Here is a 115343-nt window from a genome sequence, read left to right as displayed (position 1 = left end):
ATTTCACAGATGCTTATATGGGGCAGGTCTACTTGAAGGCTGGTCATAATACAATTGAGATCAGAAAACATTGGGGATGGATTGATGTGGATTTCTTTGAACTGTCCAATTAAATCAACCAGACATTTTACTAAACTATATTTCTTAATATATTAAAAAGAACAGACAAAGAAAATAACCCTTTCACCTCAATTGATAGGGTTATTTTTTGTTCGTTAAATTATTAAGCTTCAAGACTACTTCGTTATCATTAGGATTATAACGTAACCGTTTATTACCATTTCGTTTTATTCTGCAACCCATTTCAAATCTATTAATAGAACAGGCTTATAGATCTATATATTGACTTGAAATGGGTCTTATTATTTCCACCTGCGGAGCTTTCATTGTACATAACCCTATGAATTCTTCTAAAGCTTTCAATGGTTCAGGATTCCATTCAAAGTGCATAGGCATTACCTTTTTAGGATTCATCAGCCGAACCGCCTCAGCGGCTTGTAGAGCGTCCATGGTACCCCCACCACCTATTGGAAGAAGAACTATATCTAATGGATACAAGTGTGCATAGATAGCCATTTCAGCAGTCAAACTGGTATCACCCGTATGATAGAGCGTTGTCCCATCAGCAGCTATTACAATATGACCAATGGCACAAGAAGTATTAGAGGTATGATGAGCAGGCGTTGCCACAACTTTTACCCAATCCATTTCAATACCACCACCTACTAAATACCCTGAACCACTATTCGACACCAATTCTTTTGGTAACCCTTCATCCATTAATCGCCACATGGTCTCCGTTGGTCCACCTAAAATTGCCCCAGTGTTTTTACACAAATCAGAAGCCGAACCAATATGATCTTCGTGATCATGGCTAACGAGAACCAAATCTGCAGATTTTATATCGTCAATTTCCAACAAACAGGATGGATTACCTTTGCTTTTTACCCAGGGATCAAAATAAATCACTTTACCATCAGCTGTTGTAAATTCAACAAATGATAACCCTAGCCAACGTAATTTGCCATTCATTATATTGCTTCCTCCATTCTCGCATAACTTTCTTAACTTGTATTTAGTGGTTTTCTTACATCATGTCGTTTACATCCTATTGTATACTGTTTTTATTCTTGCAACAACTTTTATTATTAATATGCAATATTTTTTAAACATAAGCTCTCTATTTGCACACACTACTTAGATTTCTTTCTTAAAGTATATGAATTCGCCATCCTTCTTAGCTTTTGATAAGATTCCTTAATCAAACGCATTAACGTCTAATATTCTTACCATAGCTGAATCGATGTTGTTAAAATAATCATCTGCGTTAGGTTCCACAAGAATATCTGGCATAATGGAATCTGTGTCTTCCCTTGAAGGTGTAAAATATTTTGTTGAGTAAGGAAGTTTAGTATTGGTGTTACTTAACTCCATGATTTGAACTTGTCCATAGTGATTCGGTTTACCCCCTGTTGGTTCTCCAATAAAGGTGGCATTTGTCTCATTCTTAAAAGTTACAGCATTTAATATGGCAGAGGAATAGGTATCTCTTCCAATGATTACAAATAATTGATTAGATTGGTCTAAACTTTTTCTTTTTTTAAGTTCAGCAAAGAATGGGTCCAATATATAGGATGACCCTCCAACATTATGTCTTAAATCAACCACTAATTTATGAATAGAATGGCTATCAATAAAGTTAAAAAGTTCCTCATTAAAGACTGAAAATGATATTTCCTCCATGTTTTCACATCGATTGTATTGAAAGTATACTAGTTTCTCTTCTTCTAAAAATTCATACCAATAATTTTCATTCGTATTTTTTAGATATAACATTTTTTCAGATTTATCCGCTGTTCTATGCTGTATCTTCGATCGAGTGGGTTTAACTTCAACATTTTTTTCATGACCATTTTTATACATAAATATAAAATTCGCACTTTGGGACTGGGTGATATTTAATCCATTTAGAACTTCTGTAAGAACGATATAATTTGCAAATTTCATTTTAAACCAAGATTCATTTTCATGAGAAATGACCGGTCGAAATAACTTTATTAAATCTGCAACGCTTTTCTCATTAATCCCCTTTAGTTTTAGACCAATATATGCTTGATATTCAGGCGAGGAGTTTACTAAATAAACACCATCGCTAAAATAATAAAATCTAAAAGGATATAAGCCTTCACTATTAAACACAAATGATGTATGTGAATCACCTATGGCAGCTATCCATCGACTGATTTCAACGATTAATTCATGATCTGTTCGTGAAGATATATTGTCTTTAATTCGATTCCCATGAGCTAAAAACTTTTCTTCTGCTTGTTTAAAGAATAAATTTTTATGATATTGAGGCAGCTTTTCCAATACAAATTCAATATCAGCCAACCACTGGGCATCTCTATTACCATTCACTTTTGGACTACGGTTTAATGCGTCCACAGTGGCAAAGTCATTAAATGTAAAGGTGTTTTTTATGTGGTCCATCAAGGATTTATAATCATCATCGTCATCGACAAGATATTCAAATTTAATTTCAAAATACATATCTTTTTCCTGTACATAATAAAACGTATAGGAAACATTATCATCCTCTTCCCCTTCAAATTTATAGCCCTTATTTCCACCAACAATACATGCTTCAGCTTTCATATTTTCTTTAATTGTATCAATACTCTCTTGAAAATAACTGCCATGAGAACGAGCTGCCCTCACGGTCATGGTGAATGGGTTATCAGCTTTTGAAAAGACTACCGTATCGTCTACTTCAGATGTTAGCCAATAGGATGGGTATTGAATGGTGTAATAAGCATTAGCGTAAGTTTCATACGTCATGCTTTCTTCATTGTTATGATCACAGCATACACATAAAAAGCTTATGATAACGATTATTGACAGTACACTTATCTTTTTTATGCTAGTCATTTTATATTCCCCTTATTGTTTCCATGTATAATTTGCATCTTAACAGTTGATATTGCCATACTGAATAACTTTGTTCACAATGGATTTATTTTGAGTTTATTATAATGAGTATGCATTAAATCCATCATGCAACTTTTTGAGCAAGAATAGCATACCAGTTTATTTGCCAAAAATCTTTTTCGAAATCTTTTGGTACGCTATTGTTTTGTTTTTTGGCACTCATCCATAAATAATCAACGTCAAAGCAAGCTTTTATTTCAAAATGATGATCGTTTAAAATCTTTTTATAATCCTTATATCTTAAAGGATAGTAAGGTGGCGCTTGAGTAAAGGATATACTCTCATGTTGACCATTTTTATCTGTTGATGTGGCAAAAATAAAATCGACGGATTGATCGTCATGCCAATTCCATATCTGATAGAGACTTGTATGCTGCTTTTCAGACATAACCAATGGGTCTCGTGCATTAAAAATGGGTCTTTCTTTTAAAAGTTTATCCCAATTTCTAAGATCAATAAAAAATAGTCCATTTTTATTGATCTTACAGGATATACTTTTTACAAAATTTCTAATATCGTCATTGTTAATATGAGGCAGGGAATTACCTGTTGACATGATGCAATCATAGGTGAATGGTAACACCCTATGTAACGTTCTAAAATCAGAAACATAAAGTTCAATATCATAGCCAGCTGCTTTGAAATTTTCTTTTGCCTTATTCAATAAGGATTCACTTAAATCAGAACCCGATAGGTTATAACCAAGCTTAGCCAAAGGTAACGTCGTTCCTCCTGCTCCAATGGAACAATCATGAATGGTCTTTATCGGATAATCCTTAAATACCTGTTTATAAAAATTCATCAACTTGTGTTGCTGTTGTTGTGACATGTTTTGATTAAATAGAGCTGATGTTTCATATAAATCCATACCCTCATCCTCCTGCTCAATTTTAGTTATATTATTTAATCCTTATTGTATTGATCCTCTGTAAATCTCATGATCCATACAGATATGATCTAATCTTGATTCTACACTCATTTTTAGTATTCATTTCTAATCTTTTTTCTCTGTAGTCTTTTTGCCACCATCCCCAATAGTCAATTTCTTAGTAAAATATACTTTTCTAATGTCTGCTGCTTGTTCCTTCCATGCTTCAAGACCTATTCTCTTTATTAAACATAAGTTATATAGTTTTATGTTGTGAGGAAATTTATCTGCTCTATCCGCAAGGGGCATTAGATAATCGCATGGGAAAATATCACATTCATAGCAATAATCCACCCCTTTTTCATTGGCACAAGCAAGTGTTTTACAGGTCTTTCCTTCTAAGTGCAAGAATAAGCATTGATTTCCATCTACACATCCTTTACAGACAATTTTTTCTGCCGGTATATTTGTCAAGGCAGATATCCTTTTTTGAAATGTCTTTGTTACATTGTCCTCGTACATTTCACAGTTAAAACAATCAATACCACATGGTCCAACTATTTTTTCTTTCATTTTAAGTGTCCTCCTTAAGATTATTAATTGGTTTCACACTCTTTTAGACACCCAATTGCATGAAAGGGTTACAAAATCTTTGCAACTTTTTTTAGATGTTCCATGAAAGTATCTTTATTTATTTTAGCCTCAACTGTGTATAGATAATCTATTTTTTTTAGTAGAGATAAATTTCTAAAATGCTCTTTTTTAAGGGCGTCTGCTTTAGGTTGTTCATAACCTTTTGGTAGTTGAAGCTGATGATCCCTCATAAATTTTATCCATAAATGACATTTGCAAGGCTTTTGAGGATCAATTAAGTTACATCGCATTTCAAATAACTCTTGCAGCTTTTTCCTTCCTCTATGCAGCGTTATCTTAACATTTCCCTCGGATATACCTAGTACTTCACCAATGTCATTATTCGTTAGTTGTAAACATGATTTCAGTAAAAAGCAAGCTCTTTGTTTTTGTGGCATGCATTTCAAAAAAGCCTGCAAACACTTTTCTCTCATCTCATCAATAATTAAGTTTTCAGTATACTTTTCGGAGTAATCGATACGACCAAAAAATTAACGACAGGTAATTTATCAATATACTCAAAATACCGATAGCCCTCATTTAAAACAATACGATAAACCCATGTATAGAGTTTAGACTTCCCTCTAAATTGATGTATATTTTTATACGCTTTTAAAAAAGCATTTTGCAGTACTTCCTCTGCATCTTCGTGGTTTCCAACCATTCTAAAGGCACAAGCATAGAGTTTCTTGTAATCTTCATTGAATAACCGTATTAATTCATCAATATTGTTATTGTTGACTTCTTCAACATTATTAGTAGTGTTTATCATAAGAATCACCTCACTAATCCAAGGATCATTACTATTTATTTATAGATATTTCATAATATATGATGGTGGAGGGGTATTAGAAAGTTTATTTTTGGGTTTTTGCCCCATGTATAAGACTACATTTTATGAAATAACAACTACCTACTAAATTTTCTTAACCATGGTGTAATCATCATAACCCTTTGGACAATTACTAACAATCATCTTCACTTTATAGCCTCTCTTTTCGTAAAAACCTTTCGCTTGAAATGTACATGTGCCTAAATAGGCATGTTTATAGCCTTTTTCTTTTGCTTCATCTTCAATGAGATTCATAAGTTTTGTGGCAATATCATTCCCCCTATAAGCTTCATCTACCCATAGTCTAGATACATACAAATAATCCTGAATCAGATAACCATATACACCACCAACAACTATTTCTTGGTCACATGCCACGAACTCCATTTCTATTTTTGCATCATCTATCTTATGTTTTTTATTGTATGCCTTCACTTGTTCTTCTATTATTTTTGTGTAAACTTCATGTTTTTCATTTGCTATTTCAAGCTTGTAATGATGATTGATTGGTACATCCGTCATCTTTTTATTGATGAGTGTATGCGACTCATATCCAATGGGCTTGTCTTCAAGGATACCAAGCACTTCAAAGCCTGCCACCTTAAAATCTTTAATACGCTCGTTCATATAAAATTCAACTATAATGCCTTCTGATTTTTCTCTAAAAATTCTATACAGTTCATTCATCATGGTTATCAAGATTTCTTGATTTGCATAGCATAGTTCTTCTATATACACCCAATTCCATCCAAGTTCTGTATGGCAACCTCCTACCAATCTATCACTATCAAACACATAAATGTTAATAGTCTCAGATAGTTCATCACTTACAAAAGTTTCATTGTAAGCAACCAACCCTTTACGTATATTTTGTTTATATTCTAATTGATTATCCCTTTTATAGTTAATGTGCATGATACTTTCTCCCCTTACCTTGGTGAATTTTATGAATAGTATTTACTTTTGTATTTCTTAAACTTAAATATTCTAACATTATAGCACATATTGTCCTACATTTAAGTAGATTTTACTATATAATGTTGTTAAAGAGGTGAATTAATAATGAAAAAAATGTACGTACAAAGCATTATTGATTTTATTGAAGTAAATATTGAATGTCCAATTAGTGTGGATTCTATAGCTAAGCATATAGGATATTCAAAGTATTACTTACATAAACTCTTTTACATCTATACTGGCATGTATATTATGGACTACGCTAGAAAGAGAAAGCTTGAGTATTCATTACAAGATCTTAAGACTAAATTACCCATAATTAATATTGCTCTAAAGTATGGTTTTCATTCCAGCCGCACCTATTCTCGAGCATTCCGTAATACTTATGGGACTTCACCTGGAAAGTTCAGAAATAATACCTGTACCTTAACTAAAAAATTAGAATTAAATAAGTTAGGAGGAATTAAAATGTTGCCTTATTTATCAGAAACAAAAATAGTGTCAATAAATAAATTATATGCATTAACCCATTCTATCATTAGCTCTGAGCCTGAACATAATGTTATTGATTTTATGACAGAATATAAACTAGCTAATCAAATACATGTCTTAACTGAAGTTGGGTTTGATATACCCGTTTCAGAAGAAGAGAGTCAGCAAGGCTTAAGAGGTTATGAGTATTGGTTAATTGTATCCGAAGAAGAATTTAACAAACATACGGAAAGTACTATAAAAAAACGTACTATCCCTCAATCAAAATACGCCATGTTAAGCATTGATAATCCTTTTGTTGACCCATTCGAAAGAATCCCAAATGGATGGAAAAAATTATCCTCGGTTATAGAAAAGAATTATGAGTTTAACAACGCACTTGATATATATGGATTTGAAGAAAAGATTGTTACGCTTCACAATACTACAATGAATATTTATGTTCCTATCAAGTAAATACCAAAACAACTCTACAACCAAAATCTTAGGTTCATCATATAGCCAATAATATGCACGCCCAAATGCTGATAAAATCACTGTCATGCTTGCATTATTGCTTTCCATAAAAAAGCATCATATCCTTATTTTATTGATTTACCATTTTAAAAATCAAAAAAATATAATATGATGCTTTCATATGTTATAATATTTATTATGTTTAATGTCACTATTATGTATTATTAATTTCCTCTATTGGCTGTTATCATTTATGGTACGGTTGCCCGTACATAACACTAGCCCGTTCTATTCCATTATACGAACATATTCTATTTCAAAGGAAGTCGTACCCCAAATGTTGTTCCAATACCGAGTTCACTTTCAACATCAATCTCACCATTATGACTTTCTACAATGACTTTCGCAATGGATAAACCAAGTCCATATCCCTCGATTTTTTTATTTCTAGAAGTATCTTGTCGATGAAATCGTTCAAATACTTTACTTATATCGTCTTCATCTATGCCAATACCAGTATCTTTAACTGTCACTTCAACATAATGCTTTCTTCTCACCATTATCTCATTTACAGTGACATAGACTTTACCATCTGGTTTATTATATTTTATAGCATTATCACAAAGTGTTGATATAACAGAATCAATGAGTTTCTCATCGCCAATAATGCTTCTATGACTGCTGTAATCTTCTTCAAAAGTAATGCCCTTTTCCTGACCAATTAATCGGTATTTCTTCACATTCTTTTGAACTAACTTATTCATATAGATGTGGTCCTTTCTGAACACAACAGAACCTGAATCATTTCTAGCCAAGAACAGTAATTTACCTACCAACTTTTTCATATTCCTGGCTTCATCAATCACATCATCAATAATCTCATTGGCACCTTCATCACTGGGTGCAAAGTAGTTTTTTATGGCTTCCATTGACAACATTATGACACTAATAGGTGTTCTAAGTTCATGAGACGCATCACCCACAAAGCGCTGTTTTGTTTTGTATGCTTGCTTGATAGGTCGCATTGACAAACCAGCTAGTCCATAACCGATTCCAAGAGAAATAACACTGCCAATTATGATAACAGCATACATAATTGCTCTAAGGTTATCCAGTGTATCAAATGCAATGGACACATTCTCAATTACTGTATAGGTTCCTACAACCTGGCCGTTAATGATAATTGGGTATTTAGCTGCTATATAGTGATAAGCATTCTGCTTTGTCATATCAATAGCTATTGGCTCGTCGCCAACTTTGATATCCTCACTGATTTCATTCATTGAATCCAGCAGCAAATCATTGGAGCTCTTATAGCGCACCAATACATCATCTTCATCATAGATAAAATAGTAACTAAAGCTGTTGAGGATTTCAGGTATGAACAGCTCCAAATCATCATCCAGTCTAATCTCATAGGCTTCTGTCAGATCATCAACATTAAGATTGCCTGAACGTTCATCTTCCTCCTCATCTTCATCTTCCTCATTGTGATACTCTTTTGATTCTTCAGTTTCCAGAACCCATTCAGAGGATTGAATCTTTGAAGTTATTCGCTCAACATCCTTTGCCATCTCACTGCTGTTATAATTAACCAATACAAGATAAAGCATGACATTAGATATAATTAAAATTCCAATCAGTACCAGTGTATAGACAATCGTTAATTGCCACTGAGCTTTTTTAAACATTTTCTACCTCCAACTTGTAACCAACACCTCTAACATTCTTTATGAGCTTCTCATCTGAAGTCTCAATTTTCTTACGCAGTCTTCTGACAAGTGTTTCTAGATTATTATCCGTGACTTCACCATCCATGCCCCAGATTCTGTCCAAGAGTACTTTCTTTGGCAGGGTTTGATTTTTATTATCAACGAGAATTGCAAATAACTGATACTCCCTTTTTGTTAACCTTATTATTTCACCATTTCTTCTTAATGTTTTGGAATTGCGTTCTATCACCAGCTGACCTAGGTTTATGCTATCCTTTTTCAGTGTTCTCGCCTTGCGCCTTGCCAATGCATTAAGTCTAGCCAATAGTTCACGATACTCAAAAGGTTTAACCACATAGTCATCGGCACCTGTTTCAAGACCAGTAACCTTGTCATCTAAATCATCTTTTGCAGTCAGCATTAGAATCGGAGTTGCAATCCCATCAAGTCGCAATTTCTCACAGGTTTTAATACCATCAAGAATGGGCATCATCCAGTCTAACACAATCACATCATAGTCATTTTGCTCACAATACAAAAGTACTTCTTCACCATTAACAGCATGGTCCACTTCATACCCATCTTTTTTAAGTAATCCTGTTAGCAATTTACCAATCTTTGGATCATCTTCAGCAAGTAAAATCAACATACATTATTACTCCTATCCATTAGTTTAATCATCATTGTGTTCATAGTTGTCGTCATTGTGGCCTTCATCAAAGCTTACACTAACCATTATACTTGAAGCCTGATTATTTACAACAATAGATGTATCAATATTTCACTCTTCACACCTACCACAGCTAGACCGTTCAACATGGAAACACCATGAGCACTCTTAAATACATCTGTCACTTCTTGTCCTGCACTATATCCTTTGTGTGTTCCCATCACTCCAAGTACTTAGGCCTGTCACATAATAGATTATACCATCAACTGCAATGTAAGCCGGCTGACCATTTTAATATTTGTTCCTGTGCCCAATGTCCTTCTGTATCGCTGTAAGCTAGTTCTTTTGCCATTGCTGGCACTAAACTTGATAATAGCAACACTAGGACAAGTGTTAAACTGACCAGCCTTCTTTTTCTCATTTTCCTTATTCCTTCCTTGTTATATTTATTTTCATAAATCATTTAAAGTTATTATACAAAACTAAACTGACAATATACTGACAAAAATGCACCTCCAAAAGTCAGTTTCAACTTTTGGGGTGCACTATACACGGCGGATTTGTAAAACCAAAGAATTATGGTCTTGTGCTAAGCTTCGGAACGCAATTCACTATTTTACTGTTACTTATGGTACGGTTCACCGTACATATTACAACGGCATTTTTTTGTCTGTGTTTTTATAAATGATTACAATACCATCTCCTTTAAAAAAATGTATGTGTTTTCATCTGATAGACGATCTACAAAAGCATAATTTAGTCTCCTAAAGCTTTTGATATCCTCTACATCCGCAATCTGCTTTTCAGCCATAAATCTTACCATTTCACCTCTTGCCATCTTTGCTAGTGTTCCTTTTTCAACTACCTTATTTCCAATCATTTCACCGAAAACACAAGTAATAAATCTCACTTTCTTGTTCAAATACTTTGAAATACATTTACTGTACTCTTTAGATGCTAAATTTATAATGCAGTTACTTTCTGAAAAAAGTTGGTCTGCTAGTCTTCTGTTCCAAAATTCATAAAGTGAGTTTAAATCGTTATCTCCTAATTTCGCCTGCATTTCTAGCCTATAAGGAACTACACCATCAAAAGGGCGTAGCATACCATAAAACCCAGATAAAATACGTAGATGTGTCTCAATATATTCAAATGCTTTGGCTTCAAACACGCCTGGACCCATGTACTGATACTGAATCCCTTCAAATGAAAGGATGGCCGGGGTCAAATTACTGTACAAGTCCATATTATGAATTCGCTCATAATTTAGAGAAGCTATTTTATCGCTACAATTCCATATTGATTTTAGCTTTTCATAACTTAATTCCTTTAAATATGACTTTAGAACTTCTGTATCCTTTATAAATTGAGGGAGATGATCATAAGCTAAGGAATCGTTATCTATTCTCATCTTCTTTGCGGGTGAAATAATGATTCTCATAATTACCTCCTTACTACATATCCTCTCTATATATTCTTACCCCACACTTCACATGGGTTGAATATGGAAACAAATTTAAAAAAACGCACTTATTTATGGTACGGTTCACCGTACCATACTAAACTGCGGTTATTTCCTGATTGAAAGCTAAACTTCAACCAAGCATTCTTGACTAAATATCACTTCACCAGCTCTTAATGCTGTTTTAGTGGATGTAACATTGTCACTGTCAATATTACATGTTAGGTACTTTGCATCAATCAAGCTTACAAAACTTCCTAGTAACTTTGATCCATATCCTTTGCCTCTAAAAGCTGATGAGGTGAGGATTTCATCAATATACACTGTTGATTCTCCTAAAAACGTCTCCTTTTCACCAGCAATCAGTCCAGCTATTTCTCCATCTACCTCCAACTGATATAACAAACCTTGTTTAAGACATTCATCCATCATTTCCTTCGGATTAACAGTTACCCTATCAACAAAATCAGGTCTTAAATCATGAAAAACTTTATATTGATTATAATACCAGTCATAATAATCAGTTGGAATCTTCAAAGGCAAATCATATTTGACCATATCATCAATCTTCGCAATAAAACGTTGCTGAATAATTGTAGCATCATAATCATTACAATCAGGACGAACCCAGAAACGATATGATTTAGGACTAAAGATTTCAAAGTATGACCTAAGTTGATCTATAATCTTATACACATTTTGTATTTTAAATCCTGCCCACATATAGACAAACGGTTCTTCCGGGTTTCCCCCCATATGTCTAATACCAGCAAGCACTGTGCCTTCGCTTGTCTCTATGAATCGGTTTAAATAATCCTCTTTCTTGCCAACCCCAATATATTTAAATCGTTTTTCGAGTACCCCATTATCATTAAACGAAAGAATATCCTGCAATTCTTCTTTAATTTGTTCGATAACAGCTTTCTCTGAAAAATCATCTAGTTGATAAATATAGTTTTTGGCTGCTTTGATCAATGTTTGACGCATCATCATTATTCTCCTTAATTTTATTCCATTCTATATCACACATAATATCGTAATATCTGTAAACCGCCATCACTTATGATACGGTTCACCGTAACTATGCTATCGGCGATTTTATAAATAGAAGAAATATAATATTCTTTTATTCATGCACTGAGAGTCCAGTTTACTTACTTTTTATAGTAGGTAAACTGATCAATTAAACCATAATAAATTATTTTTTCTTTATTTACTTTGTCTTCATCTATTCCATAATGTTTTAAAAAAAGGTTAGAATAGGCCTTTCCAAAATTCCTATTAATGCTTTTTACCATAGGAGAGATATCTCTGTAAATATCACCAGTACCAGCCTGAGACCAGTCAACAAAACCATAATTAGACTCATTGTCTATTAATATATTTGGAAGACAATAGTCACCATGTGTAAATACATCCGATTTGAATAAACCTTTTTTCTCTAAAAGATACTCCAACACCGTCTGCGGTGTTTTATCGTGGTTTGCTTCTTTAAAAGCTTCAATATCTATCATATCGTTTTCCACATTTTTCATAATGCTTTCCAATTCCTTTGCTAAACAGTTAGTATATTCTGGTGGAATAGACTGAGCATCAATCTTATGTACTTTTTGTAGAGCCTTAGCACTTATTTCTACTATTTTTTCTTTACTAAACTTTTTTGTTATTTCATGAGAACTTACACCAGAAACGTTTGAAAGCAACATATATGATTTATTTGTATTCTTTTGAAAGAATAATACTTTTGGTATATTTAATCTACTAAAAGACAACCAGTTTAGTATCCTACATTCATTCTCCATTTCATCCTGTGTCATTTCTGTATTACTTATTTTTAAGTATAACTTTTTATTTCTATCTGATAATTTAATTATTTTATCTCCAATTCTTCCTTTGATAACTTCAACAATCTCCAATGAATTAATTATTTTTTGTAATTCCAGAGGAAAACTTTGAAATACATTCACCTTTAACACCTCTCTCATGTATCTAGAGTTTAATACAAAATTTATTAATACTATCTTGCATTATATATCAGTGTTATGTTTCAGAAAATAATGAAAATCGCGATCACTTATGGTACGGTTCACCCATATTAATCCTAAAACTCCTATATACCTGTTCCAGTAGAATAACCCGCATTAACTGATGGGGAAAAGTCATTTTAGAAAAACTTACGTTATAATTGGAACGAGCCATCACCTCATCTGATAAACCAATTGAGCCGCCTATGATAAATACAATGTTGCTATTTCGTTCAACTCCTAAATGATTAAGATGTTGCGCTAGCTGCTCTGAAGATAGCATATTACCTTTAATGGCTAAGGTGATGACATAAGCATTATCTTTTATATGTTTCAGTATACGCTCCCCTTCTTTGTTTTTAACTATCATTTCCTGGGAAATCGACATCTGTTCTGGTGTTTTTTCATCCATGACTTCAATGATGGTTAATTTACAGTAGCGACTTAGGCGTTTGCTGTATTCATCAATGGCCATCTTAAGGTATTTTTCTTTGAGCTTACCTACTGTAATGACAGTTATTTTCATTGACTTCTTCCTCTCTTATTATCTATGTATGTCAATACTATTCTAATACTCATGCCAACAGGGTATTTATTTGTCATACCTGTATAAACGAAATGCATCATTTTTATTCCCTTATATAAGCTTACAACATCTAATTAGCTTATATAAGTAGAATATAAATGATGCAATTTAAATCCATTAAACATGGGTTACATGTAATCCATGGCACTTACGTATTTAACACCTTAACTTATAGGTGCTTTAAACACATATTAAACATGAAAAATATGTTTAAATAGCTATTCCTAGACTACTTTAAACATGGATTTATCCGATTTATCTTTGACACGGAAAATATCGGCTCCAAGCCTCTTTAACTTATCTTCTATATGCTCGTAACCGCGGTCCACGTACTCAACACCTGATACAGCTGTTTCACCTTTAGCAGCAAGGGCAGCTATAATGATACCAGCTCCTGCTCTAAGATCTGGCGCAGTTACTTCAGCTCCCGTTAACTCCTCAACACCTTTAACGATGGCTGTATTACTTTCTACTTTTATATTGGCACCCATACGATTCAATTCATCCGTATAAGAAAAACGGCTCTCAAATATACTCTCAGTCATAATACTTGTGCCACCTGTTACGGATAACAAAGCGGTCATCTGAGGTTGCATATCGGTAGGAAATCCTGGATATGGTGATGTTTTTACTTGGATATTCTTTAAGGGACCGTTAGCAATAACACGTATGGCTTCATCATATTCTTCAATGGTGACACCCATCTCCGCTAATTTTGCTGAAACAGCCTCCATGTGCTTAGGAATAATATTATTGACTGTCACATCGCCGCCTGTAATAGCACCAGCAATCATGTATGTGCCTGCTTCAATCTGATCAGGAATGATCATGTATTCTGTGCCATGAAGTTCTTTTACACCATTAATTTTAATGACATCTGTTCCAGCACCTTTTACATCAGCACCCATACTGCTTAGGAAGTTAGCCACTTCTACAACATGAGGCTCTTTTGCAGCATTCTCAATAACGGTTGTTCCTTTCGCTTTTACTGCAGCAAGCATGATATTAATGGTTGCTCCTACACTTGCCATATCTAAGAAAATATTAGCTCCTGTTAAATCATCAGCTGTTGCGACAATCATCCCATGTTTGACTTCAACATGAGCACCTAAAGCTTCAAAGCCTTTGATATGCTGGTCAATAGGACGGCTTCCAATATTGCAACCGCCAGGTAATGCTACTTCAGCTTTTTTATATTTCCCTAGCAATGCTCCTAACAAGTAGTAAGAAGCTCTTATCTTTTTGATATAATCATAATCAATCCTACGGTTATGAATATGTCGTGAATCCATTTTGATTTTATTTTGATCCAAATAGTCCACATTAACGCCTAATTGCTCCATTGATTGCAACAATACCTTGATGTCATTGACACATGGTAGATTCTCAATAACACAAACATCATCAGCTAGGATAGCTGCAGCTAAAACGGCCAAGGCTGCGTTCTTAGCACCACTAATTGTAACTTCGCCTTGTAATCTCACATTACCCTTTATCACTAGTTGTTCCACTTTTACACCTCTCTTAAGTATACTTCATAAAGTTGAACTTCATCTTCTATATCCGTATATCATCTTAAGTAAATTTCTTAGTCATCATAAGTTCATTATAATAAATCTCGTTCTTATAAGCAATAGCTCTATCTACATATCTTAAACGTTACTATTGCTTAGAAAAATCTAATATTCCATATACTATTTTTTTTATTATTTTTTATGGTCATCTTTTTATTTACTTGGTTTACACTATTTTTTATTATAGCACATGTTCCAGCTTTTGTAAAAGATGTTTACTTTTTCGGAATAATTTTTATATACCTAGTCGTATTCGGTATAAAAAATTTCGATATTCGTATAAGCATTAATATAGTGTACTTCACCATTACCTAAGCTAATACGGTAACAAGGTTCCGCTTCTATTATGCTTGTAGCAGAATTTTTCTCATTCTCTTTATCCACATCATCTACATAATAACCAATGTCTATGCCCATTATTTTTATAAACTCATTATTCGCTTTTCCTTGAATATTATACATAAATTCATACAAAACTTCATCCACTGGAAAAATTTTTTTACTACTGCCACTAAACCTTAATGGTTTATAACGTCTGCTTTTAGCTGATATATCACCATTTTTATAGATTGCAAGCTCCACATAACTACTAAATAGAATGTCATTATGCTTCGCTTTGTCGTTATACACAAGAACATATTTTGTCAGATCATCATCCGGTTCACTGCTGAGCATGACCATCTTATTTTTATGTAGTGTTAGGCGATCAACTAATTCTCTACCTATCTTTTCTACTGTACCTTTATCAAAATTCTCAATAGGTGTATTGGCTTTTTTTTCATATTCAATGGTGACTTCCTTGGCTTTTGAGTGAATAAATAAATCTTCATTTCCTTTTGAATAACGGTTCTCAAAAGGTTTTAGTGTATAGCCTCCATCAAAGAATTGTTCTGGATATGTGGTGGTATTGATATTAATTCGTTCAACTTCCAATTTTCTTCTAGGGTAAAACTTGGGTAAAAGGGTGTAAATGGAAATATTATTTTCTGTCAAAATTTCTATAAGCTGTCTCTCTCTTTCTGCAGACAGACTATAGTCCGTTTTCTTTTTATATTCATAGAGGCCGAAAAGAACTATATTGGCAATAATAAATAATATAATAAAGATATTTAGTATACGACCGAAATTCATATGAGCACCTCTTTTGACTAATTAATGGTTTGTGTATATTTTATATTGTCCGTTGTTACGACCCAGCTTAATTGCAGTGTTTGAGCCTCACTATCCAACAGATATTTAACCGATACATCTTCTATGTTTCTGCCTTTTTCATCAGGATAGTCTTCTATCATATGGTCTATAACATCACTATAAGATAGCGTATATTCTTCTTTTTGTACATTGCTTTCGTTACGTTCTTCATTTAATAGGAACCTTTTATAATGTGTTATGTGTCCATCTTCAATTATTATTTCAATGGGGTATTTTATGTTTATATCCACAGCTTGAAGTTTCTCTTCAGCAATATCCACATCTATACCGTTGAATTTATACTTATAGTAAAATGTTACCTTATCCTCTTCAATGACATAATGAGCTAACGTATACTCCACGTCTTTAATGAGCGTATCTCTATTTTTAATAAAATCTTCTGCTTTGTAATAGGCATCTACAGGTGATACGTTCTTTTTATTGCTATTCTTATCACTTCTATAAGCCACATACCCATTGAGATAATAGTCCAACTGCACACCATCATCCACATCAATATAAGTGAGCTTATCATCATCTTCATCATTGATGCTTAACTTGAACTTATTATACTTAGAGAAGCCATTAACGTATGTTTTTAATGCCGCTTCATCCAATGTATCGTCCTTATAAAATGGTTTGGATAAATCAATGGTATTGAACTCCACTGATTTTATATCGGGTATGAGTACATTCCTCGTGAAGGATGATAGGTTTAATTCTTTAGATGATTGATAGTAAGGAAAATCTTTTCCTTGTAAATCATCCATTCCTTGTTTAAGAATACCGATACTTTCATCCCCTGACACCGTGTAAGCGATTATATTGTTATAATCTGTATCATTCATAAAATAGACTTTTGCACTTGTATGAGATAGAAGCATAATCATGATCTCATTAAAAGGTTGAACATTCTCATTGAAAGACAAGTTCTTAACATTAAGGTCACGCAATAGGAGACTTGGCTCTATCTCATAATCATACTTAAACAATACATTTTGCTTTTGCCATAACTCTTCTACGGATGCGGGTTCTATTTTACCTTTTGCTAATACAGCTTTTATTAGATTCGCTGACTTGAAAAATGTATCATCAAATTCCTTCTTGTTTTGCTTAATCCATGAATAGCCTTTACCTACTTCATTGAGATTATATACCGCCAACGTATCGGGTTTTATAAAATACTTATCCTTGGCTATGGCTTTTGAATCCTGAGCATTATAAAAAAGGTTAAAGTTTGATAAGTCATCAAACCATAACCTTGTTAGCTGATACAAACTAAGACCTATTAAAAACACAAGTACAACTGTTCTTATTGCATTCTTCATCGTTATTCACACTACTTTTGGTATTCTCACATCTTATTCTGCTTGGTTATCATCTGTATATTCTTTGAAGAAAGAATCAAATGTATTGTCCTGTTCGTTGTCATCCTCAACATCAAATCCAACGTCAATGTTCTCTAAGAGTTCTTTGGTGTCTGCTTTTTTTCGATTAATGTAATACACCTTGTGTTCACATTTTTCACCTTTTTTAACAGCAAGAATAATCATATTGCCACCAATGCTTTTCAGTTCAATGGACTCATTGTATAGCTTAGATGGTCCAATTTTTTGACGTTCTGTAAAGAAAGTAGGTTTTAATGTATTGTCTTCATCAATCTTACAGACCATGATACCAACGACTGTATTTTCTTCACCTTCACCTGATATATCCTTGGTATCAGAAAATGTAGGTGCTACTTGAAAATACCCTGCATGAGCACTTTCATTGTCGTTCGTCTTTTCTATTTTACGAAATCCTTTATTTAAATTAAGATAAGTAAACGTGTTAATATCATCTTCTTGTAATGCATCTGCTATCTTGTCATCCACTTGTTTTCCACCGTCTAATATATCAAGTATATCATCATGGATATCAAAATACGCAAGAAAACTCTCTTCTTTCTCTTCCATATCACCATTTGCAGGCTCTGGGGCTGCACATGCGATGATGGGCACACAAAAAGCTATAAACATACTTATTATGAATAGTCGTATATATTTCTTACACATATGCTACCTCTTCCAAATCATAATTTTTATTAATCTCATTATACTAGAAAAGTATTACAATTTCATTACAATGTGTTAACTTTTAAATAACATCTTATTGTGCTTCCCTTTTTTCATAAGGAAAATACAAATGAAAACATGTACCGACACCAATTTCGCTGTTTACTTTAATATGTCCACCATGGCATTCCATGATTTCTTTTGCAATGGCCAGACCTAGGCCTGTTCCTCCCATGGCTCTTGACCTTGCTTTGTCTACACGATAAAAACGATCGAAGATTCTTGATAAGTCTTCTTCTGGTATACCCATACCTGTATCTTGTATGGTGACAACAATAAATCGACCTCTTTCCATAACTTCTATTTGAATGGTTGCTTCTTCATAACTGTATTTTACTGCATTGGATATAATATTCTTAATGACTTGCTCTATACGGCCAGCATCACCCGTAATTTTATAGTCATCTGATGTCCTTTCATAGACCATGATTTGATTTTTCTTTTTGGCATGAATCTGATATTTATCCACACTGCCTTCTACAATGTGTGATAAACTGATATCCTGCATCTTGAATTTGGTCTGCTTATTATCTAACCGTGACAATTCGAGTAAATCCTGTACAAGAGCCGTCATACGGTCTGCTTCATGATTGATAACGTTAAGGAAATTAAGTGCTAATTCTCTCTCATCCACTGCCCCATCCAGCAATGTTTCTGCATAGCTTTTTATGGTGGTGAGGGGCGTTCGTAACTCATGGGATACATTCGCCACAAACTCTTTCTGCATTTCCTCTAATTTCTTATGCTCTGTGATGTCTTGTATAACCGATATGGTACCAAGAATGTTTTCATGTCGGTCCAGATATGGTGCAAAACATAAATTAACATACTTGTCCCCTAAGCGAATAATGTGTTGTCTTGTTCCTGTTATGACATACTCGATGAGTTCATCGTAAGTCATATCTAAATAGAGAGCAAATATTTCTCCATATTGTTCTTTCTCTTCTAAGTCTAGTAGATTCCTTGATGCAGGATTACTATGTATAAGCATGCCATTACTGTCAAACACCAGAATACCATCTGTCATATGGGCAAATACTGTCTCTAACTTATTTTTTTCACTGGATATCTGGGTCAAATTATGATTCAGCTCTTTTGCCATGATATTAAAATTCTGAGTCAGTTCACCTATTTCATCCTCCGATAAGACTTCAATGGTATTTACCAAGTCCCCTTCTGACATTGCTCTTGCTTTATTGGATAAAGCAATAATCGGTTTGGTCAAAAAGCTGGAGAACATAAACCCAAAAAATATGGATAAGACAATGGCAACAATGATGGCAAATATAATGATTTTAATGGTACTTGCTAAATTCTCTTTTACCTGTCCTGACGGAGCCAATATGTAAACCACATATGCCACTTTACCATTGACCTTAAGGGGTCTAGCATAGCCACGGTATTCTTTACGATAAGGGCCTTCCCCATCAATGAACGTGTCATATTCTTTTCTTTCTTTATCATGAGCTGCTGCAATAATCATGGAATTATTGAAGCGGTCCCTGATAATATTTTCTCTTGGGTATTCAACTGTCCCGTCTGTGTTTAACAAATAGAACAGCCTTTCACTATCTTTGTATCCGTCGATAATATCAATCCAATTGTTGCGAACTTCCTCTTTCGTATTTCCTGTCTCAATACTTTCCATGGACTTGGTGATGGTTTCTTTTAAGTTATCTTCTATCCCTTTATAAGCACTACGGCTTATGGATGTTACAATCATGGTGCCGCATGCAATCATAACAATGAGAACCAGTAAGACATAGATGGTAACCATTCTCCATTTTAAACTACGGGTTATCACGTTAATACACCTACCTTACTCGTGCAACTACCCCTTGAAATAATAGCCGATTCCTCTTTTTGTTAAAATAAACTTAGGTTTTCCTGGTACATCTTCAATTTTCTCGCGTAATCGACGTATGGTTACATCAACGGTTCTTACATCCCCATAGTATTCGTAACCCCAAACTTTTTCTAGCAATTGCTCTCTTGTAAATATCTGCTCTTTTCGCGTTGCTAAGAATTTTAGAAGTTCATATTCCCTCACCGTAAGGGCTATGGGTACATCATCGATGGTCACTTCATAGCGATTGGTATTAATGCTCATGTTATCAAAAGTCATCACCTGAACTTCTTCCGTATTTTTATTTTCTAATACATTCCGTCGAAGATTGGCTTTTATTCGAGCCATTAATTCTCGAACACTGAAGGGTTTAGTGACGTAATCATCAGCCCCCAGTTCAAGACCAAGAACCTTATCCACTTCTTCTGCTTTGGCTGTTAACATGATGATGGGTGTGTCATATTTATTTCGAATGGTTTTACAGACCTGTAGTCCATCCATTTTAGGCATCATAATATCCAATAACATAAGGTCTGGATTCTCCCGTTCAAATACCTGTAATCCTTCTTCTCCGTTATAAGCTGTTACAACAACATAGCCTTCCCTTTGTAAATTAAATTTTAGAATATCTACAATGGCCTTCTCATCATCAACAACAAGTATTTTTGACATTTTATTGCTCCTCTCTTATATAACTCCCTTTTTTATATGTATAAACAACACATGTGGATGCGTTGTCTTATAATAGCCTATTATCCTATTAGTCTATTCTATCAAATTACAAGGTTAATGTAAATAAAAAGCCCACCAAAATTGGTGAGCTTACATTGTTTTGATTTAATTAATATATTTCATGGGATTAGCTGCTACACCGTTGAAACGAATTTCAAAGTGGACATGTGGTCCTGTACTTTTACCTGTGCTGCCAACCTTAGCAATTGTTTGATATTGAGAAACAGATTGTCCTGATTTAACAAGAATTCTGCTACAGTGAGCATAACGTGTTAAAACACCATTGCCGTGGTCAATATCCACCGCATAACCATAAGTAGAGTTCTTCCAGCCTGCAAAGATAACTCGTCCTCCATCAGATGCACGAATAGGTGTACCTGTGCTAATGGCTAAATCAATACCATGATGGAAACCACCACGTCTATAGCCAAATGGTGATGAAAATGTTCCGCCCACAACTGGATAAACAAAATTACCTGTTGCTCCTTTTGATGGGAATGGTTTAATACCTACTTCCAACACTTTATCTTTTGGTTCTGTTACAACTTTTTCATCAACGACTTCTCTTGACTCCTCATAACCATTCACTTTGGTTACAATAGCTGTTACTAACATCTCACCATCGGCCCCATTATCCAATATGGTATTGGTGCCTTTGTATTTGTCTTTATTTTCAACCTTCGTCACAGAACGTGGTATCGGTTTTGTATAAGCAATTTTTTCTTTTGTAGCTACGGATAATTCAGGTTCTGGTACGGTTACAATTATTTGCTGCCCAATATTAATGTACTTTTGAGATTCTACACCAGGGTTCATTTTTAGTAGATCTTGAAGCTTCATATCGTTTTTGCTGGCAATACCTGATAATGTATCCCCTTGTTCAACAGCATATGTTTTTTCTTTTTCATTTTCTTTTGTAATCATTTCTGTAGCCACAGCAATGCTTTTTATATCATCTTGCTGTACATATTGTTTGACCACTTGTATTTTTTGAGCAAAAGAAACACCAACTGTTTCAACAGGTATTTCACCATTATCAGCTTCTTCATCCGCAACAGCCTCAGATGCAGCATTCACAGCTTTTGTAGCTGTATTTGTTGAAGTCTGAAACGTTCTTTCCGGTGTACTTATGCTGCCAACAGCTGTATCGTCTTTAACAATGACAGGCATACTAACAGCTGACGTATAAGGTACCCTTACTAAATCAACCCGATAGCCTTCTTCTGCATTGACATAGAGCTGCTGTGCTCTTTTTAAAACTTCTTTTACAGCTTCTTGATCTTCTAGTACAACCTTGAACTCATCACCAATTTCAAGTACATAGCCTGAAACTAAGAAAGATGCTTTATCTGCATTCAATGCATCCTGCATATTCATAACGAGTATATCGTTCTCTGTTATTTCAGATGGATCGGCATATTCCAGATAAAATTTAAGGTCTGTTGTCACCTTAAGCCGATTACCGTCAGCATCGACTACTTTAGCCTTAGCAAGTTGAAAAGCTCTATTAGCCGTAGACTGATTATCTACAATACCTAAACTCTTGCCATTGTACACGACATTATAGGCGTTAGGTATGTTGTTGGCTTTGGTTTGAATATTTTCTGTTGGAACAAACACATTGCCTATTGTAAAGAATATAAATAACGAACATAATATTAATATAATTTCTTTTCTATATTTAACCGGTAGTATCTCTCGATATTTTGGCGCTCCATTCATTTCTTTTAATCCTCCAAGTAATACTTTTTCAATCCTCATGTAATATTTTTGTAATAAATTAACTTAATTTTACCAAATTGCTCAGTAATTGTAAAGGCTTTTATTTAAAAACACAGGATAAATACGCATCTTTGGTTTGTCACAATATTGTAAAAAGTTACATTTATATTTCAAACATCTCTTGATTTCTCCAATAAAGCTATCACCTTCTTCGTTCATTTCAACACTCATAGTTTATATTTTCCCCATTTTAAACGGTTTTTAATCCATTTCAACTTCTTACCAATTTTAAACAGGTGTCTTTTATTTAAAATCCTCTCTTTTTTTGGAAGATTTTATGCGTTGATATTTTATTTTCTCTTCGCTACAATATTACTGTAATGGTTGACATAATTAGTCTACATAATAACCAGTTATTGATTGCTTTAATCAAGCAGTCAGCACATATAAGTTGTACATATGAGATGACAAGGTGAAGTCATTTATTTGAGAAAAATTTCATAACATTATATTCCCTTCTATAGGCGCACCACGTTTTTTTACATGGATAAAAAGAACGAGCTTTCTTATTGTGTCAATAATTGACGGAATGTCCAAATGAAATCCTCAACCTTATGCAAAGCAACTTATATGAAAAAACTTGAACCCTCTTCTGGTTTGGAGAGTTACGTTCAATGAGCAGGAAAAATTATAATTCAATAAGGAGGATTTTAAGCAATGAAAAAAGCAATGAGAAAAATTGTAGCGTTTGCACTTGCTGCATGCGTATTATTCTCTACTGTACCGAGTTTTGCTAGTGCAGTAAACGATCAAGCTAAACTTGACAAACTCGTACAGCTTGGCGTCTTAAAAGGCGAAGGCCACGGCGTTGACGGAACAAAAGAAATGACGAGATATCGTTCTATCGTCATGTTACTTAGACTTCAGGGTCTAGAGGACGACATGTTGGCATTTGATTTCGAAGGTAAAGATACTTTCGCAGATGCTGAAGGACAAAACGATTACCAAAAACGATTAATGGCATACTTAAAAGCTAATCCAGAGATAGGGGTAGCTGGTTACCCAGATGGTACGTTCAGACCTTATCAAAAGATTAACTCTCAAGAATATGCTAAAGTATTACTTGAGTCTCTTAACTACGAAGACCCAGCTGACTACACTTGGGGAACTGTTCCTGCAAAAGCTGCTGAAATCGGTTTAGTTGGAGATGCAAGCGACGTGAACATGGCTACAATCATTAAAGAGTTACACTTTGCTGTATTCACTTATGATGCTTTAACACTTTTTGCAAAAGGTTCTGATGTAACATTGGGTGAAGAGCTTGGAACGCCTATTGTTATTACGAAACTTGATGTAAAATCTGTTGTATCAGTTAACTCATCTATTCAAGATGTAAAGTTAAATAAAACAACTGTTGTTGCACCATCAACAAGTGTATTTAAACTTGTAGATAGTGATAACAAAGAAGCTGCTATTGAAAGTGCTCATATTAGAGATAACGGTACAACCATAAGACTTAAGACAGATGCTTTAAAAGCTAATGCATTGTATACATTAACTTATGATGGTACAGCTTACAAATTTGTAGCAAAAGCTGCTGATACAGATAAACCTGAGTTAACTTCTGCTGTAGCTACTGCTAATAAAACTGTACAATTAAACTTCAGTGAAGAAGTTGATGCTAACGCTCTTATAGCTTCTAACTACACAATTGATGGTCTTACTGTATCAAGTGCTGCTTATGAAGTAGATGCTGATGATAATCCAATCAAAACAACTATTATTTTAACGACTTCTTCTCAAGAGCAAGGTACTATATACAAAGTAGTTGTTAAAAACGTTACTGACTTATCAGAGAATGTCATTAGTACTGATCATGATGAGTATCAATTTGGTGGACTTCCAAAAGACGAAGATAAGCCTGAGCTTCAATCAACCGTTTCATTAACGAATACTTCTGTTGAATTAATCTTCTCAGAAGCATTGGATGAAGCAAAAGCTGAAAACGTAGCTAACTATAGTATTGAAGGTCTTGATGTTCTTAAAGCTGAAAGACAAACAGATAAATCACGTGTTATTTTAACAACCAGTGCTCAACAAACAACAACAATCTACAAAGTTGTGGTTACAGGTGTAACTGACCTTGAAGGCAATATGATTGACTCTGATCATGATGAATCATTATTTGCTGGTATCGCTCCAGATTCTACTAAACCTCGTTTAGTTGCTGCAACTCCATTAACAAATACAACTGTTAAAGTTATCTTTGATGAAAAAGTGGACGAAGTAACAGCAGAAAACGCAGCAAACTATACAATTGATGGCTTAACAATTACAAGTGCTGAGCGTCAAGATAATGAAGCGGAAGTGGTATTAACAACTAGTGCTCAATCTTCTCCTCACGTTTACACTGTAAAAGTAGAAAACGTAACAGACTTAGTTGGTAATGTAATTGATAGTGACCATGATGATAAAGCATTTGCTGGTAAAGCTGTTGATACTCAAAAACCAGAAGTCAAAGATGCTCAATCTCTTGGTAACATGTCCGTAAAGGTAACCTTTAATGAGCCTATGGACAAAGAGTTTGCTGAGTTACCATATAACTATTACTTAGGTGCAGAACTTGGGTACCCAACAAAAGTTGTGAAAGATACAACCGTAACAGATGGTACTGTATGGATTTTAACAACTGCTAAGCAAGCTTCTAAAGTTTATACTGTTGATGTTACAGGTGTTACCGATCTAAGTGGTAACGTATTAAATGAAGATAAAGACACAGCTGAATTTGCAGGTATAGGTACTGATGACACATCAGCTCCAGCTGTTAATTCTGCAGTAGCTCTTAACAACAATACAGTTGTTGTAACATTCAGCGAAGAATTGGATCCTGCTACCGTTGTAGAAGGAAACTTCACATTTGCTTATTCATCAGGTAATGAGCATGCTTCACATAAACTTCCTGAAAATGCTACTAAAGTAATATTAAGTGATGATAAGCGTACAGCTACCTTATTATTTAGTGGTGTAACCATGAAGAGTGGTGTCATCTACAAAGTTACTGTTGCAAATGTTACAGATGCAGCTGGTAATGCTGTTAGCGCCACTACAAACAACAGTGCATTATTTGCTTCAACTTCCGTATCAAATCCTGCTCCAAAAGTTACTTCAGCTATGCTGCTTAACAACCAAACATTAAAAATAATGTTCAGTGAGCCAATCATGATTGACGGTTCTATTGATACTGATGATGTTACAATCACCCATGATAAAACTGGTGTAGATGAATTCACAGGTACAATCCAAAACACTGTACTTGCAAGTGACAAAATGTCCTTAACCATTTACTACACAGGTGATACATTTGAATCTGCTGTTTTATACACTGCAGAAGTTGAATCAGCTAAAGTAAAAGATGTTTTTGGCTTAGTAATGCTTGATACAGAGAATGATAATAATAAAGTATTATTCGGTGGTATTAACACAGAAGTAAAAGGTGCTAAAATTTCTAACATCGTATCCATTGATAACAATACATTTGATATCATCTTCGATCAAATCGTTGATGTAGCTTCCTTAGTTAACACAGATGTAAAAGTTAAAAAAGATAGCACAGAAATTACACCTGTACTTGTTCGTGCAGAAGGTAGCGATGGTAACAAAGTACGTGTATTCTTCTCCGGTACACCATTTGATAGCTCAATTGTATATGATGTTGAGTTAAATAAAGATCATGTTATTAATAAAAATGGTCTTGTAATGGACGATAATACTTCTAAATTTGTATCTGTAACAACTGAAAATGCAGCGCCAAGATTGTTAACAGCTGTAGCTACTTCTTCAGATACAGTAAAAGTGACTTTCAGTGAGTTTGTTCAAGGCGTTGATAGTTCTGACTTCTCAATTGATGGTTATACCGTTGATAGTGTAGCAAAAGTAGATGATAAAACATATACACTTACACTAGATACAGATACAACAACTGGTGAGTTACTTGTAGTATCTATCCAATCAAGCTCCGATATCAAAGATGAAGCTAATGTGGGTAGTGTAGATACAGATAAAACTGCTAAATTTGTTGCTAAGTAATTTGTTTGAAACATTAAAATAGCAGGGATCAAATATCTAAAAAAAGGAGCAGGATTCTTTTATGAATTTTGCTCCTTTTCTGTATAAATCTGTTAAGGTATATGCCTATAAAAAAATTTAACCAACCACAAAGTGAAAGAATAACAATGTAATACAACACAAAACAGAAGTTAACCCACAAAAAGTAAAAGTATTGATATTTGTGCTTTTTTTAAACTATTTCATTTATTTTTCATTATATAATTATTAAATTAAGATTAGATACATTATATAATTATTAATTTTTAATTTTTCATCATATTTTGACATAATATTTTTAATTTTATTGATATAATAGATATAGTAATGGGTATTCTGTGCACAGTATTCACCTTACAATAAAATTGATGGGAGATTTACATATGATAAAAAAATTAATAACTGGAATAATATGTATAGCTTTAATTTTTTCTAATACTACTTTTATAATGGCTTCTGGGGATACATACGAACCAAATAATTCAATTGCAACGGCAGCATCTGTACCACTACAGTTTATGCCTATTAAATCAGCTATTTACCAACAATATGACCAAGATTGGTTTAAAACACAATACTATTCAAATGGATATGCTTCATTTGCACTAGATTCACCAGCAGGACAAGACTATTGCTTAATTATTCATTACAAAGACCCACAAGGTGATCTAGAGAGAGTTGCAGTAGTTAACAATGCTGGTGTAGGTGGTACTGACACTATAAAAATTCCAGTAACTAAAAATTATGAATACTATTTTTTTGTTTACTCACCAAGCTATGGTTTCTCAACAGAGCAATATGAACTAAAGCAAACTAATTTTAGTAACTCATTAGATGCTGCATATGAGAATAATAATGAGAATCATCTTGCATTTGATGTAGATATTTATTCAAACGTTAATGCTAGCATATCATCACCTAATGATATGGATTGGTATAAATTTACCGCTAATAACAGTGGACCTATGAAGTTACAGCTTATTAGCCCAAGTAATAAAAATTATGATATGCATGTTCTAGATCGTGCAACTGGAACAACGCTTGGCTCCAGTTTCCTTGGAGCTGGAAAAACAGACTATGTTAATTTTAATGCTGTAGCTGGACATGAATACACCGTTCTTATCTATGGTGCTAATTATGATTATATGTCTAACGTTCCGTATACATTGTTCGTAGGTAATTGAGTATAGGTATATTAATAAAGAGGCAATCTTTAGATTGCCTCTTTATCATATAATATGTTTAATTTCTGCCTGTAAATATTTTTTGGTCTTTAATGACATTACCATTCATATCATATACATTGCTAACACTTACTTGATAAAGCATAGGAACTTTTTGGTTAGCGGTAGTTAATAATACTTTTGTCTTAGACTCATCTAACTGAGCATCCACAACAATTAAGTCCAATGGACCATATAACTCATTGATAATATAGTTATCTTCATTTTCAGCACTTTCCTGTGTTACTTCTTCGCTAAAAACAATCTCTATAGATGTGTTAGATGGTGCCCATACCATTAAAACATGAGGCATGTCTTGATTATTATTAGCAAAAATACTTATTGAATTAATTATCATGACTACCATTACTAGCGTACTTAAAGCTATAATTTTTTTCATATTTTTTTCTCCTTCTCAAAATAAGTATCTCTACTAAATTATACCATTATAGACAATCTAATACAATAAAATCATATATTTTCATAGAAAAACTGTAGATTTTATAACAATTATTAATTACCAATAGTTACTACCATTTTGTTCTTTTTATTGGTATTTATCGTTTCGTTATTACCAAAATCAACAAGCTTACCATATGTTATAGTATACTGTCGTTCTATATCCAATGCATCAAATTTTAGTATGATTGTAGTAGGATTTATATAACTTGTACTAATTGGTATTTTATTATACTCTAAACCATTATCAATATATGTTAAAGTATAATTTGAATTATTTACGTTAATGAAATTTTTGGCGATTTCTTTACTAAAACTTAATTTAATCGTATTTTCTCCAACAACTTTTGCTTCAGATATTTTAGTATCCATAGAGATAGATGTATTTTGTACAAATTTATAGTTCTTAAGTGTTGACTGATAATTTCCCATAGAGTCTTTTAATGAGGTTAATATTCTAAAATTATATGTATAAGATGCTTTTAACTTCTTGTCAGCTGGTAGATATATCTTGATTTTATTAGGATCTTCCAATTTGTTATAATATACACCAGATGGAATAGCCACGTATGATGTATTTGTAACTCCATGTATCTGATAATTAGCAATACTTTGAGCAGATTCTTGTTCTACAGGTTCATCAATGTATACTATCAATGTACTCTCATCTAGTGGTATGACAGCATCAATAACAATATCTTTTGCACTATAATAGAAACTCGTGAAATTATATTCTTTAAAATTAATGGTAAATTGCCTTGAAATATCCTGCATATTATTAATCATGACATTATACTGCTTATTCACTTTTAAATTTTCCTCTAGTTCTAAACGAACAATTTTACCCGCCCCTTGACCTTCATTCACAACTATTGCATTATTAACTCTTATGGCATAGCCTGTATCATCCGTTATGTAATAACTAAAAACTTGCTTGGCTATAATAGGATTGACTTGTTTATTAAATCTTATTTCAACTGTCTTATTATTTAATTGTATGCAATTATCAACTTCAAATGGTGTATTTGCCACAGTTACCGACTTAAATTTAACCTTATCACCTTTTCCATCGTTTAATTTTACTGCATAACTACTATTTATGTTACCATCAATGGCAATCGCAAAATACTCTTCATCTGTAAATATATAGTTACTAAAATAAATTGCTACTGCATTATCGCTTGTAGATAATTTATTTACTTCTATATTAGAATTATTACCTTTTACAACATCTATATCATCTTTTAATAACGTGTAATAGGACGTTTGTAATGCATTATCGTTTATTGGTTGAGTAAAATACACATAAATAATATTATTGCTTACAGGTACAACTTTACTTATTTTAAAAAAATCAGATTGAACTTCTTCTGCTCTAAACCCAAGAAATTTTTTACTAAATGATGTTGAAGAATTTCCTTTAAAGTCAACTACTCGGTCAATCAGTAATGTGTATTCTTCATCAACTTCTTGATTTTTACTTATTTCTATAATATAAGTATTTTGATCCTCTTTTTTATTAATACTAGTTACTGGTAGCGTATGACCATCTTTCGTTTTATATATCAATAGATTATCTGTTGTAAAATCATGAATAGATTCATTAAATGAAACTTCAATTCTATTTTCACTAACTGCTTTAATACTTGTAATACTTGTTTCTAGTACATCATCTACTAATTTATATTCTGTTGCTTTATCTTTTGTTATGATATATTTGCCAATAAATCTTTCGATCATCCTCATATTTGTTTCTGCATGTTTCATGCTTAATGCAGTAAAAATCAACTCACAAACATTTCCTCTATTAAATTTAGGGTTCCCTTTATATCCGTTTGAATAACTCACATCCTTTACTAATCCTTTTCCATAAGAGAATGCAAAAACATCAGACCAAGTAAAATCATCATTATATACATAACCTAATGCTACTAATACTAATTTTAAAAACGCTTGTTCTCCAACTGTATCATCTGGTCCAAATGAACTATTTGAGTACCCGTTAATAATACCCTTCTCAGCGCAATAACCAATATAGGGCGCATACCACTTCTCTTTAGAGACGTCTGAAAATTTAGTCGTCATATATTTCAACTTATTATCTTGAACTTCTTCTTCTTCACCTAATAATCTAACGATAAAAGCAGCAGCTTGAGCTCTTGATAACTGACTATCAAGATCATAGCTAACACCATTACCCTTGACTATATTTAACTCATTAAGTATATCTACTTTACTATTTAAATCAAGTTTATTTTCAGCTGCAAAACTACATAAACTATTATTAAGCAATACAAATACCAACAAAACTACCACAAGCAGCCTTTTATTTAACTTCATCTTATCATCTCCTAATTTTTAGTATTTTAATAGTTATCAACAAAGTGGAACAGCATAGTTCACTCTATACTTTATACACTATTTAATATCAGCAATCCCAGCAAATACTACAACTGTATTATTCTTAATTAGATTACCAAATTTGTCAACAAGATTATTTATTCTAACTTTGTAAATATCCGATTGTTGCTTTGGAATTGTTAAGACTACTTCTTTACCATCAATACTAAGGCAAGCCTGTGCAGGATAACCTAACCCTTCAATATAATAATTTCTAATATTGGTTGCTAGCGTTTCATCAAGGACTTCATTAAATGTCAACTTGACAGTAAATGTATCCAATGTTAATGCTGTGATATTATCATCAAATATTGTATCAAGTGGTAAACCAGCAAACGTTAATTTAGTCTTTTCTCTTAAAGGTTGACCTAATTGATCTTGAGCAGTCTCACTTATTGACAATTGATACAGTTTTGACTGCATGGGAGTAGTGGTCAAAATTACTTTTGAATACTCTACATTATTATTAGCTGTGTTAACTTTATATTCAGCATCAACTACTAACACTCCATTGTCTATCATATAATTAGCTATATCTAATACTGTCTCATTACCGTCATAAGCATACGTAATCTCTATCGTAGTGGAATCAATAACTTTCACATCATTTACTGATTGGTAATCTGATTTAATTTGACCGGCAAATACCATTGATTTTGATTGATTCATTACGTTCATACCATCAGATATGTTTTTCACTTCAATTGTATATACAGTATTTTGCTGATTCGAAGTTGTTAATCTAATAATATTATCATCATTTAATGTATTTCTTTCAATTATTATATCTAGTATTTCTAGATGTGGAACGATTTTATAATTATCTTTGTTTAATGCTGTAGCTTCATCTAATAGATTGTTTTCATCAAAGACCAAGTCTACTTTATTCCCAAATACAGATGATACAGACTTTAGCTCTGGCGATTTGTTATCCATTTGAATTGCACCAAAGATGCATTTTGATTCTCCGATTGCAGCTATTTCATTATTATAACTTTCAACTTGCTGAGATGAAACTGTATACACTTTACCAGAATCCAAACCCTCAATTCGAAGTAAAACAACTGTTTTATTACGATTATTATCTTTTTTCATCTCATCATCATCAAGTTGAACATCAGTTACCATTGCATCCTTATCTAATGTACTATCTATTGTAAAATAATCAACACCCAATGTATTCTTTCTGATATTCCTTGTATTAAATATAACACGTACAAGATCACCTTCTAGTGAAACAGCGGATTCAATCTTTGGAGCAACTGTATCTTTTTCAACAATTGGAACAATATCAATATTGTTATCTTTATACGTCAATGTATATAACATACCCTTTTCCAATTGCTCTGAGATTAGTAATGCTCCTCTTTCATTTGGCAATTTTTCAATATATTTAAGGTTATATTTTTTACCTTCAATATCCTTCAGATTGAAATCTTCAATATCTAATGAAACTTCTTGATTAAATAAAGCTAATATCGCAGTAGTATCAATACACCTTGCACTAATCATATTACCTTTAACTATCGTATTCTCTAATCCAATATTAGTGCTATTTTCACTAATTATACCATCTGCATCTAACGAATCAATTAATTTTACTCCATCAGTAGTTAAGGCTTGTAAACCTTCAACTAAAGCTATAGCTAGATGCCTATTAGTCATTTCCTTTATATCTGCTACTTTACTAAGCCCTTTATTCTTAGCAAATGTAATAACTTCTGACCATTTATAATCTTTATCTAAACGATACCCTAATGCCTCTAACATAATCTTATAGAACGCTTGTGCATCAATTACATCATTTGGCCTAAACATATTTTTATGTCCTGACCAACCTAAGTTAGGATTATCCTTCAGATAGGATAATATATTACGACCACCAATCCAAGCTACTTCTTTATAGTCAACAAAACTATTAGTTCCTTTATAATATTTTGCTTCATCCTCTAACCCTTTTAGCCTTAAAAAGATGATAGCAACTTGTAATCTTGTAGCATGTTCAGATAAGTACTCATCTGTTAATTCACCTGTATATCCCTTCATCAAACCAAGTCTCTTCACTGTTTCAATCTCATCCTTTGATTCTTGAGCTGATATTGGTTCGGTCAATAATACTAAGGATGTCATTATTAATAAACCCATTATAATTTTCATTTGTGTCCTCATCTTTACTACTCCTATTCTTTATAATTAATTACTTGTGTTCTCTCACCTACAACAGAATAACCGACATTGCTAAAATCTTGAATAGTATTAGCCTCTATTGTGTATGTGATAGAATCACTTAAATCATTAAACTGCATAACTACATATTTGTTATCAATGATAGTTATTGATGATGGGCTTTCAGTTCTTTCAGTACTACCATCTGAGTAACTAAGGGTATAATTACCTGCCGATGATGTTGGTGCCATATTTGCTATCTCTGTATTATACTCAACAATAATAGTATCATCTGTTACCATTCTGGCTTGAGTTATTATAGGTTTAGACCCATCAAACCCAAGTCCCTTAAACTCTATATCTTTGCTAGTGGTATTTGATAAGAATAATGCATTTCTTATATTCTGATTTAGTGTTACCCTATATGTAAATCCATCTTTATACTTTACACCTACAGGTAACATAATCTTAACCATACTATTATTCTCTTTTTCATTAAAATAAATTGCAACAGGATTTATTGTATTAAACGAATGGTCATTTACCCCTGAAATTAAATAGTTAGCCTGTAAAGTAGCTGTTGATTCATCAATTGGTTGGTTAAAGTATATGGCTATTTCTCTGTCATTAATTGGATACACGAGATCTGCATTAAGTTCTGCATGATCTACATCCATTACATAAACATAAGAATCTGTTTCATATATAGAATGTTGTCTTAAACTATCATTTATATTCTTTACTGTTATCGGATAGTTTACATTACCTGACATTGGTAATGGAACCCCTAGCTGAACAATGTTTCCACCATATTCTCCTAACAACTTAGCTTTTATTATAGGTACAATTTGACCTTCAGGACTTTTAATAATATAATTAGATATTTCTTCTGCACTCTGTTTATCTAGAGGCATATTAAATTGAACCTCTATAGTCTGCTTATCAACTGCAGTTGCAGAAACATATTCTAGTTTCTTATTCTCCAAATAAATTGGTTCAAAAGCCATCGTTTCATTCTGTCTGTTATTAATAGGAGCACCTTTTTTATCAACAAGCAAGGATCTAGCTACTAATTCATAATCCATAGACAGATCAAACTCATGATTTATTAAACGCATTGTAATACTCTTATTGTCTGTAGGATTTAATGCTATTTCCATATTAGAAGGATTACCATTAATAATTGGTTTTCCATCTTGTTTAATAATATAATAATTTTCAATAGTTGCTACAGCATTTATTGGTTGTGTAAAATATATTTGAATCTGATTTTTACTTATCGGTATTATCTTACTTAAGTGAAAATATTCAGACTCAACAGCAATAATGCTATATCCTACAAATTTAACGTCATCAATTGTTTTAGTAAAACCATCTTCATCTACTATATCAATAAGTTGTATGGTATATGTCACCTTACTTTCTTGATTACTGGTATCTAAGATAAGTTTATTTTTTTCTATCTTATTAATGCTTACATCAAGCTTTTGATCATTATTGTTACTTATAATACTTATATTTTTTTCTTTTATTTCTTCAATATTTTCATTAAACTCAATCTCAATACGTGTTTTAGATTGTACGTTTAGTTGTTTTATTTTTGTTGGGTTTTTATCTATAATGTAGCCATATTTCTCTGCAATACTGGGGTTAATAACTTTATTATCAATTAAACGTTCTATGGCTGTTCTTCCATCATCCTTAATTTCTTTATTTAAAATATTATATAAAACATTAATAACATCTTTCCTTTTATAATTTAAGTTATCATTGTTTTTACTTAAATACGAACCATCGATTACAATTCCTTTTTTGTATGCAAATACAAATAAATTACTCCAAGAAAAATCAATATCCTTCTTATAGCCTAATGCTTCAGCTGTTAACTTAATAAAAGCTCTTTCACTTATTGGTTCTTTAGGTTTATAATTACCGTCACTAAATCCATCAATAATCCCTTGGCTTACACAATACCCTATATAAGGGGCATACCATTGTTTCATTTCAACATCTAAGAATCCAGTGTTTCTATAATTGATTGCATCCTTTTTAACTAGAGCTTCTTGACCTAATAGTCTAACAATAAAAGTTGCTGCTTCGGCTCTTGTTAGTGTTCCCTCTAGATTAAAGTCTCTTCCATTTCCCATGATAATATTAAAATCATGAAGAGTATTAGCTTTGTCATCTATCGTCATAGATGCGTGACTTAAAGTAACAGAATTCATACATAGCACCAATATAAACATAGTAATAATAAATTTTTTCAAATTTCATTCCCCCTTAATTATACTTAACTACTAATCATTATATCATATTTATCTTGGTATAATATTACAATTAAAATAAATTTAGCAAGTATCATTAAAATTAATTGTTGATTAATCGTTCTCCTAAATATATCTTCTTTTCCGATTAGATTGTGCCCATGCTGGGCACACACAAAAAAATAAGAAGTGGGAAATCCCACTTCTTATCCAAAACGCACAAGTTAACTTGCTCGTTTATTAGTTAATTGTTATTGCACTAGAACTATAAGTATTACCCTTTAGATCTCTAACCGTTAATGTCGCAAGAATATCATTTGTAACGATTGAAGCATCTAAAGTAACAGTTAATACTGTACCAGCAGTATTCCAAGAAACTGCTGTATTTCCAGCTGATTTTGCAACAGCGGAACTATCTGTGAATGTTATTCCTAATTCAGAAATAGTATCTAAAGATTTATCCATTTGTTCTGCAAAGGTTAAAGTAACTGTACCAGGTGCTGCTGCTACTGCATCTACACCACCTGTAAGAGGGGCTGAAGATGATGCTGTTAATGTAGCATTACCGTTACCTAAAACATTAATATCAACAAGCGTTAATCCTGCTGCTGCTGCTGCTGTTACTATAGCATTACCTACATTATCTATAGCTTCATCTGATAAGGTAATTGTAAGTGTATTTGCTGTTTCATTGAATCCTACTGCTGTTGTTGATGAACCTGGTGCTGCTAAAACTTCTACATTAGTACTATTTCCAGCTACACCCTCATTCTTAGCAACAACTGTAACTGTATCTGCAAGCAAGTCTAATGAAGCTTTTACTCCTGTCACTGCTGTAACAGCACTAGTCTTAACTACAGTTGGTGCAGCTACAGTTGAATCAACATTCGGAACAGATACTTGCATGTAATCTGAATCGCTAACATCTGTATCAACTTTACTTGTTGTACCAGTCTTGTCAACTAATAAATTGTTTTTACTTCTAACTTTAAATATTGAAGCTGCTTTAAGTTTTTTACTTAACTTAAACTTAATCGTTTTTGAATCAACAAATTCATCATCATTAGCAGCGGCAGGTAATTCCATAATATAAGTACCATTAACTGCTGTACCATCTTCAAATATACCAGTTATATCAAATAATGCTGATAATTGAACTGCTGTTAAATCATTGCCAGGAGCCACTCCACTAGCTGTAGCTACTGCATGATTTAATGTAACAGTAACAATTTCTCTTTCATTATCAATACTTGCTGTAGCTACTGCTGGTTTAGCATGGGTAACACTACTTCCTGCTAATGTAGCAGTAATATTAGCATCTTGAGTTCCTGCAGCGTTTGCTACATTCGTTCCATTAGGTATAGTCAAAGTATAAACTGTACCTGGAGTAGTTGGATTAATTAAGTAAACTGTAAACTCACTACCATCTGAAGCTGAATTTTCTTCAATTAAGTGAACTGCAGTACTTGAGTAATAGGTATCTGAGCTAATTGTAGTTTGAAGATTAGCAGCAGTAAAACTAGTTACTGGTGTTTTAAATTTAACTGTAAATGATTTATTATCAATTGGTAAAATATAATCAATAGCTGGTTTTCCTTGAGCTACTGAGCTACCTGCAAATTGCGTTTTAACAGGATTGCTTGAACTATCAAGAGCCATAGAAACATTACCAGCATTTATTGGTTGCGCTCCAACAAACCATAAGTAATATACTCTACCTGGTACTAATGTATCACTTGAGCTTAATGTTAATCTTAAAACAGATTTGTTAGTAGGTAATACTTTTAGTGTTGCACCTGAACTTACTGCATCACCATTTGAATTACTAAACGATTCACCAGTGTTTCCACCTGAAATACGTACAGCTCCTACAGCTGGTTGTACTGAAGGTGTTTCATCTTTCAATGCACCATTGAAATAGATATCAATTGTTTTATTATCAACTGGCATAATATATTCTACTTTAAACGCATAAGAAGTTGTTGTACCTGCAAATTGTGTTTTTGCTTTTGCAGAATCTGTTTGAGCAGTACCTCTTTCGTTTATAAACTGGTCTCCAGCTGTAGTAATCTCAACATCATATAGAATACCACTTGCTAAGTCGCTAGCTAGGTAAAGCGTTACTTTCTTTTCTTTCTTATCTTGAATTACCGCATTAACTGTAATTCTTTGAGTTGAATCAGTATTTTTAGAAACAGTAAAATCACTAGGTTCAATTGCTGAATCAGCAACTGTTGTATTTAAGTATACATCTACCGTTCTTATATTAAGTGCATAAGCTGATCCTACCTCTGGTCTTACATCAGCACCAACGCCTGCAAATGAAGCAGTATTATCAGAACTAATAACTACATTGTCCGCAGATTTAACACCTGTTACAGTTACTTTGTACATTGTGTTGAATCCTTGAGCATTGGTTAGAACCTTAACGATACTTCCATCAGTCTGAACCTCAGCATCCAATCCATAACCAAGACCATTATCAAATTTGTAATTAGCAAATACAGTAGCTGTATCTGTGTCAAGGTTCTTATCGAAATCAACGTAAACATAAGTTTCGCCATTTTCGATTTGAGCATATGCATTTACAACTTTTGGTGCAGTTGTATCAAGAGGAATACCGCCAAAGTTTGCTTCATCATCACTTGAGTTGATTACATTACCAGAAATATCTTTAACATTTACAATTGTAATTTTATATAACTCAGAAGCTTCTTGAGCAGCTGTTGTTAATTTAACTACCTTATTTCCAGTTAATAATTCAGCATTTAATACCGCTAACTCTTTTCCATCTCTATCTTTGATAGTGTAGTTAGCAACATCATTAACAGTTTCTGAATCCATTTCTTCATCAAATGTAGCTTCTACAATTGAATTTGATTTTGCAACTGCAGTTTTCATTACCTTTGGAGCTGTTGTATCTTTAGCAATACCACCAAACTTAGCTTCATCATTAGAAGAATCAACCACAACACCATCAATATTTTGAACATTTACGACAGTTATTGTATAAAGTTCTCCTGTTTTTTGCTCAGCAGTTGTTAAATATACAGATTTGTTATAATTAGCAGGATCTTGATCTTTTGTAACTACTTTAGCTTCTAATACGATAAATGCATTACCACTTCTATCTTTAATTGTATAGTTAGAAGCATCTTCTGCTGTCGTTGTATCCAGTTCTTGATCAAACATAATTTGGACTTTTGTATTAGATTTAGCAATACCTGTTTGAGACACTTTTGGAGCAGGTAATTTTGCAACCCCACCAAACTTAGCAGTGTTATCGCTAGTTCCAACAACTAAGCCTTCTAAGTTATAAACTCCAGCTACAGTAATCGTATACAACTCTCCAGGTTTTTGCTCTGCGGTTGTAAGTCTTACAGTTTTATCTGCTGTTAATTCAGCAGCAGTAACTAATAATGCATTGTTATTTCTATCTTTGATAGTATAGTTAGTTGCAATCTCTGCTGATGCTTTTTCCATTACATCATCAAAAGAAATTTCAACCGTTTTATATCCTTTAGCAATAGCTGTGAGTGTTACTTTTGGAGCTGTTGTATCAGCAGCTAAGCCAACATAATCAAAGTCTTTTTCTTGATAAGTTATTGTGTGCTTTAAGTTCTTAGTATGAGCAGCTGTCTTAAGCCTTACATCTTTAGAACCATATAATAACACTTCTTTAACTTCTACTACTTTGTCATTCTCATCAACAATTGCAAATGCATCAGCACTTGGAACTACATCCGTTTCATCATTTAAAGTTAATTTAACATAAGATGCATTCATAGCTCTAACTGACTTAATATTTAAGTTAGCAACCACTGGAGGTTCCACTAAGTCAAGGTCTACAGCTACATCTTGGTCAATCGCTCCAGCTTCAACTAACGCATCAACTAGAACAATGCCATCACTGTTTTCAGCTTTTAATACTTCAACAGTTACTGCAGCAACGTCAGCCATTGTAAGTTCTTCAGCGTTAGCAGCTGCTACCAAACCTTTTTCAGCAGCGAAGTCCATAACCTCAGCCCACTCAAAATCAGTTCCTTGAGCATAACCTAATGCTTCAAGCATAACTTTGTAATACTGTTGAACAGTCATCATGCCATTAGGATCAACTTTATTATCGTATCCAATCCATCCTAACTCTGGATTAGCTTTTAAGTAAGCAAGAATTGATCTTCCAGCTACCCAAGTCAATTCTTCAGCATCTTCAAAAGTTTCAGTACCTTCAAAAGCTAAAGCCTCATCCTCTAACCCTCTTAATCTTAATGTCATAATAGCAATCTTCCATCTTGGACTCTCAGATGCAAGATATTCATCAGTTACACCATCGCCATCGCCTTTGATTAAATCTAAGGCTTCGCAAATTTCTGCATCAGTCTTTTGTTCAGCAGCAAATGAAACTGTAAAAGTAGATATAATCATTGCTAATGAAAGAACTAATGCTAAAACTTTCTTAAAGTTTTTCATTAATATTTCTCCTCCTTTTATATTGCTTCTTAAATTAATTGGAAAGGTTTGGATACCTTTCTAGCACATGGTAAATTATAGCACTACATTATTTTCCAGTCAATATGAATCAATTAGATGTAACAAATCTGTAATAGAGTTATTACTGGAAAAGGCAATTATGCTGGATAATAATTGTATTGCTAATATATTATATACATTTTTATCCATGAATACAAGCTTTTTCCTTGAATGTAATAATAACGTAATAAAATGTTATTATTTTCCATAGACAATTAAGAACCCCTTTCTCAAGGGGTTCAGCTAACGTACTTATCTATTCTTTTACGGACTCTTCTCTTACCTTAATTGTCTTAAGCAACTCTTCATTCATAACCACTGAATATTCTTGGCGCAAAACTTCAATCTGTTGCTTGAACCCTTCCTCTTTAAGTTGATTCTTAACATCTTCTATAATCATCTTCTCACGATTCTTAACAGCTTCTATATCTTTATCAAGTGGTGGTAGCAATTCTTCTAACTTAATAATATGATACCCATAGGCTGTTTCAACCAAGTCACTAATTTCACCTGGCTTTAGAGCAAATGCAGCCTCTTCAAAAGGTTTCACCATCTGACCTCTTGAGAAGGTATATTCACCCCCAGCACCCATAGAGCCTGGGTCTTCAGAATATTCTTTTACAAGGGCTTGGAAGTCTTCCCCAGATTTTGCTTTTGCTAGTACTTCTTCTGCTAAAGCCTTTACTTCTGCTTTTTTCTCGTCAGATAGTGGCTCTCCTGTTTCATCTGCTGTAGAAAATAATATGTGTCTTGCTCTTACCTGCTCTGCATAATATGTATATCCATTTTGCTGTATATCGGTATACTGTGTGTTTTGTTCTAATTTTGCTTGCAATGTTGTTTCATCTATAGCAATTGCTTCTATCATCTTATGATAAGCTATTTGACTGGTCATCTCTTTTATCACTTGTGCTTTCATGAACGCCTGTGTTACACCGTCTTTATCTGCGTTAGGATAACCATCAATAGCCTGTATGACTTTATCATCAATGCCTTCAAGCTGCTCTTCTGCCAAACTAGTGCCATCTTTTAGCGCTATTTGATAAAGTATGTTGACAATTTCCATGGTGTTGACAGCACTTTCTTTTGCATAATCTTCAACGGTTTTTCCTTCTTCCAATTCTTGCTCCCATACCGATGGCCCGTACATGTATTCATATTGGTTAACAATCTGATTAAGGTAAATCTTTAACTCTCTGACAAGAATCTTTTCATGACCAATCGTTGCTATGACTTGGTCAGCCACGTCTGCATAACCTGGGTCACTTAACTTAATGGTTTTTGTTACACCATCCCACACGACATCTTTTCCTAATATCTCAGATACTTTTCTAATAGGTACATATGTCGTTTCTTCATATACAAGGCTATTGGGAACTTCTTTTCCATTGGTTAAGGTATAACTCTCACCTGCCTTAGCTACTTGTTCTCCATTTAATTCAATATTGATCGTATTAATAAGTACTTGAATATGCTTAACGATGTCTTCGGCTTTAACCCATGTCCCTGATAGTAACAAACAAGCTACTAAAAATCCTGCTACAAATCCTTTGAATTTATTCATCTGTTCTTCTCCTCCATTTTTTATCTATGGCTTACTCCTATTTTAGATGTAATTCTAGTAATTGTCAATATTCTTTGACAATAATGACAATATGCAAACACCCGTATCACTATGCTTAAGGGTTCTTTGTTTCATTGCTACTGTTCATAACCTGTTATTCCATTATCATCCATCCATATTTTCTTAGCTCTCATTAAATAATCCAAATCCTCATCTCCCTCTCCATTAATTCGTGTTAACAGCTCTTGAGACTTAAACAAATCATTATACGTTAGATATGGATAATCAACAAATCCCATGGTACCATCTGGTAAATAAGCATATTCTAGATTATGATCCTCCATAATCCAACAATCCAGTGTGTTTTTTATACCCTTTAGCATGTATTCTGCAATTACTAGATATTCTTGGTTCTCTTCTTCTTCATATAATAATAAGAACATATTGATTGCTTGAAGTTGATGGTTAAGCGATGTATGGGTTGGATTCAGATTATCTATTTCATGGTAATAATCCTCCACTAACCATCCTTCACCATTTTTTTCAGAGTCAAATGTAAAATGATTATTTTTTGCATGTTCAACATAATAATGAGCAGCTTCTAAATACACCTGACGAAAAATATCATGTCCAAACTTTTGATAAGCGATTAAGTATGTTTCAATAATGTCAGCATTAAAACGTGTATCAAAAAAGTGAGCACCTATCCCATAATCATTTTTAAGCCAATCGCTTTGTGGCAATGTAGGAAAATAACCATGGTCATTCAAATTATCTGCTGCAATGATTAACCAACTCTGGGCTAATAAATCCGATGCCAATGAACCGCCTTTTTCAGTAAAGGAACTGACAATGTACATGGCAGGATTTTTCCAGAAAGCATGGTTACTTGTTGGTTTATAACTATTAGGACTTTTATAATAATAACCATCTTCTCCAAACCTAGCTTTTTTATCCACATCATAGTAGGACCATAATTGAACATTTTCTGGATTCGTTAAATCAATTAATTGATTAGGAGATTGAAGTCCCCACATGATACCGTGCCAATTCTTCTCTAGCTTAAAGGTATAGGTAACCAACCATGTATCTTCATGTTGGCTTAAATGTACGGGTACTACATGCTCTTCTATACTCTCTTTTGTACCATTCCCAAGATCTCGATATGTATAATTCTGTCCTGATAAATAGTGATCTCCGTCAGTTTCTATGTAGAACATGGTGTTCATTGGTAATGGGCCTTCTTTTAGTTTCTCCGCGATTAACTCTTTGTTTTCATTAAAATAGTATAACATCCCTTTGTTTCCTAAAATAGTCATTTTAGCTGTATAATGACCTTCCAATGTATCATAGTCAATTCTTCTATTAAAAAAAAGGCCTTGTTTGTTAAAGGTAATATTCTGTTGTTTGTATGTAAAGTTATCTTGTTTAACCGTAATGGTATCTTTTTTATAGCCTTCATTTATTTCCTTACGATTAGTAAAGTACAACACGACGCCTATTAGTATTATTACGACGAGTATGATTAATAGTCTTTTTTGCATATCATCCCTCTTTCATATGGCAAATATATATTGTTATAGGTCATTCTGATTGTATAAGTTAGTGGTAGTAATTTAAACCTCATTGTTTCTTATCAATAATAGCATTATATCACTTCATATTTTCACATACAATACACAGAAAAAATACTATAACATAGAAAAAAAGCATTTTACCACATAACCTCGTAGTAAAATGCCTTTAGTATATATAATGCATTATGCTCTAATAAATCTCTCAAACCCTGCAATCCCCGCTTCATCCATTTTATAAACCCCTGCACATCTAAGCACTTCTGCAAATATATGCCCAACTTCTGCTTTAACAACAGCCTCTGCTTCTTCCTGCGTCATGGCTGTACCATATTGCTCCACCAATCCTTTAATCCATGGTTGGTGTTTCACAAGCTTCTCTTCATGGCTATATTCTGTCAGCTTACCTATTAAAACATCTTCTACTAATGATAACTCTTCCTTAAGTCTAGCAGGCAGTACAGCAAGACCCATCACTTCGATTAAGCCTATGTTTTCCTTTTTAATATGATGTAAATGAGCATGTGGGTGATAAATACCATCTGGATGGGCATCGCTACGTCTATTATTACGAAGGACTAAATCCAGTTCAAAATCGCCATCTTGGTTCATACGGGCTATTGGTGTAATGGTATTATGAGGCACTTGCTTACCATCAACCTCTGAATAAGCCCTGATTCCAAGACTCTCATCAGAATAATTACGCCACTTCGCTAATATCTCTCCAGCTAATTCAATCATTTGAACTTTGTCTTTGGACGCTAAACGCACGACGGATAGAGGCCACTTAACCAAACCAATTGTCACCTCTGGATAAGCTTCACGCTTATACGTTTTTATAACAGGTGCAGTCTCCATCGGAAAAGTATGATGCCCTCCTTGGAAATGATCATGGCTTAATATAGAGCCACCAACAATGGGCAGGTCTGCATTAGAGCCTACAAAATAATGAGGGAACTGCTCCACAAAATCCAATAACCGAATAAATGTATCCTTGGATATCTTCATGGGTACATGCTGATGATTAAAAATAATGGAATGCTCATTATAATACACATAAGGCGAATACTGTAGATACCAATCTTCATGATTTAACCTTAGGGGAATAACACGATGGTTATTTCTAGCTGGATGATTTAACCGCCCAGGATAGCCTACATTGTCGATGCATAAAAAACACTTAGGATAATTGGCACTTGGCATACTTCGGGCTTTCTCAATCTCCTTAGGATCTTTCTCAGGCTTGGATAAGTTAATGGTAATCTCCAACTCTCCCACATCTGTCTTGGCTAACCAATAAGCATTCTTGGCTATTCGGTCCATTCTTATATAATTGGAATCCTTAGATAACTGATAATAGTAATTCGTAGCGGCTTCTATGCCCGAATCATCTACTATATCATAAAACTTATGAACAAGCTCAGATGGTCTGGGCATTATTGTTGCCATGAGCCTAGCATCTAACATATCTCGGTACGTTACCGTATCTTCAATAAGCCCTTTTTCAACTGCATAATCCAGCAACTCATTTAAAATAAATACAGGTGTCTCATCTAATGCACCTTCATAAATAACCTCAGCAGGTTCGTCTATACCTAAAATATCCATTAATTGATTCCTAACAAGAGGCACATCCCATGCCTCAATCATACCTTTATATAAACCAAACTGAATTAACTTCTCTATTGCCATCTTAACATTTTCCATCTCTCTGCCTCCAATTGGTCATTATTTTGCATAGCCATTAGGATGACTCTCATGCCATTTCCAAGCACTGGCGATAATCTGCTCCAAACCATTATAAGCGGGCTTCCAGTTTAACTCTTTCATGGCCTTATCTGACGAAGCAATAAGGGTAGCAGGGTCACCAGCACGTCTTGGCGCTTCTTCCACAGGAATCGGATGCCCCGTCACTGTTCGAGTCACTTCAATAACCTCTTTCACAGAAAATCCTGTACCATTACCCAGATTAAACACAGCACTGTCACCACCCTTTTGCAACCGTTCTAGAGCTAAAATATGTGCATCCGCTAAATCCGTCACATGAATATAATCCCTTACACACGTACCATCCTTCGTTGGATAATCACTTCCAAATATAGAAATCTTCTCACGCTGCCCTAATGCTACCTGTAGAATTATCGGTATCAAATGAGACTCTGGCGCATGATCTTCACCAATATGACCATCCGCGTGAGCACCCGCCGCATTAAAATACCGAAGCGCCGTATACTTCATACCATAAGCCTGATCGCTCCACTTCAACATCTTCTCCACCGATAACTTGGTCTCACCATAAGGATTCGTTGGCATGGTCCTATCTGTCTCCACAATGGGGATACGCTCTGGCTCACCATATGTAGCTGCCGTAGAAGAAAACACAATAAACTTCACATCATACGCTTTCATCTTCTCCAATAAACACATGGTACCATACACATTATTATGATAATACTTAAGGGGCTCTCCCACACTCTCTCCTACAAGAGAATCTGCCGCAAAATCAATAATCGCCTCAATATCATTCTCCCCAAAAACCTTATCTAAAGCCTCAGGATCTCTAAGATCCCCCACATACAAAGCCACACCCTCAGGAACAGCCTCCTTATGTCCTTTCTGCAAATTATCAAAAACAATAACATCCTTACCCTTTTCTATCAACCGAGCTACCGTATGAGAACCAATATACCCAGCTCCACCACAAACCAAAATTGCCATAACACATATCTCCCTTCTAACAGTAATTTTTAACTAAAATTTTATTTCATAGCCACACATGATGACTCTAAATCCACCAAACCTCATCCAATTTATCCGCTCCGCTGGATAAATATCCACACATCTCCAACTCTAAATCTCTTATTCCTTTGGCGTTATTTTCCTAACACTTATCCATTCTAACACTCTTCCATTTCAACTCTCTAGCCAAGTAGGGGTATAGGTCTAGGCATATGGTGACCTTTAAATCCTTGGCCAGAAGCACTTAGCGAACGAAGCAGCATATGGCGTTAAGAACTTTAGGTGTCTGACCAACGGGAGTTCCTAAAGTTTAGCCATATGCTGCGCAGAGAGCTTAGTACTTCCCCAACGATTTAACAGACACCATATGCCTAGATCTATACCCCTACACCGTCTTGCACACCCCAAATACCAACCTACCCTATAACACCAGCTCCATCCCCCACACTAGCAACATAAAACTCACCCTTCAACCCTATCCTTTCCTCATACCTCTTCCCAACTTCTTCAATAAAACTCTCCACACAATCTTCCCTCACAATACTCACAATACAACCACCAAATCCAGCCCCCGTCATACGAGCACCAACGGTCCCATCAATCTTCCAAGCTTCCTCAACCATGGTATCAAGCTCCACCCCAGTCACCTCATACAAATCTCTAAGGGACACATGAGACGCATCCATCAACTTACCAAATGTCGCAATGTCTCCAGTATTAAGCGCTTCAACCGCCTTCTTCACACGCTCATTCTCCGCCACAGCATGCTCCGCACGATTTCTAGGAATCTCCCTATCGATTAGATGCTTGTTTGCTTCAAAACCAGCCATATCTAACTCACATAAATGCTGAATATCCAACTCTTTCTGCAAACATCCAAGTGCATACTCACACTCCGAACGCCGCTCATTATACTTAGAATCTGCAAGCCCCCTTCGCTTCTTCGTATTCCCAATAACAATCTTATACCCATCAAGCACAAGGGGCGCATAATCATATGCCAACGTATCACAATCTAATAAAATCGCATGATCTTTCTTACCCATCCCTACAGCAAACTGATCCATAATCCCACAATTAACCCCATTAAAGGTATTCTCTGCTTTTTGGCTCATCTTCACCATCTCAATCATGTCTTCCTTACAGTCAAATAAATCATTCACAATAACCGCTGTTAATACTTCCAGAGACGCTGAAGAAGATAACCCTGAACCATTGGGGATATTACCATAATATAGAACATCAAATCCACCTAACACATGACCTTTATCCTTAAACATCTTCATAACACCCTTAGGGTAGTTGGTCCAATCATGAGCTTCCTCATATTCAATCACATCCACGTTAATCTCTACTCTAAGATCAAAATTAAGGGTAGCAAAGCGTACCACCTTGTCCTCACGCTTTCTAGCCACTGCATATGTACCAAAATCAAGTGCACATGGGAAGACATACCCGCCATTATAATCAATATGCTCACCAATAAGATTCACCCTACCAGGCGCAAAATACTTCTTCAAACCTTCTTCACTACCACCGTATATTTTTAAAAACTTCTCAACCATCTGTCCTTGCATCTTAACCTTCCTCTCTTATTATAAAATATGTGCTTTACTTTATGTTTTATATACATGTCAACTATTCAAAACAGCCTTTATTATTGTTATGGCTCCTACCGTTATTAATAACATTAGTACAATTTTCCTAAAATACTTCTCTTCCATCTTTCTCGCTACGTTAATCCCTACAACAGCGCCTGCTAACAAGGCTACTATATTAGAACCCATCATACTTACCATATCCACCGTTAAAAAACCGTGCCATATAAACATGACAATCGTAATGCTATTAGTAATAGTGGCATATGCCGTTAGATTAGCTCTAAAGGCATGCTTATCATATCCTTCATTACTAAGGAATAACACAATAGGTGGACCGCTCATGGATAAACCTCCATTTAAAACACCACTGATAAAACCTGTTACACCATAAGCCATCTTCATACGCTTGAACTTCACCCGATACCCCTTAGCCATGGATATGGCTGTGATACAAATAAGTAAACCAAGCATCACTTTCAATCCCTCTGGACTCAAATGTTTCAACCCTAATATACCCATTGGAATACCTGCAATACCACAAAAAATCATGATCCATATCTGTGATAACCGTATATGTCGCCTAGCTGTTATCATTACCATTATATTGGTAATCAAACTATAAACAACCACCATAGGTACAATGACCTTCATAGGTAAAATGAAAGTAAGCAAAGGTACCGCAATAAGTGCAAAACCAAATCCTACACTCCCTTGAACAATACTTGCTAAAAAAATAATACTTGATGATTGTAAAACACTAACAAATTCACCCATAGATGTCATCACCTACCTTGAATATATAATGCATTACCTTTAACGCAACACCTTTTTAATGAAAGCTACTCTTTGCAAACTTAACTTAGCGATTTACCTGCCCAACACTCTCTCGTTTTAAAAGCTTCGTCTCAATTACAATTTTCTTATTCTCACTACTCTTGCCTTCTATCAGCTCACATATGCGTTTCCCCGATATCTGACCTAACCTGCTCATGCTCTGGTCAACGGTTGTCAAACGAGGTTCCGTAATCTGACTAATAATCGTATTATCAAACCCAATAATTGAAAAATCATCCGGAACCGTTATGCCTAGTGACTTAGCGGCATTCAATGCACCAACTGCCATCCAATCATTACAAGCAAATAAACTTGTCAATCCACTTTGCTTCCTTAGTATCTGCTCTACCAAAGCCTTAGACTGCTCTACCGTTTCCAAACCATTACCATCTTCAACAACCAAAATGTTCTCATGACGATAGGTAAGATGATAATCTTTACAAAACTGCTTATACATGTCTTCCTTCACATCATAGGAATAACTCACCTGACCTCTAAGAAAAGCAATCTCACGATGGCCACATTCATACAAATATCTGAAAGCTTCTAATGCACCAACCTCACCATCATTCAACACATAATTACAATGAATACCCCGATTATACCCATTAATAATGATCAAAGGTATCTGTTTACTAAGGGCTTCATAATACCCTGACTTAATATTATTGGTACGAGGATTAATGGCAATAATACCATCCACACTTCGATTCTTCATATTATCAATCATCAACTTCTCTTGATCCGAATCCCCCTCCGTATTACCAAGGAATGCCGTGTACCCATTAGCCTTAATAGCACTATCAATACCCTTTACCACTTCAGAAAAGAAAAGGTTTTCTATACTAGGCGTAAGAATGCCAATGGTCTGCGTTCTATTATGTATTAAGCCCCTAGCCAATAGATTAGGCTTAAAGTCCAATATCTCAATAGCCTCTTCCACTTTCTGCCGTGTCGCTTCCTTCACAGGATAATTCTTATTCAAAACACGGGAAACAGTCGTTATAGAAACACCAGCCCTCTTGGCCACATCCCCAATAGTTGCCCTCTTTTGCTCCACTCTCCCACCTCCAATAGAAAAGGTTTTCTATACCCTCATTATATGACATCTCCCCAACGAATGCAACCCCCTGTATATAAAATTTTTTATTTTTTTATTCTATACACCATTCCACAAACCCTGCCTAACAAAAATTTTTGGTCCAATTTTACAAAATCCATACCACTCCATACCACAACCCAAAAACCCCCTCCACCGAAAGGTCCTGTAAGCCTGCGTACAACGTCAACATCCCAGGAGGATATCATGGGTTAAGCGACAAGCAAACCACGGACGGTGAGCGCGGTCACCCTAAACAAGGACGTTTAGCGTGACCGAAAAGCTTAACCCATGATATCCTCCCACCCCCACTAGCCCCATCCGTATGCAGCCAAACAGCACCTTGACCCACAGGACAATCTTATCAACCACAATCTTTTCATATTGACAACCCCCACCATTAACGAGATAATAATACTAACATACACTATAGTAGAACCAACCATATACCCTATATTTTTTTGTCCAACATTCATAATGCACATAAATTATGTCAATCCTATACGTAAACCGACTTAAGCAAGAGAGAAATGAAGACAACTGGAGGTTAAAAAAGTGAAACGAATTGTGTTAACAGGTGGAGGTACGGCAGGGCATGTAACACCAAATTTAGCATTAGTCCCCCACTTACAAAAATTAGGTTACGATATTGCTTATATAGGCTCCTACAACGGCATAGAAAAAACACTGGTAGAGAAAGAAGGCATTCCCTACTACGGCATATCCTCTGGCAAACTTCGTCGCTATATCGACCTAAAAAATATCAGCGATCCATTCCGAGTTGTCAAAGGTGTCGGCCAAGCCACAAAACTTATACGAAAATTAAAGCCGGACCTTGTTTTTTCCAAAGGCGGCTTTGTTACGGTGCCTGTCATCATCGGTGCAAAATTAAACCGTGTACCATCCATTATTCATGAATCCGATATGACACCAGGTTTAGCCAATAAAATAAGTATTAATTTTGCAACAAAAATATGTACCACCTTTGCAGAAACATTGCAACACCTACCAAAAAACAAAGCCGTGTTAACAGGAACGCCTATTCGTGAGGAAATCCTTCAAGGTGAACGTCATAGAGGTTTGTCACTTTGTGGGTTTGATAGCTCAAAACCCGTACTACTCATGACAGGAGGCAGCCTAGGAGCCGTACGAATTAACCAAGTACTACACCATTCCCTTAAGCACATCCTCAAAAAATATCAACTGGCCCATTTATGCGGTAAAGGAAACATTAACAAAGACCTCCTTCATATAAACGGTTATAAGCAATTTGAATATGTTCATGAAGAAATGGCTGACCTGTTAGCCATGAGTGATGTGGTCATATCCCGAGCTGGTGCTAATACCATATCGGAATTACTCGCTCTTAGAAAACCCAACGTACTTATTCCACTACCTGCCAATGCCAGCCGTGGTGATCAGATTCTTAATGCCACATCTTTTAAAAATCATGGTTACAGCCATGTGCTCCAAGAGGAAGATATGACAGCAGCTAACCTTATGGATGCCATTGATTCAACTTATAACAAAAAGCGTGACTATATCTCCCATATGGCCCATAGTAAGTCAGGTAATGGTATAAGCAACATTATACATGTTATACAAACGCTAATGACTCAAGATTAAAAAGTGTTAATGATCACTTAAAGGTTAAAAGAATATAATAAGTTATTTTCCTATATAGCATAAAAAGCACTATAGATTATTTCAATCTAAAGTGCTTTACTTATATATGCAATATTCATTCACTGATAGGACATGGTAGTCCATTTTATAAGTTGATGGAAATCTGACTAGCCATTTCATCCAATTCTGTTTTATCCATTTTTAGTGTATCCCATTTAATGGTCACATGATCGTCCTTATATCTTGGCACAAGGTGTAAATGAAAATGAAATACCGTCTGACCAGCAGCTTCACCATTATTCTGTATGATATTAAGTCCATCACATTGATAGATGTTCTTAAGTACCTTAGCAATATGAGTCGCTAGTGCAAATAAACGTGATGCAGATTCTGTATCCAACTCATAGATATTCTCTATGTGCTCTTTTGGAATAATCAATGTATGCCCTTTTGATGCTGGAAATGGATCGAGAACAACACGGAACTCACTGTTTTCGAATATGGTAGATGACGCCATATTTCCATTGGCAACATTGCAGAATAAACAATTTTGTTTAATCATAATTTCTCCTTCCCAAAGCTTATTGTCTTATAGGGAGTCCTATATATCCTTGGGACAATATACTTTGACAAAAACCTAGTTTGGGTTGATTAATGACTAAGCTTGCTTAGTTTATACTAACCTATATCTGAATATTTTTCAAGGATAATTTTGCACAGTTTTTTCCAATATTTTACTTCATTATTGACTTGTTGTTATTCATTTAGGTCTAAGTGCGTATATTTACTTCCCCCATAGTCCTATCATGCTACAAAATGATAGGCTTTTTGGACCATCGAACCTTTTTGTCAATTTTTGAATTATTATTCATCTATTATTGCTATATTTCCCAAAATTAATATACTTTTGTGTATGGCAATATTTTTGCCATTTTTTGATGTATTTTTTGGAATATTGATTGTATTATTTGTCTTTCTTTGATACAATAATACCGACGGGAGGTGAAACCATGAACCATCTAGAGAAAAACATGCTTGAGAGTTTTTCTGTATTACTTGATAATTGGATTAACTTATACCAAGAGGCTAAAACACCAGAAATAATTGCAAAAATAGTCCATGAAATTAAAAATCCCCTTTCTCTTATTCGCAGCACACTTCAACTGATTGAAGTACAAACGCCTGAGGTTAAGGATAATCGACATTGGCATTCATTATTCGATGAATTGGACTATATATGTCTTTTATTAAATGATTTCAAAACATTAAACTGCACGTATGATATTCAGAAAAACTGCGTCAACATGGGTACCCTTCTGGATTCCGTAGCCACTTATTTTTATTCATCAGCTTATAACAAGAACATTGATTTTTACTTAACCAAACCCCAAGACTTGCCAAATATTCTGGGCGATAAAATAAGGCTGAAAGAAGCCATTATGAATCTAATAAAAAATGCCATTGAAGCAACAGATAAAAACGGCACTGTATCTATTGATGCTAAATATTTAGATACGCTTATTTTGGTTACCATTCATGATACAGGCTCTGGTATTAGCGACGAGCAGTTGGAACATATCTTTAAGCCATTTGTCACCTACAAGGAAAATGGTACAGGACTTGGTTTGCCTATCGTGAAGGCTATCATTGAACAACACGGTGGACAAATCGATGTTACAAGTAAAGTAGGCGAAGGTACATCATTTATTATCAGCCTTCCAGTTGATACCAACCAGCCTTTGCAAGTACAATAATTGGAATAGCAATAAGTTTTCGCTATTAATGAGCTGCATAATTTGAAACTGTTTTTCACTGACCATTGTATTGGCATATAAATGATTCAAACTCTCTGCATATTTACTTTCTAATGCGAACATCTCAGTTAACCAATATTCCCCTCTTATATTGATTTTCTTACTCATATATTTCTCAGAACTTAATTCATGATACATACGCATCACGGCTTTACATTGGGTTAATTTCAGAAGCATTAAATCTTGTGCAATACTCTTGGTTATATGAGTACCAAGATGACAATGGATGACTTTGTAGCCTCTATAGAGATCACATCCATCATCAATTAGCTGCTCGTATAATAATGCGTGTTGTTCTTTTTTTATAGCTTTATCGGATTGATTCCAAGGCTTTTCCATGTCCCCACCTCTTTACCTTTGCTTAGTTCTCTCTTATAATATATACTCGTCATCATAGCAAAATATTATCCTTCATTTTTTTCTAACTCAACATGTTTGTTATGGAAAGTTACTAGATATTACCACTGCTGAAATTGCATAGACTTTTCTTATAACTTCCATAATAATATTGGAAGGAAGTGACAGGATGGGAAGAAGGAGAAAGAATATAAAAGCCTTACTATTAGCTTTTATCATGATAATTTCACTTACTTTTTCAATACGTTCATCTGCTGCACCGTCCTATGTATTCAAATGGACGAATGTGAAACAGGTAGAAATAACCGCTCATAAACTCAATGTACGCCTAGGTCCCAGTACAGCCTATCAGAAAATCGGCTCTGTATCAAAAGGACATGTTCTTCATGTGCTTGGCACCTTAGAAGGCTGGTATGTGGTTCATATGCAAGACGGTTCTGTGGGTCTTATATCCAGCACGTATACACGTGTATATGCTTATTATAACCCTATAGAAACACCATCTAAGCCTGACCCTTATGCTGGTCCTCTTACAGCAGAAGAAGCCCTTATGGTGAATCTTATCAATACAGAGCGTAAAAAAGCAGGATTACCAGCTTATGAAGTAAATATGGAGTTAATGCGTGTGGCCAGAATCAAAGCGGAAGAATTATCGGCGAAACAATACTTCAGTCATGAATCCCCTGTATACGGCTCTCCTTTCAAGATGCTCCAGGATTTCTCCATTCATTACACAGCAGCCAGCGAAAATATAGCAGGTAATCAGACCATTGAGGCTGCTCATAACGCCTTAATGAATAGTCCATCTCATAAAACGAATATAATAAGCACAGACTATAATTATGTGGGTATCGGTATCATGGATGATCCTCGGTATGGAAAAGTATTTGTTCAAATGTATATACAGAATAATAAAAACTAAGGTAGGAGCCTTAGTTTTAATTGTTTTATAACCATATATGCTTTAAAATCTACTTTTGCAGCTTAAATAAATGATCAAATTCGTAGAGTAATGTAAAGTTGCCTTTTGCCTTTAGCTGTCCAGTCAGGAACCCTCGTTGAGCAGTAAGCTTACCTGTTACAATACGTTCCAATGTAATGCTATCCATTTCCATTACAACTTGGGCCATTTGCTCTTTACCCATGTATGTCATGAGCTTACCATTTTGTACTTTTAGGACCATATCACTGTTTGGCTTATCGGTAAGACAGATATGATAGGTACAATGTAGATCTTGGTCTTGTCCTACATAAGCTTGTTCCAATTTATTTAGATAATGATTACTGGCGTTCCCTGTTACAACACTTTCTGTCTGTAACTTGGTATTAAACAAATCTGAAAGTTCTTCTATGTCTTTTCTTTGCTTCATTTTTATTGGGTCTTGCTCAAGGGCTTGTTGCAATGGGGTATCATCACTAACCACTTGATTGAAAAGGTTATGCTTTTCTGCTGTAGCAGCTGCATGGGAAGCATCTAAAGATTGAGGTATGCTGTTCATGCTGTTAGGAAGACATTGACGCTTTTGATTAATGATGCGATAGAAATCCTCTGTCTTTTTATCAATAATGCACCTTATGTTCTGGTCTGTTTCGATATCAACAAATTTTTCTACTCGCCCATATAAACTTATCCCTTCTCGTCCGCCAAGGATATCCCATGCTTTTTGTAGATAGACGTTTGCATCACATTCTCCACTTACTTGTGTTAATGCAACAGACATTAAGTATTTACCTGCAAATACACTTTTTTGTCCTGCATGGTAGCAACGATCTAAAAAAGTCTGTAGCCGTCCTCCGATACCCATCCACTCAACGGTTGTGGCCATGACCACCCCTTGACTATCCTTGATTTCCTTTAGAATCTCTTCGGTTTTATCGTCAAAGCTTAGATGATGTTCTTTTACATTAACTTCTAATTCCTTTAATACCGTATGTATACGTTTAGTGGCTGCCAGTGATAAATCATCTGCTAATCCGTTACCACCATAAATAATAATGATATCCATATGTCCTCCCTCTACTCCTGTCATCGTTTTATTTTCTAAAAGCAGTCATCATAAACTTCCATTTAAAATGACTGCTCCATAATTCTGATAATTATATTCATTATATCATAAGCAATTGAACATATCTATCCCTACTTAATGACTAGAAACAAGTTTTAATATGATCATAAGCCTTATAGGAATAGTAATCCTTAAGATGGATAATATCCCATGTACTATAAAAAAATCTTTTTTTGATACGCATGTTCAACACATCTTTTCCACGCATATGGGTTGCAAGTGAATTTTCCACTTTGATTTTAATATAGCTGCTCCCAGACGGTGATTTTAAATGACGCAGGATGACAACACCGCCAATCTTATCGATAATCTCGAATAACCCTTGCTCAAATACCTCACGCTTTGATATCTGATTGTGGCTTTTCTTCTGCTTATAGCACTTCATATCAATAATCATAGGATTAAGGCATAGGACTGGGGATTCTGTATGTTTCTGGATATTCCTTGTAATATAAAAAATTCTTAGGGCTTCATCAAGATTACTTGTCATACTTTTCCTATATTGATGGTATAAGTCCATACCATGATAGGTGTTAATAAATTCCAGGAATCTACCCATCTCCTTAATTAAGACACGCATTTCTTTTTCTGTCAACGTCAAGCTATATCGAGGCATGAACGTGAGTATAAAATGATCATAAAAATTTTGCTCAAGGCTTGATATCAGATGATTTTTATACTGTTTGTGACAATACCTCAAAATTATATGGAATGCTTTGTCTCGTTCTTGATCTTCTGAAGCTTCCTGCTTAATGATGTTCTTGTAATAGTCCTGTAGTACTTCAATAATTTCTTTATCGTCGTATAATATGCTAGAATCTTGTTGCAAAATTTCCTTACTAAAAAACATGCTTTCACCACCGCAAAAAGATATTGTATCCTTATTTTTCTCTTTGAGGGTGACTTTTATTCACTGGACGCTTGCTAATATTTTATTTTATAAAAGTTGAATGAAAGATGGTTGATAAATGTTTTTGTGGTTATGCAACTTTTAGCCGTGTGAGTACATAGGTAATCAGGGCTCCACCAATAAAACCACCTAAGTGAGCCAGGTTCCCTACGCCTGGTGTCACCGCCCCCATGGCAATACCGATCACTAACATGAGAAGAATTGTATAGGTGCTTAAACCATCAAATTGTCGTCGATAGACCCATGAGTAGACCAATAACGCACCCATGATACCGTATATGGCACCAGATGCACCAGCAGCTACCACCAATTGATCGGACATATGATGAATCCCTACACTGAGTAAACCACCCAAAATACCTGCACCTAAATACGTGGTGAGAAATTGCCAAGGCTTCATATACAATTCCAGTCGTGAACCAAATATAAAAAGCCCAAAGGTGTTATAGAGTAAATGAGCGCCACCAATATGCAAGAACATGGATGTAATAAGTTTATAGTACTCGTTACCACGAAAGAAGGTAATGGAATTAATGGCACCAAAGCGTATGAGCGTATTAAGGTTTGTACTGCCTCCTGACAGTTCAAGGACAAGGAAGAAAACCATATTGGTGAGTATTAAAGCATAGGTTAAGTAAGGTACTTGATGATCCTTTTTAATCTTCGTATTTTTATGTGTTATATCTTCTTGATTGTTAAAGAGCTTTGGTATTGTTTTTTCTAGTCCTAAAGCATGTTTCACTTGTTCGTTAGGAATAATGAGTTGTCGTTTATCTTCATGAATAAGCCATTGAATATCAATCAGTTCGTCATCAAAATTAGGCATATAATTCACATCTTCATAGATGGCCATTGGGTTGTTTGTAATCAGGAGATTAAGTAAGATAATTTTACTGGCATCCACATGTCCAAATTGCTTCTTGGTAATCTCTTTATAATGCATAAATCGTTCTTTATGATAAGCATAATCATCATCTAACTGGATCACATTAATGAGGTATAAGCACCCACCGTGAAATGTTCCATACATCTTTACTTTTTCGCTATCTGTTGGTAGTTGTTGATAGTTATAGTGCTCGAATAGTTGATACAATTGATTACTAATTATTGTTTTCATAGACCCACCCTGTTTGTTATAGATTTTCCCAACGTTAATATTATTGTATCCTTTACACAGATTAAGTCAACCATTATTTGCTAAAAGAACCATCGTTAGAAATGAAATATAATTTTTTATGTACATAACCGATGGATGTTTGGTATATAAAAAACACCCAATAGCCATAAGGTCATTGGATGTTTTTACAATATATCTTAAGCTTCTTCACCACAAAGCTTTAATAATCTTTCCCAACGTGCGTCGATCTCTGCTTGAATTTCAGCTACGACTTCAGGATTCTTAGCAACATGCTTGAATCTTCCTTGGGCTTCTAACCAATCACTGATTGGACGCTTGTTTTTTGGCTTGTAAGATAATGTGTATTCACCATTAACCACTTCAAACATTGGCCAGAAACAAGTATCAACAGCAATCTCACATAACTCCATTAAACGATCTGTCTCGTAACGCCATCCACGTGGACATGGCGCTAATACATTAAGAAACGCTGGACCTGGTGTATAGATTGCTTTTTCAGCTTTCTCATATAAGTCCTTGAAGTTTTTCATTGGAGCAGTTTGAGCAACGTATGGAATACCGTGTGCAACCATAACCGTTGTTAAGTCTTTTCTAAATTGTTGCTTACCAGGTACCACTGAACCTGCTGGTGAAGTTGTTGTATCAGCATACTTAGGTGTTGCTGATGATCTTTGAATACCCGTATTCATGTAAGCGCCGTTATCATAACATACATAAACCATGTCATGACCTCTCTCCATTGCTCCTGAAAGGGATTGAAGTCCGATGTCATAAGTACCACCGTCTCCACCGAAAGCGATGAACTTATACGTATCATCAATCTTACCTGTTCTTTTCATTGCTGTGTAAGCAGCCTCTGCACCAGAAACTGTTGCACCAGCATTTTCAAAAGCTGAATGAATGAAAGAATCTTTCCATGCTGTATAAGGATATAAGAATGTTGAAACCTCTAAACATCCTGTTGCAGCACCAATGACTGCGTGATCTTCTTCTTTTAGTGCTCTAAGGATTGTACGTACGACTACAGGCGCACCACAACCAGCACACATTCTATGTCCACCAGTTAATCTCTCTGGTTTTGTTGTTGATTCTTTTAAATTATATGCCATCTTCTATTTCACCTCCAATTATTCTAAGCTTCAACTACGCCTAAGTAACGGTAAGGTCCGTCTACTTTACCAGCTGCTACGATTTCCGCTAAGTCCGCGTATACTTGTTCAATATTGTCTGTTCTTACGTCACGTCCGCCTAAACCATACACATAGTTAACTGTTAAAGGTTTTGCATCCGCTAAATATAATGCACTAAGTGTCTCAGTGAATAATGGAGCACCTTTTGCGTTAAATCCATCACACTTATCAAGAACTGCAACAGCTTTTACATTTGCAAGAGCTTCTGCTAATTCTTCTGCTGGGAATGGACGGAATACTCTAAGTTTAATTAAACCTACTTTTTCACCTTTTGCTCTAAGAGCATCTACAACGAATTTGGATGTACCAGCAGTTGAACCAATGACAATAATTGCTCGCTCTGCATCTTCCATTTTATAAGATTCAAAAAGACCATATGAACGACCTGTCATGGCTTCAAATTCTTTTGCTACATCTAAGATAACAGCCTTAGCATTTCTCATACTCTCTGCTTGCTGACGCTTGTGCTCGAAGTAGTGTGTTGTAATAGCAAGTGGTCCAACAGCGATTTGCTCATCACTATTTAATAAGAAGTTATTCGCTTGGTAAGTACCAACAAAAGCTTTTACTTTATCATCTTCAATAAGTTCAATGTTCTCAACAGCGTGAGATGTAATAAAGCCATCATAACAGTTCATAACAGGTAATTGAACATCTGCATGTTCACCAATCTTAACGGCCATGATACAGTTATCATAAGCTTCTTGGTTATTTTCGCCATATAATTGAATCCAACCTGAATCTCTGGCACCCATAGAGTCAGAGTGATCATTGTGGATGTTAATTGGTCCTGATAATGCACGGTTGACAACGGATAATACCATTGGCATTTTACAAGATGCAGCTATGTATAGCATCTCCCACATTAATGCTAAACCATTAGCGGATGTTGCTGTCATTGTTCTAGCTCCAGCTGTTCCAGCACCAATACATGCTGACATGGCTGAATGCTCAGATTCAACAGGTACGAACTCTGTATCAACTTGACCGTTTGCAACAAACGCTGAGAAGTACTGAGGCACTTCTGTTGATGGCGTAATTGGGAATGCAGCTACTACATCAGGATTTATTTGTCTCATAGCAACGGCTACAGCCTCGTTACCTGATAATTTTTCACGAATTGCCATTCTTCATTTCCCTCCTATCGATTATTCGCCTTCTGGTACAAAATCAAATGCACCGAAAGGACACGCTTTTACACAAACGCCACAACCTTTACAGTGATCGTAATCTATTCCAGTCATTTTTTTATTTTCTACTATAATGGAACTATCTGGACATACTGGGAAACATAATAAACATTGCTTACATTGATCCGTTTTCCATACAGGCTTCATCGCTCTCCAGTCACCAGTTTTAAAATAATGTGCGTTACCAGACTCTGTTACAACACCACCTGGAGTTGTTTCTTGCCAAGGCGTATAAGCTGGTATTATATCATGATCGAATTTTTTACTCATGCACCTTTCACCTCCGTAAGTGATTTCTTTAATGCTTCCATATTAGGAGCAATAACATGTGGTTTGTTAGCAAATTTATGATGGAATGATTTCTCCATTGATGTAATTAATGTCTCTTCATCCATAATATTAGCTACTTTAACAACTGCTGCAAGCATAGGTGTATTTGGGAAATATCTTCCAAGTGTTGCCATAGAAATTTCTCTTGCGTCTATTGTATACACGCCACCTTTGTAACCTTTTAATTTGTGCATTACTTCTTCTGGTGCCTTAGATGTATTAATAATAATACCACCAGTTTCTTTTAATCCTGCTGTTACATCAACAACGTCGATTAAAGTCTCATCAACTACAACTACAAAATCAGGCTCATAGATGTTTGAATGAATTGGACATCTTTCATCACTAATACGGTTGTATGCAGTGATAGGGGCTCCCATACGCTCTGGACCGTACTCTGGGAAACCTTGGATGAATTTTCCTGTGTCGAACGCAGCCTCAGCTAACAATAATGATGCAGTCTTAGCACCTTGTCCGCCGCGACCATGCCAACGAATTTCTAACATGTTACCCATTGACAAGTTCCCTCCTTCATGTATATTTAAATTTTTTTTTAACAAATTTCAACATTGTTAGTGTAACATTAATGCATACAGTATGTCAATAGAAAGTACATTGTATGCACAGTTATTTTTTTAACAATAATTAACTGTATTTTAACTTGTCATCTACTAGCTAAATTTACAAAAGCATGACACCATCTGCTTATCGCAGTCGTTACATGCTTATTTGTATAGGCTTATACTTTGTATATATTTTATCAAAGTTTAATGGAATTTTCTACTATTGTCTAATTTTATGCAATATGCATAATACAACTATAAGAATATTGTATTATTTTTATACACCACTTGGTAACCCATTTAATAGCTATGCCAATATTCATAGGCTGATGTTCGTATGGCATGCTTTGGCTTCAGAAATGTTAAGCGGTAGGGCGGCTTACCTGCATCAATAATAACGATGATGGTTGGCTCTGCTACGGTCTTGGTAAATCTACCATTTGGATCGATATAGTTATAGGGAAAGGACGTGTTACTGTGATCCAGATAAGTAACACGATAGGTGACTTTATCCGTCCAGTAACTGTCCGAAATGGGGACAAAATTATTATCCAAACGAAGATTAGCCTTGATGATATAGTCAATGACTTTTTCACATTCTATCTGATTATAAATGGTTTTCCCTTCTGAAAAAAGTGCTTCATCGTAATACATCCCTGCTGACGATGAACATTCATCTGCTACTTGTTTCAATTGTTCTAGCTGCCTTACATATAGATTATGATCACTCTGATAGGTTAAGAAAACCACATAAAGCAGTAACATACCTAACGTAAATAGAAAGGGTTTCATGGTAAGGGAATCGCCTCACTTGTTGCATGGCCTTCAATAATATAGGTTGCTTTATTATCCGCATCTTTTATACCCCATATAGCTGGAGCAGCTATAATACCTTTGATAGGCACTTCAATGCGATAGTATATAAGCTCTGCTTCATTGAACTGGTTGGTTCTGTATTTTCTTGTGTTATCTGTTGTAATGAGGATTTCACTTTCATTAATATGAAAATTAGCAATAATCTTATCCACTAATTCCTTTTTAATAGCGGTAGTAAAATAACCTTCCTGCCTAGCTTTTTCTTTTGCAGAATAGACATAGGATTGGATTTCTGCTTTTTGGTGATGGTTGTATTGTTCTAATGCGTATTGTAGGGGAAAGGGTAATAACAAAATAAGCACTGCCATTAGCACAATAAAGTCCTTCATGAACACCATATCCTTTTAATTCTTTTCTCAAAGAACACATATAAGTAATAAAGACTTGTATGTCTAATGTCATTATACGTTTAGTTCACTTTATTACTATTTGGTTCAATGGTATATTTAATAATTCTTTTGATACTCTAAGCTTTGTTGCATAATATTCTTTGTCTTGGAGTATAAAGTATCATTCGTAGTACCAAGAATGAGCATGCTTACAATAAAAAGGCCCAGTGCTATTTTAGCACATAATATTAAAAAATCTTTCATTGTATCATCACACTTTCTAAATTAATACTAAGGACTAGTTGTCGTCGTTAAGTTTGTTGATTCAAAATTGATAGTATCCAATGCATTTGTCATACCAGTACCGTAGTTGTCAGCCTTTCCTCTTAAAGAGCTAGCACCTCCAAAAATAATTGAAAACCCAATTAACAGTCCTAGTGCTATTTTAGCTACTAAAATCAAAAAATCTTTCATGATTACAACTCCTTTTAAATAGTTTTTAATTTGTATATTTGTTAAAATATTTGATTAATACTCTCAATCTGTGGTATCCAAACACAAATCATAATGAAGTTTAAAAACAGAATGAAAACTGGTGCAATTATTGGCAAATAAATTAAATCTGATATTTGATTTTGCTTCTTATGTTTTTGTGTAATATGATTCTCGCGGATACGTTCTTTTACCATGTTAATCTGCTCAACCATTTCCATGGGTTGAAGCTTATCCAACTTTAATAGAATAGCAGCTACTTCACTTCCCATTTTAGTAGGAATATGCCTTAAAAATCCTTCATAAGCCTCTTCTTCTCTTCCTGTATTATAGTACATTAAAAATTGTATGAATCCATTTTTTGTGGTATCAGCAAATTTAATGAGCTGGTTAATGACATAGTCTGCACTATAGGGTTTTTCTTGCTGGGTTACAGCAATGTTTTTCAGTTGTATCAGTATCCGATAGATTTCCACATCTTTTTTCTTGTTGTAGATCTTTTGCAAAAACTTTAAAAACATGACAAGGGGACTATCCTTGTTACCCCACTTCAATACAGGCATTGATATCCAATAAATAGATAGCAATAAGGCAACCATAACCCGCAACCTGGAACTTTCATAAAAGGTATAACCTATGATGAGTGTTAATGCTGCAAAGAGGATATAACGTATTCGGTTGTATTGTTGCATATTAATCTGCCAACCGGCGTCAAAAAAATACTTATGCATGATTTCATAATGAGAAGTATCTTTTTTTCGCTTCATAGTCGTGTAACGAAACGCATATTGCTTATGACGCCCTCTGCCAATACTGCTGAATAATTGATAAGCGCTTGTAAGTAAAATCATAATCAGTAGATAAAACAAGATGATTAGATTGGTTTTCATGAATATACACCTGGCTTTTCTTTTTAAATATCGAATTTTTGCTTCTTAAGATATACGAGAATACTGTGATTAAATATCGTTAATAACACAATGACCATAAAGTAGTCAAATCCTGTAGGCGTGTTTAATTGATAATGCATAAATTCTTTAAATGAAATATTAAAAACTTTCTTAGCTAATATAATGGAAAGGATATAGAGCCCTGGTGTCAAATATTTTACAATGGTAATGCTCTCTAAGTTAATCCTTTTTTCTCTCTCTTTATCCGCTATGGCTTGTTTTATCTCAGCTTGTATATCCTCAAGTCCTGATGTAATGTCCACGTGGTCTTCAATACTGATTAGCATATTGTTGGCTAATAGCACAATCCATTCCGTGTCTATGGCATAGATAAAATCATCTATTATGTCTTCTAACTCTTCTGTTTTACGGTATTCTTTTAGTTTTAGTGACAAGAGAAAAAGCTGACGCTTCATCATGGGTGCTTCTTTTATCTTATGAATGGTTGCATCAATGGTATCATAGACATTATGGTTATTGAGCTTGTATTGATTGAGGAATTCATTAATCAATATGTCGGCTTCGTAGCTACCGTCGACACGGATTTGCTTAAGCTGCATTCTTAGATAAAAGTAAGGCAGAAAACCAAATATGGATGCAAAACCTAAACTTCGGGTTACCGTCGTTCTCTGATATACAACTAAGAAAGTAATCATAAATAACAAGATACTTAGAACAAAGAAAGTGGATACTTTTTTGTCATCGATGTCACCATAGACAACTTGTAGTAATCTTTTTATATGTTTATATACACTTGAGGATGTTCTTTTCTTTTTTCTAAAAGTCTTACGAGGTCGCATGACTTTCAACATGTATAAGATATCCCGTGAAAAAATTAGCCATATACCATATACTGCTAAGCAATAAAGTAAGATTGTTATAAGCGTGGTTACTGTTTCAATCATGGCTTCACCTTTTTAACCCGTCATATTTTGGCTTATAAACTTGATAGTCATCATAGGGAAATTTTTTCTCCAATGTTTTTAAACCTCTTTCAAAGTTTTCAAATGCAGTTCGGTCTTCTTCAAAACCAACCTCCATTTTATCCTCACCTATATCATACTTAAACTGCCAAGTATCCTCATGATAGAGATACTTACATATAGGGTGCATACTAATACAATGTTCGTGACGTTTAAAACGTATTTCATAAATACCTTTTAAACGCTTTTTGCTCTTATCCGCAAGCTGGACGAAATGAAAGACATAGTGAAATGATTTTGCTACTTTATAGATGGTATTGTATAAATCTCCCCCATAGAATTTCACAATCTCATCTGCAATGTCATAGCAGATATCCATAGGTTCTGTAGTATGATAGGTTGTTTTACAACGTCTTGTACCTTTATTGGCTGCTCGCATGGATACATTCAATGCCCGTCCATCTCTTGCTTCGGCAGATATGATATAATCTGCATCGGAACGCATGAGCGGTTTAATGATACTCCCTAATTGTTCATCATCAGCTATCAACTGCATAATTGGTGCATGAGGTTGCAGCTTATGTGCAGGTATTTCTGCCCCTGTTTCAATCATAACCCCTTCCAGTGACGTATCTTCATACATTTGCCATGTTTCAAGAAATGTTGTTTTACCTGTTCTAACGGCACCTGTAAATAACATATTGTAACCCACTTTGACCATATCCTTTAAGACCGGTATCAGTTCTTCTGGTATGGTATGACGCTTTGCCTGTTCTTCAAATGAAAGTTTGGGTATGATATATTTTCTAAAAATAATCACTTCTAGATTTTCTTTTACAAGTTTTTCACCATAAATCGTAATTCGAGTACCATCATGCATGGCTACTTCAGCATGTTTTCCGTCATAATGTATATGCTTTTCATTTAACAAGAGGGCTTTGATGAGTTGTTTTCGTCTGGCATCACTTATGCGTTGGGGCTTTAAAGTCATTTTACCGTCTTCCATAAAATAGATACGTTCACCAATTATTTTGGCAGATTGAGAATATGTATATGCCTCATCATGTTTCCATTGGGATATACCGCCAAGCCCCCAGCATTCTTGGTAGATGGCGTCAACAATATCCTTATACCATGTGGGATACCATTCTGATAATTTATTGTTTCTTTTTAAGTAATCTTCGATATTATCTTTAAAGTAGTTAACCTCCAAGGTTTTTCCTAGTATGGCATTTTTTTGTCTTAGTAAGGTACTTGTTTCTAAACCTTCTTTATCCCATTGGCTATGAAAGTATTTAAAAATCGTATCACATAGAGCATAAAATCTTGTTAACTCATCCCGGGTTATATGAACCACCTGTTTTGTGTTTTCACCTGTTTGGGCATAAATATATTGACTAAGGTCAAATTCGGGCAAAGGATAGTTTTTATAAAAAGCTTCTTTATTAGCATTTGATAAGCCGCTATCTATCACTTATCCCACCCCCTGTAAACCAAACCACTTTCTTTTTTTGGATGTATTGTTTCCTTTAATATTTAGTTGACCCATGATCGTATCAACAATGGTATCCATATCTTTATTAAAGATTCTATCCTTATAATGAATAAGTGCTTTTTTATCATTTTCTGCCTGTAATGCATATTTGGAAAATTCTATTTTACCTAATAGCGGATGACCATAGGTCTTTGCAATATCATAGGTCGTCATCAAGGACCCATCTGCAATATGCTTATTGACAATCACTTGGAAATCGTCTAAGGATAACCGTTCGAGAATGGGCTTCTTAGATAAATACCTTCTAAGACTGACGGCTTGTTGTGTCGTTACAAGATAGCGATGATGGGTAGCCGTTAATGCGGCAATAGGCATGGCCCTATCCATATAACTCCCTGCATCTACAATAACTAAATCACAGGCAACGGATAAGACGCTTAATAGGTGCATAATATGTTCAGGCTGATATTCTTTTCGGTATAGAATGGATGTACTACCTTCTATTACATATAAATTATCTTTAATTTTTTCGGATACATCAAAGATTTCTTCAACTGTTGCAAGCCCAGATACAAGCTTTATTTTGATGGTATCAATATTATGTCGGCAATTCACTTGTATATAATCTGTACCCGCTTCTCCGTCTAAATATAATAAACATACTTTTGCATGGGACTTACTTACAATCTTCTCTGCTACAGATTGAGCTATCTGAGTTGTTCCTACTTTTGTGTCACTTCCAAAGAAGGTCATTATGTTTTTACTCACAGTATATTTGTAACGTTCTATGACCTCAGAACATATATATTCCACAACATTTTCATCGGTCATGTAAGGCTGCAACATGTGGATATCATTGGTATCTAGAACACTTTTTGTGGAAAACTTAAAATTCTTTTTTTGAACACGGTAAAAAATGTATGACGACTCTATCGTTTCTCTGATCTTAAGTAAATCATTAATGGAACATATCTGATCATCTATGATGGTAATGTCCGCTTGTACCTGTTGAAACTGTCTATCCATCATAACCTTATCAAAATATACCACACCTTGTAATTGTCTTTTCAAGTTTTCATTTTCCGAAATAAGATATACTTGATATGTTGTCTCCATGATTGTTCACCACCTAGCCGCTTACTTAATGATGTGTACGTATACCTATCTTTATTGATACAGAAGGATAAAAACTTTCCCTTCTTCAACACTTTTTCTTAATGTATTAACGGTTTCAACGTCTACAATGACTTCAATTTCATTTATTTTACTGGAACCATTAAATCGTTCTTCTTCACTTAATGTAATAACCTCTCGGTTGGCGCTATCTTTCGTGTAAGCAACTGTTACACTTGCTATTGCCTCATCCTTAATCAGAGGTCTATATTGTTCCACATGATCTATCCCATCCCCAGACACTGGAGTCATTATATCCTTACTAATTTCATGAAAATAAATGGTATCGCCTCGTCTAAGGGAATTAGGATATGCTCTTAACCATTCATTAGGTAATCGGAATATATACTGACCTTCTTTTAATACCAATGCGGTATCTTCAAAATACTCTTGAACCAATTGTGCGCCTTCTGGGATATAACAATTAGCAGCTTTGCCTATAATATCGCTTAAATTCACAATTGCTCCATCAATAATCGTATGACCTTCTCTTTTATCATAAGCCACCATATCTTCTGTAATGACATCACTTTTTTTTACATCCTGTGTCAAGACTAACACATCATCGTATAGGATACTTTCACGCCCATATATTTCCCAATAGAAGATAAGTCCTACAGATATAGCAATTAGCAATAATCCCACGATGCCTTTTACGATGTTCTTCATATGAGCTCGCTCCTTGACCTGTTAATTTAGAATAATTTTCGTTTTCTCTTCTTCTTTTTCCATAATTCTTTCGGCATAATTTCTTTGTAAATTGGATCAAATAATGTATCAAATGTCCCTCTATACTTGGATAATTGATAAGGCACTTTCTTCTTATAGGCTGAACCGTATATCCATTCTTCTGGTAATCTTGGTATGGATAAATCCGGTTTTATCCCCAGATACTGATGCAGTTCTTTCTTGTGTATACCTTCATTGTCGTTATTGAGAATAAAACGAACGTTATTCCGCTTACGACCATAGGCCATTATTTTTTCAAATAGCCTGTAATTAGCCATAATTTCAGGAGGCATAGCATGATACATCACAAATATTAAGTCAAATTCATGTAAGATTGGTTCTATAAGGCTATAATGATAACCAATGTCCACAATGGAAATAAGAGAATCTTTTGCTGCATACAATAATTTGGTGGATTTATCATCGTCCCAATGATCAATAGGTTCTCTTGTTGGATCATGAATCAAATACATAATATCGTCTATTACAGTTATTTCATCTCGATAGATCATGTTATTGTTATTGATCTCTTGTAAAACAGGATAATAAGAAATCGTAGTATAATTGGATACTCCTATAAGATCATATATATACGGTTCATTATACGGAAATTCAATTAGAGAAACTAAGATGTTTCTATGGGCTAAAGCACTAGCCAGATTAACGGACAGAAAAGTAGAACCTGCTCTTGGTGTCAACGATATAACCCCTATTGTTTGAGGTTTGATACCCTGATAAAGCGTTTGTTTCTTATCTTCTTTAGGTTGAGCTAATGCGTCTAAATCTTGTTCTAATTCTTCAATGGATTGATAGCGGTCATCTGGATTAAAATTGGTACACTTACTGATAACTCTCTCTAAACCTTGTGAGTACAGACCAAATTCTCTAAGTGGTAATATCTTATAGGGCGGCTTGGATAGATTTCTATTTGTCGCCATGTAATAAAGTGTAACCCCTAGACTATAGATATCTGTTCTAGCGTCACTTTGCCAAGCAGAATTATATTGCTCTGGAGCTGCGTACCCATGAGTCCCTATAAGAACAGTATCCGTATCACCATGATTCTTATATTCTCTAGCTATACCAAAATCCACTAGCTTAATACTCTGGTTTTCTGTAATCATAATATTACCTGGTTTCATATCACGATAAATAATGGGGTATGGCTTTCGACTATGTAAATAGTCTAAGACTTGACACAATAATTTTCCAAAATGAATAATGGTTGGCTCATCAATTGTCGAATGCTGTTGTCGATATTCTTTTAATGTTACACCTTCCACATACTCCTCAATAATATATAGGTAGTCCTCATCTTCTTCAATATCTACAATACGTGGAATTAATGCATGATTCAGATCTTTCAACATACTGGGTTCAGCTAGTAAATTAATGACACTATCCTTCTTCTCTATACGTTTTATTGCCCACTTATTGCCAAGCTTTACATTTTCAGCTAAAAATACCCTACTCATGCCGCCTCTTCCGATTTCTTCTAATACCCGATATTTACCAAAGTGTGTACTTCCTACCATAAAACGTGTCTCTCCTTATGATGAGTAAGTATATAGATAATATCTTCTATATGACTGTTTATTGGTTGATAATACTATAATCCATCCTTATCTAACATAAACATATACTTATTTATTTATTTTATTTGATTTCTTTGTATTTTTCTGACACATAATCGTATTATATATGATATTATGGCGTTTGGCAATACGTTTTTGATGATTTTTAAACTTTACTGTCAATTATTAATGTTACCTTCGTATGTTTTTAATTAAATTTAATGCTAAAATTAAGAATATTTGATTGAAAAAATACTATGATTATAATAAAATAACATTAATACGTGTCTAATATTGATGAAATATCGCATATATTGGTAATTATTTTATTTACACCTTCTTTATAGAATTTTATTATTCAATCATGGTCACCTATATACAATGGAAATTGTACCACAATGACATACCTTGATAGCGCAATATATTATTAAATGATTTTGTCACAACTCAGACAAAGCACAAAAAAACACAAAAGAAACGAGAAAGGACGTATTCATCATGAAAAAGAAAGTAATAGCAATCCTACTATTAGCAGCACTAACCTTGAATGCAACATACACCTATGCAACTGAGGGTAAGAAAAAGTTATTCACAGATATTCCTGAAGAACATTGGGCTATCCCCAACATTCAAGAACTTGTGGACATGGGCGTTATCAATGGATTTCCTGATGGGTCCTTTAAACCTAATTTTAGCGTGAATGTGGACGCATTTATTAAGATGACCATCGTTGCTCTTGGGTATAAGTCTATTGAAAATGGATCACCTTATTGGGCGCAGCCGTTTATTGATAAGGCTATGGAACTTGGTATTATTGAAGAAAACCAATTTGCTTCTTATACCGAACCCATCACAAGAGAAGAAATGTCCAGTATCATAGCCAAAGCGATTAAGGATGAAGCCAAAGCAGATACCAGGAATCTAGTAGAAAACTGTGTCAATGATTTTTCATCTATTTCCTATACGTATGTAGAGGATGTAAAGGATGCATATGCCTTTGGAATTATTACAGGTATGCCAGACAATACGTTTAGACCACAAGATGAATCTACTAGAGCTCAGGCAAGTACCATTATTCATCGGATGATAGATCAGAAGGAAAGGAAGCCATTTGAGCCTACAGAACCATCTACAGATGATAATGGTCAAGATGGTAGTGGGTCAGGGGATGGCAGTAATAATAATGGTGGTTCAGGAGAAGAACCTACCCCTATAGAGTATATTCATAAGATTGAGAACGGGAAGGTTGTTTATAGTACGGAGAAGATTATGGAGATATTGAAGGGGTATCCTATTATAGAAAATATGGATTCTAATGATTTTGAAGAAAATAACAGGATGTATACAGACCAAGAATCTGAAAGACAGAAGTACGGTATATTGGCGCAAGATACAAAAGAATTTATTGAAAGTTTTTATGGTAAAAATTACATAAATCTTGATAAAGAAAAGGAAATCACTAAACTACTTTGGTGGTTTTATGATTGGGTAGGGTATCGTGGTGAAACGTATGCACCAAAAGATTTTATTACTCAATGGGTTAATGATATTGAACAATGGAAAATTGAACAAGAAATGATTTTCGTTACGGATAGTTATCGCATGGTTTACGGTACGAATAGAGGAAAAACCATTAGAGGACGTATGTATTTTAAATTCAATAGTCATGACAACCCAGATAATATTGTTGAAGAGATGAATTTTGAAATACCTAACCTGCAATTTAGTAAATGGTACTATATAGATGTAGATGTAACAATGTATCGTCCACTGTCAAATGCTCCACGTGATTGGAAATATTATGGCTATACCTTATATTCATATACTTATCTAAGTGAGTTAAAAGTAGTAGAAGGACAATGAGGTGTGAATCATGTTAAAAGCTAGTAGTAATAGAATTTTATGTTTATTTATCATATTATGTTTAACAATGAACTCATTTACTAATGTATTTGCTGTTGATACAGGAGGAAGTAACGCAGATATAGTAGATAATAAAAATGGAATACCCGTATTTCGTTTTTATGTCTCAGCCACCGCAAGTAATGCAAAATATAAATACAAAACCATTGGGTGGAAATTGAAGTTTACTCCTGAAGGGAAAAGCGAACCCGCCGTTGGTACAATGCCTTATACTTTTGAAAGTGTCAGTCAAAATAGGGTTGACATCAAACTGGAAGATATCTTCGATAGGACAAATTTACCTGACGAAGATAAAATGAGGGGCGGTAAAATTGAAATTGATGCCATACAGATCATTACCATCTATGGCGTCCCTATGGCATACGACAAAAAAACCGTCGATACCAATGCCATTATGGGTTGGGAGAATGATACACAAATCCTTATGGATAGTCATGACAACACCTCTTTAGGAAATCGACGTGTACAGCTCTTTACAAATGATGCGTCGGGTATTATCAACGGGTTACCCCATGGTATTTCGTGGGGCGATACGACAAAGAATAAAGATTTACCTAATTACTATAATAAGACATATGATTATCCACCTTTAATTGATAAAGCTTCATTCAATATTGACCTTGACCTTGAAGTAATGTCATCCATTGATGACCATACCATTGATATGTCAAAAGGTGAAGGTTCAGCACAAGTCCGTATTCATGCAAAAGCTGATATTAAAAATATTACAAGCATTTATACGGAATACTTAAATAACCCAAGTAACATTAGATTTATGAACATAACAATAGAGGAACAAACAAGTAAAAAGAAGCTAACCAAAACAATCACAAACCTCACATCTTTGAGCGGAACAGCAGATTTTACTTTTGATTATGTACCAAATGATATTGAAGATGGGGATAGTGACCTTGATGACAGTGTTACAAAAGATTATACATGTGAGGTTGAAGTAAGGTATCTCTATCATTATCGTGGGTATGGTTCTGGTTCGACCAGTGCCGAGCTGATTAAAAAAGCCCCTATCCCAGATGGTGACCCTTTAGCCATCCTATCCGTACCCGATCAAGTACTTGTAGACGAAGAAATCCTTGCCGATGGTTCGGGATCGATCGCACCAAAGGGTGCAACCCTAGTTAATTATTCTTGGGAAGTTGAGAGCGAACCCTTACCCAAGGAAGAAGGGAATAAAAGCATTACATTAACCTATGATGAACCTAAGACCGTTACGGTAGCCTTAACCGTTGAAGATAGTAACGGTAAGACGGATACTACCATGAAGGACGTTAAAGTGATTAAGAAAGCCAGTCCACCCCACAACTGGTCACCAGATGTTACCCTATCTGCACCAAGTATCGTTATGCAGGGTGACAGCTTTACCCTTCGTGTGGATGCAACGGATAAAGAAGATGGACCATTAACACCAACCCTTAGTAAACCATCATCCTTGGTGTTAAGTAGTGCCGTACATAATGGCGATAATACCTCTAAATTTATGCAAAGCGGTATCTTTACCGTTACCGCCAAAGCAACGGATAGTGGAGGTAAAAGCGATAGTGCCAGTACGCAAATAGAAGTGTGTCCACCAAAGCCCCTAGCCATTATTTCAGAAGACGGGGATTACAAAGTAGGACAAACCGTTGTCTTAGATAGTTCCAACTCCAAGGCTGTAAGTAAAACTTATCCCATTGATTGGACACTTACCAACTGGACTATCACACCCCTTGACAGCCTTACAAGTGATGATATTTATACCAAAAAACTTAACAGCAAAGAGATTGCTTTTACGTCTAAAAAGTCTGGTAAGGTAGAAATAGCCCTTACTGTAACCAATACACTTGGTTATTCCAACACAAGAACCATTGAGCGGACAATTCTAGCCGATACACCGCCTATAGCAGATTTTACACTGATAAAAAAAGTCTATCGGGACAAGGACAACGATAAAAAAGCCACTGTAAAAGCCTTTGATGCATCAACAAGTCCTGATGGTGACAGCATTACTAAAAGGGCTTGGTTCTACGCATTTGACAGCGATAACGACGGTATTTTTTCAGATGATACTTGGTATTATCACAACGGAACAAGTTGGGTAGATTCTGGTACAGCTTACTCTAATTTATTTACCTTCGCTGATACCGTAGACACAGGCAATCTCACCGATGTAACCGTAGAAAGTACTCATGTAGGTCGATACAAGTTTGAACTAAAGGTCTACGAAGAACACGATAACAGGCTTTTAGAATTTGTGGATACCTCTTACATCTTAACAGATGATACCGCAGACAAGCCAGGTGAGGAATGCATTGCCGAAATAGACAATATAGCCCCTGTTACAGCTGTAAAAGTGGATGTATCCAAAGATGAAGTCTATGATATAGTGGTCGTTACGGACTATAAAGATATGGATTTAATCACCCTTCAAACAGAACTTAATTTACTGAAAGCCGAAGCATTCGCTAACAATAAAGACTTCAATATTTATATGGTGACCGATACCAAGAAAACAGGTCAACAACACAAAGTTAGGAATTATTATACTTATGCAAGAAACATTTACTTGTCGTACTATTTAGAGAGTGGTTCATATCAACAGTCCATATCAAATGGAGGGGACTTCACGGATTATTATAACAATGATTATCGTTCATCAACCATTCAATATGAAACCACCCAAGGGTACACAACACCAACGATACCATTTCAAAAAGGAAATACCGTGTCATGGGAAAGAGGGAGTTTTTATCGGTCAGATTCAAACATGTATGGAGGATATGAACAATCAGGGGTAGAATTTCGGTTTTTTAACCCTGACAATAAAATCGCCACATTATCAACCAGACAGATTACAACAAATGGTTGGTATCAAGGGATTGGATTTTGTCAGATATGGGGAAATATAAGAATCGGTGGGGAAAGCGTGAACGTTACGAACCACTGGACACGCACATCCTCTTTTTCACCTCATGATTTCTATTATGATATACAGGGCATGGATTTCTCTAAAGTCGAAGACGTTCCTTATACCAAGGATAGCAAAAAAGTATTTTTATACTTTACTAAAGGTATAGGGTTAAATTATGAAAATGAGGCATATAACTATTCAGCATCAAGTATTGATAAAGACCTGATGGACTATCTCATTTACAACGATTTTGAAACCTATGTAATAGCACCGGATGAAACCACACTGGATAAAAAATTTGATAGCAACAATCATAGTTCAGACATTAGCAGCCAATACGCTACCTTACGAGAACTCGCTCATTGTTCAACAACACGTGGTAAATACATTATAGGGGATGTAAGTAGTGATTTATGGAAGGATCAGCTCATGCTCACGGTGAGGAAACATGTGGTCATGCCGAATAATGTCAGCATCGACAACAACGTCATGCGCTTAACCTTTGATGACGATTTTACAGAAGGGCAAGAGTTGGATTTGACATTATTACAACAGGAGTTTAAAATATCTGACCTTGTGGGGAACACGTTAGAATTACCTAAAATGGAATATGACATTAAGGTAGAGGATAAAGGCATTAAACCCTTATCCAGTTTGTATTTTTCTAACCCACTCCCACAACATTTATTAAAAGATGATATACAAATAATTAAAAGAACCAAAGAATTAATCATTTACAAAAAAGATGGCCAACTAAACGTTAGCATTACAGACGAAAGTTTGGCGACCACTAAGTTTACAGCAGATGGTGTAAGAGCCATTAAGGATATGGACTATACAAATGTAAAGGATATACATACTATATCAAATTTACTCGTCATGCTTTACAACGACGGAACTATAAAAGCATATGGTGATGTATATATCACTAGTTATATAAGCTATAAAATTGATACCACCAAATGGCGTAATATTAAACAATTAATATCCCTTAATAACTTGTTGATTGGTATTAAACATGATGGGAATTATATCATGATAGGGACTTATCGACAGTATTCAAGTACTTATCATCGCAATAATTATGAAGAAATTACTAGCGATACCTATTATGAGGGGCATGTAGTGGCACAATCAATAATGCTATTGTATCGGTCTGGTCATAATGGAAAGACTTATCATAGATTATTTGGAAATCATATTACTTTTTACCCTTATCGCATTGAAGAACTATACCATACAACAAACTATGAGGTTATATGTAATACACTTGACTACACGATTTATGTCCAACTCAATGGGAAATATTATCGTGTTGTAAGCAATTACGACAATCATTTAGAGTCACTAGATGAACTAAATGGTATGTCCATCAAAAGATTAATCCCTGTTGGTTACAGGGGATTCGTTGCGGTTAAATCAGATGATACCTTGTATTTTTCGAAAGCAGTCAAGGATACGTATGCAACAGCGGGTGGTTATTACTATGAAGTATGGACAAAAATGAACAGTTTAGGGAAACTGAAGAATGTTGTCCAAATAGAAAATGGCTTATGGCTTCAAGGTACAAATGGCGAGTTCTTTTTTGGGGATCGAGTTGCAGATGACACCTACACCGCTCGTTACCTAAAAATAGATGACATTAGCCATATTATCACTAATAATCTTGGTATGATTGTCATCATGAAAGATGGAAAACGATACGACATGAATCAATATGTCAATGCCTATAAAGTCCCTAACAATGCCATATATTACTTTGAGGACAGCAGGGGCGTTGCCTATATGACTTCCAACGGTTATTTTAATTCATCCCTTGTACCAAGTTATAATAGTCATTCTTGGTATAATTGGCGAAAAATCAGCTCGTATTTCGATAAAGTTATTAATCTAGGATTTCGTGTCATGATAGGCATTAAAAACGGTAGAGCATCCGTTTATAAAGAGGATAATTCCGACTATAACTATTTAAATAATGCTACTTATTATTCTGGCATTAAGGATATCCTTATAAGTAATGGCATCCCTTTACTTATTCGGGAGAATAATTACATAAACCCCATTTATAAAAACAGTCTTTCACAGAATTTAAACGGCTACTCGGAATTTAGAAATAACAACATATCGAAATTTGCTGCATGCTCAAAGTATCTTTATGGCATAGATACAAATGGGGATCTTTGGCGAACAGACCCAAGTGGGCTAATACTATTAGCAACAGATGTAGAAGATATGTTTCCATTGGATACCACTCTTGTTTACTTAAAGAAAGATGGTACATTATCTAATTACGGTGATGGCAAGCAATATGAAACATATGAAGGCATGCTCATAGCACCTGATTTTATCACCCTACAATTAAAAGGTACGACTCAAAAAGCCTGTATCACAACGTCAGGTGTACAATTAGATTATATCGGTGGTTTTAGTGATATGGTAGAAACCATACAGCCTTTACAATCTACACAGTTTCATATTGGTAACCACTTAGATGATGGGGTTGCGTACAAGTATAAGGTATTTTCTGATGATAAAACATCCGTGGAGGAAATTCTGGTCAATCAGCTCATGGACGACACGTGGACAGATGTACAGGACTTAGACATTGTACCCGTACAAGACGGTTACTATATTGGGGTGGTAGAAGTTAATGCGGAGAACAGAGCAATACGTTACAGCTACATGAAAGCCAAAGCCGAAAACTTATAGAAAGAAGGTGAACAGATATGAAGCATAAACTTCTTATTGGTATGTTATTTATCATCTTTATAACAATCAATATACCTTCGTATGCCAGTAGTACTATTACTTGGACAGGTCGAGAACCCCTACAGACCCAGTATACCTATAACATACCTGCCATGAAGAAAACTGCTGTAAAAGGCAGTCGCACAATATTTGCGGAGTGTACAGGTATCACCTTAGAGATATTGGACATAAGAACCTATGATGGTGATGATACATATTGGGAAATAAAATTCAAAGCAAAAGGAGAGCTACGAGCCTACAGCTATGATGATTATAGTTGTAGTGATGACACCTACTTTAGAATTAATGGGACGAATATCAGTTATGACAGATTTTCTGGAACATCACGTGGTGATGGACACACCAAGTACTATGATGGCGTAGAAAAAACCACCATCGTACGAAAACACGATTACACTAGCCAAAATAATCCCATGAAATTAAATGTGTATGTGAAGTGTTATGTCTATACCAGAGGGTATTATTCTCATGGTGATCCTAAGTCAGCACACGTAGAACATAGCAACTATATCTATCTCAACAATTCACCTAACCTAACAGCGGAACTTGACAGAAATTACATCAATGGAAACGACAGCCATTCCATAACCGTTAAAGGCAAAGTGTGGGATATTGAGCAAGATGATATCACTATAGAAGCCGAATTATTGAACAGCAGTTATCAAAGTATTGCTAAAAAATCGAAGTTCATTGCTATACCAAACGCTACAAGTGGACAGAGTGATGACTATACCCTTACATTTAATGCAAATGAGTTACCAACCGATACGAGTGGTTATATGTATGTGAGAATTTTCGACCACTATAAAGGTGGAACTTATAAAAGATTTCCGATATATATTGACCGAGTTAAACCTACTATATCAACAGAAGATACCTTTGTTCTGAAGGGGGGGAACAATTTAGCGGTTACCACCAATGAACAAAGTGAAGTATATTTATTGAAAAATATTATGACGTACAATGTTTATAATGATGTTTTAGACGCTGTATCTAATGATAAAGGTGTAAAAATTGGTGATGGTATCAACAAATCAACGTTTACTGTACCGGATGTGAATGGCTCCTATCGGTTGTTTGCAGTAGATAACGGTAAAAATGTGTCAAAACCATCATCAAGTATCGTCCAGATAGATAGTTCTAAACCTGAAATCATTGACATTGTCGTGGAAGGTAACCAACTGATATTTATTTATGATGATGCCATCCATAGTAAAGCACCTACAAGTACGGACTATTTACTACCGCTAGAAAATGTTGTTGCATCCTCTGTCTGCATCCTAGCAGATGAAGACAATGTGGATTATGAATTTATCTTTGATGACTACGAAGGTGATGAAAAATACACGGACAGGTTCGTATTCAGTGCCTTTGATAACAGCATGTTTACCAACCCTAACGGTATCCCCGATATTATCGGTCAAACAGCAAGCACAAAGAATGGCTTCCATGAAGTTGGTCAGTACACCTTGGAATACCAAGCACAGGACACCCCTGTTGCTGCAAGTGAAACTAGATTTGATAACTATCGAAAATGGGGCAATAAGAACCTTATACAGCTTCTTGTACACCGTACACCAATCGCCAACTTAACCATTAATGCCAGTCTTAGCAACAATCAATGGGTTATTAACGGTGTAAATGGTACAGGTTACGACCTAGATCATATGGACATGGCAAACAAAGGTATCCAAGATGATATGTATGAGTGGAAAAGAATCACAGATAGCCAATACACACCTGGTATGATACCAAGTACCCTTGCAGCAGTAGAAGGCGGAAAAGACGTGGAATACATTGTTAAGTACAAAGTACAGGACATTGAAGGGGCATGGAGTGAACCTGTAACCTTTATCATATCAGCAGACCCACCTATAGAGCTTGACGCTTCTCTAAAGACCGAAGATAGCACGTTTTCAATTTCTAGCATTCCTGCATCAGAGAATTTATTAGCATATGATGTTAAAACCATATTCAATAAGCTTCATTACGTGGATATGGCACTGTATAATAGTTCAAATAGCCTAGTCACCAGTTTAATACGTACACACTCCAATAACACAAGCTATGTATCGCAGAACGGCAATAAGTTTTACTGGGTAAATAAGGCAATTAACATCCCTGAAACGTTGGCAGATGGGACGTATAAGGTCATTGTAAAAGCTACAGATGCTAGTAACGCTCTTAAAACAGATCAGGAAGCCTTTACAGTTGTTGTCAGTACCCCTATTAATTTACTAGGGTCAATAGATAGTAAAGTCACTTATGACCGTACAACGACACTGACAGCCACGACAAGTATTTATGTAAATGATGTGAAGGTAACCTTATATAAAGGTACGTCATATGAGCGAACAAGTAATTTAGTCTACTCAAAAACAGTGGGTAATACTAAATATTGGACACTGGATTACAAAGAAGATCGAAGTTATATTAGTGAAGGTAACTATGTGGCAGAATTTAGAGCTACCACACCTAACGGTAATTGGGAAGTAGATGCACATAACTTTTACTTTACCCGTAATACACCTCCAACAGTTAACATCTTAGGCACAGACCCATCCTTTATCTATGAGGGGGACAAGGTATATGCTAATATTCAAGTAAACGATGTGGATTTGGATACATTAAGCGTAACCGTAAACCTGTCCAAAGACGGTCAACCCTTAACAGGAGAGGGTTATCCTAAGACCTATACCCAATCACCCAATATAACCAATAACTATGAACTTCTTGAAGTACTTCTTATGGATCATATGACACCAGGTAATTATGACCTTCATGTGTTAGTGGACGACAAGAATGGCGGCACAGCTACAGATACAGCCATCATTGCACCTTCACCACTATCCATAACTGGTCAAGTTGACCATCATCCTCAGTGGAATGATAATCGTATAAAATACAATCTTGCTATGACAGGTAAAGATGATGACCCTAGAACCTATGACACATACTGGGCAGGGGAACGCTTTATGTTAAGTGCTCAAACAACGGCTATCCATGCAGACAGCCGTTTAACGGTTTCCAAAGTAAGTGTTCATATCATTGAACCTGCCAGAATATCACCTCAACCCTATCAAATGAATCTATCACCACTAAGTAGCTCCACCAATAGATGGTCAGGTGAACTATGGAATAATACGATGATTTACCGTTGGGGAAGGCCAAGTCCTGAAGACCTTACTTTCCAATTTACAGTCTACTACAGTAATGGAACGGTCAAACAGCATAATGTTACCATTACCATTGATGACCGTGATGCTTATTATAAGTATCATCGTAAGTGGTAAAAGCCACCCAAATAGTAAAAGGGATTTTCCATAAAAAATACTTACACCGTGCATTAGAATAGCTTTCATGTTTATACAAATAAATTCCTATAATAGAAGAAAAGGGTATCTAAATAAGTTCCAACTTATTTAGATACCCTTTTATCACACATCATCTTACTATAAGGGCAGAATAACCCTTTTATTTTTTATAGCATATAAAACTTCCAGTCATGCTTAATTTTAGCATAATACCTTATAATCCTAGGTAACGCTCAACAACCACTATGTGCACTACTCCTATCAAGCATTCACATAAATATTCTGATCCCTGTTAGGACCTACACCTACCATGGTCACTTTAGCTCCACATAATTCTTCAACACGCTTAACATATGCTTTTGCTGTCTCTGGCAATGCATCATAAGTACGAATATGATCGATTTCGCCCCATCCGTCCATTTCTTCATAGACTGGCTCACATTTAGCCAAATCTTCTAAGCTTGCTGGGAAATCTTTGACCATCTCCCCATCTTTTTTATAAGCCACACATATTTTAATTTTATCAATGTTAGCCAATACATCAATTTTATTCAATGCTATGCTTGTAAGACCACTTGTTCTTACAGCAAACTTACCAATAACAGCATCGAACCATCCACAACGTCTAGGACGACCTGTGGTTGTACCGAACTCATGGCCAACATTTCGAATCATGTCACCTGTCTCATCAAATAACTCTGTTGGGAATGGACCTTTACCTACTCGGGTTACATAACCTTTCATAACACCAATACACTCACCAATCATGGTAGGTCCAATACCTGCACCTACGCACACGCCACCTGTTATGGGGTGAGAAGATGTTACATAAGGGTATGTACCAAGATCGATATCAAGTAATGTACCCTGAGCCCCTTCAAATAATACTTTCTTACCAGATGTAATCGCCTCGTAAGCCAGAACCGTTGTATCTGCAAAGTATGGCTTCAATCTTGCCATATAACCTTTGTATTCTTCAATCACTGCCTCTGCATCAAATTGCACATCTTGATGATAAACGTGTTTGATCATAGCATTTTTAATGGCTACGTTTTCTTTAATTTTACTGGCAAACAGCTCTCCATTAAGGTAATCACATACGCGTATCCCAGAACGTTCAGCTTTATCCATGTAACATGGTCCAATACCTTTTTTTGTGGTTCCAATATCACCATCACCACGGTAATCTTCTTTTATACCATCAAGGGTCTTGTGATAAGGCATAACCAAATGTGCTCTTAAACTAATCTTAAGCTGATCTGTGCTGATGCCTTTTTCATGTAAATGATCAATTTCTTCTAAGATGCCTTTTGGATCAATAACAACTCCATTACCTACAATACACTCTGTCCCAGGGTATAGAACACCCGATGGTACCAAGTGAAATTTATATACTTCGTCATTAACTGCAACGGTATGTCCTGCATTATTGCCACCTTGTGAACGGATGACTACATCTGCTTCCTCTGATAAAATATCGATGATTTTTGCTTTTCCTTCGTCGCCCCATTGTGCGCCGATAATAACTTTTGCTGACATATTATTACCCCCTTCGGTCTATAATTTCTCTTGCAGCGATGACACCTGACGCAGAAGCCTGAGCAAGCCCTCTTGTTACACCTGCACCATCACCTGCCGCAAACAGATTCTCTATTTCCGTTTCAAGTTGTTCCGTAAGTTCTATTCTTGAGGAATAAAACTTCACTTCCACACCATACAGTAACGTATGCTTGGAATAAACACCAGGTGCCACCTTGTCCATAGCCTGTAACATTTCTTTAATAGCAGTTAAGAAACGATAAGGAAGTACAAGACTAAGATCACCTGGAACAGCATCCTTGAGCGTTGGTCTTACCAGACCTCTCTTAAGGCGTTCTGCTGTGGTCCTTCGCCCATCTAACAAATCACCGAGGCGCTGTACAATAACGCCACCAGATATCATATTGGATAAAGTAGCGATATACTTACCATACTCAATGGGTGCATTAAATGGCTCCGTAAAGTTTTTACTGACTAATAGTGCAAAATTGGTATTGTCAGAGCGTTTGTCTGCATAACTGTGGCCATTAACTGTTTTTAACCCATCGTTATTTTCTACAACGACTTTCCCAAAGGGATTCATACAAAATGTCCGCACCCGGTCATCAAAAGAATTAGTATAATAAATCATCTTGGATTCGTACAGATCATCCGTTATATCCTTCATGACAACAGCTGGTAATTCAACACGAACACCAATGTCCACTGCATTATTTTTTGATTTAAGCCCTAATCGTTTAGATTCTTGGTAGAACCAATCGGATCCTTCTCGACCAGGAACTACAATTACATGGTTTGCTTCATATATATGGTCATCATCAAGCTTAATGCCTGTCACTTTTTTATTCTCTACGAGAATTTCATGGACTTTTTTCCCGAAAACAATGTCGATTTTATCGGTTAAAAATTCTTCCATTTTCCTTAATATGTCAAAGCACTTATCTGTGCCAAGGTGTTTTACACTAGCTGGAATAAGCGTAATATCTGCTGCTGCACATGCTTTTGCAATGGGGTATATTTTGTCCTCATCATTCCCGTGTACTTCTTGTGTGCCACCGAATTTCACGTAAATATCATCGACATAATGAATCAATTCCATTAACGCTTCCTTAGACATATATTCATCCAAAACACCGCCAAAAGCCGTTGTTAAGGTTAATTTGCCATCTGAAAATGCACCAGCACCACCCCATCCTGTCACAATGGAACACGGATTACAACGAACACATTTTGTACCTTTTTCTGCACTAGGGCAATGGCGTTTTACAATGCTTCTACCCTTTTCAACCAATAAAACTTTTAGATGGTCATCTTGATTAATTAGCTCCATCGCAGCGAAAATACCTGCTGGACCGCCGCCGACGATTATAACATCGTACTTATTATTACCCATCATATCACCTTCTATCAATTATGGTTGGATTAACATCCTTATAGGCATAATCCTTTAAAATTTTAACAGATTCAAAACATAAAATCAATAGAAAATCGAACATTTTTTATTTTTTTTCAAAAAATATTCGACTGCAAAATGACAGCAATATCCTCTTTACATTTTACCCACTTTTCTATTATACTATACATAAGAGATCATTTATATGTTGTAACCCACCTAAGCACTCTAGCACCTAAGCATTTTCCATTATGATTATGTCCTCTATTCTTTTGTACATTCCCATGTATTCCAAATATATATAGCCCGTCAAAAAGAATAAGGTTGATGCAACGATAATCGCTTAGGCATAACAATTTATAAAAGAATAATCTCATTGCAACTTTCTTTTTAGTAAGCACCTAGACATCCATATGTCAAATAGAAGGAAGTGATACTATGAAAATTGAAAAAATCAGTAATGCGCAAATACGGTGTACTTTAAATAAAACAGATTTGTCAACAAGACAGATTAAAATTAGTGAGCTAGCATATGGTACAGAAAAAGCTCAAGAACTATTCAAGGATATGATGGCTAAAGCTTCAGATGAATTTGGTTTTGAAGCTGAGAATGTACCTTTAATGATTGAGGCCATACCCCTATCAGGTGACAGTATTATGTTGGTCATTACCAAAGTGGATAACCCCGATGAACTGGATGACAAATTTGCATCCATACCCAAACAAAATGTTCGTAAGTTCAAAAAGAAAGAATCAGACCAAGAAGAGGTTGTTGATACTGGTAAGTCGACAGATATAAAACAATTGATTTATATGTTTAAAACCCTTAATGAAGTAACAAAAATTGCTAAGATTATATTACCAATATATGATGGTGTCAATTCATTGTATAAAAATGAACAGTCTAATGAGTATTATTTAGTATTGCGTAAATCAGAGGATACCCAAGATGCCTTTGTAGGTCTTCACGGCTTACTCTCTGAATATGGAAAAAAAATAACCGTTTCCCACGTTATGGAAGCTTTTTTACAAGAACACTACGATGTCATCATCAAAGAAAAAGCTATTCAAGTGTTATCCAAGCTATAAAGCTTACGATGAAGAAAGTTAAAAGATTATACACGAAATGAAGGGGCAGCCTTACGATCATAAGACTACCCCTTTATTTATGCTGTAAAATTATACAGTTTTCTAATGTGATTATTTGCCTTCTAAATGTGCATTGATTTTTCCCATTAAATCGTCTATATCCATGCCATGCACAAAAGCAGCCTCTTCAAGTGTCTCACCTTGAGCAGAAGGGCATCCAACACAATGCATCCCAGCTTCTAATAGAATCGGTATGATACCTTGATCTACCGCTATAATATCAGCAATAATCATATCTTTTGTTACTTTTGCCATATCTTTGACCTCCTTATAATCTAGGGTATACCCATTATAATATATATTTAATTAATTGACAAACATAATTTTATCTTACTTATACCCTCCGATAAATGTCCACATGATATTTATAGAGATCAGGGCGATAATAAGATTCTTCAAAGAAGAGTTTTTCATTACCTTCTATATAGGTGATGCCTGTAACTTTTAACAGAGCACCTTTTTTCTGCATATGAAAAGTATTCATCATAAATGTGTTGGCTATACATGCATCCATATCACAGGAAATATTTTCCACCTTATAATGATACTGTTTTTCTAATACTTCATAGAGTGATTCCTTAACATCATACTGGTCCAAATCGGGGCATTTTTCTTTTTCTATGTAAACGGTTTCAAGAGCCATGGGCAAATCATTACCTAATCGCAAACGTTTCAATTTATAGAACTTGGTCTCATAAGGCACATCCATCAGTTTACTAATCTCTTTTAGATTAAAAACAGTAGAAAATTCTAAAATCTGCGTACAAGGTGTAAATCCCCTTTCTCGCAGAGTATCTGTAAAACTTTTAACATTCCTCTGTAAAAAATGAGGTGACGATACAAATGTACCTCTTCCTTTTTCACGATATAATTTCCCTTCTTTAACCAATTCATTAATGGCTTGACGGACGGTCATACGGCTCATATTAAATTGTGTACATAGGGTTCTCTCTGAAGGAATGCGTTGCCCAGAGCGGTATTCTCCATTGCTAATGCGCCCCTCAATATCCTCTTTAACCAGCATATATTTAATTGGCATCTTTCCCATACGCTTACCCCCTCATACTATTCTAACATGGTATGTCCGTGTATTCAACCTATTCTATGGGTATGTACTATTAACTAATAATTATTATTTAATAAAATTCTCTTGACGTGTATACAGTATCCAGTATATAATGTCCATATAATTAATAATCCTATTTTTGAATTTTAACTTCTATATATAGGATACGATATTTTTACTGGTTTATATATGATGTATTCGTACTAAAACTCTTTTAGAGTTTATCAAATAAAAGAAACCTAAATTGAAGATAATAACCAAGTATACAAGGAGGTCATTCATATGCATGAAAGTTGGAAAAATTTTAATGCTGGAAACTGGGAAAAACAGATTGACGTCAGAGACTTTATCCAAGCCAATTACACACCTTATACAGGTGATGATTCTTTCTTGGCAGGACCTACAGACGCTACAACCAAGCTGTGGGAAAAAGTAACGGAACTTACAAATGAAGAAAATCGTAAAGGTATTTTAGATGTAGAAACAAAAATACCCTCATCTCTTACATCTCATGGACCAGGTTATGTGGACCAATCATTAGAAAAAATTGTTGGATTTCAAACGGATAAACCTTTAAAACGTGGTATAATGCCTTATGGTGGTATTCGTGTGGTACGTAATGCGCTAGAAGCTTATGGTTATAAGCTTAATGAGCAAACCAATGACATATTTACCCATTATCGTAAAACCCATAACGATGGTGTATTTGATGCCTATACCGATAACATGCGCCAAGCAAGACGTTCAGGCGTTATAACAGGTCTTCCAGATGCCTATGGTCGTGGCCGTATTATTGGTGACTATCGCCGTGTAGCCCTCTATGGAACGGACCAATTGATTGCACATAAGAAAAAAGAGAAAAAGCAGTTGGAAATGGATTACATGGAACCCAATGTCATTGTACTTCGAGAAGAAATCTCAGAACAAATGGAAGCCATCAAACAATTACAAGCCATGGCTGATGCTTATGGATTTGATATCAGTAAACCAGCTGCTAATGCGAAGGAAGCCATTCAATGGACTTACTTTGCCTACCTTGGTGCCATCAAAGAACAAGATGGTGCTGCCATGTCCTTAGGCCGTGTATCCACTTTCTTAGATATTTATATTGAAAGAGACCTGCACATGGGAACCCTAACAGAAAAAGAAGCCCAAGAACTGATGGACCAATTTGTTATGAAGCTACGTATGGTAAGATTCCTAAGAACACCTTCTTATAACGAATTGTTCTCTGGTGACCCTACTTGGGTAACAGAAGTCATCGGCGGTATGGGTATTGATGGTCGTACCCTTGTCACTAAAAACAGTTATCGTGTGCTCCATACACTCTATAACTTAGGTCCTGCACCTGAACCAAACTTAACTGTTTTATGGTCGGAGCAGCTGCCATCAAACTTTAAAAAGTACTGTGCGAAAGCATCCATTGATACCAGTTCCATTCAATACGAGAATGACGATTTAATGCGCATCTGGTATGGTGATGATTATGGTATTGCATGTTGTGTATCCGCTATGAAGATTGGTAAACAAATGCAGTTCTTTGGCGCTCGTGCCAATCTTGCGAAAGCATTACTCTATGCAATAAACGGTGGTAAAGATGAAAAATCCGGTGAGCAGATCGGACCAGAATTGGCACCCATTACCAGTGAATACCTTGATTATGAAGAAATCAAACGTAAATTCGATGGTGTACTGGATTGGTTAGCTCAATTATACATTAATACATTAAACATTATTCATTACATGCACGATAAGTATTGCTATGAGCGTTTACAAATGGCTCTACATGACAAAGATGTCTTAAGAACCTCCGCTTGTGGTATTGCCGGTCTATCTGTTGTAGCCGATTCCTTATCCGCTATTAAATATTCAAAAGTAAAGATTATCCGTAATGATGCTGGTTTAGCCGTTGACTATGAAGTAGAACCAGGAAGTTACCCTGCTTTTGGTAATAACGATGACCGTGTAGACCTTGAAGCTAGCGAAATCGTTGAAAACTTTATGAATAAACTAAGAAAACATAAAACATACCGTGACTCTATTCCAACCATGTCCATTCTTACCATTACATCTAACGTTGTCTATGGTAAGAAAACAGGCAGCACACCTGATGGTCGTAAAGCTGGGGAACCTTTTGCACCAGGCGCTAACCCCATGCACGGTCGCGATAAAAATGGTGCCATTGCATCCATGGCATCTGTTGCAAAATTACCTTACGAGCATGCAGAAGATGGTATTTCCTACACCTTCTCCATTGTACCAAAAGCTCTTGGTAAAGATAACACATCAAGAATTGATAATCTGGTTGGTATGCTTGACGGATATTTCCATGATAAAGGGCACCATATTAACGTTAACGTATTCGATAAAGAAACCTTATTAGATGCCATGGAACATCCAGAACAGTACCCACAGTTAACCATTCGTGTATCCGGATACGCTGTTAACTTTATCAAGCTGACACGTGAACAACAGTTGGATGTTATTAATCGAACATTCCATGAAAGAGCTTAGGTCAAACACACCTAAGAAATTCACTTCGTTTTTCTATAGCATAAAAAAGGAGGTTATGTCATGGATACAAAAGGTAAAATTCACTCCATTGAAACATGTGGTACGGTAGATGGCCCAGGCATTCGGTTTGTTATCTTTATGCAAGGTTGTCCATTACGTTGTAAATATTGTCATAATCCCGATACTTGGAAATTAAGCGATGGCGAAGAAACATCTGTAGAAGCAGTGATGACGCAGATTAAAAAATATACATCTTATATGAAATTTTCTGGAGGTGGTGTTACCGTGACTGGCGGTGAACCCCTCCTGCAACCTCATTTTGTAAAAGAATTATTGAAACGCTGTAAAGAAGAACAGATCCATACAGCTCTGGATACATCTGGCTATGTGTTTAATGACCACGTAAAAGAGGTACTGGATTATACAGACCTTGTTCTGTTAGATATTAAGTGTTATAACAAAGAACAGTATCAATATATCACCAGTGTATCCTTAGACCCTACCCTTAACTTTATGCAATATCTCAGTGACACGAAGAAATCAGTATGGATTCGTTATGTCTTAGTTCCTGGGCTAAGTGATAAAGAGGCATATATAGACGGTCTTGGCAAGTATCTTAGTCAATTTGACAACATTGATCGTGTAGAATTATTACCTTTTCATAAAATGGGTGAATACAAATGGGAAGAATTAGGCTTAACTTATGAATTGAAAGATACCCAAGAGCCCACAGATGCATCCATGAAACAAGCTATGGGTATATTAAAAAAGTATGGCCTCAATGTGATGGCTTAAAGATTCTATAACATGTCAATATACCCATTCTACACGGGTTAGACATCTATATAAATTTACAATTTTTTTATAATTAATGCTTGTATTATAGCTACTAATGGTTTACAATGTAGCTGTAAGTTTTATACAATGATAAACATGAGCGACTATAATTTCTTGTTATATTCGCTCCAATAAGAAAATTCAGGAGGTGCTCGAGAATGGCATTTATTATTAATGACGAATGTATTTCATGTGGAGCTTGTGAACCAGAATGTCCAGTAGACGCGATTACAGAAGGCGATGCTATATATGTAATTAACGCTGATACTTGTATCGACTGTGGCGCATGCGCAGGCGTATGTCCAGTAGACGCTCCACAACCAGAATAATAGCAGATAAGCTGACGATAAGATATAAAAAGGAGCATCAGCTCCTTTTTTAATATCTCGATATATCGATTCACGTTCTTTTTTAACCCAATCCCATTTTTTTATTTTTATCTCTCTTTTTATATTTTTATCTTTAAAACTCCAACCGATCCCTTGAAACTCTATCCCATTTTATTTTTTCTAAATTTAAATAATTTTCGACTTGATGAAGATGCTATCTCTTGTCTCATTTTTTGCATCTCTCTTATGGTTTCATCAAGTTTTTTGTAGCGTCTTTCTTCTAAAGCTTCTCGTTCTTTGAATAAACACCTCATTTCCCCTGCCACTTCTTTTGTTAATGTTTCCTTTAACTCTTCATTGTTCTCCTTAAGAGCATCTTCAAGCACATCCTTCAAAAAAATCTGAAATTGCTGAAGCTTGCTGCCTGTAGGTTTTGCCACCTCCATTTTCTCTTCTTGCTTAAAAACTGTTGTTACTTGGTTTCCATGTGTCAGTTCATGGCTAGTCCTATCTTGGTCACTTTCATGTTTCGGAAGCTTGTCCTCCTCTAAGATACCTGGTAATAACATCTTAATGGCTTTTAATTGAAGACCTTGATCCTTAAGCTTTTTTATATTCTTCAGTGTATTCAGATCTTCAGCCCGAAAATACCGATGTCCAAGTTCATTTCTAGGAATCTCTAATTCCAGTTCTTCTTCCCAGTAACGTAACACATGGGGTTCTACGTCTAACTGCTTGGATGCATCTGAAATAATGTAACGAATTTCTGCCATGATCCCCCTCCTAATTGTAAATCATTTCCAATTAAATACTATTATACCATATTTTTACAATTGTTCAAGCCTTTTAAGAAAATAATATAAGGTATTCATATAAATTTCTAAGAAAAAGTATAAATTGACATAAAAAAATACCCTTTCCATAAGAAAAGGCATCTTTTTCTCTTTTATGCTTTAAACCCTCTATCTTTTATACTGTTAACAACGGTTTCATTAAGTGTCCCTTTACCATAGGTTAAACCTGCATAGACCTTTTGAGCATTCTGGACAAGGGATTCACTACTTTCCTCTGTTGCAGCCTTACGAAAACCTTCTAAGAGTACCTCCGCTAGAACCTTAACTTCTGTTAATGGTTCTTTCTCAAGCTTTATAGACGATTCTATCAGCTTTTTATTCATGTAGATATACAATGACATAAGCTGTCGTGAAATAGGGTAAGACATGTCTAGATTATCTGTTAATTCACGATGAAGTTTATGAACCTTAACCATGGTTCGATTAAAATCTTCTGCTTTATCCTCATGAAGCGCTTGAAGGGCTTTCATTATTTCTTCTATAAAAAGCTCATAGGTAATGACCAATAACTGTTCTTTACTAGCTTGTATGATGCGATTCTGATAGGACTTCACTGTACTCTCTGTCATGATGATACATTTCCTTTCCATAGGTGAAATATGTCCGTTACTCATAATCAGGTCCTATACACTGTCTCTAGTTCTGGAGTAACTGTAATATGGATTGTGGCCTTTGATTGGCTTGAGCTAACATGGACGTACCCGCTTGGGCTATCACATTACGCTGGGTATATTGAGCCATCTCATAAGCCATATCTGCGTCTTGAATACGAGACATCGCTTCTGTCATACTCTCTGAGGATACACTTAAGTTATTCACTGTATGTTCTAATCGGTTTTGGTAAGCGCCTAGTTTTGAACGTATATTAGAGACTCTGTTAACCGCTGCACTAATCTTCCCTAGTGCTAGTTGAGCCCCACTGACTGTAGCCATATTAAGGGTGTCAATACCTAATGCTTTCGGTGATAGATTCGGTATTCTAACCTCCATGCCTTGTCCTTCATTTGCACCAATTTGAAGGGTTAGTGCACCAGCATCTAACACTGAAATAATGGAACTTACTGCGCCTGAACTTGCTGCTCCTGGTTGAGCTTCTATCTGCATTTCAAAACCATCCACATCTTTTACTGTTACTCTGTTTCCATCGCCAGATATACTGGCTGTAACTGCAAAATCACTAGTAGTAATAATATTAGCTTGAACATCCACTCCTAGTGTAGGGGTTAAGCTATCTAATTGTAATTCCGCTAATAAAGCACCACTGTCTGATGAAAGAGTAAGAGGATAATCATCACCAAATTGTTTAGATTCAAACTTTAAATGCACATCTGCACCAGTTATGTATGCTTCAGCAGTTGTCGTTATAATACCACCTGCATCAACTCCATACGCAGTGAGATCAGCACCCACCTTTTCAGCTAGGTCTCTAAGTTTATCAAAAACATCATTAGGTGTATCTCCCACATTAATTGTAACCTCTTCACCATTAAGAATAATTTTACCTCCTTGCGTCATAGCAGCAGGTACTGAAGTAATTCTTTTACCTAAAATATTTGATTTTGTTGCATCACCGGTAATTTCTATTTCATAAGTCCCAGGTTCAACTGTATCGGATGTAGATATTATTTTTGCTACAGTATCATCATCCACATAAGCTTTCTGGTCAATATCCCCATTCAGCAATTTCTTCTCATTAAACTCTATTTGATCGGATATTCTTTGTATTTCATCCTTTAATTGATCAACTTCCTTTTGAAGGGCTTTTCTATCCTCGCTGTCATAAGTCCCATTAGACGCCTGTACAGCTAATTCACGCATTCTCTGTAACATGGCATGCACTTCATTCATGGCACCTTCTGCTGTCTGGATAAGGGATATACCATCCATGCTATTACGTTTGGCTTGTTCTAATCCTCTAATTTGTGTGTTCATCTTCTGAGTAATAGCAAGTCCTGCTGCATCATCGGATGCGTGATTAATACGTAATCCTGATGATAGTCTTTCTAAACTCTTATCTAATTTGGAGTTGTTCATGGTTAATTGATGAAGCGCTTTCAGCGCAGGTATATTACGGTTTATTCGCATATTTGCCATCCCTTCTCAATTTCAGTTTTCTAACTTTTATGAATTCCTTTACTTTAACCCTAAAGCTCTAAGTCGCTGTTGTCACATACATATATCCGTTAATCTATTTGGAATTACATTTACTATAATATGTATCGACCATTTTCTAAAAATAATTATGCATACATCCTTAGGACTTATTCATTATTTTCTGGTGTCGCTTCTCATCGATATCGCCTATGTATTCAGCTAATTTTTTAGCTAATGCAAGCACTTTTTGTTGTTCCTCTTGTTTTTGTTTTCTTGTTATGTCCTTCATATGCTCGCCTCTTTCCTATGATAAGACCTTTGACTATATACGTTGTTCAAAATGTCCCATTGCCAAATGCTGTCTGGCTGTATTTGGCATATTATCTTCACGCACATCAATAGGTGCTTTCACCTTATTTTCTCCATAGGTCATGGTCACATGGGAGAAGCCCATGCCTTCTAGAACATTTCTAAGGTCTTTATCAAACCCTTCTAGATAGTTTGTTTCTTCTTCTATGGATGATGACATCTGTACATGAAGGTGATCATCTTGCATCTCCACATAGGCATGAACAGTACCTAGATGCTTTGTATCTAGGGATACCAATACTTTTAAGGGCTCATCATCTGCTTTTTGCTCATTGATATAATACATGTTTAACTGGCTAATCTCACCATTTAAGATAATAGGCACCTGTAAAAAATTCTCTTGATCACCTAATATCTGATTCATATCTAACATACGCTTAATATCCGTACATATGTATTCCACTGATTGCTGCCCATCCATTTTGAATCGATTATCTTCTTCTATGTCGTCAATCTTCTTTTGAAGCTCTGCATAGGCCGTGTCCATATCCTGACCCTGCCCTAATTGCTCAATAACATCCCCAATAACTGCCTTCATATCTTCTGTTAAAACATGCTGATGATCTGTAGTGTCTAAAACTTTTTTTAATTGTTTACTGAGCACATGATTATCTTGCATCAATTGTCCCATGGTATGCAAATTTTTAAGATTGATGGGTAATTGCAGCTTCTCTAAGAATGCTATGGCTTTTGACGAGGCTTCTTTTGCCACCATAAGCTGTTCTCGAATACGCTGGGTGTCCACTATTTGCTCATCTTGACTATTTTCAAGAAATTCTAGCACTTCTTCTATAGGCTTATCCATGATATTTTCTTGTTCCAGAATCTTTTTTAGACCACTGGGCGTTGCCTTTAATATGAATTCTTTAAGGGTATTTTCTAACTCCTTCATATGAATAAGGCCATCTGCTGTAATGTCTAAATCTAATTCCATCATTTGTTCAATGAATTGTCGATTACCCTTGGTGGTGGTCATGCTTGTCTTTTCAAAAGCTTCTTGAATTTGCTGGGTAATAGGCTTACCATGATAGCGTAATTCTTCTAAACCTCCAAAATTATCATCAATGGTAATGTTCATATCTGTCCGTTTTCCACCTGTTCTTCTGATATACTTAGCCGCTTCCATCAGGTTATTAAGGGTCAATTTCATATCGTGTTTGGCAAGAAAACCAACAGCTCGTCCCTCGGATTTTGCAATGGTATGCAGCATACGATAGATACCAATCATGCTCTCCCGTTCTTCCTTAGACAAGTCACCTGCTTGATCCATGCTGTGAATATACTTTGCAATTTTCTCTGTTAAATCTTCACCATTATCGTCTTGAAAGTCATTCATGTATTGCAGCACTTCGTCTATGGTTTGACCCAGTGGTGATATGTTGTCCTTCAACATGCTTGCTACAACCGTTGGATGAAGCTTTGTCAGGACTTCCGTTACTTTTTGATCAAGGAATTTTATATGGTTGATGTTTTGGTCATTGATTTCTATTTCGTTATGGGCTAGTATTTTGGATGCCCTTACGTGTTCTGGTGTTGGTTGAATACCAAGGTCTTTCAGAATACCTTCTAATTGTCCAAAAGCCTTTCCTATATAATCCCCAAGGTCACCTCTTGGCTTTGTACCAAGCTTTTCATACATCTCCATAGGCTGTTGTTGATAAAGACCATTCTGCGACGTATCTTGACTTAGAGCCTTTAGGGTAAATTCAATTTCTTTCTGATAGACTTTTCCAAGGACATGGGCACTGGATTGCTTTAAACCACTCAGGGTATCCATGACTTCCCGCATCTGACTAATGCGTTCTGTACTGGGTTTTACACCCACTGCTGTTAACGCTTGACGATAGCTTAATGCCTCTAGCTGTCTTAAATCCTCCACGACTTTTTCCAAAGGCGCTGTATCGATTTGAATCTGATGTTTGATGAAACGATTGGCTGATTCTAGGGTCATTTTCAATCGTATTTCTTCAAGTTGCCGTTTAGCCGTTATCATATGCTGCTGCTCATTTTCTGAAAGTATCGCTTCTGGTTCATGAGAGGGGCTCGTTAATAACGGGTCTTTATGAACTAACTTTTGCAAATTATAAAGACTAATATCCATACCTCTTTTTATTAATCTTTCAATATGTTTATCCCTAATCTTAGGTATATCTTCTATCAAACGCTCTGCATCTATTCCTTTGAAATCTGCTGCTTCCTGGTCCATGATTGAAATGTCACTAATATGTTTATCATCAATGATGTTCTGTACACTTTCTTGAATGATTTGTTCCTTATCCATATCCTCAGCAATATGTTTAAGGCTCATGTATTTTGTCATGTTTTCCTTGGTTATTTCCATGCCATGCCGAATAAACGTTTTTGCTGCTTCTATGTTTTCATCTTTTAATGGTATCTGATTATCTTCTAGAATTTTCTTAATCTGAGGTTCTAATGCCTGAAGGGTTTCTTCAGAGACATGTGGTTGACCTGTCGTTGGATGCTGTCCATATGTATTTTCTTTTTCAGCAACTTGTCCACTGCTATACTTGGCTTCATAAATCTTTTCCACCGTTAAAGCAATGTTATTCTTTAATACATTAAGAATCGCTTCATCTTTCAGTTCTTTAATGGCATCAAATTTATTAAGCGCTCCCCTTATTTTGAATATGTTTGCTTCCGTAACGGGAAGATTCTTTTCTTTTAACTTTTTAACGATAGACCGCATTTCCTCTTTACTGCCAAATATTTTAGCTAATCGATTTAACTCTTTTTCAACGATATCTTTGACTTCTTTTTTTTCTATTTGACCTTCTGATTTTTCTTTGGTTATAGCATGTTCAAAGAGTTTAATGGTCATCTTTTCTGGACTCATGTTCTTACTCAACAGCTTCAATATATCTTCGTCCACTGCTTTATCCAAGATTTTATCCAATTGTTCTTTCGTTTCTTTAATAAGTTTTTGATAGGATGTCTGTTCGTCTTGACCCATAGCTTGTAATGCATTTAATGTTTCATAGCTAAAATCAGGCATGTTTTGTCTTTTTAGCCATGCTTTCATATAGCTTTGACCTTTAGGTGGTACAGATTGATTTGGTGCATGTGTCTCATATTTTAATCGTATACCATCTTCCCCATGCTTCTCTACCTTAAATGTACATGCTTCACCTTTTTCTTCAAGGATATCGATACTTGGTGGGACTAAGATTTCTTTTCCCATGACGTCTACCAATGTACCTTTATCATTTTTTTCCATAACAATACCTGTTATTATATCATCACTAAAGCCCATATTTTTTTTCACAGGTTCATCTATGGTAATCCTAGAAGAGTATATCGACGTTACACTATTCATGCACTAATCATCTCCACTTATTTATACTATGTTTTCTATAATATTTGTCGGCATTTTACTTCATAATGTTTAGGCTTAATATCATATTATGTCGTATGTTAGGTTATATCCAAGTTCCTATTAACGGTTTGATTCTATGACATAATGACATGTTAAACCATCTATAAGCTTAGTCAAAGTCAGTGTTTTAGCTCATAACAGAATGGACACTGTGAGATATTTTTTATCATTTTCACTAATTATAAATTATTATTCGATATGTATAATTAATAGAATATTTTATCTGATAGTTGTTTATGCATGATGAGCACTAACTTGAAACAGCATAAAAGCAGCTTCACATATGCTTTATGCCATAGCTGCTTGTCTTGATACTTTTTTCTCTTACTGTTAGAATAATTGTTCACGATAATCTTGTAAAGCTTCCCAATGATCGTTTCGCTTATCTTTTGCCATATCAATCTTTACATGACTTTCGATATAAACAGGCCGTCCTTTTAACTGATAAATCTCATCAGCCAATAACAGTGCTTCATCCACATCATGCGTCACAAACAATACCGTTCTTCTATCCCTTTGCCATAACCTCATAAAAGCTGTCATAAGTTCGTTCTTCAGTTCAGGATTAAGACCTTTGAATGGTTCATCCATTAACAATACATTGGATGGGTATGCAAATGCCCTAGCAATGGTTACCCGTTGTTTCATACCTCCGCTGAGTTCCTTTGGATAGTAGTTTCTATAGTCAGTCAGTTTCACTAAATTAAGGTATTTGTCCACAACTTCCTGTTGATTGATGTGACTTAGACTCTTAAGAACAAAGCGGATATTTTCTTCCACTGTTGCCCAAGGTAATAGTCTTGTATCTTGGAAGATATACGACTGATTCCCCTCAATACCATCTATACTGCCTTGGTCATAAGGCATAATACCTGCAATCATATTCAAAAGCGTACTTTTCCCACAACCAGAAGCCCCAAGAAAACAACTTATTTTTTTATCTGGGATGGTCATGTTAAAATTTTCAAAAACCTTTAATTGATTAAATGTTTTGGTTATGTCATGTAGTTGTATCATCTCATTCACCTACTTTTGTATACGTACAGGGAGTATTTTACGGAGAATCTTCTTGAAAATGCCCTCAAGGAACAGACTTAATATAATCACTACAATGGTCCAAGCAAATAGACTGGCTGATTCTACATAGACCTTTGCTTCACTGAGCTTTGTACCAATGGAGAACTTGGGGTTACTAAGGACTTCAGCTGCCACCGTTACCTTCCATCCAAGTCCAAGGGCTGTAATCATAGCCGCTCGAATATACGGCGTTATGGATGGAAAATATATATGTGAAATACGATATTTCTTATCCACCTTGTAGACCGACGCCATCTGTATCAGCCGATTATCCACATTATGAATACCTTCAACGGCTGATGTCCATATAATGGGTAGACCCATCAGAAAACAGATAAATACGGGCACATCATTAGACTGAAACCAGATAATAGCAATTAAGATAAACGACATGACAGGGGTGGATTTGATGGCACTGATAACAGGATGCCATAAGGTATAGGAGAAATCATGCATGCCACATAAAACACCTAAGCCAACACCAATAATACAGGCAAAGAAAAAGCCTATAGCCACCCTTGATATCGTGGCCATAATGGTCTTCCAAAAAAACGCCTGTCCCATATTATCTATAAGTACTTGTAAGGTCCTCATGGGGGTGGGTACATAGATTTCTTGATTGACCAAGCGTGCAAGCACCCACCAAACCATGATCCAAAATAGAAACGCTATGATTTTATGTTGAAGCTGTTTCTTCTTAGTAATAGAAGTCTTCACCAGGTAGTTTTCCTCCTATGGATATGGGATTAAAATCAAATAGAATCTGGAATAAATCATTGAGCATAGGCTCTGCATCTTTTCCACTGATATAAGTAATATGTGAATCAGGAATGGCTAGCTCTGCCACTTTAGCTTGCGGTAATATACCTTGCTTTTCAATGACCACACCTGCGTCTACTGGATTTTCATTAACCCAATCAATGGATTTTTTATAAGCATCTAAAAAAGCAGCTACAAGTTCTGTATTTTTTTCTGCAAAAGCTTTATTGACAACAATACACCCCATAGCTAATGGACTATCTTCCCCTTGTACCTTCTGCCACTCTTCTGTCAAATCTAATGCAATTCTAGCATCTTCTTTTTTCATCTTTGTGGTGGTCACAAAAGGTTGAGGTAATAACGCAATGGTTGTATCTCCTGATATCATGGTAGCTGATACCTCTGCATGCTGCATACCAAAAGCTATTTCTACGTCTTTACCAGGCTCTATATTATTCTTGGTCAGTAAATATGATAATACATATTCAGGAATAGAACCTTGACCACTTGCTTGAATCTTCTTTCCTTTAAGATCTGCCATGGATTGAATGGTTTCGCCGTTTTCCATGATATACAGTACACCTAAAGTATTGACACCTGCCAAACTGATTTTGCCACCGGTTTTATTGTATAATACAGCTGCTAAGTTGGTTGGTATACAAGCAAAATTTACTTCTCCGCTTACAATCTTTCCTGTCAACTCATCTGGTGTACCTGTTATGGTAAAATCTGCTTTTAACTCAGATTCACCGTTTTGTATATCCTCCATTAATTTTGCCATACCCATACCCGTCGGTCCTTTTAGTGCTGCCACCTTAATGACCACGTCACTGGCTACCTCTTGGTCATCTGATGTCTGATCTGAATCCTCATTTCCTTCATCTTTATGATCATCAGCCTGTTGATTTGCTGCTTCATTACTTTCATCTTGTTGATAGATATCATCTGCTACGTTATTATCTTTTTTACCGCATGCTGCAAATACTGTTGTTATTAATGCCATTAATATGATTAATGCAATGATTTTACTTACTTTTTTCATGGTATAATCCCTTTCTTTCTTGATATTCATTCTCATTAACACTATATTAAACGACTTGCGTTTTGTCAATGGTTATATATCTATTTTATTAATGAATTATTGTTCCACGTGACATTATACCATGAATCTTGCTAATTATCTAATACAAAGCATTGATTCTCCATGCATCATCTGACCAATAGCCATAGTAATTGAAGTTTTGCTCCTTGAGCCTATTGCATTGTTTCCCTAACTTTTTGTGCCTTGGTATAAGGGAAACCAACATGCCCTCAGCTCTTAATCTATCCGCTTCTTCAAAAATCTCTATCCTATTTTCCTCTCCATAAAGAAGTGCAACTTTCTTTTGCTGGTCAGGTATCTGGTACCCTTTATCTTTTAGAATCTCAAATATCCTTTCAAACCCAATGGAAAAACCAACTGCAGGTACATTCTCTTTCATAAAACGACCGATCATGTTATTGTATCTCCCCCCTCCAGCTATAGAACATCCTAACTCATCACACGCAATTTCATAAATCATACCTGTATAATAACCCATGCCTCGCACCAGTGATGGATCAAACTTGATGGCGTATTGTCCCTTGCTCTGCTCTTTTATAATCCATAGAACATCCTGTAACGAAGATAGAACCTTCTCATCAACGCCCATACTACCAAAATCGCTGAGGGCCATCTTATCCATTTTAGTTACGATTGTCACAAATCGATTAACGACATCTACATCATAGCCTTTATTCTTTAATTCCTCACTGACACCCTTTATTCCGATTTTATCAAGTTTATCAAAAATAACACATACATTACCTATTACTTGGTCATCAAATCCCGCATAACCTATAACTTTCTTCAATAGTCTTCGATCATTAATACGAATCGTAAAATTGCGAAAGGTTAGAGCCATTAAGGCTTTTGCCGTGGCTGCAATTAATTCTATTTCGGCCATGTTATCCTTATCACCAATGATATCTATGTCACATTGTACAAGTGAACGGTATCGCCCTTTTTGAGGTCTTTCTGCTCGGTATACATCACCTATTTGCATACTTTTAAAAGGTTTTGGCAATTGACTGGCATAATGCGCGTAGAACCGACTAAGAGGTAATGTTAAATCATATCGCAGACTTAAATCAACTAAATCTCCTTCTCCCAGATTTTCTATATCAAGTTTAAGTTTTCGACCTCGCTTTAATATCTTATAAATCAGTTTTAGATTTTCTCCCCCTTCACTGCTCAATAATAAATCAATATTTTCTATAGCAGGCGTTTGAATCTCGTTAAACCCATGTTGCTGATATACCTCTACAATGGTTTTTTTCATATATGCTCTAAGTGCCATTTCTTCGGGTAAAAAATCACGGGTTCCTCGTACTGGATTTGTATTATACATGTTGTTACCTCCTTATATTATTTAACATGATTTTGATTTCATTACATAAGATTCAGATGAAAATAAAACATCCAACTGTAGAACTTCTTCGTACTAGATACATACATCTATCTATCAAAGTATTTGAAAGTAATAACCCTGAACCATGCACTAGCACTTCTGGATATAAAAAAGAAGCCATATCCATTATTTCTATCGATAGGGCTTCCTCATATATCATCGCCCATAGGTACATGCACAAGTAGCGCTTGCACCTATGTCTTATATTTATAGGTTCAAACGCTTATTTATGGTGATGATGCAAATGTTTACATTTAATATTGATGTTTAAGTTATACATAGAATCACTTCCAAATCTTTTGTGTATTATAGCATTGTCTTTCATAAAAATCAATTCAATTTCAGTTATTTACGCAAGAAACCTAACAATACTTTAACCACTTTTTATATAGTGTGAGTAAGTCATATTCATTCTGAGATTTATCAAATAAGTTGGCAGCTTGAACACCCACCATATGAATCGGCTCAAATACCGACTCAAATGGTGGGTCAAAGGAAGTATCCTTAAAACCTAAGAGCACAGGCTTGTTAACAAACATATCGCTCTTTGGCTTGGAATAATAGCCCCAATTAATATGATGGTAATGTGTATTGAATACCTCACCCATATACATGCCGATGTCCCTTAATATATATTCTGTTCCTATGGTTAATGCTTCTGAACAGTCCTTAATAACATATTGGCGAAATGATTTAGGAAAGGTGCTTAACGCATGCTTTAGTCTTTTCAATTCGCGTTTAGGTGTTTTCCCAACTTGCGCTACTTCTAAAAACCATCTCCATACAAGTATCAATGACTCTGGTGATAGATTTAACTTATCTTGGGGTATAGATAAGTATTCTGCACATTTGAATGATAAGTATTTGATACGTGATGGAATCTGTTGAAGAAACCAATTGAAGTATTCTTTTGTTTGTTCTGGAGTCATTTTATCAAAATCAAGTTCAAAATTAAATTGTGGTATAAGTATATCGTATTTGTAATTTTTTTTGAACATATATCTAACCCATCTTTCTTGTAATATATTTCTAACTAAGGTATTTGATCTAATATATTCAAAATTGAAGATCTAACAGCATTTGTTTCTTCTATTAATAAAGCTTCTCGTAAATGCAACATAATTTTTTCAGCATTCTGGTTATCTGCAAGTTCCAGAAGACTATTGGCTGCAGCGCATCTAATTCTATATGAGTTGTTTTTTAACATATTTAGAATAGAATCCAAATACTTTTTCTGCTGTAGCCAGTATAACCCTATATAGAAACCCATTATCGCTGTGTCCTTTTTTTCCATATGTAAACCTTTCTCTAATACTGGAATTAGCCCTTCATCTCCTAATTTACCAAGTATTTCTGCACCAATACCGCGAACCAGTTCACTACGGTCGATTATGGTTTCTTTTAAATAATCTATAGCTTCTAATGCTTGAATATCTCCTAGCGTTTGAATGGCTACTATTCTAACTAATTCATCTGAATCTCTTAATCTTTTAATAATAATTTGCTCAATATCATGCCCACCAAAATGACCTAAAGCTTCTATCGCATAATAACGAATTTCACTATCTGCATTTTTTGTCAAGTTCAACAAGATATTTCTAGCTTCTACAAAAGCATCATAAGAGGCTAGAGCCTCTACTGCAGATAGTTTCACCTCTAGGCTTTCATCGTTTAGAAAATCCATTATCTCTTTTAGGGACTTATGACTTAACTTTATTTTTAACTCTTCAATTCGGTTCATTTTTTCTTCTTGTGTCATAACCTCGCTCCCCGTTATCATAATTTTTAATTGATTCTATCTTTATTGTCACTATTAATGTTTATTCAATAAATGTTAGATTATAGGTCCTATACAAGTTATTAATTGTTTTTCATTATCTTTATACTTATAGAATATCCCTTAGAGCCATCATTATCAACCATTACCATATACTTCCTATAGTTAAATTATCATTTAACATGCCCTCAAAATCTTTAAGTCAAACCATGTAATCTTAGAATATATTATTTTTTCTCTTATTTTTTATCCCAAGATATTTCCTAAGTTTTTTCTGACTTTTTCTTGAGGTTGGTGATGAATAATCAAAGGGGTTATCAGAAGTATAGACGATAATATCCCCATTACCTAACTCTTCAATTTTAGATGCAGGTGATGATAACAGTTTATCTTTTCCAATCTTTTCAATATAATATTTACCAAAGTAATTATACCAATAAACACCCGGCAAACACTCATGGACTCTATATGTATTATCACATAGAAGCTCATTACTATCTTCTAAATCATGTATTTCACCATACATTGGTCTTATAATATTACAAATATTCTCTGCAATACTTAAGAATTTTAATAGTTTTTCATGGCTACTAAAATAGCTATGTGTGACTTGAAAAGAGACCACTGTGGAAAATCTTGCAAAATCTATTGTAAATCCAAAAATAACATCTTTTTCTTCCTTGTCATTGTTAGTTAATGTAATTCTTAAAACACTTTCTTCTTTGAAGCACTTCTTAAATAAACTAACCTTGCTACTGTCAAACTTTGTATTTCTGCTATGAGTTAGTTTACCTCCATATAAAATTGTAGGCTTAAATTCATCTTCTCGTATAGCAAACAGTTGTGCTAATTTTTCTATTATCTCCTCTGTTCTTAGATCTTTTTTTGTCCAAAAAACTTGGTCCATTAATTTCAATTGTTTCATTAAATAGATTACCTCCAACACCTTATTTTACCCTCTTAACTATTATCCCTAGAGATTTAATACCCTCTTGGGGAGGTTTGCTGCTAAAATAATATACTACTTGTTTCATTCATTTTTCCACCAACTTTTTCACCAATAATTATTGATATTTGAGTCTTGTTCAGTAAATCGTGAAATTTCATTGTTAAGATACTTATATTTATCCCAAATATAATTTTTTAATTCAATAATTTCTACCTATAGAAACAGTTTCTAACCTTCCTGTCCAAGTATTTATTTATGTTTTATTATATTATAATAGTTATATAACCATAGTTATCTTATCCCATTATTGTACCTTATTACTAACTTGAGCATCTCTTTCAATACACATATTTTCAAAATCACATTCTATAGTTACCCATGCTGGATGCGAAAAAAAGACCGTTTAAATCCCAAATCAGATTTAACGGCCTTATATACCTTAATTGCTTTCTAATTATTCTTGTCCTACAGTCTCATTGTCACTCTCATACTTCCAAGCATTGAACCCTTCTAGAACAGCTTCTTTTGTCTTCTGGCATATTTCTGGAAGTGCTCCGCCCCATGCTTTTTCTGCTTCTTCAAATCCACGTAAGAAAGATGCTTTTAGCATATCTGCTTTTTCTGGATCTCCACCGGAAATAGCTTTGGCAAATTGTAGAATACGGTCTGCTGTATTTTTAGGACTCCAATAGCCCCCTTCTGCAATATCTATTTTTGCTTGTTCAATCATTTCAGGTTTAATAGCGTCTTGTTTCTCTGTTAAAATTGTTTCTATGGCTAGTGAATACGTTGTGTTTTGTTTACCAACCATGTCCTTAACCATTTGATAGAAGCTATCTCTTAGTCGTTCATCTAAAGCATTCTTCATGGCCTCTATCTCTTTTTTATCAACGGTATACTTCTTAGGTTTTAACTCTGAATAGTTACTGACACTGGTTTGATTTTTTTTACCCTTCTCATAGATAACCGCTTCTTTTTCCTTGGTTTGGTCTGTTTTTCCTTTTGACTTGGTTTTTGTAGAATAGGCTTGATTCGATGTCTGATAACCTGCAACCCCATTGACTGAATTCATATTCCGCCTCCTATATTGTATTATTTGAACCTCTATCTTGTATATCGGAAGCTTTTCAACAATCATTAATTATGCTAAAAATGCTTACATAAAAATAGACAGCCTCCTTGGAGACTGCCTGCTGTCTATAAGATTAATCCCAATCCTCTTCTTCAGAAATCATGAGTGGTCCATTAATAGGGTTTTGTATTAACATATTTGCTTTGAAATCATGAGTGTGTCTAAAACTAACTGTGGTTGTTCCTTCAATCCCATGTGTATGGCCAATAACTTCTCCATCTTTGTCTGTCACTGGAATAGGCGGTCCAGTTATTGTTTCTATACGGTGGAAATGATTAAAAAAGAAATCTGTATTTGTACATACAACGTGTACGTGGGTACGCACGGGTCCCCTAGCTGGTCCTGTAATACCTGCAAAACGATGATTGTGTAACAAGGCTACTTGATTTTCAGGCGCTGCAATCATGGTACTGCCAGCAAATTCATGATTATGTCGTTGCGTTTCTGGGCATTGATCTGGACAGTTCTTGATGCATTTATATTTTTTACGTTCTTTCATTCTTTACCTCCTTTCACAATGTATTAAGGTTGTCCTATTGGTTAACCTACAATATTATATGTGTACAAGCTATATTTGGTGAAATCCTATTCCCAATAAGTATTTCTTTTGTTTTTTAATATATGCTATAATATTTGGTATCTATTATGTATGTATATAACAGGGGGAGATTATATGTTAAATGATTATCAACAAACTACTAAACGTAAGAGGAATTGGGGATTCTGTTATGCTATTGCTATACCAGCTATTCTTTTACTTGTTTTTATCAAGGTTGTTCCATTTCTAAAATATTCTTTACTACCATTTAAAGAATTTAACTTTATGACACCCATAAGTGATAGTCCATGGGTAGGACTGACTTATTTTAAAGAACTTTTTACTTCTGAACATTTTAGCCGCATGATGCGAAATACCCTTGGGATTAAACTGGGCTACATTCTTCTATGCGCCCTTATATCCTTTATTCTTGTTTTATCAATTCAGCATATACGAAGCAAAAAAGTGCAAGATGCTTTGGCTGGTTTATTTTTAATCCCTTACTTTATACCCACCATCGTTTTGTCTTATATTATGATTCAATTTTTTACAAGTTCATTATTTGACTTATCGCCACTTGTACAAACTCAACACTATAAACCTATTGTTATCATGGCGTTAGTGTTGAAAAATTGTGGTATTCCTGTCATCATCACATTAGGTGCTATACGGGCTGTTACCCATCCAGAACATTCAATAGATAGAAATACGACGATAATAACAGCTATGAAATGCATCGGGGCCTTTTCCCTAATCCAAGTTTCAGCTTTATTGATGACAGACTTTGAGTTATCTTTTGCTTTGCTTAATCCTGCCACCTACATTAGCGGTGATACCTTAAACTTCTTTTCATTTAGAAAAAGCTTAATGGAATTAAATATCAGCCTTGGTACGGCAATCTTACATATTCAATACATTGTACAGCTTGTACTATCCCTACTCATGTATGTGCTCATTAAAAACTTTTTCAAAGATGTCTTATTTCCAAATCCTCAATCTACACAAGAAGTGGAGCCATCCCAAGACAGTTCTAAGGGTTCCTTTGGAAGCATTGTAGCTCTATTATATGTAGCTTTCTTATTGGTGATGATACTCTATCCCCTTGTGATACGACCTTTTATGGATTCTACCTCAATGGATACAAACGATGTATTATCCCAGTGGATGCCTAATTATACTATATATCTGGCTATCACATTGGTGAGTGTCTTATTGAATGCTGTTCTAACCACCATGTTAGCCTACCCTTTAACCGTCAATTATTTACCAGGTCGTGGCCTATATAAAATATTCTTATTGTTGATCCTTAATATTAACCCTATTTCCATGGGTCAATATCTGTACTTCAAAGACCTGGATATGGTAAACACCTATCTGCCTTATATCTTCACTGGATTATTCAGCATCATGCATATATTTGTTTTAAAGAGTATTTTCAATGCTAAATGCCAACATCTTAGGGAAGAGGCTTTATCCAAAGGTCGTTCTGAATCCTACATTTTTGGAAAGATTTATTTACCGCATATCATCAAACCACTTATTGGCTTATCCGTTCTACAATTTGCCATGATGTGGAACAGCTATACCACTTCTATGATTTACATAAATGACCCGATGAAGCATTCTCCTGCTATGTTATTTAAAGCTTTTCTTAATGCTGGACCTAACTTCAATGATCCACTTATTATGCGATTAGGTCTTATCCTAAGCTTACCGCCAATTTTGTTATTTATTATTTTTAGGCGCTTTATGACATCTGACGTGTTTGTCAGTCAGACTAGACATTAAAACGCCAATAGATATTTCACATTGTAATATTTTAATAATTAATTAGAATATTATTAAATTATTAAAAAATAGTATACATTCTTCTTGTTTTATAGTATTATTATATTTGGTTTTTTACCAAATAAAGATAAAGTAAGGGAGATTGTATGATTAAAAGATTAATTATTCCATTAGTTGTTATTCTATTAGTTACCAATATGAATAGCACTAGCATCAACGCACAAGAAAACGCAAATTGTAAGTGTTATCAACACAAAAGATGCCACGTTTACACAGATCACCATATGCACATGATGAGCCAAGAGTTCTCAGAAGTATTCAAGACCTTGTTAGGAACGGATACATACATTGATATGCCTATTGAAGAAGTGTCTGGTGAGAAAATAGTTTCATTACTTGATGAAGCAAATATTGATAAAGCATTTGTCCTGTCTGACAGTTATATTCTCGGTATGGATGAACTTCAAAGCCCTACTGAATATGAGGATGTTAAAAAAGAAAATGACTATGTGGCAAATGAAGTTTCAAAATACCCTGACCGATTGATTGGGCTTTTTAGTGTTAATCCTTTAAGAGATTATGCAATACAGGAAGTAGATAGATGTTATCATATGGAAGGTTTATCTGGCTTAAAATTGCATTTTACAAACTCACGAGTTGATTTAACCATTCCGGAGCATTTGGAGAAAATTAAAGCGTTATTTCTACACGTTTCAGAAAAGAATATCCCCATTTTAATGCATTTCAGAAGTCGTAGCCCAGAATTCGGAAAAAAAGATGCTGAAATACTCATTGATGAAGTTATTTCTGAAATTCCTAATCTTAAATTACAAATTGCTCATTTAGGAGGATGGGGAGGATTTGATCAATCAACCAAAGAAGTCTTCTCTACCTTTATTGAGAAATACAATGCAAATCCTGACTTAAAAAAAGAGAATGTCTATTTTGATTTCTCAGGAATCATTGTAACGGATAGAGAAAGTGTATTAGGACTAGAAAAAACAACAGAAGAAGACCATAAAGAAATGGCTCATATGATGAGACAGTGGGGACTAGACTATATTGTATTTGGGTCAGATTATCAATACCATTCTCCACAAGGTTATGTAAACTACATTAAGAAATACTTACCATTAACAAGGAGAGAAATCAGTAACTTTTTAAACAATGATTTATCGACGATATTTTATAATGAATAAAACAAAATCCATTAAAAAAGTCTCTTAAGAGACTTTTTTATATTATGGCTGCGTAAACTCTACACAAAAACTACTTCCCTTCCCATATTCACTTTCAATGCTAATATGGCTATCGTGTAGTTTTAGTATTTTCTTAACAATGGATAGGCCAAGGCCTGTTCCTTCTTTTGACCTTGATTTATCGCCCTTGAAAAATCGTTCAAATATCTGTTCCTTGTCAGCATCTTTTATGCCAATCCCTGAATCGGTAATGATCACTTTGATGTTATCCTCATGCTTCAACGAAATCTCAATGGTTCCCCCATTTTTAGTAAACTTGATTGCATTGGATATAATGTTTACCCAAACTTGATAAAGCAGATCCTCATCACCAACCATCGTTACTTGATCTAAATCGATGTGTAACTGAATATTTTTTCTTTCCCATTTTTCTTGGAATAGAAGTATAACCCGCCTTAATTGTTCATCAAGAGAAAATGCCGTTTTGTTAATAATGGCACGACTATCTAATTCAGATAGCTTTAGTAAATTGGCAGATAGGTTGGAGAGCCTTTCACTTTCTGAAATAATGATGTCAATATAATCCTTTTTTTCTTCCTGGGAAAGAGAAGGATTATTTAACATCTTTGCAAAACCTTTGATGGATGTAATAGGTGTTTTAAACTCATGTGAGATACTGCTGACAAAATCTTTACGGAGATATTCATTTCCATTAAGCTCGTCTACCATTTTATTAAAATTATCCGTTAACTGAGCTATCTCATCATGGCCACGCTTTTTTAGCTTCACATTAAAATTGCCATTGGCAACATCCTTAATACCATGAGCAATTTTTTTGAGGGGTCTTACAATCATGGCAATGCCAATTATGATAAATAAAGAACCTATAAACATAATATTACCAAAAAATATACTCAAAAAGGACCGAAATTGATTCATTACGGCGTTGGCATCCGTGGGAGAAATCTTTAAATACGCATCATTAATCTTGACGATATAATAAGGTCGAATCATTTTGCCTTCTGTGAAGAAAACCCCCTCTTGTCTTAACTGTTCGGACTTCATTTCCATATCAGATAAGGGTTCAATACGAACCCCCTTTATATATTTTTTACTTTCTGTCAGAGACATATTTTTTTCTTCCATAAGAAAATGAAGTTGATCCACCTTATTGGCTAATTCTTGCTGAATAAGATTCCTTATATCGTCTACACTGGTATAATAAACCGTTATTACCGAAGCAATATTAGCTAGAAACAGTGCACTTATAAATATGACTAAAAATCGTGTATAGATGGAATTAATCAGTCTTTTTATCATTCGTTTTCACCGCTTTATAGCCAAGTCCTTTCACTGTTACAATTTCAAAATCATCCACATGGGCTAATTTCTCTCGTAATCTTTTGATGTGCACATCCACTGTTCGCTCATCACTTTCACTGCTGTACCCCCATATTTCATCCATAATCTGAGCTCTTGTGAATATTTTATTCGGAGAAGATAACAGCTTGAATAACAGTAGAAACTCTTTTTTGGGTAAATCCATTACTGTGTTGTGGTGGTTGATTGTCAAACTATCATAGTCCAATGCCGTACTGCCAATTTGAAGCTTTTTATCACTTGCTATCTTTGCTCTGCGAAGTAATGCTTTCACCCGTAACAGAATCTCATCGGTATCCACAGGTTTAACCATATAGTCGTCAACACCAAGTGAGAAACCTATTTTTTTATCTTCCATTGTTACCTTAGCCGTAATCATGATGATGGGTAATTCATAACCGGCATCTCTTAGTACTTTTACTAACTCAAACCCATCCATGCGGGGCATCATCACATCTGTAATAAGCATATCTATATGTGTCTCCTCTAAGATGTCAAGTAACACTTCTCCATCACTGGCTTCATACACGTTATACCCATCGCCTCGTAACACATCAGCAAATAATCGCCTAATATGATTATCATCTTCACAAACAGCAATACTGAACATCCTATCACCTCTCTATGCATACGTTGTTTCTTACTATTATATACGATACCTTCACGTATTACCATTAAACACTTCTTAAAGCATCAATTGGATTTAATCGTGACGCCTTTCTAGCAGGTGTTATACCAAATAAAACGCCTACACCACCAGAAAAACCAATGGCTATGAGTACTGTCGAATAGGATAAAGCAAAGGGGTTTCCTAATATAATGGTCACCAAGTATGCAAGTGCTGTTCCCAATACAAGTCCAATGATACCGCCGATTAATGACAACACCATGGATTCAATTAAAAATTGCTCTTGAATCCTTCTTGGTTCTGCACCAAGGGCTTTTCTTAAACCAATCTCTGTTGTACGCTCTGTAACAGATACCAGCATCATGTTCATAATACCAATGCCACCTACCAGAAGTGATATGGCTGCGATGCCCACAAGAAGCATACTCATCATGCTTGTCATACTCTCTATACTATCAATCATATTCTGCATATTGGTCACGGTAAAAGCATTGTCCTGATGATTAAACGAAGCTTTCATCTGTGCTTCTATATGGGTGGTTGTTGCATCAGATAGTTCCCCGTCTTCCATGTATATATCTACACTGTTGATATAACGTGTACCAAAATAGGTCATGGCTGTAGTATAGGGAATGATCACCGCCTCATTGTTACTACCCATTGAAAAACCTTGTGATTCTTGTAAAGTGCCAATCACTGTATAGGTGACACCCCCAACCTTAATTGTTTTACCTACAGGATTAATACCATAAAAAAGCTCTTGTTCAATGTCTTTACCGATTAAGCAAACCTTATTGGATGCATCAATATCCAGTATGTTAATACCTCTCCCTGACTTTATTAAATCCTCTGTCTCTGTAAAATAAACATGACTTTTCCCTTGAACCATAACATTTTCATAGACCCCATTATCAAAGACAATACTGGATTTCTTATTCAATGTTGGTGCGACTCCTGCTACATTATCAATGTCCTCCAAACCTTTTATATCGCCTTCTAGTAATCCTGGTTTAAGTCCGGTTCCCTTAACCTGTACCGTTATTTTATTAGCCCCAAAGGAGGATATTTCATCTGTAATACTATTGGTTGCACCCTGTACAATGGTGATTAATGCGATAATTGATGCAACACCGATAACAATACCTAACATGGTTAGGAATGATCGCATTTTGTTGTTAACAATATTTTCCCAAGCCATCTTCAGATTATCTTTAAACATAGTCTTCCCCCTCACCTAGGCAGCCATCTAAAATATGCACAATCCTACTTGCATTTTTAGCAACATCAATGTCATGGGTGATCATGATGATGTTTTTTCCCTCCTCATGAAGCTCTTTAAAAAGGTTGGTAATCTGATGCCCTGTTTTCTGATCAAGTGCGCCTGTGGGCTCATCTGCAAGCAATATTGTTGGTTCCGTCACTAACGCTCTTGCAATAGCCACCCTCTGTTGTTGTCCTCCAGATAATTGATTGGGACGATTTCTCATTTTATCTTCTAAGCCTACCCTTATGAGCATTTCTTTCGCTTTATCTTTCCTTATTTTTTCGCTGGTTCCTGCATATACCAGTGGAAGCATGACATTATCCAGTGCCGATAGCCTAGGTAGTAATTGAAATTGTTGAAAGATGAAACCAATCTCTTTATTTCTTATTCTCGCCAATTCCACTTCATCAAGTCCTGCTACTTCTTGACCAGCTAATATATATTCACCTTTCGTGGGTGTATCGAGACAGCCTATGATATTCATAAGGGTTGATTTACCGGAGCCTGATGGTCCAACCACGGATAAGAATTCCCCTTGGTTGACGGTAAGTTCAACATCATTGAGCACTTTGAGCTGTTCTTCACCCATGGTATATACTTTTTCTATATGTTTCATTTCAAGTATGGCATTTTTCATTAGCCCTGCTCCCTTCCAAATGGTCCTCTAAAACTTCCCCCATCATCTGTTGTCTTTTTAGGCACCATGACTGTATCATCGAGAGAAATCCCATTGACGATCTCAACGAATAACCCATCATTGATACCAATATCTATTTTTCTCTCTACTGGCAGACCTTTATCCTCTTTTATAAGTACATAAGGTTCATTCTCATCATTAAACTGCAATGCTTCCATTGAAAGTGTCAACACATCTTCAGCCATCTCATTAAGCATTTTGGATTCCGCATTCATGCCTACACGTATCTCACTGTCTTTTTCTAGGTCAATATCTGCTGTGAAATAAGATACCCCATTGACATTTTTGGCTTCTCTCGATATGGCTGCTATAACGCCCTTGATATTCTTTCCTAGACTGTCAATATATACGTCAACTTCTTGTTCCTCTTCAATGGATGAAATATAGTATTCATCGACTTTTATGGTCACTTGAAGGTTATCATAATCCACGATATCCATTAGTTTTGTGCCACCTAGAACTTGAGCATTTTCATCCACATATATCTTAGAAATTTCACCATCAATATCTGCTTTTATTTCCACATCACGACTGGCTTTAAAAATAACATCATCTTTTTTAACCACATCACCTTCTTCAACTAAAATCTCTGTGATCTGCATCATCTCTTTTGCAATCACATGTTGACGATTTTTACTTTCAACGATGCCTGAAAACTGATAATAATTAACGATATCTCTTTTTTCTATGACCTCTGTATTATAGGCATTATCCCTGTTGTTTCGTAAATAATTAGGCAAAATTAACATAATGGATATGGCTGTTACAACAACCAGAAGTCCTATGATCCCTTTTCTTACATTTTTTTTCTTTTTATGTTGGTTTGTATTTTTCAATTGCATATCCTCCTTGTCATTATTTTTTGTAACCCCATGATAATCTTTCAATATGAACTTATAATGAACTCATTATATATGCCATCAAAATAAACACAAAAAAATAGACACCAAGTAGTTTTGACATTTGGAATCTATTGCTCTCACAATCTATCTATCCTTGAGAATAATTTTATGAATGATGCAAAATATAATAGTGCTATCATTAATAATTTTAAATTTCTATATAACGCTTACGCAATATAGAATAACATTGGAGGTATGACATATGCATGAGCATACAGCATTAATGGATGAAAATGAATTTTGGAACATTATTTCCATGTTTAATTGGGATCATGAGGGTGATGATGACAAAGTTTTAGAAAGTGCTATCCACTATTTATCAAGTAAACCCAATGAGGCTATCTATACATTTCTTGATATTCTTTCAAAACACCTTTATGATTTGGATGGTATAGCCTATGCAAAAAATATTGGTGAAGATGCCTATGTAGATGAAAACACTTATTTCTCCGTCGATAATTTTTTATACGCTCGTTGTGTGGTCGTAGCTAATGGAAAAGATTATTATAATAAAGTACTCAATAACCCTAAATTGATGCCCGAAGACTTAGAATTTGAGGCACTACTTTATGTGGCTGATGAAGCCTATGAGCTAAAAAATGATGAAACCTTTGAGTACGTCTCCGCATATGATTTTGAAACCTTTAGCAATAAGGAACAATGGGTTGAATCCAAGTAGATTCACAGTAATGCTTGCATTTTCTGAATAAACCACTTAAACGCTTCTTCCGATTCATAAGGTGAGGGTTCTGTCAACCGATAATCAATAGGTGCACTAGGGAAATCATCATCCAGGTATCTTGGAAACAGATGCACATGAAGGTGAGGCATTGAATTGCCATGTATTTCATAATTAACTTTAACAGCTCCAGTCACTTGATGCAAAGCTTGTGCTGCCTTTTGCACATCCGTCATAAAATTAGCCATATCTTCTCTTGCCATATCATAAAAATGCTCAGAATGCTGCTTACTAAGCACATGGCATTTACCAAAGAGTTTTCCCTGTGCTTCTGGGTGGCATTCGACCCACGAATAATCTAATTCTTTTATGAGGATAGGCGGGTATGGTGGTTCCTGTTTTTGACAGACCGGGCATTGAGCCTTATCTGCCCATGTTGTGTATGTATCAATATGATAATGAAAACTGTGACCTTTTTTTCTATCATTTGCAGGAATAGTCATCTTACAGATTAGGTTGTTGTATTCATCAAAACGTAATTCATCCGTATCCCTAAAACCATATTTTTCATATACTTTTCGAGCAGGGATTCCTGGCGCATAGTCTTTTGGATATGTTTCCACTGTGATGTCCTGGCTCCAATCAAGCTGGTTAATGGCACAGTTAAGTAATTTTCCTCCTACACCTTTTCCACGATGCTGTTCAAATACACCAAACCATGCGATGCTGTTATGTTTCCTTGAAAAACTAATGATACCAAGACAAGCATCTGTCATTCTGTCCATTGCGACGATGGCTTCATTTCCTTTTAAAGCCCGAATCACATATGCTTGAAATTCTTCATTATCTGCCATATCAGGTACACGGAATACATGAGCCACCTCCTTGGCAAGCTTAATCCATTCTGCCTTATCTTCTATTACTCCAGATCGAATTAACATATTACCCCTCCTTTTTAAGCTATATAAATACCATAAAACTTTGTTAACCTTCTAGTATTTTATCATTATAGTATATCATATCATGTATAAAAAAAGCATATACCATTGGAATCTCAAACATAGTGTTCATGCTAAAATAGTCCTAAAGATTGTAGCTTTACCACTCATTTAAAGGTCGTTGATAAAGCTTACGATAATTTCTGGGTGTCATACCTATACGCTTTTTAAACAGTGTATAAAAATAAGAGGGGTGTTCAAAACCACAATCATAAGCAATATCTGCAATGACTTCTTGTTCTTTTATAAGCATTGCTTTGGCATGATCTAATCGTACCTTAATGATATACTCGTTCATTGTCATACCTACGCTTTCCTTAAATATATGATGAAAATACGACGGACTTAGGTGCACCATACGGGATAAGTCATTTAATGTCAATTGAGACTTAAAGTTTTGATGGATGTAACCAATCGTATCTTGAATTTTTTTATAGTGTAAAATAGAGCCTTTCCCACAAGCTATAGCCCTAGAATGATCATATATTTGAAGTAATATGGTTGTTAGAAGTGTATGCATCCTAAGCTCATTAATGGGTGATGATTCTATAAATGCATGATAAAGTGATTGAAAGAGTTGATGATAAAGCTCTGGATCAGGTAAGTGTATTAAATGAGGTATGGATTCCATAAAACCATTTGTAATAAGCGGATGGATAGGCTTAGTTGTGGAAAAAGAATAATCCTTAGGTATACTTTTACGATAATTATATAAATCAAAACAAACCAAATAACAATTATAAGCTGCTATGCCTTGAACCACTTCCCCTGGTTTTCGTAGAATAATTGAATTTTTATGGATTTCGAACCTTTCTCCATTAATAACCATCTTTCCCTCATTACTATCCACATAAAATTCCAACTCATAGTCAAAACATACCCGTTCGTTCATTGGTGTGTTTGGTTTTAGGCTGTTAGTCGATACAAAAAAAGTGGATGTCAACACTCTTGGTTGCATGCTCATTAATGATGGTGTCGTTGATTCGGTTTTATTTTCCATATGCGTATGACCTCCAATCAGAAGATAGTTAACTTTTTTCATATAATAGATTATATACAATTTCCCCTTAAGTTGCTAGTATAAACTTACATAGAATACTTTCAATCCAAAAAGCAATTAACATCCATGAGAAAGGACATGATATGATGATCTATTATGTATCCAATCAAGCGACACAAACGGGCACTGGAACAAAGGAAAGCCCATTTTCAACCATATCTCAAGCGGCAACAATGGCTCAGCCTGGTGATGAAATCATTGTAATGGAAGGTATCTACAGAGAATGGGTAAATCCTGTTCATGGCGGTGAGTCTGACGAGCGGCGGATTGTTTACCGAAGCAATGAAGGTGATAAAGTTATCATTACAGGGTCGGAAATCATCAATAACTGGAAGGCACAAGGCAATGGTGTATGGAAAGTTGAGATCGATAACAGCTTTTTTGGTCATTATAATCCCTTTGTGGATGAACTCTATGGTGATTGGTTTGATGATCAT

The 115343-nt window shown here is 35.2% G+C and carries 95 protein-coding genes (2 of these 95 only partly in view); 18 read left to right on the top strand and 77 right to left on the bottom strand.

Translation table 11 applies throughout. The features are described 5' to 3' along the window. Nucleotides 1-113 carry the 3' end of a cellulase family glycosylhydrolase gene (locus HZI73_RS02995; protein WP_246552335.1) on the top strand. 1246 nt of this gene lie to the left of the window's left edge, so 113 of the gene's 1359 nt are visible here — the last part of the coding sequence; the start codon falls outside the window, past its left edge; it ends in the stop codon at nucleotides 111-113. 214 nt (nucleotides 114-327) lie between these two features. Here HZI73_RS02995 and HZI73_RS02990 read toward each other — a convergent pair whose 3' ends face one another. The 7 genes from HZI73_RS02990 to HZI73_RS02960 form a co-directional block, all read right to left on the bottom strand. After that, nucleotides 328-1032 carry an MBL fold metallo-hydrolase gene (locus HZI73_RS02990; RefSeq protein ID WP_212696779.1) on the bottom strand — a complete coding sequence of 235 codons (705 nt, stop codon included), beginning with the start codon at nucleotides 1030-1032 and terminating at the stop codon, nucleotides 328-330. 225 nt (nucleotides 1033-1257) lie between these two features. Next, nucleotides 1258-2928 (bottom strand): S41 family peptidase, encoded by a 1671-nt coding sequence (locus tag HZI73_RS02985; RefSeq protein WP_212696778.1) that lies wholly within the window; start codon nucleotides 2926-2928, stop codon nucleotides 1258-1260. A 124-nt stretch (nucleotides 2929-3052) separates the two neighbouring features. Continuing rightward, the gene (locus HZI73_RS02980) at nucleotides 3053-3856 is read right to left on the bottom strand and encodes a class I SAM-dependent methyltransferase (RefSeq protein ID WP_212696777.1); all 804 of its coding nucleotides are present in this window, start codon (nucleotides 3854-3856) and stop codon (nucleotides 3053-3055) included. A gap of 126 nt (nucleotides 3857-3982) precedes the next feature. Next, nucleotides 3983-4429: a DUF3795 domain-containing protein gene (locus HZI73_RS02975; RefSeq protein ID WP_212696776.1), complete on the bottom strand. Its 447-nt coding sequence runs from the start codon at nucleotides 4427-4429 to the stop codon at nucleotides 3983-3985. A gap of 68 nt (nucleotides 4430-4497) precedes the next feature. Further along, a complete protein-coding gene (locus tag HZI73_RS02970; RefSeq protein WP_281418855.1) occupies nucleotides 4498-4923 on the bottom strand; it encodes an RNA polymerase sigma factor in 426 nt (141 codons plus the stop codon). Between the two features lie 11 nt (nucleotides 4924-4934). Continuing rightward, nucleotides 4935-5261, bottom strand: a complete 327-nt coding sequence (locus tag HZI73_RS02965) for an RNA polymerase sigma factor (RefSeq protein WP_212696774.1) — start codon at nucleotides 5259-5261, stop codon at nucleotides 4935-4937. Between the two features lie 144 nt (nucleotides 5262-5405). Further along, the gene (locus HZI73_RS02960) at nucleotides 5406-6236 is read right to left on the bottom strand and encodes a GNAT family N-acetyltransferase (protein WP_212696773.1); all 831 of its coding nucleotides are present in this window, start codon (nucleotides 6234-6236) and stop codon (nucleotides 5406-5408) included. Between the two features lie 147 nt (nucleotides 6237-6383). On the opposite strand from HZI73_RS02960, the gene HZI73_RS02955 reads away from it, so the two are divergent. Beyond that, complete coding sequence (locus tag HZI73_RS02955) at nucleotides 6384-7226, top strand: helix-turn-helix transcriptional regulator (RefSeq protein ID WP_212696772.1); 843 nt, start codon at nucleotides 6384-6386, stop codon at nucleotides 7224-7226. A 311-nt stretch (nucleotides 7227-7537) separates the two neighbouring features. Here the strand turns inward: HZI73_RS02955 and HZI73_RS02950 are convergent, their stop codons facing one another. The 15 genes from HZI73_RS02950 to HZI73_RS02880 form a co-directional block, all read right to left on the bottom strand. Further along, nucleotides 7538-8917, bottom strand: a complete 1380-nt coding sequence (locus HZI73_RS02950; protein WP_212696771.1) for a sensor histidine kinase — start codon at nucleotides 8915-8917, stop codon at nucleotides 7538-7540. Further along, on the bottom strand, nucleotides 8910-9587 hold the full coding sequence (locus HZI73_RS02945) for a response regulator transcription factor (protein ID WP_212696770.1): 678 nt from the start codon (nucleotides 9585-9587) through the stop codon (nucleotides 8910-8912). Before HZI73_RS02945 ends, HZI73_RS02950 begins: the two co-directional genes overlap by 8 nt. 107 nt (nucleotides 9588-9694) lie before the next feature. Then, nucleotides 9695-9832 carry a cytochrome b5-like heme/steroid binding domain-containing protein gene (locus HZI73_RS02940; RefSeq protein WP_212696769.1) on the bottom strand — a complete coding sequence of 46 codons (138 nt, stop codon included), beginning with the start codon at nucleotides 9830-9832 and terminating at the stop codon, nucleotides 9695-9697. Nucleotides 9833-9870: 38 nt separating this feature from the next. Further along, entirely contained in the window at nucleotides 9871-10029 is a 159-nt protein-coding gene (locus tag HZI73_RS02935; protein WP_212696768.1) for a hypothetical protein, read from the bottom strand. 267 nt (nucleotides 10030-10296) lie between these two features. Beyond that, entirely contained in the window at nucleotides 10297-11049 is a 753-nt protein-coding gene (yaaA, locus tag HZI73_RS02930; protein ID WP_212696767.1) for a peroxide stress protein YaaA, read from the bottom strand. A gap of 147 nt (nucleotides 11050-11196) precedes the next feature. Then, a complete protein-coding gene (locus HZI73_RS02925) occupies nucleotides 11197-12060 on the bottom strand; it encodes a GNAT family N-acetyltransferase (RefSeq protein ID WP_212696766.1) in 864 nt (287 codons plus the stop codon). Between the two features lie 164 nt (nucleotides 12061-12224). Beyond that, the gene (locus HZI73_RS02920) at nucleotides 12225-13037 is read right to left on the bottom strand and encodes a phosphotransferase (protein WP_212696765.1); all 813 of its coding nucleotides are present in this window, start codon (nucleotides 13035-13037) and stop codon (nucleotides 12225-12227) included. A 103-nt stretch (nucleotides 13038-13140) separates the two neighbouring features. After that, nucleotides 13141-13620, bottom strand: a complete 480-nt coding sequence (gene rlmH / locus HZI73_RS02915) for a 23S rRNA (pseudouridine(1915)-N(3))-methyltransferase RlmH (RefSeq protein ID WP_212696764.1) — start codon at nucleotides 13618-13620, stop codon at nucleotides 13141-13143. 284 nt (nucleotides 13621-13904) lie between these two features. After that, nucleotides 13905-15191 (bottom strand): UDP-N-acetylglucosamine 1-carboxyvinyltransferase, encoded by a 1287-nt coding sequence (locus HZI73_RS02910; protein ID WP_212696763.1) that lies wholly within the window; start codon nucleotides 15189-15191, stop codon nucleotides 13905-13907. A gap of 306 nt (nucleotides 15192-15497) precedes the next feature. Next, the gene (locus HZI73_RS02905) at nucleotides 15498-16385 is read right to left on the bottom strand and encodes a hypothetical protein (protein ID WP_212696762.1); all 888 of its coding nucleotides are present in this window, start codon (nucleotides 16383-16385) and stop codon (nucleotides 15498-15500) included. A gap of 17 nt (nucleotides 16386-16402) precedes the next feature. Next, nucleotides 16403-17773, bottom strand: a complete 1371-nt coding sequence (locus tag HZI73_RS02900; RefSeq protein ID WP_212696761.1) for a hypothetical protein — start codon at nucleotides 17771-17773, stop codon at nucleotides 16403-16405. Nucleotides 17774-17806: 33 nt separating this feature from the next. Next, entirely contained in the window at nucleotides 17807-18499 is a 693-nt protein-coding gene (locus HZI73_RS02895; RefSeq protein WP_212696760.1) for a hypothetical protein, read from the bottom strand. Nucleotides 18500-18593: 94 nt separating this feature from the next. Beyond that, entirely contained in the window at nucleotides 18594-20363 is a 1770-nt protein-coding gene (locus HZI73_RS02890) for an ATP-binding protein (protein ID WP_212696759.1), read from the bottom strand. 27 nt (nucleotides 20364-20390) lie between these two features. Beyond that, nucleotides 20391-21077: a response regulator gene (locus HZI73_RS02885; RefSeq protein WP_212696758.1), complete on the bottom strand. Its 687-nt coding sequence runs from the start codon at nucleotides 21075-21077 to the stop codon at nucleotides 20391-20393. 165 nt (nucleotides 21078-21242) lie between these two features. Then, the gene (locus HZI73_RS02880; RefSeq protein WP_212696757.1) at nucleotides 21243-22898 is read right to left on the bottom strand and encodes a M23 family metallopeptidase; all 1656 of its coding nucleotides are present in this window, start codon (nucleotides 22896-22898) and stop codon (nucleotides 21243-21245) included. Between the two features lie 846 nt (nucleotides 22899-23744). Here HZI73_RS02880 and HZI73_RS02875 point away from each other — a divergent pair. Further along, nucleotides 23745-26945 carry an Ig-like domain-containing protein gene (locus HZI73_RS02875; protein WP_212696756.1) on the top strand — a complete coding sequence of 1067 codons (3201 nt, stop codon included), beginning with the start codon at nucleotides 23745-23747 and terminating at the stop codon, nucleotides 26943-26945. 401 nt (nucleotides 26946-27346) lie between these two features. Further along, entirely contained in the window at nucleotides 27347-28147 is an 801-nt protein-coding gene (locus HZI73_RS02870; RefSeq protein WP_212696755.1) for a hypothetical protein, read from the top strand. Between the two features lie 58 nt (nucleotides 28148-28205). Here the strand turns inward: HZI73_RS02870 and HZI73_RS02865 are convergent, their stop codons facing one another. From HZI73_RS02865 to HZI73_RS02810, 12 genes are all read right to left on the bottom strand, one after another. Beyond that, the gene (locus HZI73_RS02865; protein ID WP_212696754.1) at nucleotides 28206-28586 is read right to left on the bottom strand and encodes a hypothetical protein; all 381 of its coding nucleotides are present in this window, start codon (nucleotides 28584-28586) and stop codon (nucleotides 28206-28208) included. Nucleotides 28587-28699: 113 nt separating this feature from the next. After that, nucleotides 28700-30985 (bottom strand): S-layer homology domain-containing protein, encoded by a 2286-nt coding sequence (locus HZI73_RS02860; RefSeq protein WP_212696753.1) that lies wholly within the window; start codon nucleotides 30983-30985, stop codon nucleotides 28700-28702. 78 nt (nucleotides 30986-31063) lie between these two features. After that, nucleotides 31064-33214, bottom strand: coding sequence for a hypothetical protein (locus HZI73_RS02855; RefSeq protein WP_212696752.1), 2151 nt, complete (start codon nucleotides 33212-33214; stop codon nucleotides 31064-31066). An 11-nt stretch (nucleotides 33215-33225) separates the two neighbouring features. Next, nucleotides 33226-35478, bottom strand: coding sequence for an S-layer homology domain-containing protein (locus HZI73_RS02850; protein ID WP_212696751.1), 2253 nt, complete (start codon nucleotides 35476-35478; stop codon nucleotides 33226-33228). Nucleotides 35479-35715: 237 nt separating this feature from the next. Continuing rightward, nucleotides 35716-39945 (bottom strand): Ig-like domain-containing protein, encoded by a 4230-nt coding sequence (locus HZI73_RS02845; RefSeq protein ID WP_212696750.1) that lies wholly within the window; start codon nucleotides 39943-39945, stop codon nucleotides 35716-35718. A 316-nt stretch (nucleotides 39946-40261) separates the two neighbouring features. After that, nucleotides 40262-41569, bottom strand: coding sequence for a peptidylprolyl isomerase (locus HZI73_RS02840; protein ID WP_212696749.1), 1308 nt, complete (start codon nucleotides 41567-41569; stop codon nucleotides 40262-40264). Nucleotides 41570-41706: 137 nt separating this feature from the next. Then, nucleotides 41707-43113 (bottom strand): hypothetical protein, encoded by a 1407-nt coding sequence (locus HZI73_RS02835; protein ID WP_212696748.1) that lies wholly within the window; start codon nucleotides 43111-43113, stop codon nucleotides 41707-41709. Between the two features lie 216 nt (nucleotides 43114-43329). Then, nucleotides 43330-44850 (bottom strand): UDP-glucose--hexose-1-phosphate uridylyltransferase, encoded by a 1521-nt coding sequence (galT, locus tag HZI73_RS02830; RefSeq protein ID WP_212696747.1) that lies wholly within the window; start codon nucleotides 44848-44850, stop codon nucleotides 43330-43332. Nucleotides 44851-44871: 21 nt separating this feature from the next. After that, a complete protein-coding gene (gene galE / locus HZI73_RS02825; RefSeq protein ID WP_212696746.1) occupies nucleotides 44872-45861 on the bottom strand; it encodes a UDP-glucose 4-epimerase GalE in 990 nt (329 codons plus the stop codon). A 437-nt stretch (nucleotides 45862-46298) separates the two neighbouring features. Then, nucleotides 46299-47459, bottom strand: coding sequence for a galactokinase (locus HZI73_RS02820; RefSeq protein WP_212696745.1), 1161 nt, complete (start codon nucleotides 47457-47459; stop codon nucleotides 46299-46301). Between the two features lie 57 nt (nucleotides 47460-47516). Continuing rightward, nucleotides 47517-48257, bottom strand: coding sequence for a sulfite exporter TauE/SafE family protein (locus tag HZI73_RS02815; protein ID WP_212696744.1), 741 nt, complete (start codon nucleotides 48255-48257; stop codon nucleotides 47517-47519). 85 nt (nucleotides 48258-48342) lie between these two features. Beyond that, nucleotides 48343-49377: a LacI family DNA-binding transcriptional regulator gene (locus tag HZI73_RS02810; RefSeq protein ID WP_212696743.1), complete on the bottom strand. Its 1035-nt coding sequence runs from the start codon at nucleotides 49375-49377 to the stop codon at nucleotides 48343-48345. A 594-nt stretch (nucleotides 49378-49971) separates the two neighbouring features. Here HZI73_RS02810 and HZI73_RS02805 point away from each other — a divergent pair. Further along, nucleotides 49972-51042: an undecaprenyldiphospho-muramoylpentapeptide beta-N-acetylglucosaminyltransferase gene (locus tag HZI73_RS02805; RefSeq protein ID WP_212696742.1), complete on the top strand. Its 1071-nt coding sequence runs from the start codon at nucleotides 49972-49974 to the stop codon at nucleotides 51040-51042. A gap of 145 nt (nucleotides 51043-51187) precedes the next feature. On the opposite strand, the gene HZI73_RS02800 is transcribed toward HZI73_RS02805, so the two are convergent. Continuing rightward, entirely contained in the window at nucleotides 51188-51604 is a 417-nt protein-coding gene (locus HZI73_RS02800) for an HIT family protein (protein ID WP_212696741.1), read from the bottom strand. 448 nt (nucleotides 51605-52052) lie between these two features. Here HZI73_RS02800 and HZI73_RS02795 point away from each other — a divergent pair, with 448 nt between their 5' ends. Continuing rightward, the gene (locus tag HZI73_RS02795; protein ID WP_212696740.1) at nucleotides 52053-52796 is read left to right on the top strand and encodes a sensor histidine kinase; all 744 of its coding nucleotides are present in this window, start codon (nucleotides 52053-52055) and stop codon (nucleotides 52794-52796) included. Here HZI73_RS02795 and HZI73_RS02790 read toward each other — a convergent pair. Then, nucleotides 52743-53195, bottom strand: a complete 453-nt coding sequence (locus HZI73_RS02790) for a hypothetical protein (protein ID WP_212696739.1) — start codon at nucleotides 53193-53195, stop codon at nucleotides 52743-52745. The genes HZI73_RS02795 and HZI73_RS02790 overlap by 54 nt on opposite strands. Nucleotides 53196-53382: 187 nt before the next feature. On the opposite strand from HZI73_RS02790, the gene HZI73_RS02785 reads away from it, so the two are divergent. Beyond that, nucleotides 53383-54135 carry a CAP domain-containing protein gene (locus tag HZI73_RS02785; protein ID WP_212696738.1) on the top strand — a complete coding sequence of 251 codons (753 nt, stop codon included), beginning with the start codon at nucleotides 53383-53385 and terminating at the stop codon, nucleotides 54133-54135. A 49-nt stretch (nucleotides 54136-54184) separates the two neighbouring features. On the opposite strand, the gene HZI73_RS02780 is transcribed toward HZI73_RS02785, so the two are convergent. The 16 genes from HZI73_RS02780 to HZI73_RS02705 all read right to left on the bottom strand — a co-directional run bounded on the left by HZI73_RS02780 (nucleotide 54185) and on the right by HZI73_RS02705 (nucleotide 69102). Continuing rightward, nucleotides 54185-55219: an SCP2 sterol-binding domain-containing protein gene (locus HZI73_RS02780; RefSeq protein ID WP_212696737.1), complete on the bottom strand. Its 1035-nt coding sequence runs from the start codon at nucleotides 55217-55219 to the stop codon at nucleotides 54185-54187. A gap of 142 nt (nucleotides 55220-55361) precedes the next feature. Then, the gene (locus tag HZI73_RS02775) at nucleotides 55362-56108 is read right to left on the bottom strand and encodes a hypothetical protein (RefSeq protein ID WP_212696736.1); all 747 of its coding nucleotides are present in this window, start codon (nucleotides 56106-56108) and stop codon (nucleotides 55362-55364) included. Nucleotides 56109-56259: 151 nt separating this feature from the next. Further along, on the bottom strand, nucleotides 56260-57306 hold the full coding sequence (locus tag HZI73_RS02770) for a rhomboid family intramembrane serine protease (RefSeq protein ID WP_212696735.1): 1047 nt from the start codon (nucleotides 57304-57306) through the stop codon (nucleotides 56260-56262). A gap of 197 nt (nucleotides 57307-57503) precedes the next feature. Then, the gene (locus HZI73_RS02765; protein WP_212696734.1) at nucleotides 57504-58436 is read right to left on the bottom strand and encodes a thiamine pyrophosphate-dependent enzyme; all 933 of its coding nucleotides are present in this window, start codon (nucleotides 58434-58436) and stop codon (nucleotides 57504-57506) included. A 23-nt stretch (nucleotides 58437-58459) separates the two neighbouring features. Further along, nucleotides 58460-59644: a pyruvate ferredoxin oxidoreductase gene (porA, locus tag HZI73_RS02760; RefSeq protein ID WP_212696733.1), complete on the bottom strand. Its 1185-nt coding sequence runs from the start codon at nucleotides 59642-59644 to the stop codon at nucleotides 58460-58462. Between the two features lie 21 nt (nucleotides 59645-59665). Then, complete coding sequence (locus tag HZI73_RS02755) at nucleotides 59666-59977, bottom strand: 4Fe-4S binding protein (protein WP_212696732.1); 312 nt, start codon at nucleotides 59975-59977, stop codon at nucleotides 59666-59668. Further along, nucleotides 59974-60552 carry a 2-oxoacid:acceptor oxidoreductase family protein gene (locus HZI73_RS02750; protein ID WP_212696731.1) on the bottom strand — a complete coding sequence of 193 codons (579 nt, stop codon included), beginning with the start codon at nucleotides 60550-60552 and terminating at the stop codon, nucleotides 59974-59976. Before HZI73_RS02750 ends, HZI73_RS02755 begins: the two co-directional genes overlap by 4 nt. Before the next feature lie 348 nt (nucleotides 60553-60900). Beyond that, nucleotides 60901-61392, bottom strand: coding sequence for a hypothetical protein (locus HZI73_RS02745; RefSeq protein ID WP_212696730.1), 492 nt, complete (start codon nucleotides 61390-61392; stop codon nucleotides 60901-60903). Then, nucleotides 61389-61805, bottom strand: coding sequence for a hypothetical protein (locus HZI73_RS02740; protein ID WP_212696729.1), 417 nt, complete (start codon nucleotides 61803-61805; stop codon nucleotides 61389-61391). The genes HZI73_RS02745 and HZI73_RS02740 overlap by 4 nt, the downstream gene beginning before the upstream one ends. A 291-nt stretch (nucleotides 61806-62096) precedes the next feature. After that, nucleotides 62097-62279, bottom strand: a complete 183-nt coding sequence (locus HZI73_RS02735; protein ID WP_212696728.1) for a hypothetical protein — start codon at nucleotides 62277-62279, stop codon at nucleotides 62097-62099. Between the two features lie 41 nt (nucleotides 62280-62320). Continuing rightward, a complete protein-coding gene (locus HZI73_RS02730) occupies nucleotides 62321-63187 on the bottom strand; it encodes a hypothetical protein (RefSeq protein ID WP_212696727.1) in 867 nt (288 codons plus the stop codon). 23 nt (nucleotides 63188-63210) lie between these two features. Next, complete coding sequence (locus tag HZI73_RS02725; RefSeq protein ID WP_212696726.1) at nucleotides 63211-64152, bottom strand: hypothetical protein; 942 nt, start codon at nucleotides 64150-64152, stop codon at nucleotides 63211-63213. 4 nt (nucleotides 64153-64156) lie between these two features. Then, on the bottom strand, nucleotides 64157-65644 hold the full coding sequence (locus tag HZI73_RS02720) for an ATPase, T2SS/T4P/T4SS family (RefSeq protein ID WP_212696725.1): 1488 nt from the start codon (nucleotides 65642-65644) through the stop codon (nucleotides 64157-64159). Next, nucleotides 65645-66781 (bottom strand): AAA family ATPase, encoded by a 1137-nt coding sequence (locus HZI73_RS02715; protein ID WP_212696724.1) that lies wholly within the window; start codon nucleotides 66779-66781, stop codon nucleotides 65645-65647. A 51-nt stretch (nucleotides 66782-66832) separates the two neighbouring features. Then, nucleotides 66833-67507: an SAF domain-containing protein gene (locus tag HZI73_RS02710; RefSeq protein WP_212696723.1), complete on the bottom strand. Its 675-nt coding sequence runs from the start codon at nucleotides 67505-67507 to the stop codon at nucleotides 66833-66835. Nucleotides 67508-67533: 26 nt separating this feature from the next. Beyond that, complete coding sequence (locus HZI73_RS02705; RefSeq protein ID WP_212696722.1) at nucleotides 67534-69102, bottom strand: serine/threonine protein kinase; 1569 nt, start codon at nucleotides 69100-69102, stop codon at nucleotides 67534-67536. A 537-nt stretch (nucleotides 69103-69639) separates the two neighbouring features. Between HZI73_RS02705 and HZI73_RS02700 the strand changes: the two genes are divergently transcribed. From HZI73_RS02700 to HZI73_RS02690, 3 genes are read left to right on the top strand one after another with little or no spacing between them, the layout of a single operon-like run. Continuing rightward, nucleotides 69640-71004, top strand: a complete 1365-nt coding sequence (locus tag HZI73_RS02700) for an S-layer homology domain-containing protein (protein ID WP_212696721.1) — start codon at nucleotides 69640-69642, stop codon at nucleotides 71002-71004. Nucleotides 71005-71014: 10 nt separating this feature from the next. Then, on the top strand, nucleotides 71015-76678 hold the full coding sequence (locus HZI73_RS02695; RefSeq protein WP_212696720.1) for a hypothetical protein: 5664 nt from the start codon (nucleotides 71015-71017) through the stop codon (nucleotides 76676-76678). A 17-nt stretch (nucleotides 76679-76695) separates the two neighbouring features. Beyond that, on the top strand, nucleotides 76696-80031 hold the full coding sequence (locus HZI73_RS02690) for a hypothetical protein (RefSeq protein WP_212696719.1): 3336 nt from the start codon (nucleotides 76696-76698) through the stop codon (nucleotides 80029-80031). A 282-nt stretch (nucleotides 80032-80313) separates the two neighbouring features. Here the strand turns inward: HZI73_RS02690 and HZI73_RS02685 are convergent, their stop codons facing one another. Together HZI73_RS02685 and HZI73_RS02680 are read right to left on the bottom strand one after the other, a co-directional pair. Continuing rightward, a complete protein-coding gene (locus HZI73_RS02685) occupies nucleotides 80314-81591 on the bottom strand; it encodes an adenylosuccinate synthase (protein ID WP_212696718.1) in 1278 nt (425 codons plus the stop codon). 4 nt (nucleotides 81592-81595) lie between these two features. Next, complete coding sequence (locus HZI73_RS02680; RefSeq protein WP_330619682.1) at nucleotides 81596-82987, bottom strand: NAD(P)/FAD-dependent oxidoreductase; 1392 nt, start codon at nucleotides 82985-82987, stop codon at nucleotides 81596-81598. A gap of 435 nt (nucleotides 82988-83422) precedes the next feature. On the opposite strand from HZI73_RS02680, the gene HZI73_RS02675 reads away from it, so the two are divergent. After that, complete coding sequence (locus HZI73_RS02675) at nucleotides 83423-84073, top strand: adaptor protein MecA (protein WP_212696717.1); 651 nt, start codon at nucleotides 83423-83425, stop codon at nucleotides 84071-84073. A gap of 111 nt (nucleotides 84074-84184) precedes the next feature. On the opposite strand, the gene HZI73_RS02670 is transcribed toward HZI73_RS02675, so the two are convergent. Together HZI73_RS02670 and HZI73_RS02665 are read right to left on the bottom strand one after the other, a co-directional pair. After that, nucleotides 84185-84388: a DUF1858 domain-containing protein gene (locus HZI73_RS02670; RefSeq protein ID WP_212696716.1), complete on the bottom strand. Its 204-nt coding sequence runs from the start codon at nucleotides 84386-84388 to the stop codon at nucleotides 84185-84187. A 79-nt stretch (nucleotides 84389-84467) separates the two neighbouring features. Next, nucleotides 84468-85181 (bottom strand): GntR family transcriptional regulator, encoded by a 714-nt coding sequence (locus tag HZI73_RS02665; RefSeq protein ID WP_212696715.1) that lies wholly within the window; start codon nucleotides 85179-85181, stop codon nucleotides 84468-84470. A 300-nt stretch (nucleotides 85182-85481) separates the two neighbouring features. On the opposite strand from HZI73_RS02665, the gene pflB reads away from it, so the two are divergent. From pflB to HZI73_RS02650, 3 genes are all read left to right on the top strand, one after another. Next, nucleotides 85482-87713 (top strand): formate C-acetyltransferase, encoded by a 2232-nt coding sequence (pflB, locus tag HZI73_RS02660; protein WP_212696714.1) that lies wholly within the window; start codon nucleotides 85482-85484, stop codon nucleotides 87711-87713. A gap of 60 nt (nucleotides 87714-87773) precedes the next feature. After that, nucleotides 87774-88508 carry a pyruvate formate-lyase-activating protein gene (pflA, locus tag HZI73_RS02655; protein ID WP_212696713.1) on the top strand — a complete coding sequence of 245 codons (735 nt, stop codon included), beginning with the start codon at nucleotides 87774-87776 and terminating at the stop codon, nucleotides 88506-88508. Nucleotides 88509-88708: 200 nt separating this feature from the next. Then, complete coding sequence (locus HZI73_RS02650; protein ID WP_212696712.1) at nucleotides 88709-88879, top strand: 4Fe-4S binding protein; 171 nt, start codon at nucleotides 88709-88711, stop codon at nucleotides 88877-88879. 161 nt (nucleotides 88880-89040) lie between these two features. On the opposite strand, the gene HZI73_RS02645 is transcribed toward HZI73_RS02650, so the two are convergent. The 14 genes from HZI73_RS02645 to HZI73_RS02585 all read right to left on the bottom strand — a co-directional run bounded on the left by HZI73_RS02645 (nucleotide 89041) and on the right by HZI73_RS02585 (nucleotide 104272). Beyond that, nucleotides 89041-89652 (bottom strand): MerR family transcriptional regulator, encoded by a 612-nt coding sequence (locus tag HZI73_RS02645; RefSeq protein WP_212696711.1) that lies wholly within the window; start codon nucleotides 89650-89652, stop codon nucleotides 89041-89043. Nucleotides 89653-89825: 173 nt separating this feature from the next. Beyond that, complete coding sequence (locus HZI73_RS02640) at nucleotides 89826-90347, bottom strand: flagellar export chaperone FliS (protein WP_212696710.1); 522 nt, start codon at nucleotides 90345-90347, stop codon at nucleotides 89826-89828. A 22-nt stretch (nucleotides 90348-90369) separates the two neighbouring features. Further along, nucleotides 90370-91818 carry a flagellin N-terminal helical domain-containing protein gene (locus tag HZI73_RS26620; protein WP_212696709.1) on the bottom strand — a complete coding sequence of 483 codons (1449 nt, stop codon included), beginning with the start codon at nucleotides 91816-91818 and terminating at the stop codon, nucleotides 90370-90372. A gap of 169 nt (nucleotides 91819-91987) precedes the next feature. Next, nucleotides 91988-92116: a hypothetical protein gene (locus HZI73_RS26615; protein WP_281418852.1), complete on the bottom strand. Its 129-nt coding sequence runs from the start codon at nucleotides 92114-92116 to the stop codon at nucleotides 91988-91990. 33 nt (nucleotides 92117-92149) lie between these two features. Continuing rightward, complete coding sequence (locus tag HZI73_RS02630; RefSeq protein WP_212696708.1) at nucleotides 92150-95530, bottom strand: DUF6240 domain-containing protein; 3381 nt, start codon at nucleotides 95528-95530, stop codon at nucleotides 92150-92152. 390 nt (nucleotides 95531-95920) lie between these two features. Continuing rightward, nucleotides 95921-96607 (bottom strand): ABC transporter ATP-binding protein, encoded by a 687-nt coding sequence (locus tag HZI73_RS02625; protein WP_212696707.1) that lies wholly within the window; start codon nucleotides 96605-96607, stop codon nucleotides 95921-95923. Nucleotides 96608-96616: 9 nt separating this feature from the next. After that, a complete protein-coding gene (locus HZI73_RS02620; protein WP_212696706.1) occupies nucleotides 96617-97384 on the bottom strand; it encodes an ABC transporter permease in 768 nt (255 codons plus the stop codon). Beyond that, entirely contained in the window at nucleotides 97365-98468 is a 1104-nt protein-coding gene (locus tag HZI73_RS02615) for an ABC transporter substrate-binding protein (RefSeq protein ID WP_246552333.1), read from the bottom strand. The genes HZI73_RS02620 and HZI73_RS02615 overlap by 20 nt, the downstream gene beginning before the upstream one ends. A 139-nt stretch (nucleotides 98469-98607) precedes the next feature. Then, nucleotides 98608-99855: a histidine--tRNA ligase gene (gene hisS / locus HZI73_RS02610; protein WP_212696705.1), complete on the bottom strand. Its 1248-nt coding sequence runs from the start codon at nucleotides 99853-99855 to the stop codon at nucleotides 98608-98610. 422 nt (nucleotides 99856-100277) lie between these two features. After that, entirely contained in the window at nucleotides 100278-100913 is a 636-nt protein-coding gene (locus HZI73_RS02605) for a hypothetical protein (RefSeq protein WP_212696704.1), read from the bottom strand. 35 nt (nucleotides 100914-100948) lie between these two features. Then, nucleotides 100949-101674 carry a HEAT repeat domain-containing protein gene (locus HZI73_RS02600; protein ID WP_212696703.1) on the bottom strand — a complete coding sequence of 242 codons (726 nt, stop codon included), beginning with the start codon at nucleotides 101672-101674 and terminating at the stop codon, nucleotides 100949-100951. A 235-nt stretch (nucleotides 101675-101909) separates the two neighbouring features. Continuing rightward, complete coding sequence (locus HZI73_RS02595) at nucleotides 101910-102617, bottom strand: hypothetical protein (RefSeq protein WP_212696702.1); 708 nt, start codon at nucleotides 102615-102617, stop codon at nucleotides 101910-101912. Between the two features lie 478 nt (nucleotides 102618-103095). After that, nucleotides 103096-103713, bottom strand: coding sequence for a hypothetical protein (locus tag HZI73_RS02590; protein ID WP_212696701.1), 618 nt, complete (start codon nucleotides 103711-103713; stop codon nucleotides 103096-103098). Nucleotides 103714-103846: 133 nt separating this feature from the next. Continuing rightward, entirely contained in the window at nucleotides 103847-104272 is a 426-nt protein-coding gene (locus HZI73_RS02585; protein WP_212696700.1) for a YmaF family protein, read from the bottom strand. A gap of 174 nt (nucleotides 104273-104446) precedes the next feature. Between HZI73_RS02585 and HZI73_RS02580 the strand changes: the two genes are divergently transcribed. Together HZI73_RS02580 and HZI73_RS02575 are read left to right on the top strand one after the other, a co-directional pair. Next, a complete protein-coding gene (locus tag HZI73_RS02580) occupies nucleotides 104447-106099 on the top strand; it encodes a hypothetical protein (RefSeq protein ID WP_212696699.1) in 1653 nt (550 codons plus the stop codon). A gap of 146 nt (nucleotides 106100-106245) precedes the next feature. Beyond that, nucleotides 106246-107298 (top strand): amidohydrolase family protein, encoded by a 1053-nt coding sequence (locus HZI73_RS02575; RefSeq protein ID WP_212696698.1) that lies wholly within the window; start codon nucleotides 106246-106248, stop codon nucleotides 107296-107298. A 42-nt stretch (nucleotides 107299-107340) separates the two neighbouring features. On the opposite strand, the gene HZI73_RS02570 is transcribed toward HZI73_RS02575, so the two are convergent. The 5 genes from HZI73_RS02570 to HZI73_RS02550 all read right to left on the bottom strand — a co-directional run bounded on the left by HZI73_RS02570 (nucleotide 107341) and on the right by HZI73_RS02550 (nucleotide 112103). Then, nucleotides 107341-108618, bottom strand: coding sequence for a sensor histidine kinase (locus tag HZI73_RS02570; RefSeq protein WP_212696697.1), 1278 nt, complete (start codon nucleotides 108616-108618; stop codon nucleotides 107341-107343). Then, nucleotides 108599-109288, bottom strand: a complete 690-nt coding sequence (locus HZI73_RS02565; RefSeq protein ID WP_212696696.1) for a response regulator transcription factor — start codon at nucleotides 109286-109288, stop codon at nucleotides 108599-108601. The genes HZI73_RS02570 and HZI73_RS02565 overlap by 20 nt, the downstream gene beginning before the upstream one ends. Nucleotides 109289-109352: 64 nt before the next feature. Next, nucleotides 109353-110525: an ABC transporter permease gene (locus HZI73_RS02560; protein ID WP_212696695.1), complete on the bottom strand. Its 1173-nt coding sequence runs from the start codon at nucleotides 110523-110525 to the stop codon at nucleotides 109353-109355. Next, nucleotides 110518-111207 (bottom strand): ABC transporter ATP-binding protein, encoded by a 690-nt coding sequence (locus tag HZI73_RS02555; RefSeq protein ID WP_281418851.1) that lies wholly within the window; start codon nucleotides 111205-111207, stop codon nucleotides 110518-110520. Before HZI73_RS02555 ends, HZI73_RS02560 begins: the two co-directional genes overlap by 8 nt. Then, nucleotides 111207-112103, bottom strand: coding sequence for an efflux RND transporter periplasmic adaptor subunit (locus tag HZI73_RS02550; RefSeq protein WP_212696694.1), 897 nt, complete (start codon nucleotides 112101-112103; stop codon nucleotides 111207-111209). Before HZI73_RS02550 ends, HZI73_RS02555 begins: the two co-directional genes overlap by 1 nt. 268 nt (nucleotides 112104-112371) lie before the next feature. On the opposite strand from HZI73_RS02550, the gene HZI73_RS02545 reads away from it, so the two are divergent. Next, on the top strand, nucleotides 112372-112848 hold the full coding sequence (locus HZI73_RS02545; RefSeq protein WP_212696693.1) for a DUF4240 domain-containing protein: 477 nt from the start codon (nucleotides 112372-112374) through the stop codon (nucleotides 112846-112848). Between the two features lie 2 nt (nucleotides 112849-112850). On the opposite strand, the gene HZI73_RS02540 is transcribed toward HZI73_RS02545, so the two are convergent. Together HZI73_RS02540 and HZI73_RS02535 are read right to left on the bottom strand one after the other, a co-directional pair. Next, the gene (locus HZI73_RS02540) at nucleotides 112851-113789 is read right to left on the bottom strand and encodes a GNAT family N-acetyltransferase (RefSeq protein ID WP_212696692.1); all 939 of its coding nucleotides are present in this window, start codon (nucleotides 113787-113789) and stop codon (nucleotides 112851-112853) included. Nucleotides 113790-113946: 157 nt separating this feature from the next. After that, a complete protein-coding gene (locus HZI73_RS02535) occupies nucleotides 113947-114846 on the bottom strand; it encodes a helix-turn-helix transcriptional regulator (RefSeq protein WP_212696691.1) in 900 nt (299 codons plus the stop codon). Nucleotides 114847-114989: 143 nt separating this feature from the next. Here HZI73_RS02535 and HZI73_RS02530 point away from each other — a divergent pair, with 143 nt between their 5' ends. Further along, nucleotides 114990-115343, top strand: partial view of a right-handed parallel beta-helix repeat-containing protein gene (locus HZI73_RS02530; RefSeq protein WP_246552331.1) — the 5' portion only. It continues 1536 nt past the right edge of the window; only the first 354 of its 1890 coding nucleotides appear in the window; the start codon lies at nucleotides 114990-114992; its stop codon lies beyond the right edge, outside the window.

The organism is Vallitalea pronyensis, from assembly GCF_018141445.1.
Taxonomy (GTDB): domain Bacteria; phylum Bacillota; class Clostridia; order Lachnospirales; family Vallitaleaceae; genus Vallitalea; species Vallitalea pronyensis.
Note: the sequence above shows the minus strand (reverse complement) of the source record. Positions and strands in the feature narration are given on the sequence as shown.

Coding starts and splice junctions, on each gene's coding strand:
- HZI73_RS02990 (WP_212696779.1), bottom strand. CDS start 1,032: ATGAATGGCAAATTACGTTGGCTAGGGTTATCATTTGTTGAATTTACA.
- HZI73_RS02985 (WP_212696778.1), bottom strand. CDS start 2,928: ATGACTAGCATAAAAAAGATAAGTGTACTGTCAATAATCGTTATCATA.
- HZI73_RS02980 (WP_212696777.1), bottom strand. CDS start 3,856: ATGGATTTATATGAAACATCAGCTCTATTTAATCAAAACATGTCACAA.
- HZI73_RS02975 (WP_212696776.1), bottom strand. CDS start 4,429: ATGAAAGAAAAAATAGTTGGACCATGTGGTATTGATTGTTTTAACTGT.
- HZI73_RS02970 (WP_281418855.1), bottom strand. CDS start 4,923: ATGAGAGAAAAGTGTTTGCAGGCTTTTTTGAAATGCATGCCACAAAAA.
- HZI73_RS02965 (WP_212696774.1), bottom strand. CDS start 5,261: ATGATAAACACTACTAATAATGTTGAAGAAGTCAACAATAACAATATT.
- HZI73_RS02960 (WP_212696773.1), bottom strand. CDS start 6,236: ATGCACATTAACTATAAAAGGGATAATCAATTAGAATATAAACAAAAT.
- HZI73_RS02955 (WP_212696772.1), top strand. CDS start 6,384: ATGAAAAAAATGTACGTACAAAGCATTATTGATTTTATTGAAGTAAAT.
- HZI73_RS02950 (WP_212696771.1), bottom strand. CDS start 8,917: ATGTTTAAAAAAGCTCAGTGGCAATTAACGATTGTCTATACACTGGTA.
- HZI73_RS02945 (WP_212696770.1), bottom strand. CDS start 9,587: ATGTTGATTTTACTTGCTGAAGATGATCCAAAGATTGGTAAATTGCTA.
- HZI73_RS02935 (WP_212696768.1), bottom strand. CDS start 10,029: ATGAGAAAAAGAAGGCTGGTCAGTTTAACACTTGTCCTAGTGTTGCTA.
- yaaA (WP_212696767.1), bottom strand. CDS start 11,049: ATGAGAATCATTATTTCACCCGCAAAGAAGATGAGAATAGATAACGAT.
- HZI73_RS02925 (WP_212696766.1), bottom strand. CDS start 12,060: ATGATGCGTCAAACATTGATCAAAGCAGCCAAAAACTATATTTATCAA.
- rlmH (WP_212696764.1), bottom strand. CDS start 13,620: ATGAAAATAACTGTCATTACAGTAGGTAAGCTCAAAGAAAAATACCTT.
- HZI73_RS02905 (WP_212696762.1), bottom strand. CDS start 16,385: ATGAATTTCGGTCGTATACTAAATATCTTTATTATATTATTTATTATT.
- HZI73_RS02900 (WP_212696761.1), bottom strand. CDS start 17,773: ATGAAGAATGCAATAAGAACAGTTGTACTTGTGTTTTTAATAGGTCTT.
- HZI73_RS02895 (WP_212696760.1), bottom strand. CDS start 18,499: ATGTGTAAGAAATATATACGACTATTCATAATAAGTATGTTTATAGCT.
- HZI73_RS02885 (WP_212696758.1), bottom strand. CDS start 21,077: ATGTCAAAAATACTTGTTGTTGATGATGAGAAGGCCATTGTAGATATT.
- HZI73_RS02880 (WP_212696757.1), bottom strand. CDS start 22,898: ATGAGGATTGAAAAAGTATTACTTGGAGGATTAAAAGAAATGAATGGA.
- HZI73_RS02875 (WP_212696756.1), top strand. CDS start 23,745: ATGACGAGATATCGTTCTATCGTCATGTTACTTAGACTTCAGGGTCTA.
- HZI73_RS02870 (WP_212696755.1), top strand. CDS start 27,347: ATGATAAAAAAATTAATAACTGGAATAATATGTATAGCTTTAATTTTT.
- HZI73_RS02865 (WP_212696754.1), bottom strand. CDS start 28,586: ATGAAAAAAATTATAGCTTTAAGTACGCTAGTAATGGTAGTCATGATA.
- HZI73_RS02860 (WP_212696753.1), bottom strand. CDS start 30,985: ATGAAGTTAAATAAAAGGCTGCTTGTGGTAGTTTTGTTGGTATTTGTA.
- HZI73_RS02855 (WP_212696752.1), bottom strand. CDS start 33,214: ATGAGGACACAAATGAAAATTATAATGGGTTTATTAATAATGACATCC.
- HZI73_RS02845 (WP_212696750.1), bottom strand. CDS start 39,945: ATGAAAAACTTTAAGAAAGTTTTAGCATTAGTTCTTTCATTAGCAATG.
- HZI73_RS02840 (WP_212696749.1), bottom strand. CDS start 41,569: ATGAATAAATTCAAAGGATTTGTAGCAGGATTTTTAGTAGCTTGTTTG.
- HZI73_RS02835 (WP_212696748.1), bottom strand. CDS start 43,113: ATGCAAAAAAGACTATTAATCATACTCGTCGTAATAATACTAATAGGC.
- galT (WP_212696747.1), bottom strand. CDS start 44,850: ATGGAAAATGTTAAGATGGCAATAGAGAAGTTAATTCAGTTTGGTTTA.
- galE (WP_212696746.1), bottom strand. CDS start 45,861: ATGGCAATTTTGGTTTGTGGTGGAGCTGGGTATATTGGTTCTCATACG.
- HZI73_RS02820 (WP_212696745.1), bottom strand. CDS start 47,459: ATGCAAGGACAGATGGTTGAGAAGTTTTTAAAAATATACGGTGGTAGT.
- HZI73_RS02815 (WP_212696744.1), bottom strand. CDS start 48,257: ATGGGTGAATTTGTTAGTGTTTTACAATCATCAAGTATTATTTTTTTA.
- HZI73_RS02800 (WP_212696741.1), bottom strand. CDS start 51,604: ATGATTAAACAAAATTGTTTATTCTGCAATGTTGCCAATGGAAATATG.
- HZI73_RS02795 (WP_212696740.1), top strand. CDS start 52,053: ATGAACCATCTAGAGAAAAACATGCTTGAGAGTTTTTCTGTATTACTT.
- HZI73_RS02790 (WP_212696739.1), bottom strand. CDS start 53,195: ATGGAAAAGCCTTGGAATCAATCCGATAAAGCTATAAAAAAAGAACAA.
- HZI73_RS02785 (WP_212696738.1), top strand. CDS start 53,383: ATGGGAAGAAGGAGAAAGAATATAAAAGCCTTACTATTAGCTTTTATC.
- HZI73_RS02780 (WP_212696737.1), bottom strand. CDS start 55,219: ATGGATATCATTATTATTTATGGTGGTAACGGATTAGCAGATGATTTA.
- HZI73_RS02770 (WP_212696735.1), bottom strand. CDS start 57,306: ATGAAAACAATAATTAGTAATCAATTGTATCAACTATTCGAGCACTAT.
- HZI73_RS02765 (WP_212696734.1), bottom strand. CDS start 58,436: ATGGCATATAATTTAAAAGAATCAACAACAAAACCAGAGAGATTAACT.
- porA (WP_212696733.1), bottom strand. CDS start 59,644: ATGGCAATTCGTGAAAAATTATCAGGTAACGAGGCTGTAGCCGTTGCT.
- HZI73_RS02755 (WP_212696732.1), bottom strand. CDS start 59,977: ATGAGTAAAAAATTCGATCATGATATAATACCAGCTTATACGCCTTGG.
- HZI73_RS02750 (WP_212696731.1), bottom strand. CDS start 60,552: ATGGGTAACATGTTAGAAATTCGTTGGCATGGTCGCGGCGGACAAGGT.
- HZI73_RS02745 (WP_212696730.1), bottom strand. CDS start 61,392: ATGAAACCCTTTCTATTTACGTTAGGTATGTTACTGCTTTATGTGGTT.
- HZI73_RS02740 (WP_212696729.1), bottom strand. CDS start 61,805: ATGAAGGACTTTATTGTGCTAATGGCAGTGCTTATTTTGTTATTACCC.
- HZI73_RS02735 (WP_212696728.1), bottom strand. CDS start 62,279: ATGAAAGATTTTTTGATTTTAGTAGCTAAAATAGCACTAGGACTGTTA.
- HZI73_RS02730 (WP_212696727.1), bottom strand. CDS start 63,187: ATGAAAACCAATCTAATCATCTTGTTTTATCTACTGATTATGATTTTA.
- HZI73_RS02725 (WP_212696726.1), bottom strand. CDS start 64,152: ATGATTGAAACAGTAACCACGCTTATAACAATCTTACTTTATTGCTTA.
- HZI73_RS02715 (WP_212696724.1), bottom strand. CDS start 66,781: ATGGAGACAACATATCAAGTATATCTTATTTCGGAAAATGAAAACTTG.
- HZI73_RS02710 (WP_212696723.1), bottom strand. CDS start 67,507: ATGAAGAACATCGTAAAAGGCATCGTGGGATTATTGCTAATTGCTATA.
- HZI73_RS02705 (WP_212696722.1), bottom strand. CDS start 69,102: ATGGTAGGAAGTACACACTTTGGTAAATATCGGGTATTAGAAGAAATC.
- HZI73_RS02700 (WP_212696721.1), top strand. CDS start 69,640: ATGAAAAAGAAAGTAATAGCAATCCTACTATTAGCAGCACTAACCTTG.
- HZI73_RS02695 (WP_212696720.1), top strand. CDS start 71,015: ATGTTAAAAGCTAGTAGTAATAGAATTTTATGTTTATTTATCATATTA.
- HZI73_RS02690 (WP_212696719.1), top strand. CDS start 76,696: ATGAAGCATAAACTTCTTATTGGTATGTTATTTATCATCTTTATAACA.
- HZI73_RS02685 (WP_212696718.1), bottom strand. CDS start 81,591: ATGTCAGCAAAAGTTATTATCGGCGCACAATGGGGCGACGAAGGAAAA.
- HZI73_RS02680 (WP_330619682.1), bottom strand. CDS start 82,987: ATGATGGGTAATAATAAGTACGATGTTATAATCGTCGGCGGCGGTCCA.
- HZI73_RS02675 (WP_212696717.1), top strand. CDS start 83,423: ATGAAAATTGAAAAAATCAGTAATGCGCAAATACGGTGTACTTTAAAT.
- HZI73_RS02670 (WP_212696716.1), bottom strand. CDS start 84,388: ATGGCAAAAGTAACAAAAGATATGATTATTGCTGATATTATAGCGGTA.
- HZI73_RS02665 (WP_212696715.1), bottom strand. CDS start 85,181: ATGGGAAAGATGCCAATTAAATATATGCTGGTTAAAGAGGATATTGAG.
- pflB (WP_212696714.1), top strand. CDS start 85,482: ATGCATGAAAGTTGGAAAAATTTTAATGCTGGAAACTGGGAAAAACAG.
- pflA (WP_212696713.1), top strand. CDS start 87,774: ATGGATACAAAAGGTAAAATTCACTCCATTGAAACATGTGGTACGGTA.
- HZI73_RS02650 (WP_212696712.1), top strand. CDS start 88,709: ATGGCATTTATTATTAATGACGAATGTATTTCATGTGGAGCTTGTGAA.
- HZI73_RS02645 (WP_212696711.1), bottom strand. CDS start 89,652: ATGGCAGAAATTCGTTACATTATTTCAGATGCATCCAAGCAGTTAGAC.
- HZI73_RS02640 (WP_212696710.1), bottom strand. CDS start 90,347: ATGAGTAACGGACATATTTCACCTATGGAAAGGAAATGTATCATCATG.
- HZI73_RS26620 (WP_212696709.1), bottom strand. CDS start 91,818: ATGCGAATAAACCGTAATATACCTGCGCTGAAAGCGCTTCATCAATTA.
- HZI73_RS26615 (WP_281418852.1), bottom strand. CDS start 92,116: ATGAAGGACATAACAAGAAAACAAAAACAAGAGGAACAACAAAAAGTG.
- HZI73_RS02630 (WP_212696708.1), bottom strand. CDS start 95,530: ATGAATAGTGTAACGTCGATATACTCTTCTAGGATTACCATAGATGAA.
- HZI73_RS02625 (WP_212696707.1), bottom strand. CDS start 96,607: ATGATACAACTACATGACATAACCAAAACATTTAATCAATTAAAGGTT.
- HZI73_RS02615 (WP_246552333.1), bottom strand. CDS start 98,468: ATGAAAAAAGTAAGTAAAATCATTGCATTAATCATATTAATGGCATTA.
- hisS (WP_212696705.1), bottom strand. CDS start 99,855: ATGTATAATACAAATCCAGTACGAGGAACCCGTGATTTTTTACCCGAA.
- HZI73_RS02605 (WP_212696704.1), bottom strand. CDS start 100,913: ATGTTCAAAAAAAATTACAAATACGATATACTTATACCACAATTTAAT.
- HZI73_RS02600 (WP_212696703.1), bottom strand. CDS start 101,674: ATGACACAAGAAGAAAAAATGAACCGAATTGAAGAGTTAAAAATAAAG.
- HZI73_RS02595 (WP_212696702.1), bottom strand. CDS start 102,617: ATGAAACAATTGAAATTAATGGACCAAGTTTTTTGGACAAAAAAAGAT.
- HZI73_RS02590 (WP_212696701.1), bottom strand. CDS start 103,713: ATGAATTCAGTCAATGGGGTTGCAGGTTATCAGACATCGAATCAAGCC.
- HZI73_RS02585 (WP_212696700.1), bottom strand. CDS start 104,272: ATGAAAGAACGTAAAAAATATAAATGCATCAAGAACTGTCCAGATCAA.
- HZI73_RS02580 (WP_212696699.1), top strand. CDS start 104,447: ATGTTAAATGATTATCAACAAACTACTAAACGTAAGAGGAATTGGGGA.
- HZI73_RS02575 (WP_212696698.1), top strand. CDS start 106,246: ATGATTAAAAGATTAATTATTCCATTAGTTGTTATTCTATTAGTTACC.
- HZI73_RS02570 (WP_212696697.1), bottom strand. CDS start 108,618: ATGATAAAAAGACTGATTAATTCCATCTATACACGATTTTTAGTCATA.
- HZI73_RS02565 (WP_212696696.1), bottom strand. CDS start 109,288: ATGTTCAGTATTGCTGTTTGTGAAGATGATAATCATATTAGGCGATTA.
- HZI73_RS02560 (WP_212696695.1), bottom strand. CDS start 110,525: ATGTTTAAAGATAATCTGAAGATGGCTTGGGAAAATATTGTTAACAAC.
- HZI73_RS02555 (WP_281418851.1), bottom strand. CDS start 111,207: ATGAAAAATGCCATACTTGAAATGAAACATATAGAAAAAGTATATACC.
- HZI73_RS02545 (WP_212696693.1), top strand. CDS start 112,372: ATGCATGAGCATACAGCATTAATGGATGAAAATGAATTTTGGAACATT.
- HZI73_RS02540 (WP_212696692.1), bottom strand. CDS start 113,789: ATGTTAATTCGATCTGGAGTAATAGAAGATAAGGCAGAATGGATTAAG.
- HZI73_RS02535 (WP_212696691.1), bottom strand. CDS start 114,846: ATGGAAAATAAAACCGAATCAACGACACCATCATTAATGAGCATGCAA.